Genomic DNA, 115,343 nt, shown 5'->3' on the forward strand with positions numbered 1-115,343 from the left:
GTCCTGGACCCCAAGGGCACCGGACAGGCACGATGGGCGATGCGGTGGAAGCCAGCCCTGAACGCGTTCGCCATCACCTTCGCCGACCGCATGCCAGCCGCGGAGAACCTCTAACAATGAACGCCAGAAACACCGTTCATCGGACAGGCCCGGTGGTTCCTGCGCAGGGCACTTGGGGTGAAGTGACGCAGCCGCGGGCGCGGCGGGGTGACCTGAACAGGCGCTCGCACCAGCTTTAGCCGCGACGTTGACAGCCATAACAGCTGGGACACAGGCACCGAAAGGGTGCTGGAAGTACTGGTGCTGACCGGGTCGATGGTCTGATGTCGTTGTTGATGCCTGGGTCCGGGACGTCGTAGGCGTCCGTGGCAAACGATGCCGGCCCAATCCCAGATTCCGTCGAAGTTCATCTCGTACTTGAGCCCCGCCGTTGGGGAGGCACGGGAGTCTGCGGTGCGGCCGCCTGACCTGCACATTCTTCGTTTGTGACGTTGGTGGAGCATGATCTGTCACGAGGTTTTTGCGGACTATTTGCGGACTGCAAAACCGGCACACCGTGTTTAACGACGCGCAAGCCAGGTGGCCAGCAGGCATCTGATGGGACCGTGATTCGGGCGGGTCTCCCGTGCACCTAATGACTGGCAGATCCTCGACCTCGTGTCGCCGCCCCTGACTACCGTTGAGGCATGACTGAGCGCATCGACTTGGTAGGGGTGACCCGACTCCCTGACCGGAGTTTGGTCGTGGTGCGAGCCACGGTGCGGCACCTGCAGTTGAAGCGCAACGTGATGGGTGAGCTATGGGCGGCGTTGTCGATCGAGGACGTTGGGTTCGTGGCCACCGTGTTGGTGTTCGCGAAGACCTTCGCCTGCCTGTCATGGGATGGCGTAGAGGCGGGTGCGGTGTGCGACCTTCTTGTGCAGGTCCGCCTCGCGCAGGACGGCACGCCGAAGTTGCGCCTGGACTCGCTGTCCGTCGTCAGCACTGCATAGCTGCAGAGGTTTGCCGTTCGGGTCGATGAACGACCAACCGTGACAGATCGTGGCACGATCCGTTTGATGCCATCAGCTGACGCTCAGATCATCAACCCGGCCATCATCGAACGGTTGATAGAGGCCCGTCGGGGCTACGAGGACGGGGTGTCCGAGCATTACGACGACGTGCTGGTGCAGATAAGCGCTCGCATAGCGGAGGAGCAGTCCGTTGGCAAGGCTGAGATTGGTGCCTTGGTGTTGTGGAAACGGGTTCGTGCGAGCAGCCGGTGGACCAGCGAGCTCATGGCGCTATCCGACACGCACATCCGTGACGTCACTGGCGCGGCCGTATGCCATGTGTTGAACACCAGCATCACCACCCCGGAAGCTGCTAGCGCGGGTCGCACCGCTCTTTCGACGCTCCCTGGCTTCAGGTCCGGAGATGCGTTGGCTTCGGCGGTCCTGTTCGCTGCTGCTCCTGCCCGGATGGCTGTGTACGACCGCCGCGCCCAAGTCGGGTTGGAGATGCTGGGCCTTTCGCTGCCACCCAAGCGCGGTCGGTACGGGGCTTACATGGCGCTGGTGGAGCAACTCAGTGGGGCTGTTACTGACAGCGGGACCGTGTGGCGGGCCCGAGATGTTGACCTCGCGCTGTTTTGGCTTGGCCGATCGCTGCGGGCTGGCTCCGAGACATACTCGCCGGTCGTCCCGAGCTGATCGCGCGCGTCACGCGTCGTCGGTCTGAATTATCGCAGATAGTCCGCGAGCCGGTCGGCTGCACCGGGGACGACGGCCCAGCTGCGGCGGTGTTTTCCAGGTTTGCCGAGCTGTTCCACCAGTCCGATGCGTCGGAGATCGTGGAGCGATCGGCGGGTCGACGGAACGCTCATCTGTGCCAGTTCGCACAGCTGCAGCAGGGTGAGGGGACCTTGGCGCTGGACGATGCCAAGCACGTACAGGCGGCCTGCGGTGGCAAGCACGGCGAACTTCCTGCTGAGGGTGAGGGAGTCTTCGACGGGCATCCAGTCCCGCACTCGGCGCTCGGGCCAGTCGGCACCGGTGGGGTCGGCGGGGAAGTGCTCGACGGGTGGCCTGCCGCGTCCTCGGGAGTCCATGCACGGACGGTAGCGGCGCGTGTGGTGCAGCCCACCCGTTTCGTGCAGACTTCACCAGGAGCCGGGCACGGTGTCATGGTGCAGCGGTCGGTTCACGGTGTGCGCCTTCCCCCAGCGTCGTGCAGTGAGACCTGGAACGCCAGGTGAGGGCAGCCACAACCGGGCTGCGCTGACCCTCGTGGTGATTGCCGCGGTGCTCATGTGGGTGTTGGCAATCCCTCGCCTCTACGTGTGTGGATCGTTCTTACCTGCATATCGAGCGATGAGTTGTCACGTGCTCTCCACCCGCTCTCCGCTGTAATGGCTCCCGGGTGACCACGATCTGGCTGCCCACCCATTGCGAGCAGGTGGTGTCGGCAGGGCCTCGTAGCGTCTGAGCATGCAGATGCCGATCGCACATCTCTCCATCGAGATGACGTGCTAACAGCGATCGGTTCGGGAACGGGTGGTCACCCCGCCGGGACAGAAGAGCCGATCAACGCTTCCTGGCCGCCCCGCCCTCGTGCAGCAACGTATGCGGTTACCCCGATTCGCGTGCGGGTCCGTCTGCAATGGCCCGAGGGGTCCGAATGGGTGACCGGTCGCGCGGCCAGGTGGCAGGGCCGGTGCGTGTGGGTGTTGCTCTGGCACCAGCGAGTGGCGCCGGTGCAGGGAGTGTGGGTGAATGCGGTGGACGTAAGACGTGAACTCGCGCGGAGACCGCGCGCCAAGTTCAGCACCGTCGGAGGAAAAGCGTGATGACTTCGTCCACGCGAACTCGGAGTTTGTGCTTGCCAACCACCTAGTGCGCGGACCCTCCGCATTCGAACGAACTGCCCACGATCAGTCGGTGACAGTACAGACTGGGCTGGTGCTGAGGCGCGATGGACGGCTTAGGGACGCTGCGGTGGCGGGCATCGTGGCGGTCCCAATTCTGGTCTTGTTGAGTCCTACTGCTACCGAATGGCTGGGAGGATCCGGACTCTGGATCGCGCGGTTGCTGGCGCCCTTTCATGTGAGGGCTCTAAGGAATTCACTGGACTCCTCCTCTACATATTTCTGGTGCGCTCTGGGGTACCTGCTGTTCCTTGTCTGCCTGCTCTGCAGCAGGTGGGGCGTGAAATCCGCGGACAAGCTGGCGTTTGTCCCACCGATGATCGGCGGGGGCGCATTCGGTGTGTGGTGTCGCTTGAGCGGGCGCACGCAGCCCAGCTCATGGCACGACCCAGCCTCCTTATGCCTCATCGGCGGCCTGTTCGTCGGTTGGCTGGCGTCCCAGGTGTCGCGATTGCGCGATCGGCGGGAGCTCCGGCGCTGGAGGGAGCGACAGCGACAGGACATGATTGATCGCCACGCATCCGCTAAGGCGACACCACTCTCGGACGAGGCGCGCCTTCGACTTCAGCGGTACCAAGCTCGGAAAGGTGAGATGGATGCCATGCGTAGGAGTAGGCGTGCGCACAGTCGCGATAGATCAACGGCTGACCCGTACGCCATCCAAGCGGGACACGAGCCCGCTGGAGGGTCACAAGATCCTGGGCCGTAGGCCGGGTAGCCGCGTCGACTGGATACCCGCCTAGATCGGACGAGGTCAGACTCACAACTCAGCGTCGTCCCCTGCGTTCGCCGGGTGCCGAACGTAGGGGAACAGGTGCGGGAAACCTACTCGCAGGCAATCCCGTCGTGGTCGCGGTCCAGACCTGCCCGGTATCCGGGCTGGCCGCGGTACAGCGGTGCAGCGCCAGCGGCGCGGGCGGCAGCGCAATTGGCGTAGTACACGTCCGCCGGCTGGGGTGCGGTCGTGGTCGGCACCAGGGGGAGAGGGCTGGTGTGTGTCGACGACGGAGATGGGGTGCGCGTGCTGCTAGGGCTTGGGGTAGCTGCGGGCGGGTTGGAGCAGTGTGTCAAGACGGCTGTCATTGCTGCTTTTTCGGCGGGGGTGACCCACAGGTGGTACGCGGATTTCACTTGCACCTGGTCGGCGACGTACGTGCATCGGAAGCTCTTGTTGGGCGGCAACCAGGTTGCGGCGTCCCCGTCGCCCTTGGCCTCGTTCGTGGGCCCGTCGACCGCGAGAAGCTCGCGGGGGTCGTTGGCGAGGTTCTGACGCTGTTCTGAGCTGAGCTGCTGGGCTCCGGTTTGCCACGCGTCTGAGAGCGCCACGACGTGATCGATCTGCACCGCAGTCGAGGTGCTTTCGCCGCGGGTGAAGCTGATCGTGCGTCCGGTGTAGGGGTCGTGCAATGTCCCTGTTGCGACAGCGCAGTTTCTAGTGCTGGGCTTGTAGATGATGCTGGTCAGGTCGCGGCTGAGGATGTCGTTGCGGGTGTCGCACCCGTTGTGCCCGTCGGGCACGGTCACGTCGTCGGTCCACGCCTGCCCGAACTGTGCCCGGTCGTACCCCGTCTGCGGAGCCCGGCCTTTCACTGGGAGTGTCGCCAGCGTGGCCAACGCTGCGTGGGAGGCGGTGTCGGACCGCACGATTGCCTTCGCTGGGTTCTGGGCGGCGGTGGAGCTTGAGGAGTGAGTCGACGAGCTGGACCTCACCGAAGAGTTGGATGTCACACTCGGAGTGATCGGTGGCGTGGTGCTGGCGGCCGCGGTCGGCGTCGCACTGGGCGGGGCGCCAGCTGATGTTCTGATAGTGGAGCTCGAGTTGTGACCTGCAACCGGGGTCGTTGACGGGTTCTTGGCGGTGGCGCCACCCACCACCAACCCGACGATTGCCCCACCAATAGCTACGCCGCTCATCGCACGGTTGCGCAGCAGTGCCCACCGAATTTTCCCGCGGACGAGCGCGATGACCCCGACGACAAGTACGTAGACACCGGCCAGGCTGAACAGCCCACTGACACCTGAACTGGCTAATCCGAGCAGGGCAGTCAGGAGCAAGCCACCCCAACCTGCCCACGCCACCAGGCTGCGACCACCGCTGCCGTTCGGTCGCCGTTGCTGAGGAGTTGCCCCTAGACCCATGTACGCCCCCTGTATTAGTTCCCGGAGCGTAACTTACGGCGACGATAGTCGGGTGGGACTGTTCACGGGGCAGGTCTTACGGGACGGTCGGTGGCCGTGCCGAACTGAAACGGGCCCTCCCCGGGATGGGGAGTGGGGAGTCGGCTACAGGGCGACAGCTACGGTTCTTCGACCACGGACAGGACGTGCCAACCCTGCTGCGTAGCCAGCCTGAACGCCTCCGTCATGGTCTCCCGCGCGCGCTCGTGAGCCCGTGCTGTGCCGCCACCTGCCAGCCTCGCAGGCATCGTCTCACCGTTGTCGCTTAGGTCAATGTGCGCGGGCACCGCGTGCGTGCGTGCCGTGCCGCTGACCAGCGATGGGATCACGATGTCGGCAACGTGTCGACCGATGCCGTCGAGTTCGGGGCCGGGCGCCACCCAGTCCCCGTCCGGTCTCTCGAACAAAAGGGCGGGCGAGATCTCGACGCCGGTCGGTACGTCCATGGGCACCTGCTCGATAACGGTACCTACGTCTATCGGCCTCATGCCCTTGCTCACGGTCTGACGCGAGACGTCAAGACGTTGCACGAGGGTGTGGCCCGCTGCGGCCCGCATGGTCCGGTGCTTGTCTTCGTTCGAGTAGTCGCGAAGGAGCTTCAGCGGCTGCGCTTGCGCTGCTGAAACTCCCATCATGAGCGCCAGAAATTTCGACAGAGAGCCGATCGTTGTGCGGTCATTAAACGGCTGTAGTGCCGCGAGGCGTTGGCCGAGGGCGCCACTTGCTCCGAACGCCGGTATTGCATGTTTTCCGGTTGAGAGCCGCCTGATTTTGGCGTCGAACCCCTCCTGCGTGTCGTAAATCGGCATTGATACGGCCCGGGCCTGCCCGGGCGTGAACGGCCGTCCATGCTCCTGCTCGGCCATGTAGAACACGGCGTTGTCCAGCGACGCCCTCAGGTGGTGCACGGCCTCACTGAACAACATGGATGCCAGTGGGGGGACCGGCCGAATCCTGGCAATCTCCACGTCGTAGGTGCCGGACGTTCGCTCGACCTGACGGAGGGTTACGGCTCCAAGATCGTTGTCACCCCTAGACCACGACAGGGCAACTTTCGCCAACTCCTCGGCTGCAGCGTCAGCGCGGGCCAGCCGCATCGCGACCGGGTGCAGCTCGATCGGCAGCCAGCCGTGGTCAATCACGCGGTGGATCTTAAAGCCGGCCGCCCATCAGGCTCTACAAGACCTGCTGGCTTGGTGTTCGCCCAACCGCGGTGCAAACACCTTCGACGCCCTGCGGACGTCGTGACCCACTCGTTCCACGGGACCATCCTGTTGTGAGAAGCGAGGCATAGCTCTGCGTGCGCTGTTGGCCGCCTCACTCGTTGTGAAGGTCGTAATAGGCGTGGGCGCGTTGGCCCAAGACCCAGGTTGTCTCCCGGGCAGGATCTCCCTCGGCATACCCCTGTTCGAGTGCATCGGAGACGCACAGCTGATGGATCCTGGCGTCGCGCGCAGCTGGATCCATAGGCGCCAGGTTGCGAATGGCCTCTTCAAGGTCGGCGTTGCTCACGCCATTCCGGTTGACCACTTCCTCGATGTCTGGACTCCCCCCGAGGTGGAGCGCGGCTAGCTCATGCACATATCCGGGGTTTCTCATCGCTCCATGGTAAGAGCGATGTCCCTCCCGGCGATCGAACCTGCGAACGGCCACAGCTGGAGGTCGAACGGACGCACCACTGATTCGATGCTGGCGGGCGCAGTCCCCTCATGTGCATCGGATCACCCATCCGATACACCACTCCTGACCTGCGATGACACCGGTCATCTCACCGTTGTCGAACGCCCCAAGTGCGACAAGCAGCTTCTCCGCGGCATGCGGCACGCGATATCGAAGCATGACGACTGACCCTGCGGATGACAGCAGTGAAGGCTCCCTAGGCCGACAGGAATTCAGGGCACCGACTGGCAGATGTCAGGAAGTGCGACGCCCCTTGCCCAGCAACGCGTCGATCACTTCGTCAGCCTGCTTCTTCGTTCGAGTGCGTGACTTGTCACCTAGTAGCGGTGCACCGGCTCCCTTATAAACCACTGCCCCGGATGTCCTGCGCCGTGCGGATGCCTTCGGTTTGCGGGAGATCATGCTCATCACGCGGTCCTTTCCGTAGCTTCTGACTGCGACCGTAGCGCCTTGATCCGACAGCGGCGCCACAACACCTCGCCAAATACTGCGTTCAACACCGCCAGCCCCAGGATGATGCACCACCCTAGAGACCGCATCGATCCACCAACAGGGATTGCAAGGTAGCCGGCGACCAGCACGGTGAGGAGTGCTGAGCTCAGGAGAGACCGCCGCGCGATGAGCAGGATGCGGGAGGTAGACCAGTCCTCGGGTGACCGTGCGATCCAGGTAAGTAGCAGTCCTCCTACCGCTAGCAGCACGGTCGGGAAGCTCGTTCCCAGCGGTTTGGTGGGGAGAACAGCTGTGGATCGCAGGTGTCGAATCAACAATCCCAGCACCACCACCGCGACAATGGACCACCCTCCAACCCGCAACGCAGTGATTGCCCCGTAGCGCCTCGGTGCGAGCGTGACGATGGCGGACGCCTGCGAGAAGCGACTGTTGGGCCGGGCAACCAAGTGCACTGTCGCAGCAGGTTCGGCACTCCTGGCTACGGCTACTCCGGTGTCCGCGTCACCCTCGATCAGCTCGGCGTCTGAGACCAGTAGCAGCGGGGGCGAGGAGAATTCCACGTGGGTGCTTGCGGCCGTGCCAAACTCAGGAATCTGCCAGACAAGCTTTGGCTTCCACGGCGCAAGATCGTTTTGCCCCCTCGGCTCGCGATAATCGATCTTCACGATCGACCGCCTGCCGACGACGTCCGCGTCAAGCTCCACCACCATTAAGAAATTGGACTCGAACTGTTGTATTAGCTCGGCGAACGAGGCCGCCGGTTCCGACTCGCATGCAATACCCAGTGCCGTAAGTCCTGCGGAGATCTTGCTAGCAAGTGCTGGGTCGGGAGCGCCTTGGTGGAAAACCACGGACTCTATGAGGCACCGAAAGTTTACTAGGTCGTCTGTCTGCCTGACATTTGCAACCGACAAAGCCATAGCCACTAGCATCGCGACAGCATGCTCGCCGTTCGCGGTGGTCTCTAACAACGGGGCAGGTTTGCCTGAGGGCCCCCGGATGCTCAACGCCGTCAGCGGTCCCTTGCGGCACAACCCAAGGGGGACAAGAACAGTGTCCGTCGATGAGCCAACGACCATGAGGTCAGACTCGAGGGTGAAGTCAATTGATATATATCGAGTGCACTCGCTGGTCGGCTCGATCACAATTCGCTCGATCCGTCGGTGCATCCACTGATTTGACCGAAGGACAAGTTCGGCAATTCGTAGACCTTCTCCTGGCCCTGCCATCGTAGGGACGCCTCGGTCTTGTGGCCGCCGAGGTAGGTGGGGTCTCAATGGTCATCCCGGATCGCCAACGGCGGTAATTCATCGACAGTCTTCATGGTTGCTAGACTGACCATTACAATGCGTGAAATTAGGTCGAGGATATAGCGCGGGTTTTTCACTTCACGGGACCAATCGTTGGGATCATTGACAATGCCCGATTTCTTATCCGTCTTGACCTGGTAGCGGTCAATGATCCACTCAATCGCCGAGCGCGAGCCAATTGTATATCTGTACGCGTCGACGGGTATACCGCTGAGCGTGATCCGGGAGTTGTAAATGATCGACGACTTGTCAGTGTCGGCGACTCGCTGACCCTCGCGCTTCGGGAACTTGCCGAGACGAATCTTCTGCACCGCGAAGAAATCGTATGCAGCCTCACCAGCGGGAGCGTCTGGATGCATCCCTTCGATCGCATCGGGCTCCAGCTGCTCATAGCCGAGATGAAGTTGCATGAGCTGTTCCCCCGCCGCGATAAAAGGGGTTGGGTCGACCACGAGTGGAATGCGTGGGAGCATCCGCTTCAGGTCGGCCGCGTACGTCCTACGGTAGTCAGGCGAGTGCAACAACCCATAGATGTAGTGGAATATGTCATCTTTAGAGATTGGACGATCGTACGTCGCTACAAATCTCGCCAATGCAGCGTCGGTGATGTTGTCGATCCTGCGGTAGCCGGCGATGACCTGGGCATCCGTCGTCGGCGCATCGAACGACAGCGTTTGGTCACCAACCTTCACATCCTCGTACCGCCATCGAGCGAAAAATTGCCCACCAGAGCCGGCGCCGGTGACGTGCAAGTCCGGAACTGCGTCCAACGCAAGCACTGAGAACGGCACCGCTGAACCCATACCAACCTGGTAGATGCCGTGGTTGGGGTGACCGGGCGTTGGGAAGAACCGTGGCATCTGGCCAGTGATGTGATTGAGCCCGCGGTTGAAGTAGGCGTTGGTTCGGTTGAAAGGGCGGTAAGTCGCGCGTACCACATGGTCGGGTTCGACGGTCAGCAATCGGCGGGCAGCTAGGCGATTCTTGAGGCTGTAGGTCCACGAAATCTTCGCGGGATCGAGGTCGATGAAGTCGTTTACGAGAGTTTTAGATCTCGCTCCCGGCCGGGCCGCCAGTAGCGTCACAAAGTCTGCGACCTGCTGGTTGAAGGCTTCGACGGTCTTTCTGATGTTTCCAATAAGTTTAGCCGGTGACGAGTTGTAGACCCATGCGTCTCGACCAGTTTCTAGGCCGCGACCGTAGAGTCCGAAGATAGTGGTCTGTCCGACATCGTCACCATGTTTGGCGCCCATCGGCAGGTAACCCATGAAGTCACTTTGGCGGTGATTTAGCCAGTCGCCGTGCAGGTTGGGAGTAATCTGTGTGGTGGTCGTTAGGCCCATGACAGAGGTCGCCTTTTCGACTTCCTTTAGCTTCTGCCCAGCAGTTAGAGCGTCCGGCACTTGTGCGTAGAAAATCCGGGCAAGGCCAGTGTGGGTAGGGTCGCGAACAAGAAGTGTGATTGCGATCGTAGCGCGCGACCCGCCGCTCGTGTTCTTGCGTTCCGTACCATCGGTATTCCAGCCACCGAACTCGAATACTGGTCGTCCTTCCGCGCGTCCAGCTTCGCCACCAGTACGACCATTTCCACGCAGGTTGTATATGTAGATGGTGCTGAATTCAGCAGCAATTGATTTTCGCATCTCTGCAGCTACGTTGGAGTCAATCCAGCCACCGTTTGTAACGAAAGCGATCACACCTTGGTCTCGCAAGCGAAGGGTGGCCCAGCGAAACGCACGGATGTACGAATCATAGATAGAGTTGTTTCCTCCACGCCCGCGGCCAGCCATGTATGCAGCGCTGATGGAGGCGTCCAGCCCAGGGTACGAATCGTTTACGTTGTTGTCGTTCGCGGAGTCTTGGCCCACGGAGTACGGCGGATTGCCGACCACCACGGTGATCGGATTGGCCCTCTGTCGGGTGAGTCGTTCGTTGTTGCCAACGAACACAGAGTCGTCCAGCCGGTCTCCTGGTTCGTACGACTGAAAGGTATCGGTAAGCACCAGGCCAGGGAAGGACTCGTACTGCGGGCGGCGCTCCAAAGCGTCTCTGCGGGCGTCAAGGTATGCACTCTCGATGTTGACTGCGGCGATGTAATACGCGAGCAGCAGCAGTTCGTTCGCGTGGATCTCGTGCCGATACTTACGGACCAGATCTTTTGGCTCGATGAGCCCCAGCTGCAGAAATCTCACGATGAAGGTGCCGGTGCCTGTGAATCCGTCGAGTATGTGGACGCCTTCGTCAGTTAAGCCTTGGCCGAAGTGCCGACGTAGGAGTTCGTCCGCCGAGCGGAGGATGAAGTCAACGATCTCGATCGGGGTGTAGACAATACCGTTCTTCTCCACCCGCCGTTTGAAGGCTTTGGCAAAAAACCTGTCATAGAGTTCGACCAGGATCTTCTGTCGCCCGGTAGCGTTGTCGATGTCGTCCAAGCGAAGGGCGACGGAGGCGTAGAAGCGGTCCAGACTGGTGGTTTCTGTGTCCAAGGCGTGCTCGTCCAGGGCGTCTAACATTCGTTCCATAATGCGAGCGACCGGATTCGAAGCGGTGAAGTCGTAGGCACCGAAGAAGGACTGAAAGATAGGTCTGGTGATGAGGTGTTGGGCAAGCATCTCCACAGCGTCGTCGGAGGTGATTGCTTCGTTGAGGTTGCCTCGGAGCCCGTCCAAAAAACGTTCGAACTCGGCGCTAGTGTCCGTACCGGGGTGGGAAAGGATGCCGGTGATGCGGGTGGTGAGTTGTTGGGCGATGACAGACACATCTCCGGCCCACGTCTCCCAGTACCGGCGCTCACCAACTTTCTGGACAATCTTTGCGTAGATCCCGTCCTGCCATAATCCCAAGTCGAACGAGAGCGCGGTCTGGACGCCGGTGCTGGTGGTGTTGTCCTCATCTGTTTGGCTGTTCGGCCCGGAGACCCCGATGACGCGGATTTTGTCGGGGCGGTGCTTGTTGAGGTCGATCTGGTTGACGGTGGCGTTGAACCGGTCATCGTGCGCGCGCAGGGCTTGCAGCACCTGCCAAACGACCTTGTACTTCTCGTTGTCGCGCAGTGCTTCCTCTGGTGCAATCCCGGATGGCACAGCGATTGGCAGGATGATGTACCCGTAGTCCTTCCCGGGCGAGGTACGCATCACTCGCCCCACGGACTGCACCACGTCGACCTCGCTGCTGCGGGGGGTCAGGAACATCACCGCATCCAGGGAGGGCACGTCCACCCCCTCGGACAGGCAGCGGGCGTTGGTCAACACCCGGCATACACCCGCGGGGGATTCGGCCTTTAGCCAGTCAAGTCGCTGGTTGCGGGTTAAGGCGTTGAAGGTTCCGTCGACATGCTGACACTCCACGCGCAGACCGGCATCGCGACCGTCGGCGCGTGGTGCGCGGGCGGGGTCAAGCTCCAGGGTGTCGATGTGCTTGTCTACGAGCAGCGGGAACGACGCAGCGACCTTCTTGGACGCGTTGATGTCTTTAGCGAACGCGACGGCCCGTCGCATCGGGTGGTCGCTTTCATCGGCAGTGGTGTCGAAATGCTTGGCCAGCCCGTTCCAGCAGCCCACGATCCGGGCAGCATCCCCGAGCGGGATTTCCCCGGAGCCGGCAAGTTCCTGTTGGAAGTTCTCGGAGATGTACTGCTCGTCCACGGCCAACACCAGGACCCGGTAGTCGGTCAGCAGCTTGCGTTCCACTGCTTCCCCGAACCCGAGGCGATGCAGCTCCGGGCCGTAGGTGTCCTCGTCGTCCATCGAAGCAATGACCGCGTCGGAGTCCTTGGCCTTCTTCTTGGAGTCTTCTCCGAAAAGCCGGGGAGTGGCGGTCATGTACAACCGCTTGGTCCCGGCGAGGAAGGCGTTGTCATGGACGCGGACGAAGGCGGACTCGTCCTGCCCGGCGATGGTGACGCCGGTTGTGCGGTGTGCCTCGTCGCAGATGATCAGGTCGAACGGGTCGAACTCACCCCCTTTTTGGGCAGCAGCGACAACCCCGATGGACTGATAGGTCGCGAACAACACCGTCATCGACTGGTCGTCGCGCACTGCGGTGTCCCAACGCTGCTGCAGCAGGTCCAGGTTGGTGGTCGCTGGTAACGCGAGGTCGACAGCGGAGATGTCTTCGGAGGCGGTGCCGGTGCGTTTGGTGGCCTTGGCGTCCGAGCAGACGGCGAGCATCTGCAGCGGAAGCTGGGCCTGCGCGGACCATTCCCGCACCGTCTGCGACAGCAGGGAGATGGACGGCACCAAGAACAACACCGTCCCGCCGGCCCCGACGTGCTCTTCGGCCAGGCGCAGCGAGGTGAAGGTCTTGCCCGTGCCGCAGGCCATGATGAGTTTGCCCCGGTCCACCTCGGCCAGGCCGGCGGTGACTTTTTGGATCGCGGTCTGCTGGTGGGGACGAGTGATGTTCTTGGCCCGTGGTGTTACGTCTTGCGGGGCGGACCAGGAGAACTGGGACCAGTCGATCGTGGAGGTTTCTAAGTCGCTCATCCCGATACGGGTCACCGGGATGGACTGCTCGTGCAGCGCAGCCTCAGCGTGGGCACCCCAGTCCGCACCGGTTGAGACAATGATCCGGCGCTCGAAGTCGGTGGTGCCTGACGCGGACAGGAATGAGTCCACGTCGGGTTTCGACACGTGGTGGTCGGGGGCATAGAACTTGCACTGGATCGCCACGTTCCCACCGGTCTGGGCATCCACCGCGACCAGATCAATGCCGGTGTCGTGCTTGCCGTTTCGCCCTGGCCAATCCTGCCAGAGGTAGACCTTGCTGAACTGGTCCGCGTAGGTCGGATCCACCATGAAGAACGCAGCCATCAGCTGCTCGAAGCGTGTGCCCTTGTCCGCCTCGGAGGTAGACACCGCACGCAGCTGGTCCAGGACGTCGAACACCGAGGTAGGCATGGGTCGCATTGTGCCTGGACGAGACGTGGGAGCTCCCTGCACCCGGCGCTCCGTCTGTCGCTGGGCTTGCGGATCAGGCGGCAGGGTCACTGATGCGCGGTCCCGCTTGCTGATCCGCTGCTTGCGCTCGGCCTTCAGTCTGCGCCACACGGAGGACCATGCGTTCTCGTCATCTGCGAGCAGCCGTGGCTGGTCAGGGCGGACCCGATCGTTCAGCAGCCCGGTCACCAGTACGCGGTGCGACTCGGATGCTGGGACCATCGCCGCGGCGGTTTTGGCGCTGTGACACGTGTGGCACAACAGCTGCAGGTTCGCGGGGTCTGCCGAGCTGTTAGCGATGTGGTCGATCTCTGTGCCAGGTCCGCCGCACGATACGCAGCGCCCACCATCGCGGTCGATGACCTCGCGTCGAGTGCTTGGGCTCAGCGTGCGCCCTAGAGCGTCGTAGCCTCCTGCCGTTAAGAACGCGAGGCGGGTCGCCACTGCTTGCTGCACGTCTGGATCCTGCAACCGCCCGTCACGGGAAATGGCCCGAAAGTAGCGGACGTTGCCCGTGGTCTCTCGACACCATGAAGAGCAGAACAGCCCGTTGATCGTCGCGTCCAACTGGCGAAGGCAGTTGGCGCAGTGGTCCTCGACGAACACCCGGATGCTGCCTATACCTATTGCATTAGGGGACAACGTGTCTCGACGCACCACGTCGAAGGCGTCACCTTGACCGGGGCCATCAGTGATCCCGGAGGGGTGGTAGGAATCCCTAGGCATCAATACTCCGATCGGCGAAAGCATGCCAGCAGCAAACACTGCTAGTTCCCTAGGTCCATCACTATCAGGCTCGCGGTGCCAAGGGCGGTTCGGACGCGGGGCTAACGCGCGATGGAGTGAATTGGGCTCGCCTCTGCGTCTTGTAAGCGCGGCACGGACGCCTCAACAACCGTCCGGCAGTTATGCCCCACCTCGCGTCTGAACCCTTTAACGTCAAGGTATGGCCGACCTAGACCCCGTCTTGCGCCGCCTGATCGCGGCTGCAGAGGAGGGTGACCACACCCCAGGACTGACGTTGCTGCTCGGTTCGTCAGTCGTTCAGGGCGTGCTGGTCTCTCGCAAAGAGTTCGACCACCACGTGTACAACCTCGCGAAGGCAGCCTCCATGAAGGACGTGCGCGGACGGTTGTGGGATAGCAAACAAGACCTCGAGAAGGCGGCAATAGGAGAAGCGAACAACCAGGTGAGCCGCTTCGGCTCTGCAGAAGGAGAGGTACCAGAGGACGCTCTACGTCTGAAGAATGTCTCCGTCGCCTCCTTCACAGGGTTTGCGTTGGAGATGCCGTTGATTCGCGTATCACCGAGTCACCTGGGCGCATGGTGGGCGGGCAGCTTCAACGTTCGGAACCCAAGCGGTAGTTCGGCTGGTGTGGGCATTGGGTTCGCCTTCTAGTTGATCGCCCCGCCCACTACTGGCGAAGGGGACGGCTTGGGGTCGCATCAAATCCTGAAGAAGGGAGTGCTCACCACGACCAGCGAAGGAGCCTTTCGTCGATGAAGATCTACGAAGGATTGACCCTGACCCCATCGTTGCTGGAAGGTGCGCAGGACCAGGCGGTCAAGGTCCTCACGGAGTACTTCACCCGGCGAACGGGGACTGGAGACCCCTGGTACACCGGCGGAGTCTTCGATGGGTGGGACCCATCAGGTACCCGGTCCAGGAGCATGGACACGTTCACCGCGGATGACCTAGTAGCGGTCACCCTGCTGGCTGTTGAGTTCCCGGGCCAGGCTGCAGTGTCCATCCTCGACACGCACCGCAAGAGGTTCAACGACCTTCTGCGCGACGTGGGGGACGACCGCGACCTAGTCGATGAGCCGTCAGTCGAAGAGGCAGCATTTCCAGCCTGGCCTCTATGGCGTGCGCTGATGAGCCTGCCGGGCATGGGACCAACGACCACCAGCAAGCTGATCGCTCGCAAACGACCCCGGCTCGTGCCCGTCTACGACCGTGTCATCAGGACCCACGTCTTCAACGACTCGGGCCTGCAGTGGCTGCCACTGTGGACAGCCCTCCGCGCCGACAGTGGGGCACTACACCAAAGGCTGGTAGAACTGCGTACCGTGGCCGTGCTCCCACACCACATCAGTCCGCTTCGAGTCTTTGACGTCCTGGCATGGATGGACGGCAGCGGTCGTACGGCTGAGCTACGCAGTTCATAGGACGGTCATCGCCCGGTAATAATTGTGAATTCGAGCGCGTCTGCTTTGGCGAGTGGTCGTATCTCGGACATGTATTCGGTGCTCCGTTCGCAGGAGTGCTTCACCACTTAGTGGTGTTGGAAATAGCTGGGCGTAGGGTTGGACTGTAAGGATGTTCAGCATGCCGCTGCCTTAGCGGGCGTGGGTGAGTGTCCTGTGCTCGCGTTGGGACTGATCTGATGACGAAGAGGAGACTTAAGGTGTTGCCTGGGGATGAGAATGGCGCCGTCAACGGTGCAGATCCGCAGGTATTATGTGCCGATCACATAGTAGACGTTGATCTCAAGAGCATAGTCTTAGTAATGAACGACAAAAAATACGAATGTGAGCTCTGTGGTAAAGCTGACGCTGTCGAGGTAGCGCCGCTCTCAGAGTTATTCGAAGCCATTCTTCAAACGCTAAACTTCATCTATGGGACGTCGGACGATGAATTGCTAAGGGAGAATGAAGGAGGTAATTACCATGGGCCTGACATGACGGCGGCCGATGTTGTTCGCGTACTGTGTGGACAGGTATTTAGTGACGACGTCTCGGCTCTGTGCCTGGATATTGTTGCAAACGCGATCGAGAATGCTACGAACGGCAAATTATTCACCAATCTTCCCGCTCTTCTCGATACTGCAGACTTGGTATGGAAGCGGGATAAACTCACGGAGTTAGTCAAAGAAGAATCTCGGTTCGTCATAGTACAGCAGTTGCAGGCGAGCATCGGCCCTGTCTCACGGACTCCGTCTCCACCAGTGCTCCTCGGAAGACTCCTCGGTGAGCTGGTGAGCTTCGGTGAGCATCACCTGAATTTGGTTAAACAGCTGCCAGAAGGCACGGAAGTCTACCGGGGCAGGCTGGTGAACCGACGAGACGAGATAGATCCACCGACAATCGAAAAACTTGGACCACCACTCGGTCGGCATGCCGCAGCTAACCGGATGTCACCGGCTGGTATATCGATGTTTTATGCGGCTGAGGACGTGCAGACCGCAATCGCAGAGATTGCCTCACACGACATTAAGCCCATGGCGATGATGGGGACCTTTCAGCTGAAAAAGGTTCTGTGGGTGCTCGATCTAACCCAGGGAGTTTCTCCTTTCAGGGCGAGGTCTTACGAGGACATTCTCAAAATTTACTTTTTGCAGCACTTCGAGGAGGCGCTAGCGGCTCCTACAATTCCTGATTCGGCCAGCCACGATCAGATTGACTACGCGCCAACCCAGATAGTCACTGAATATATAAGATGGGCATCCGAAACTCCGGTTGATGGAATTGCCTTCAGGAGTTCGCAGACGTCTTGCAAAAATTACGTTTTTTTCGCTGGTCCCGAAAAAACGAAGGAAGACTTCGACTTGACGGAAGTGGCCCTTTACGACGTGTACCGGAGCGCGGAAGGAAGAAAACGTGAGGCCTAGGATCCTGCTCCATCAAGCCCTGCGCTAGGATCTACGGTCAGACTGTGGTAGCTGGTCTCATCCGCGTTTCGGTGAACGACACCGGCTGATCGCGGCGTTCTGCAGGAGGATTCGCTGCAGCTGCATCAGCGCCAGTCCTCAACCCCCCCCAGCGCTTAAGATTCTCCAGCGCCCGTTAGGCATCCGTGAGATCGACCGCATCCGCGCTGGTCAACGCCACTGCATCGGATACCGGATGTGATTCGGAAAACTGCAGCTGCTTAGTGGCCGCGTTCCGCCACGGAGGTGATTCACGGAGCAACGAGGGCGCTCTGGACATGTGCGTCCGTCGCCGCGCCTCGTCCGGTCAGGCACGACAACCCTGCACCCGCTTCGCTCGCTCCGGCAGCCGGCCGACGTGAAGACACGAGTAGCCCACTCTGGGCGGTAGGACGCAGCTCCTCGGCGCGCCCTGACCGGGCGGAGTGACTCACTGCCTGATGCCCGCGGTGTCACAAGCCGGATCGAGGGGATTGGCTGGCGACCTCATCGAATGCGCAGGAGCCTCCGGCAGGCGGGGGTGTACCCAGCGCCTCATGTAGTCGGAACTCGAGTCATCAGGTGGTCCACGTCGTCGGGGTCGACGCGTAACACGCGTGCGCCGCTCCGATACGCCGGGAGATACCCGGCGGCGATGCGCCGACGAAGAGTGCGAACGCTTAGGCCTGTGCGGTTGGCAGCTTCAGACAACGACTCGAACTGTCGCCGCGGCTTCGTAGGAGTGGACATAGGGCTCCTTTCCGCCTCCCCGAAGGCCAGGTGGTGCCGCCGGAGGTCACTGCCGAAGCCCATGATGCTGCAGCCTGCGAAGACCTTCTGGGCGTTCCCTTTGTCCGGCGCGCCGAGCCACAGCGCGCTGAACCGAACGGACGTGTGCTGGAGTCTGCACGCCTGGTCTGACGCCGACGGGTCACCGCAGCTGCGGCTGGCGGGCTGTGGCTGGCGGCCGAATGGCAGGGCCGGGCAGTGGACTTCGGGCATTGGCCCTGTGGATGGCGGTCGCTGACCACGTCATCCTCAGTCCGCTGCTCCAGCCTTGGTCGACGCCCCAGGTAGTTGGATCAATTGCTCTGTCGGTGAACAGATTTCGACCACACAGAGGCGGTAAAACCCCACCCCTGTCGACTGCATCTATCCGTTCTTCGCTGTGCGCGACTGGCTGAAAAGGGCGTCGTAGAGGACGAGGCATAGTGCAATGTGGACAAATATCCACGCGTTCGACCCAACGGCACTAGCTTGAACGGATCGATTTCGACCCCCCATGTCCGTGGGAGTCGCGACAGGGCCTTCTGGCGGATAGGACAGCGGGAGATCGAGATGACGAGGTCGAGGGGTGTGACTGGCCCCGCGCTGGCGGTGGCTACAGGATGCGTCGTGCTGATCGCTGCCTGCGGAGGTAACGGCTCCGTCAAGCCCTCCTCGGTTTCGAGCATCACTCCGACGTCGCCTGTGCCGGATACAGCTGTCACAAGCCACGTCACGAGTGATGTCCAGCCTCAGAAGACTGCCGCAGTTGCGGCCGTCGTTGCGCTGTGGAGACAGATCGATCGGCTCGAAAACAACCCGAAAGACGACTTGACCACACTCGACTCCGTCGCGCGGTCTCAGGTCTTAACGCAGTGGCAATACAACATCAGCACGGCACGCCAGAAGGGCGAGACAAGTAAAGGCAACACCGTGGTGAAGCTCAGCAACGCGCGGCGAAATCCCTTGGCTCCTGAGTCGTCTTACACAGTGACTGCCTGCCTCGATGTCAGCAGGGTTCGAGTGTTCGACAGCTCCGGCAGGTCGATTGTGAGTAGGAGTCGTCCGCCGAAGGTCGCCTATCGATACGACGTGATCCGGGACAGCAAGTCGATGAAGTGGTACGTCACAGTTGCTAAGGCGGCTGGGACGTGCTGACGCGGTACGCCGTGCTGAGTGGTGTCGGAGCAATGATGGCGGTGGCTGCGTGCGCCGTGGTCACACCTCAAGCCTGGGCCGGCGGCGGAGTCTCATGTCCACCGGGTGAGATCCCAGATCCGCGCACGGGTACGTGCATCATCAGAGTGGTGCTGCCGCCGGTGCAGCCTATTTCTGGGCCGCCGGCTAGGCCTGGCCCAAAGCCGCAGCCTCCGGGAAAACCGCCGAAGTGTACGAACCCCACTGGTCAGGCGATTCCTTGCGATGCGGGCGGCGGTTATTGGTCGCCCGACCGGCAGTGCTACGTGAAGGTGGCGCACCCTCAACCGCCCAGATCTGATCCCGTGTGGTTGGGCAACACCATGGGGACGATCTATCAGTGCGACTCGCCGACGGACCGGTACTTCTTTTGGTCCGCCACGCAGCCCACGGGACCGACTGCACCTCCAGACCCGGTACAGCTCGCCCAAGTAGCTGTCACTGCAATGCGGCTAAAGGCGGTCACGATCGGAATTGTTCCGTTGAACAGGCCAGGTTCGGTCGGTTTGGTCGGCATGCCTCAATGGATGTGGGTGCAGAACCCGTCTGCGAGCACATGGGGGCCGATCACGAAGAGCGCCTCGGCCGGCGGTTACACGGTCACGGCGACGGGAAGAGTCGGCCGCATCCTGTGGGACATGGGCGACGGTCAGACCGTCACCTGCGGTGAGGGAACGCCGTATTCGATGGCCGATGGCGTGGCCAGGAGTCCGAGCTGCGGCCATGACGGATACACCCGTCAGGGCACTTACACGGTGACGGCGACCAGCTCTTGGACCGTCTCATGGGCGGGGATCGGTCAGACCGGCTCTATCCCGGTCACTCTGCGGCAAACGACCACAGTCCAAATCGGCGAGGCACAAGTGCTTACCCAGTGAGCGCGGACACGACACAGACCGATAGGGGAGGCAGAACGTCATGGCAATCGCAGACACACACCAGCGGCGCAGCGGACGTCGTCGTGACGGCGGCCGAAACCGCGTAGGCGAGGGGTCCCAGGGTGACGGCGAACGGAAGGAACCGGTCGCGCCGCCCCCCAAGATGCGCCGCAGGCCCCTGCTGGTTGCGGCGTCGGTGGGCGCTGTTTGCTTGGGCGCGTTGATTGCCGTGTGGGCGTTCACGTCGATTGATTCAGCGCAGCGCGTCCTCGCGGTGAGGTCCACGGTGCACCGCGGCGACATCATCACGCGGAACGACCTAGTAATTGTGCAAGTGGGGGTCGACCCGGCGTTGAAGCCGTTGCCGGCCTCGCAGCTCGGCACTGTCGTCGGCAAGCGGGCTGCGTTGGATCTGGCCGCGGGCGGACTTGTCACCGGTGATGACGTGACGTCCTCCGCGATACCTGGCCGGGGGATGAGTGAGGTCGGGGTCGCCCTTGCGCCGGGATCTCTACCGGCGAGCGGGCTCGTGAACGGGGATGCTGTGCGCATCGTGTCGACCCCGGGTCAGCAGGGCCAGTTGAAGAGCGGGGACACCCAACCTCAGATATCGGCGACCGTCGTCGATGTCGTGTCGAGTGGCTCGAGCGGTCAGCAAATCGTCGACGTGCTGGTGCCCGACGGTCAGGCGCCAGACGTCGCGGCGATGGCCGGCACGGGCAGGGTCGCGATTGTTGTGGACTCTCGAGAGCACTAGGACATGGCCGTCATCGTTCTCACGTCCGCGTCGGGGTCGCCCGGGGTGACATCGACCGCGCTCGGTCTGACACTCAGCTGGCCTCGGCCGGCGGTGCTCGTGGAGGCCGACCCGACCGGCGGCTCCGGCACCCTCGCCGGTTTCTTTCATGGGAACGTCGCGCACACCGGTGGCCTGATGGACCTCGCGCTAGCCCATCGCGAAGACGCGCTGTCCGAATCGCTGCCAACGGCGATGATGCCCATACCGGAGTCGACCGCTCTGCTGTTGCCCGGCGTGCGCAGCCACCAACAGGCGCGGAGCCTGGCGATCCTGTGGTCCCCTCTGGCGGAGGCTCTGGTCGCACTGGAGCGCAACGGCCAAGATGTCATCGTCGACGCCGGCCGCTTGGGCCTGGAGGGGGCTCCTGGGCCTTTGCTGAATAAGGCAGATTTGGTCCTGCTGACGTCGCGGAGCACGTTGCCCGCGTTGTCGGGTGCTCGCTCCTGGGCCCAGACCCTGCGGGAGGACTTCGACCGCGTCGGTTCGCTGCCGCGGCTGGGGATTGTGTTGGTGGGTGCGGGGCAGCCGTACAGCGCGCGCGATGTCCGCAATGTTCTCGGGCTGCCTGTGATGGCGACGTTGCCGTGGGATCCGGACGCGGCCGCCGTGTTCTCCGTCGGCGCCCGACGCCCCCGAAAGTTCGACCGCGGGGCCCTGGTGCGCGCTCTGCGCTCGGCGGCTGCGGCCCTTCAGGCGGTCGTCGACCGGAACCGGGCCGACCTCGCGACGGCCACGTCCGTAGGGAGACCTGCATGACCCAGCGACACCCATTGTCCGCTCAGCCGGCCGACGGGCCACGGGACCCGACATCCCTGCCACTCTTCGCATCCGACAGCGCCGCAGCCGTGCCGCGTCGGGGAGGTCGGGTGCGGTCGGCGTACTCACTCGTCGACGACGCCGACCCGGAGTCTGACCCAGCCCATGCTGTGCACCCTGCGGTGGGGGAGGCGCAAGTGCCCGCGGCCATCGATCGAGTCGAAGCCGTATACCACTCGCACCGCATGAGCCCCATCGACCCTCGCGATGGCATCGACTGGGGCCTGGTCGCCGCGTTCCGCAGCCAGGCGTCCGACCAGCTGAGCGCTGCGGTCGGGCAGGACCGGTCGCTGGATCCGCCAGCACAGCAAGAGTTGGGACGGTCGATCATTCTCGAGCTGTTGTCGAGCGCGGCCGCAGACGCCGTGTCGGCCGGTCGGGAATCATGGCCCGTCAGCCAGCAGGCGGGCATGGCGGATGCGGTGTTCAACGCGTTGTTCGGGCTAGGCCGCTTCCAACCCCTGGTGGACGACGAAACGATCGAGAACATCGAGGTATACGGCAACGACAACGTGCTGTTGGAGCACAGTGACGGCACTCTCCGTGACGGCCCGAACGTGGCCGAAGACGACCAGGAGCTGCTGGAGTTCATCAGCTTCCTCGGGAGCAAGTCCGGCAATGGGCGGCCGTTCTCCGAGGCGCAGCCGCGATTGCATCTGCGGCTGGACGGAGGTGCCCGCCTCGCCGCGACCGCGTGGGTCACCCCGCGTCCCTCCATCGTGATCCGCCGACATCGGCTGCGCGACACCGACCTGGGGCAGCTCGCCGAGACCGGCATGCTCAGTCAGCTGCAGGCAACGTTTCTGGAGGCGGCCGTTCGCGCCCGGCTGAACATCGTGGTCTCCGGGGCCCAGGGTGCCGGTAAGACCACCTTGGTCCGTGGGTTGTGTGCAGCGATCGACCCGTGGGAGAAGATCGGCACCTTCGAGACCGAGTACGAGCTCTTCCTGGACGAACTGACGCACAAACACAAACGGGTGATCGCCTGGGAATCTCGACCAGGATCGGGCGAGGTCGGAATGAACGGTCGCCAGGCGGGCGAGATCACCCTGGACGACCTGCTGATCGACAGCTTCCGGTTCATCCTCGGCCGCACCATTGTCGGCGAGGTCCGGGGCCGGGAGATCTTGTCGATGATCAAGGCGATGCAGTCGACCTCGGGATCGATCAGCACCACACACGCCGCCAATGCCCGGGCCGCGATCCGCAAACTCATCACCTGCGCGATGGAGGCCGGGAACCACATCTCCGAGGGGTATGCGACCAGCGCGGTCGCCGGGCACATCGACCTGATCGTCCAGCTGCATCTGCAGACCGCGCCGATGACCGAGGCCGGCGGCCGCCGCCGGCGATGGATCTCGGAGATCATCTCGGTCGAGCCGGGCGAGCTGGCCACTGGTTATGCCACCCAACAGGTCTTTCGGCCGCGGGCTGACGGCCCGGCCATCGCCAGCGTGATGCCCGAACACATTCGAAACGCACTCGCCCCAGTGGGATTCGATGTCCGCGCCTTCGAGGCCGAGTGCCGGCTACACGCAGGTCTTGCGTCATGACGGCGCTGATCCCGGGTCTGGCCGGTGCCCTGGTCGTCGCCGGCATGCTCGGCGCGTTCCTGGGGCTCCGCCCCGCACCAGAGAAGCCACCCGCACCAGCTCGGACGCGCGTCCCCCTACCAACGCGACTGGGTCGAATGTCCCCGCGAACCCGAGCGCTGCTGCTCGTCGGGGCTGGTGCGGGTCTCACCGTCGCGTTGTTGACCGGGTGGTTCGTTGCGATCGTCGCCGTGCCGGCGTTCATCGTCGGCCTGCCCGTCTTGCTCGCGGCACCACCCAGCACCGTCGAGATCGGCCGGCTGGAGGCGTTAGAGGAATGGACCCGATCCCTGTCGGGCGTGTTGACCGTAGGCGTCGGTCTCGAGCAGGCGTTGATGGCAACACTGCGATCGACCCCGGAGGCCGTCCGGCCGGAGGTTGGTCGACTGGTGGCTCGCCTGGGCGCGCGGTGGAGCACAGAGGACGCGCTGCGCGCCTTCGCGAACGACCTTGACGACACCACCGGCGACTTGGTGGCGGCCAACCTCGTCCTGGGCGCGCGGCGTCGAGGCCGCGGCCTGGCCAGCGTGCTGGAATCGCTGGCGGAATCGGTGGCCGCTGATGTGCGTGCCCGTCGGCAGATCGAAGCCGACCGCGCCAAGCCACGAGCGACCGCTCGCTGGGTCACCCTGATCACCCTCGGGGTCTTGGTGTTCCTCGCCATGACCGGCCGGTACGTCGCCCCGTACGGGTCGCCGGTCGGTCAGGTCATCCTCCTGCTGCTGCTGGGCGCGTACGTCGCGACCTTGATGTGGATGCGGACCATGACCCGCGGCAGACCGTTGCCCAGGTTCATCGGCCTTCCGCCGGAGGGGAGGGGCCCATGACGACCGGGTTACAGCTGGCCATCGCGGGCGGGGGGCTGGTCGGTCTCGGGGTGGCGGGGCTGATCTGGCGCCTCGTGCCCGCCCACCCCGACCTGGGCGATGCGCTCGACCGGCTCTCCCCGACCCCTGTCCGGCGTGGCCCTGCCGATGCCGTCGCCGCTCCCGCGGACACGCGTGAATGGTTGGGGCAGTGGGCGATGAAGACCCTGCCGGCCGGCGCCTGGGCGCGCGTGCCGCACCAGGAGCTCGCACTTCTGCGGACACCCGTGACGCGCTTCTATGGCGAGAAGGTTCTCTTCGCCGTGGTCGGTCTGATCGTTCCGCCGTTCCTGATCACGTTCTTTCGCGTGATCGGGCTGCAGCTGCCGTGGGTGATCCCGGTGGTTGCGACCCTCGGTTTGGCGGTCCTGATGTTCTTCCTTCCCGACTACAACGCCCGCGACGACGCGAAGAGAGCTCGCGACGAATTCAACCGCGCACTGGGTGCCTACATCGATCTGGTGGCGCTGGAACGCAATTCAGGATCCGGGGCGCGCCAGGCCATGGAGGTCGCGGCGCAGGTGGGGGACAGCTGGGTGTTCCGCAGGTTGAGCGAAGAACTGACCCGGTCCCGGTGGTCCGGCGAGGCGCCGTGGGAGGCGATTCGGACTCTCGGCCATGACCTCGGTGTGGCCGAGCTGGAAGACCTTGCCGACATCCTGCGGTTGTCGGGGGAGGAAGGCACCCAGATCTATGCGCAGCTCCGCGCCCGGTCGGCCTCGATGCGCAGCGCGATGCTCACCTCCGAACTGTCGAAGGCGAACGAGATCGGCGAACGGATGAGCATCCCGATGAGCCTGCTCGGGGTCATCTTCATGGGCCTGCTCATCGCGCCCGCTCTCCTGCGCGTGATGGGAGGTGGCAGCTGATCGTCCGCTCACGGTGCAGCACCAACCGTTGGCCAGACCGTCATCAACCCGGCTTCCGCCGCGGAGCCGATCCCTAGGGAGGAACCCACATGAACTTTTTGATCGCCGCACTGCACACCCTCGGTGTCCGCGTCCAGGACCACCTCGACGATGCGCGGACCACGCTGCGAGACAACCGCGAGCAAGGCTCGGTCACCATCGAACAGGTGCTCTGGGCGGTCGCGGTGATCGCCTTCGTCGGCATCGTGGTCACCGCCATCACCACGTATGTGACCAACAAGTCGAAGAACATCAAGTAGGCCGGGCCTACGGAAGACGGCATGACCAGGGTGCTCACCCGGCTCAGGCGACGAGCCGGAGCACAGCGTGAGCGCGGGTCCAGTTCCATCCAGATGGTGATGCTCCTGCCGGCGCTGTTCGCCATCATGTTCCTGGGCCTGCAGGGTTCGCTGTGGTACCACGCACGCTCGGTGGCCATCGCCGCGGCGCAAGAGGGCGCCCGGACCGCTGGCGCACACAACAGTTCCGCGGACGCCGGGATCAACGACGCCACGTCCTTCATCGCGGACGCCGGTGGAGCTGACGTCCTCGCCGGCGCCACCGTCACCGGGAACCGATCAGCGGTGACCGCCACCGTCACCGTCCGCGGATCCTCGATGAGCGTCATCCCGGGTTGGACCATCACGGTCCGCCAGAGCGCGTCGGTCCCGGTGGAGAGGCTCACCGGATGAGGCGCGCGACCGCCCACCACCGCCTCGATGAGGGCTCGGCCGCCATCGAGGCGGCCATCGGGGTACCCGCGTTCATGCTCTTCGTCCTGTTGGTCATCTTCGGCGGGCGTGTAGCCCTGGCCCACGAAGCGGTGCAATCCGCGGCAGCAGACGCTGCCCGCAGTGCGTCGCTTGCTCGCACTCCAGGTCAGGCGCAACACGACGGCACCAGCCGAGCCGCGATGAGCCTGTCCGCGCAAAGCGTGCACTGCGTGTCCCAAGAGGTGAGCGTGGACACCTCCGGCTTCGCCGCCCCGGTCGGGACACCCGCGACGGTCACAGCGAAGGTCCGCTGCACCGTGGACCTCTCAGACGTCTCGGTGCCCGGGGTCCCCGGGTCGATGACGATCACAGAAACCACGACCAGCCCGCTCGACACCTATCGACAACGATGAGGCGCCTCTGGGGCCGACGCGACGGCGGCCGTGAACGCGGGTCGGTGAGCATCTTCATGGCCTCCGCAGCCTTCGTGATGATCGTGATCGTGGGCCTCGCAGTCGACCTCGGCGGGCAGGTCGCCGCTCAGCAGCGGACCCGGGACGTGGCAGCGCAGGCTGCTCGGGCGGGCGCGGAGCAGGTGCTGGGCGGGCCCGCCGTCGAGGGTCAGGACGTCCAGATCGACTCTCGCGCTGCGGCCGAGGCGGCTCGCAGCTATCTGGCCGCCGCGGGTGTGACCGGAACGGTGACCACCTCCGCGAACGACACCCTGCAGGTCACGACCTCCGCGGACTATTCGACAAAGTTCCTGTCGCTCATCGGTATCGCAAGCCTGCACGTCACCGGTCACAGCACCGCGCGCCTCATCCGCGCGCAGAACGGAGCACCCCGATGAGTGCCGTCCGCGTCCGTCTTGCTGGGTTTATTGCCGCGTCACTGATGCTGGGCGTGGTCGTCGGCCTCCCCATCGTGCTCGTGGCCGTCGGAGCAGATCCAGCACATCTCTCGGTCCCGACGGTCAACGCGGTCGAAACCGGGCTGATGAGCCCCGATGACGGAACCTTGGCGTTGTCTGCGATCGCGGTGATCGCTTGGGCGGCGTGGGCCGTCCTCTCCCTGTCCATCCTGGTGGAGATCACCGCCCGGGTCCGCGGTGTGCGCGCGGTGCGTCTGCCCGGGATGCAGCTGCCGCAATCGGCTGCTCAATATCTGGTCGCCACAGCCATGCTGCTGTTCTCCGTGTCCCCCATCGCGGTGCAGCCGGCCCTGGCGGGGTCGGCATCGTCCGCGCCGATGGTGGCGTCAGCCGCGACCTCGCAGCCCGGGCGGGTTCAAGCACGAGCGGCCACACGGGAGACCTCGAGCGCGGCACCGGAAACCGCCACCGCCTTGAGGGACCCCTCACCGAGGACGAGCGGGACCGTGCAACACACCGTGCGTCGGGGGGACACGCTCTGGTCTATCGCCCGAGACCACCTAGGGGACGGCCGACGCTACCCCGAGATCGCGGCCCTCAACCGGGTCCGACTAGGCGACAGGCCGGGCTTCCTCCAACCCGGGTGGGTCCTGCAGCTGCCCGCCGCGCCGACCAACGCGACCACGGCCGCCGGGCGCACCGTGACGGTGCGGAACGGTCAGACCCTCTCGGGCATTGCCGACCAGCAGCTCGGGAATGCCGCGCGGTACCCAGAGGTCGCCGCCGCTTCCAGAGGCGTTGTCCAGCCGGACGGGGTGCGTCTGACCGACCCGAACCACATCGAAGCCGGCTGGACTCTCGTCATTCCGGACGCGGCGCCGAGACATGACCGGGCAACCGATCCCAGGAGCACCGCGCCGGCGCACGACCCGACGGCCAAGGACCGGGAGACGTCCCCGGCGCCACCGCGTACCGCGCCGGAGAACACTCCGTCCACGGCCCGCCGCGACCCAGGACGAGCTCTGACCCGGCCTCGTTCTCGCGCCCAGAACGCGGACCGAGCGAATGGCGAGCGCACCAGCGTTGCCCCCTGGGCGCTGACCGGCTTGACCGGGGCGGGTGCGGTGCTCGCCGGGTCCGCGCTGCTGGTTCTGCGCCGTCAACGCCGAGCGCAGCTGCGAGCCCGCCGACCGGGACGGACCATCCCCGTTCCGAGACCGGCGATCGTGCCGGTGGAGAAGACCATCACCGCGGTGGGGTCGACGACGGCAGCGACCGTCGAGCAGATCGACGCCCTACTGCGCAACCTTGCGGCCGAGGCCAAGGCCGCTGACCTGTGCATGCCGGCCGTTGCCGCCCTCGAGCTGAGCACCGAGCACGTCGCGGTGCACCTCAGCACAGCCGGTGCCCTACCCGAGCCGTGGGACGGAACGCCTGATCAGCTGCGCTGGGCGCGTGCCACCACCCCGGGCGAGCGCATCCAGGTCCCCGAGAGCCAACCGGCGCCCTACCCGCTGCTGGTCACGGTGGGGGCCGATGACGACGGCCACCAGTGGCTACTGAACTGCGAAGACCTCGGGGCCATCAGTCTGACCGGGGATCCCACCTATGCGCGCGATTTCGCTCGCTACCTGACCGCCGAGTTGGCGCTCAACCCGTGGTCAGAGGAGGTCACCGTCGACTGTGTCGGGATCGCCAGTGAAGTGGCCCCGCTGAACTCCCGGCGCATCCGATTCCAGCAGTCTGCAGGCGACGTCGCCGCCGAGGCCATCGCCGATGCTGCGGCCATGGTCGACCGCGCTGACGCACACCAGGTCGACACGGCCACCGGACGTGGCATGACGGCAGACGACGACGTGTGGGGTGCTCGCCTCGTTCTGCTCGACGGGGCCACAGGCGAAAACCGCCGTGAGGTCGACCAGCTTCTGGAAACGGTGGAACAGCATCCGGGAAAGACCGGCACCGCCGTCGTCGTCTGCGGCCACCGCGACGGGACCACTGCTCGCAGCCCCATTGTTCTGGACTTCAGCTCGACCGGTCGGCTGAGAGTGCCGTCGGCGGGGCTCGACCTGGTCGCGGTCGGTCTGACGGTCGACGAGGGCGCGGGCTGTGCAGCCCTGTTCGCGCAGAGTGAGGTCCTGGACGATGTCCGGGTCCCGTGCGATGAGGACGCCTCCGAGGGATGGCGGTCGTTCACCGACGGGGCCGGCGCGCTCCGCGGCCAGTACACGAGGCCACGTCACGATCGAAAGGACGAGACCGCGGGCAGCGCTCTGGAGGGCGACGATGCCGCATACATCGAGGCCGCCGCGACGACCGCGGCTGACCTGAACGCGCTGGCTCCGCAGGTCTCAGCGTCCGTGCGCGAACAGGTGGAGGACGCTGACCCCAGTCTTGACGATGAGGTGACCGCCTGGCTCAGTGAGGACTGCCCGCTACCGCGGCTGACCCTGCTTGGACCTGTGCGAGGAAGGACCCACGGCGACGCCGTCGCGGTCGCTAAACGCAAGTCGTACGCCACCGAGTTGTTGGCGTACTTGGCGCTGCGCCCTCACGGGGTAACCCCGGCGCAGCTCGCAGACGTCTTCAACGTCGGCGATGGTCGCGCTCGCAATGACATCAAGATGGTCCGTGACTGGCTCGGCACGAATCCGCGGACCGGCACCAAGCACCTTCCCAATGCGCGGGAGTCCACTGCGGCCAAAGCCCGCGGCGTGAACGTCTATGTCGTCGAAGACCTATTGGTCGACGTCGACCTCTTTCGGCGGCTCCGAGCACGGGGTCAAGCCCGAGGCCGCGACGGTATGGACGACCTGGTCAGGGCACTGCAGCTGGTCACCGGGCAGCCCTTCGATCAGCTGCGGCCAGGAGGATGGGAATGGCTCGCCGGCGGTGACCGCATCGACCACCACATGAACGCCGCCATCGTCGATGTCGCGCACCTCATCACCGTGGCGGGCCTGCAGTCGGGGGACCTCGCCCGCGCCAGGGCCGCGACTGAAATAGCGTCTGCAGCCGTTCCCGACTCGGAAGTCGCCAAGCTGGACCTCGTCGCCATCTTCGAAGCCGAGGGCCACCATGACACCGCCCAGCAAATCCTGCGCGACGAGGTTTACAACCGCTCGGACGACGGCGGAGGCCCTCCGGAGCTGTCCGACCGAACCCAGACAATCATCCGCAACCGCGAATGGTTGAACCCCGGCCGTGCGGCCAGCTGATTCGACCTCTCATCTCCGGTCCCGGCTTGAGGGTGCACAGCCTCGACAACAAGACATGGGGCGGCGAAGTGAGCGTATTGACGTGGGCGTTGGGGTTGCGTCATGCGCAGCGGGACGACTTGACCCCCAATGTCAGCGGTGGAGCCGAGGCTTCCTCGATACGGCGGCTTCGCGCCAGGGGCACGGGTCGGTCAGGACGTAATATCGAACTCATGTTCGAATACGCTGGGCGGGGTGAGCCAGTCCCGGACAGAGCGCACGTGGCGACGGCCGCGCACGACCCGGCATGTGTGGGTCCGTTCACGGGACCTGCATCCGCACCAGCCTCCGGATCAGGGGTTGGTCGTGGCTTGGAGGCGCCAGTCGTGGGCGTGGGAAGCGCTGGTGGTGGTTGTGCGGTTGCGGCCAGGCGAGGAGCCGGTTGTGGTGCAGCGTTGGATTCCCGCGGCGGAACTGCGGCCCGTTCCAGCGGACCCAAACAGGGCGTGGGGCCTGCGCTAACCGACGTCAGCCGTGAAAGGGGCTCGTGGGCCGAGCGCCTCACTCAGGTCCGGCGGTTCGAGCTCGTCGATGGGGCAACGTCCCGGTGATCACTGTCGAGGTCGGGGCGGGGAAGGACGTCGCCTCGCGCCTGGGCAAGGCGGGCGCAAGACGGTAGACCCCCTGCACGGAAAAAGATCTGCGACCGGGGGTACGCGTGATTTGCCCAGGTCAACAGCACATTGCTGGCTACGTACCTCCGTCGTACCCCCTCGACCAGCCGGGTCGGAGGTACGCATCGGGATACGAGTTGTCATGAACCTCTGTCTGTCCGATTCGACAGACAGGAGTCCCGGCGATGAGCGTTGCAGACTGTCTCGGCCTGGCAAGAAACAGCGAGCTGCTGGCGCAGGCGGATGAGGCATGGCCGGCGTGGTGCCGACAGCATCCGAACCTGCGCGTCGCGACCGATACCACCACCTTGCGGTGCTGGCTGAGGCAGTCGACCACCGCGGACGCGGACGCGGTGTTGCTGGGACTCGCTCAGCTGGCGGCCGCAGATGGCGGCAACGATTCCGCGGCAGCGGCCACGCTGGCGTGGGCGTTGCTGCCCGCTGCCTGCACGTTGGCGCACCGGCTGCGCACCCTGAGCCCCACGATCGACCAGATCGTTGCGAGCGAGTTGTGGTTGGAAACTCGCACCTTCCCGTGGCGCCGTCTGACCAAGGTGTCTGCCAACATCCTGCTCAACACTCGGGCCGGTGTGCTGCGTGAATGCGACGCTCGGTCGCAGTTGAAGCGGTCGGACCCGACGTGGTCGCATACCCGCCCTGTCGATCCTTACGGTTCATTCTGGGCGCGTCAGGCAGCAGCCGAGCTCGACGCCGACGACCCCGCACAGGAGCTGTCCGAGCTCCTGGAGTGGGCCTGCCGTCACGACGTCATCACCCCTGCCGATCGCTCGCTGCTGCTGCACCTGGTGCAGGCCGGGGGCCGGTCGGGGACCACGCGGACGGGGCGTCGCGCCGGAGGCTTGATGGCGAATGACACCACCGACGCCCTGGCACTCCAGCTCGGAGTCTCGGCACGCACCCTGCGTCGACGGGCCCGGCGCAGCATCGATGCGCTGGCGGGTGCGTGTGCACACGGGGAGGCCTCGGCGTGAACGTCCTCTGGTCCTCACACCCGCTGTCGCTTACAAGAGCCGGCGAGGTGCAGATTCCGCCGGCGTTGTCGCACGCCGACGACGGAAGTGCCACCGTACGTGCTGCCCACCATCACCATCGGAGCCGCCGGGCGCGTGGTGCCGGACCAACGTGGCAGCAAGTGATGATCTGGGCAGTCACCACCTGCTTGCTCATGATGCGGCACGCCGACATCGGTCATGGGGTCGTCCGTGCAGCGGGTGGACGCAGATGAGTCAAGCGCTCCAGGAACGGTCGGCTGCGGTCTCGGTGGCGGAATTGAAGCGGGCCTGGTCGGCGGTGCGGGCCGGTGACTTTCGTGGTCCGCCGCGCTTCGGTGAGAACACGCTGCGGGCCGCCTCGCCACCGGCCGCGACCCCTGACTGGCATCCCGCTACCGGTGACGTTGTCGTGCCGGTGCTGGGCTGCTGCGGATCGTCCGGGGCGACCACGTTGGCCGTGGCGATTGCGACCGCGGCGGGATGTTCCGCGCGCGTCGTGGAGTGCGCCTCCGTCACGTCGTCCGGATTGGTTGCTGCCAGCAGCGCCGAACTGGGCAGCGAGGAACGCGTGTGGTCCCGTGGTACCCGCGGTGAGGTCGTCCTCGAGCGCTTGGCCGTGGTCGTGACCAGCGTGGGGGAGGTTCCACCCCCGCCAACCTCGGACCGGCTCGGCGAGCTGACCGTCCTCGACATCGGGTGGGAGATCGGCCAAGTCCTGGGGACGCCGAGCTGGGTTGCCGACGTGGTGCGGGACGCACCCCACCTGGTTCTGACGACCACGGCCACCGTGCCCGGCCTGCGCCGCCTCGAAGGCGCCCTGAGTCTGCTCGACGGCGGCAAGGTGTGCGCGGCGGTGCTGGGCCCGCAGCGCGCGAAATGGGCCAAGAGCGTCCAGCACACCGCCGAGCGCGCGGTGGAACGGCTGGACAGCAAGGGCGCGTTCTTCGCGATCCCGCACGACCGGGCCCTCGCGCACGACGGCCTGACCTCGGCTGCTCTTCCCACGCCGCTCCTGGACACAGCACGCCGTCTCCTGGAGCGACTGCTGGACCACGACCGCACCGTAAGGACACCGCACTCATGAACCGGACGAGCACTCAACTGGTCACTCTTGCGACACGCGTCTGCCCGAAAGCGCCACCAGGTGCGTCGGCGCCGATGAACGACATCACCGGCTATGTCATGTGGGGCGTCATCGCACTCATGAGCCTGGGGATGTTGGTCGGTGTGGGTGGCGTCGTCGCCGGCCGGGTCTTCTCGATGCCGCACGCCAGCAAGATGTCCGTGGTCGGCATCTGCGTCGTCTTCGGCGCCGCGATCGCCTACCTGGTGCTGCCCGGAGCCCTCACCGGCATCGTCGGCCAGGGCTGTGTGTGACATGGATACATCGGCTGACACACCGTTCACCTGGGGCCGTCGGCGCCTGCTGGGGGTGCTGGCCGCGGCCGCGACCGCCGCCATCGCCGTCGTGCTCGGCCTGGTACTGGCCGTGTACTTCGCCGTCGACGGCGTCACCTCCGCCGGTCCCACCGGCACGCCAGCGGCCGCCCCGCACGGGACAGGTCATGCGCTGCCTACCGGGTTCGCTCATCGGGACGCTATTGCGGCCGCCCCGATGCGGACCGTGGATGCGACCGCCGCTCAACCGGCACCACCCGCGGCCCGCACCGCACCCACCATCGACATCCCCGCCGGTGCGTCGCCCGGTCCAGCAGGAGTAACCGCGGGGTTCCCGCTCACCCCGGTGGGGGCCATCGGGCAACTCGCGGCCATCGAACAGGTCGTCCTGCAGGACATGAGCACGCAGGAAGCCGCTGTGGTGCACGACGCGTGGGCGTTGCCCGGAGCACCCGATGTCGCGCAGTGGGCGTTGATGCGTGACGTGCAGTCCTTCTTGGGCGGCGCCCAGATGGGCAGCACGCTGGACCCGACGAGCACCGTGATGGTCACGCCCGAGGGTGCGCAGGTCAAGGGCACCGACGGGTCGGACTGGGTGCTGGCCTGTGTGCTGATCACGGTGCGGGCCACGATCACCCGCGACGCTTCCATGGCGTATGGCCACTGCGAACGCATGCAGTGGCACGGTGGCCGCTGGATGATCGCGCCTGGGGCCGCTCCGGCGCCGGCGCCCTCGACGTGGCCTGGCAGCGACGCCAGCCGCACCGCAGGCTGGCGCACCTGGGTGGGCGGGGGTGACGACTGATGCCCGGCCTGCCCGGGGTGCCCAACCCCTTCCAGTGGCTGGCCGGTGCGGCGGGACAGGTCGTGGCCGATGGCTGGATCATGGCCATGCTCGGCCTGTGGAACGCGGGTCTGTGGTTGCTGCGGCTGGCGTTGAACATCGAGGACGCCTTTCTGACCCCGGACCTGCGGGAGAACGGCCCGGGGTCGCAGGTCTACGGGTACACGTTCTGGATGGCCGGATCCCTGGTTCTGGTCATGGTGATGATCCAGCTGGGCGCGGCCGCGGTCCGACGCGACGGCAAGAGCATTGTCACCGCGCTGATGGGCACCGGTCAGTTCTGTCTGGTGTGGTCCTGCTGGGTCGGCGGCGCGGTCACCGTGCTCGCCGGTGCCGGGGGCCTGACACGGGCACTGATGACGGGCCTGCTGGGGGTGCGCGCCTGGTCGGCGTGGCACCCGTTCCACGCGGTCGACACCACCCACCTGACCGACGGCACGGTGGCCACCGTGCTGGGTGGCATGGGGTGCCTGCTGTGGTTGGCCGCGATCGGGCACCTGCTGGTGATGTTGACCCGGGCCGGAGCGTTGGTGGTGCTTGCCACCACGACCCCGCTGTCGGCGGCGGGCTTGGTGTCCGACGTGGGGCGGGCGTGGTTCTGGAAATCATTGCGGTGGTTTCTGGCCGCCGCCTTCACCCCGGTGCTGATGGTGCTCGTCCTGGGCATCGGGGTGCAGCTGACGACCGGGGTCGCGACCGGGACGGCCGGCACGACGCAGGCCGCGATCGGCACCGCGGTGCCGAGCGTGATCCTGGTGCTGATCGCCTGCTTCTGCCCCTTGGCCCTGTTCAAACTGCTGGCGTTTGTCGACCCTGGCACCACCTCGGGGGCGGCGTTGCGCTCGGGTCTGGACGCCCAAGGTGGGTTGCAGGGTCTGCTCAGCGGCAACGGCGGGAGCGACGACGGATCCGCCATGGCGTCCAGCGCGGACCAGAACGGAACCTCTCAAGGGGAAGCCACGGGCCAGGATTCGACCGCGGGTCGCTACACCAAGGGCCAGAGCGGAACCCTGCAGGCCGCGGGCGCAGCCCTAGGGGGCATGGCCACCGCGGGGCTCGGCGCAGTGCATTCTGCCGGTACCCGCGGCGCGGCGATCGGCGCTGACCTCAGCAATCAGATGGGCGTCGGCCACAGCACCCACCACCCGGACATCGGCGCCACCACGCAGCGAAACAACCGCAGCGGTACTGCGGGTGGCGAATCGGGCGGGGGTGACACCGGTGGCAACGGTGGGGGAGACGCCACCCCCGATGCAGCGTCCGGCCCGTTGTCCGGACCGTCGACCGGCCCTGCCCAGTCCACTGACTCCCAGCAGGCACTGACCACCCCTGGACACGCCGCGCAGGGAACGATCCCGCCGGCACCCACAGCCCCGGGGACGCCGGGCACCTCCCCGACGGGCGACCCGGACGGCCCGAAGGGCAGCCCGCGTCCCCCCAAGGGCGGTACCGGTGGGTCGGGCGGTGCAGGGGGCGCCGGGGCAGCCGGCGGTGCGGGCGACGCAGCCGTCGTCGCGGTGTGAACAACGAGGAGCACTGAAATGGCAGCGATCTACCGCGACTATTCACGAGACCGCATCGGGTGGTTCTTCGGTCTGACCGGATGGCAGGCCGGTGCGCTGGCCGTGGCGGTGCTTCCACCGTGCTGGGCGATGTCGCGCGGTGCGTGGGTCTCGGTCGGGGTCTTCGTCCTGCTGTGGGTCGCGCTGTTCGTCATCACCGTCACCCCGGTGCGTGGTCGCTCCTCCGCAGGCTGGGTCGGCGCCCTGACCCGGTCCGCGGTCGGCGGACTGCTGGGGTGGACACGGTTCCGCAGCGCAGCAGTGTCCGGCGACATCGGCGATCTGCGGGACGTGGACCTGCCCGGGGTGCTGCAGGGGATCCAGATTCACGATGGTCCGCCAGAAGGTCGCTCGTCGGCCCGGATCGCGGTCATCCAGGACCACGCCACCAAGACGTGGGCCGTGACGGCCTCGATCGTGCACCCGGGGATCGGGTTCACCGAATCCATCGACCGGTTCCAGCAAGGCACCGGCCTCAGCGACTTGCTGGATACGGCGATGCGTGTCGACCTCATCGCGGAGGTCATCTTCGTGGTGCGCACGGTCCCGGATGACGGGGCCGAACGGGACCTGTACGTGCGACGACACCGTCGCGACGGGCCGGACCTGGCTCGTGTGGTCAACGACCAGCTGCACGCGGGGTTGTCGGCAGCCGGTGTCCGCACCGAGGCGTTCTGCACTCTGGTTGTTCCCGAGTCGCGCCTGAAGAACGCAGCCAAGGAGACCGGAGGAGGTCTGGATGGGCGGTGCCGGGTGCTGTACGGCCTGATGGCTGAGATCGAATCGCATCTGCGCGGCGGAATGGCGATGACCAGCGTCACCTGGCTGACGTCCCCCGAGCTCGCCCTGGCATGTCGCACAGGCTTCGCTCCCGGGGACCGTGCGAGCATCATCGACGCCCTCGCCGCGCGCGAGCACGACACCGCGGTCAACGCGCACGTCCCATGGGCCATGGCCGGGCCCTCGGGCGCCGACACCGCCATCCGGCATTACAGCCACGACGCCTGGAACTCCATCAGCTCCACCATCAAGCTTCCCGTCAAGGGCGCCGTGATGGGAGCGTTGGCACCCGTCCTGACTCCCGGCGAACCGGGCGAGCGGCGCACCGTCATGGTCTGCTACCCGATCGTTCAGCAATCGCGCGCGCACCGGCAGCAGGGCAACTCCGAGTGGGCCGCCGACGTGGCCGACGCCCTTCGCGCCAAGGCCAAGGTCAAAACCCGGGCACAGCAACGCGACGAGGCCGCCACCGTGCGTGGCCGGGATGCCAAGCTCGCCCGCGGCAACGCGCTGATCCGGCCGTACGCGGTGTGCACGGTCACCGCCCCGAAGACCGCCCGCATCAGCGAGTACGGCCGGCGTCTGGACGCATCGGTCCGGCGATCCGGCTTCGCGCCGCTTCGTCTGGACGTGGCGCAGGACGCGGCGTTCGCCGCCTCGACCATTCCCTTGGGCGTCAGTCTTGCCCGCCCCAGAGGCACCTGACACCCCGACGAACGGTGCACACCGAGATCGGCGCCTTCGACTCGAGGGCAACGGCGCCGCGTGACGGCCACCACCCGGCGCAGCGCGCCTGCCTCGTTGGCTCCATCTCCCACGGCGCGCGTGCCACCACACTGCGAAGGAGACACACCGATGAGGAAGGCAACGGCGCAGAGCGGTCGAACGATGGCACGCCTGCTGCACGACTTCGGGCACGACCTGCCACGCATGCCCGCACCCGAGACGCCCCAGAGGAGCCCCCGCCTGTTCCACTACGCCGCCCGCGGAGGTGCGGCACGGCCTGGCCGCGGGTGGGCACCTGCGACAGCGCCGGTGTCCTCCTGGCGGATGACCTCCGATCAAGCGCCCGTCTGGTGGCCGTTCGTCGCAACGCCCGGTCTGCCGCCCACCGGCGCCCAGATGGGCATCGACCAGCTGAGCGGCGGGTCCTTTTTCGCCGATCCGTTGGGATGGGTCCTGGACGATGAGATCTCGGTGACCAACCCGAACATCATGCAGTTCGGCAAACCAGGACGCGGCAAGTCCGGCAACACCAAGGCCTTCTGCCTGCGGATGATGGACTTCGGCTACCGGACCCTGATCCTGGGCGACCCCAAGGACGAGTACGAGAAACTGTGCCGCGCGTTGGGCGTTGAGCCGTTTGTCATCGGCCCGGGGTTACCGGCCCGCATCAACCCGCTGGCGTTCGGGCCCCTGGGCCAGGGGTGGGCCTCGCTGTCGGCCGCGGAGGCGCACCGGCGGACCGCGATCATCTTCGGACGGTGGCTGACGCTAGTGCGCGGGCTGGTCGGGTCGCAGCGCATCGGGGAGCACCGTGTGCCGTTCGGACCGTCTGATGAGGTGGTGGTGACCACCGCGCTGCGCCGGCTGACCGGGTACAGCACCGGCGCGTCGCAGCTGCGGGAGACCACGATCCCGCAGTTGTGGGACGCGTTGAACACCCCCACGGACGACCTCGTCCGCGACTGCCGGTACGAGTCGGCGGGCCACTTCCTGAACGAGACCCGCCTCCTGCGCGATGCGCTGGGACAGCTGGTGTCCGGTGCCTTGGCTGGCCTCTTCGACGCGCACACCACCGTCGACGTCGACTGGAACGCACCCATCCAGAGTCTGAGCCTGTCGCGGTTGGACGCCCTGGGTGATGACGCGATGGGCATCGCACTGACCTGCCTGGGATCCTGGGGGCGTGGGATGCGCGAGATGGCGTCCCGGGGGGATCTGCGCATCGTCGTACGCGACGAGGTGTGGAAGCAGTTCCGCCTCGGCCCGGAGGCGGTGAAGGCCTACGACGCCGACCTGCGGCTGTCCCGCGCCACCGGTGACATCCAGTGGGCCAACGCGCACAAGCCGTCGGATCCGATGTCGGCCGGAGACCAGGGCTCGCAGGCGGTCGCGATCGCGAAGGACCTGATGCACCTGGCCGACGTCAAGATCCTGCTGGGCCAAGACGGTGCCGTCGCCGATGAACTGGAGCGCCTCCTTGACCTCGGCTCCATCGCCCGCGATCTGATCACCGGCTGGGCCATGCACGGCATGGGCCGAGGCCTGTGGGTCGTGGGGGAGCAGATGTACAAGGTGCAAACCGTGCTCCACCCGTTCGAACGCGACCTGACCTTCACCAACGACGCCATCGAGTCCGCGCGCTGAGCCCATGAAGAAATTCCTCCTGGGCCTGGCGGTGGCAGTGACCCTCACGACCGCTGTGCCGTTGTTCGCGGTGATCCTCGTCGTCGTCGTGGCATCACCGGCGGCGGGGGAGGTCATCGCAACGCAACAGTGCCAGGGCGATCCGACGACGGCCACCGGGTCCTGGCGGGTGCCCACCGCGCAGCACTACGTCATCACCTCCGGCTTCGGGCCGCGTCCCTCACCCGGTGGGATCGGGTCGACCTATCACGAAGGTGTCGATATCGCGATGCTTCCCGCACCGGGGTCCGTGCTGGCCGCGGCAAGCGGCAGGGTCAGCGTTGCCGGTCCGTATGGCGGCCTGGGTAATGCCGTCGTGGTGGACGACGGAGACGGAATCAGCACCACCTACGGTCACCTGGCGCGGCTAGACCCGACCGTCCGTGCCGGTGCGACGGTGACGATGGGTCAACGGCTCGGCGCGGAAGGGTCGACCGGGAACTCGACAGGTGACCACCTGCACTTCGGCGTCGCGCAGGACGGGAAATACATCGACCCCGTTCCCTTCATGAGGCAGCACGGTGCGCCACTGGACGGTCGGGCCGTCCCGGCCAGCGCGCCGTCAACGGCGACGCCACCGGCGAACCACGCACCGGCCGACCCGGCCGGTGAGGGCGGGATCGGTTTCCCCCTCCCGCTACCGGGCCAGCCCCGCCGGGATTCCGTGCACGCTCCACCGCTGCCCATCCCTCCTGCGGTCCAGGCCGACTTTGAGCGCGCCGCGACCCGGTACAAGATCCCCTGGACGCTGCTGGCCGGTATTGGCATGGAGGAGACCGGGCAGGGCCGGAACGAGGCGACCTCGTCGGCCGGCGCGGAGGGACTCATGCAGTTCGAGCCCAGCACCTGGGCCCGGTACGGGGTCGACGGCGATGGCGACGGAAGGGCGGTCATCACCGACGACGCGGACAGCGCCATGTCGGCCGCCAACTACCTCACCGCGGTCGGCGTCACCCATGGGACAGACGGCGTCCGCCGTGCGATCTTCGCCTACAACCACGCCACCTGGTACGTGAACGACGTCCTGTTCTACGCGGCCGCGTACGGCGGCGGCGAAGTGCTCGGCGACCCCATCGACTGCGGCACCGGTCGGGGAAGCGGCAACCCAGGACTGCCGCCGATCGCCACCTCACGGGTGGGGATGGTGCTGACCTGGGCCGAACGGCATCGGGGCGATGGGTACGTGCTGGGCGCCGATGGTCCGCACGTGTGGGACTGCTCGAGCTTCAGCGCGGCGGCCTACCGCCGGATCGGGATCACCATGCCGCGAACCGCGCAAGGACAGCAGGAGTGGCTGGCGGCAGGCAACGGGTTCCGCGTCGCACCCCGCGCCGCCAAACCCGGGGACCTGGTGTTCTTCGACTCCTACCTCGGACCAAATGTCATCAGACATGTGGAGATCGTCCTCAACCCTGCGACGCATGCGGCGATCGGCGCGCAGAACCCGCAGGTCGGAGTAGCAATGAGCGACTACGCCGAAGACCTGCGGACCAGGCACATCTTCCAGGTGTGGCGGGTCGGCAACATCAGCGGCTGAACATGGCCGTCAGGACGCTGCACATCCCTTCGGGTCGGCGAGTCCACGGAGGAGACACGATGCAACGATCCCGCCGCCGAGATCCGATTCCATGGACCTGGGAAATCCCCGCCGCGATCATTCTGGCGATCCTGGCGGTGCTCACCGTCGGCGCACAGTTGGGCCGATCATGCGCCAACGCGCTCTCCGGTGCGGGCTGGGCGTGGGTACCGAGCGCCCACCTGGTGACGAGCCTCCCCGGCGTCCTGGAAGGTCACGCCGACGGCGGCCTACCCACGATGCACCACGTCGCGAGCCCCCACCTGCTATGGGGGTGTGTAATCGCCGTCGAGCTGACGCTGGGCACGACGGTGTGCTGGGCCGCCAAGGTGGTGGCCGACCGCTGGGGGCCCACCCGGCTGCGGGGGATGGCAAGCCGTGCCGAAGCGGAACAGTTGTTGGGGCGCGCACGCCTTCGCGCGGTCGCACCCGTCATCCGGCCAGACCTGTACGGCCGGAAGCGATCGTGGTGAAGGCGCGCCATGTACGTCCCGTCGAAGTGGGCTGGAGGATCGGCGCCGCCCGCGAGCCGCGCGGCAGCGAACTGTGGCAACCCTGGGACCGCACCGCGGGGGTGATCGGACCGCAGGGCTCCGGCAAGACGCTGGACCTGCTAGTCCCGGCGCTGCTCGGGGCACCCGGCGCAGCGTTGGTGACGCTCACCAAACTCGACGACCTGTTGCTCAGCATCGGAGAGCGCCGTCGACGCGGCCGGCCCTGCGTCGTGCTAGACCCGTTCGGTCTGGCCGACGGGCTGCCGGAGCTGACGTTCGACCCGGTGGCGGGGTGCGTGGACTCCATGCTGGCCGAGCGCCGTGCGAAGGCCTTCACGGCTGGCACGGTGAAGGGGGCGATCCAGGGCGGCCAAGCAGACGAGGCCGCGCGTTTCTACGCCGCGGAGGCGGCCAAAGTGCTGCAGGCCTACTTTCACGCGGCGGCGCTGACCGGCAGAACTTTGGAGGACCTGCTGCGCTGGGTCGCCAGCCCGCTCAGCACCACTGACCCTTCGGAGATCCTGCGCGAGCATCCGCACGCTGCGCCGTTCTGGCACGGCCTACTTCACGGTGCGCTGCACGGGGATGACCGAACGGCGGGTAACACCATTACCACCGTGCAACAGTCCATGAGCCTGTTCTTCCAGCAGGACATCCGTCGCCGCTGTGTCCCCGGAGTGGACCGGCCGGCCACCGACATCACCCAGATCATTGAGCAGCGCGGCACGATGTATCTCCTCGGCCGGGAGGACCCGTACGCCAGTGCTTCGCCACTGATGACGGCAGTCACCGAACACGTCCTGGACACGGCCCTTGCCGTCGCTAACCGCGCAGCCTGGGGACGCCTCTGCCCACCGTTCCTAGCCTGCCTTGATGAGCTGCCGTCCACTGCGCCCCTGCCGACCCTGCGGACCCGGATGGCCAACGAGCGTGCTCTGGGGTTGTCGTTCATCTACGCCGCCCAGACCTGGCGTCAGCTGTCGTCGATCTTCGGTGAGAACGACGCACGGGCACTGTTTGGGTTAACGAACACGCTCGTGTTGTTCGGCGGATCGAAGGACGTGGCGTTCAATCAGGAGATCAGTGACCTGGTCGGCACGGTCCGGGTCGCGCGCACCAGCTGGCAGACCGGTGTGCGGGGTGGCCGCACCACTTCCGGCGAAGACATCCCGATCCTGCGGCCGGAGGAGATCCGTCAACTGCAGGAGCGGCACGCCTTGGTGATCGCCGAGAATGGCAAACCCATCGTCGCCCGGCTGAGCCGATGTACGGATGGAGCCCTGGGCCGACGACTTCTGGCGAGGCAGGAGGAGTTGCGGAGGACGGTGGAGATGGCCCGCGGCGCGGCGGCCACGCCGGAGGACCGGGCTGACGCTGCCCTCGCGGAAGCGCGTCGTCGTGGCCTGACGCCTCACCGGAATCAGCCGTGAACGCACACGCCGTGGACCCGCCAGCGGCCGCCGCGATGGTGCAGCCGTTCCCCGAGGGCGGCCGCCTGCTGAGGCTGGCCTACCGAGAGTTGGCGATCGCCGCGCAGGGCAACGAGGACCAGGTCGCCGCGCTCGGTCCGCTCAGTGAGCTTCCGCGCCCGTGGGATCCCGCGACGTGTCGTCGTTCCGACCTGCGCGTGCAGCTGTGGGCGTGGCTGGAGCTGGTCGTTCGATGGCTCAACCGGGAGTACGTCTGGGATGTCAGCACAATGATCCCTGCCTGCTGGCCGCAGCACCCCCACCTGGTGCGGGAGATCGCCCTCTTGGCCGACCAGCGCCGCCGAGCGGGCGCGGCTCTGAGCAGTGACGCGATGGAGGAGTGGAGTCGCTACGCCCTGCCGGCGTTTAGCGACCGGATGCGGTCCCGGCTGAAGGATCATTGCGAGGAGGGTCATCAGGTCTGGCCAGCGCGCAGCCGCTACGTCCGCCAACTCGGCGCTCAGTCGGTGGGCGACCGGCAACGGGTCTACGACGCCGATGCGAGGACCACCGCCCGTGGTCAGAAGACCGACGAAATCACGCACCAGAACTCGACCAGGCGTGTGTCAGTAGACCTAGACACCGGCGAGATCAGCGACAACTTGGACACCCGTTAGACCTGAACTCGGCCCCACCAAACTCTGGCGCGTGGGCTCGATCAATGCAATAGCTGTTCTCCTTGATCGGGATAAGCACACTTATCCCGATCATGGCCTAAAGTGCTGAGATGACGTCCTGGGAGTCGATTGCCGCCCAAACCGCACCACCGGCCACCTGGCAGGTAGTGCTCACGGTGGTGGGAACCCTTGCAGCGGTCATCAGTACGATCGCGGCAGTCTGGGGGATATCGCGTACAGCACGGGCGGCCGAGGAAGCCTCCAGGCCCGTGATGTCGGCTGAGTTGCGCACGCTCCCGCTGGTCCGTGGCACCACGGTGCTGGTGGTGAGCAACCGTGGCCGTGCGCTGGCGCGCAACGTCCGTGTCCAGTTTGCTCCTGAGCTGCCGCCTGCCGAGCGGAGCGAAGCCGCAGGAAACGTCTTGCTCGCGTTCCTGAGTCGACGTTTCGCCCGCGCCTACCCCACGATCGCTCCAGGCGCTGAACTACGGAATCTGTACGCCCAGGTGGTGGGCAACGGCAATCGTGAAGATGCGCCCAACGACCTCACGGTTCACATCAGCTACGAGGGCCGATCCCGCCGGTGGGGTGGTCCGAGGGTCTATGACGACCGCTACGACCTGACACTGGACCTGTTTCGTGATTCGACCAGCACGAACAGAAATGTTCAGTCGACCGAGGACGCAGCGAAACTGACTGCACAGGCCGTCGAGACGTTGGCGCACCGATGGGGATGATTGCCGCATCGCCGCCGACCCAATTGTCATCGGGTCAGGTAGATCAGGCCGCGTTACGGGCACTCCTTCTCGATGCTGAGGCGCCCGCGACTCGTGAGGCGTATCAGCGAGATTGGGTGCGCTGGCAGGCCTGGTGTGATCGCACCGGGTTCGTGAGCTTCCCCGCGGTCGCTGCAGATGTCGCGGCGTACCTCCAGGAGGCATCCCGGGTAGAGCGTCCGGGCGGCGTGGGGCCGTATGCGGCGTCGACGTTGTCGCGGTGGGTCGCCGGGATCGACGCGGTGCATCGGGCGGCCTCTGATGAGCGGCCGGAGTTGGTGGTACCGGGTCAGACGGTGCTGGTACGACGGACACTGTCAGCGATCCGCCGCCGGCGCGCTGCGGATCGGTCTACCCCGGCGCGGAAGCAGGCGTGTCCGTTGTCTCGGTCTGATCTGGTGGCAATGATGCATCGAATGGATATGTGTCATTGGCCCGCGGGTGTTGCCGCCCGGCGGGACGCGGCGGTGTTGCTAGTCGGGTGGGTCGGTGCCCGCCGGTCGGGGGAGATCGCGAACATCCGCGTGCATGACGTGACCTGGTGCGTCGACCATGTCCAGGTGCGGATCCCGGTATCCAAGACCGACCAGGGCGGGCAAGGGCACACCGTGGTTCTCCCGAGGGCGGATTTGGAGCCGGCGTTGTGCGCGCCGTGCGCGTTGCACCGGTGGATCACCCTGCGGTGCGCGATCTGGGCCGCGGGCCATCCCCCACCCGGTGTGGATGAGACGTTGCTGGCGCCGTCGACGGTGGCCCGGCACCGTGGTGCCAGGGAAACCACAGCAGCCATGTCCGTGGTGCTGGCCTGGCAGCCGACCACAAACACACCGGTGCACGTGTGCGGCACCCCACCCGGCACGGGCCCAATTCGGAGCGAGGCGATCCCGCTGGAGTCACGCCTACCGGGCCACGGCGCAGACCGTCTCTTCACCGCGGTGCACCGCACCGGGCGCCTTTCCGACCGCATGTCCAGTGAGGTTGTCACCGATATCGTCACCCGCGCACGGCGCGCAGCGGACCTACCGACCGAGGGCTATTCCTCGCACAGTCTGCGGGCCGGGTTTGTCACCACCGCCGACAAGGGCGGCGCGGACATCATGGCCATCCAGCAACAAACCGCGCACCGCACCCACGAATCCGTCGCGGTCTACCGCCGGCGCAACAATCCCAGCGACGGCAACGCCGTCCACGCCCTCGGCCTCTAACCACCCACGACGGACAAGCGGCTGATGACGACGCACGACTGGGACCTGTGGACCTGGTGGTCCGCCACCAGGGGTTCGCCACCCATCCCTGCTCAATGGGACGACGTGCGCGCGTTTTTGGCCGATATCCCCTGCGCACCCTCGACCGCCGCGCGGCGGATCAGCGCGATCCGCGCGGCTCACCTCCGCGAACGCGTCCGCATCACCGGAGAACCGGAACGGCCTGCACCACCACCGCCGGTGCTCGAGCGGTCAGCGGTTGGGGACGTGCTGCACACCATTCCCGTGTACGGGTTTCCCCACGGGTTCCGCGGGCGTCGCGACGCCCTGGTCATCGTGGCCATCTCCCTGGGCATGACCCCCGCACAGATCGCCGCGCTCACCCCCGCAGATGTGGCCACCTACCCGCTGCCCGCGATCGGTGGCCAGGACCTGGACTACGACCCCAACCACGGACTGCGCTGCCCCGCCTGCGCTCTGACCCGATGGCTGCGCGCTTTGTCGGCGTGGCGAGCACAGCTGCACGACGCACAGTGGCGTGCCCTGGAACTGCTGGTGGAAGACACCCCGGTGAACGCCCGCACCCACGACTGCGCCATTGAGGTCCCCGACAGGTGGCACCACACAGCCACCCTGATCCCGCCCATCGACCGTGCTGGCACCCCCGACCTGCGCTATCCGGTCACGACGCGCACCATTACCACCATCCTGCGCGACCGGATTCAACCCACGGCAGCCCCAGTGCTATCAGACCAGAGCGAGAGCCCTCGCGCACCGCACGGACCGGCCGCACCTGCGCCTACCCCACGTGACCGTTACGACGAATTGCGTGCCATCGACGAGGCCCTTGATCGCTTGGACGCCGTGCTCGACCGGGTCGAGGACGGGAAGCCGTGGCCAGGGGACGGTCCCGCAACTTCGAAAAGTAGTTACTCAAGTGGTCACTCATCAGGTCGGGCGGATTTGTCGGATGCTGCGACGAGGATGGCCTGGCGGGTGCGTGATCCCCCGCCAGGCCCTACCGGGGGAGGAGCCCCAGCGATGAATGACGATACGAGATCTCGACGACGCTAGGACGATCAGATCAGGGCCGGCGCGCTGGGCGTGCTGGGCGCGCTGTGCGGGATCGTGCTGGTGGTGATGAACGCACCGGCCCTCGCGATCGACACGGCAATCCTTATCGGTCTGGTCGCGACAGTGTTCGCGGTGTCGCTCATGGTGGGCCGGGGGCAACGGGGGAGTGGCCGATGATCTGCGAACCGTGCCAGGTGCCCGGTCACACCGCCGATGACTGCGACGACGCCAAATGCACGCAGCTGATGTACGCGTCGTGCCCGTGCCAGCACCGGCCCGTCCAACACGCCGGCGCGCACACCGGCCCTGACCGTGACACTAAGGAGTCGCAGTGACCGCCAAGGCGCCCGAGGAAGAAGCCGTGATTCGACGGGCTGCGATGTCCTACAAAATCGAAGGCACATACCCGGTCAGCGGACCCTGATCACCGGCGGTGTGCTGACGGCCATCGGCATCATGGCCGTCTGGTGTGCTCCCTCGCCTCCGCCCCGACGTGGCTCAGCCCGGGCTTCCTCCTCGGCGGGATCGTGCGGTGGCCGGAAAAGCCAGGTGCCGTGGCGGGCGGCGTCGAGCTCGTTTAACGCAGCCGATGTCAGCTCCAAACCACGCAGGCGGCGCGATTCGGCCCGGCGAGACTGCCCCAATGAAGTTCAGCGGCTGGGTGTTGGTGGGTGTGTGTTCCGACTGCAGTTTGGTGACGATCAGGTGTATGAAGAGCGCATCACGCTGTGGCGGGCCGATGACATGGATTCAGCCATCGAGCAGGCCGAAGCTGAGGCGCTCGATCACTGCTGACCGGCCGAACTTCCCCCCAATCGACCTAACTAAGTCGCCGTACGGCGACCGCTTGGCGCATGTCTCGCACGAGCATCTTGTCGTCGATGAACGTCACTTCTGGCCGGTAGGCATACCGGTACTCGTAGTAGTACTCGCTCTGGCGCCAGGTTGAGCCCCTCAGCTGGAGGACATCGCGCCGGCCCAGGTGCTGCGCGAGCAGCGGCTCGACCAAGCTGGTCCGGCAGCGATCGCCGCCGCTCGCGCCTTCGCCACTGAAGGATGACGCAGGGCGCAGCTCGGCCTGAGACAGTCACGGTCGACCAGCACTGATAACGCAGCGTCGATTCCGGTGATCGTAACCCGGTGCGCGGAACGGGCGGGAAGCGACTGACTACTTGATGATGGCGTCGACGGTCTTCTTCAGCGCCGATGGCTGAGCCGGTGATCGCAGCGCCTTGTCCTTCATCTTGGCCATCTGAGCACCAATGTCCTGCAGCGTTTTTCGGCTCAAGCCCCCGCGAACCTTCGGGAACCAGTCCTTCTCCTCCTCATCGATGTGGTGGGTGACGTTCTCGATGAGGACGGTCGTCTTGGCGTCAAACCGTTCGTCCGAGGGCTGCATGCTGAACAACTCCATGCACAGCACGTCCGCGACGTGGTGCTCCTCGTAGGACTCGAGCACGTCGTCCTCCAGGTCCGGCAGCAGGCGGCGCACCTCGGGGTACATCACCTCGTTCTCTAGGTAGGTGTGCACCGTCAGGGCCTCAACGATCTTGGTGACCAGGTCACCCTTGGTCTTCGTAGCGTTTTCACCGGCGTCCTGGAACTGCCGGAACAGCTTCTTGATCTGCTTGTGGTCGTCTTTGAGTAGAACGATGGCATCTGAGCTCATGAGCGATCTCCCTTATGACAGCGGTACGCGGACTGCAGGTCTGTCGCTGACACTAGCTACTTAATGGGCGGCTGGGCTCAGACCAACCGTGCACGCGCACCCCTCGCGGCACAGCGAACTCACGTGAACTGCTCGCGTCGGTTGAGCTGTCCGATCGTGGTCGGTGCTGACCGCCACACATCGTGGAGACGGGAGGAGTGGTCCATGACGCCGGCCGAGGTGTACTACTTCCGGCGGCGTTTCATCAGGGCGCAACGCGCGTCCACGCGGTACCACTCCTTGGTGTGACCAGGCAGCGACTCCCACCCGCGCAAGACGGGCGCGGACACCGGGGATCAACAACAAGAGACCAAAAAACGGTGTGGTGCCTATGGTCGATCCGAGCCAGGACAAGCGACGAGCCATGTCCTCAACCTCTGATCATCGAGATCGCCAGGGCCGTACGTTGGAGAGCGGGAGAGATTTTGACGCCGGTAAGACCCCCCCCTCAGGACCTGCTTGATGGCGGTGCCTACCTCTACGGGCGCGGCGCCGGCGTACGGCCGGCTCAACCTGCCACCGGGCGGGCAAGGACCACGATGTTGTCGAGGTAGTGGTGCGTCGCGCGATCGAACGGCCCACCGCACGTGACGACGGCGAGCGTCCCCGGAGCAGTGGGGCTGAAAAGGCGGGCCGACAGACCAGTGGACTTCTTCAGGACCCGCCGGGTCGTGACCCGGTAGGTGTAGTAATGGCCGTTCGCGGCGCGCAGGACGATCGTGGCGCCCGCGGGGAGGTCCTGCAGGTGGAACAACGTGCCGGGTCCCTGTTCCGCGGTGTCGACGTGACCGTCCAACACCGTGGTGCCGATCTGTGATCCGGCCAGCGCACTGGCCTGCCACCACCCGACGACGTGCGGATCCTGCGGCACGACAAGCGAGCTGACGGCGTCCAGCTCAACCTTCATTAGCGGCGCGGAGACGTGCAGCGAGGGGATCGTGATGCGCACCGGGGCAGCGGGAGAACCCGCGTCCTGCACCGGGACGATCCCCGGCGCAGGAAGCGATGACGTGCTCGTCGGACCCGGCGGCGTCGCTGCCGAGGACGCCACCGACCCGAAGTCGCGCGGGACGGCGTGCGCCGAATAGTGCGACAGTGCGACGCTTTCGACGCCGACCGCAGCGACGAGCAGTCCGGCCCCGAGCATCAGCAGCGGTCTCACTGCAGTGCGCGCCGCCTGCGGTCGGCGTACACCGCTCCGCCACCCAGCAGCGCCAAACCCACGGCGCCTGCGCTCCAGCCCAGCCTCAGGTCGGTGCTGCCGTTGGTGGCGGCCTGCCCGCCCGAGCCGGCCTGCACAGAGCCTGGGCCACCACCGGAAATGGCCGCGAGGTCGGCCTGCGCCATGCTCAGATGCATCTGCGCGACCGGGAGGTAAGCGCGCGCGTAGCTCACGACCGACGTGCTGGAGCCGGTGCTGATCTCGGTGTTGGTCCCAGCGATCGACATCTTGTGTCCAGCGACCTGGTCACGCAGGTAGAGCTGGTCGAACGAGGACCCGGTCAACCCCTTCAGCTGGGCGGCTTGAGCCTGCTGCATGGCGTTCGGCGCGGTCGGTAAGGTCAGACCGAGCTTGCCGGCCACCGCCATCAGCTTGGCCTTGGCGGCCATATGGTCCGACACCGTCTTCTGCGCGAGGGTGTGCACGGCGGCCGACGACGAGTGGGTCATCACCAGTTGGCTAATGGCGATCTCGGCCAGGTTGACCTGCTCGTTGGCCGCGACGAAGGTCTTGTCGGCCGTACTCGGGGACGTTGCCGCGAAGGCGGTCGCGGGAATGCAGGTCGCCGCGATAGCGAGTGAGGCCCCAGTAAGTGTGATGTAGCGGGTGCGATGCGTCGACATGATCAGACTCCTATGTGAGAGGGGAAAAATTCAGACGTCGAGCAGGCCGCGCAGCCCACGCTGCTGTTCGCCCTGCTCGGCGCCGAGGACGACCAGGACGCCAGTGAGGGCCGGGGTGACCCACTGCACGACAGCCAGCTGCTTCTGCGCGGACGCCAGCTCCTTGGGCGCGTCGCCAGACGGTTCGGTGGCACCTGCGCCGCCGTGGCCGGCGTGCTTGCCGATCTTGGAGCCGAGATAACCGGAATACCCGGTCGCGCCCATCGCCGCGACGGTCAGCACAGTCTTGGCAATCGTGTTGGCCCGCGAGCCGGAGTCGTTGGCCACCCGCTTGCTGTTGCCGAGTATCAGTCCGAGACCGCCGACGGTGTGGATACCGGCGGCGGCGATCTGCACGGGGGTCCACCGCGCCCAACCCAGCGTCGAGAGACGAAGTCGTTCGGAGGGGTCCTTGGCCTTCGCGGTCGCACCGTTGAGGCCCACCGCCCCCATCAGGGACCCTCCGAACCAGGTGGCCAGAGAAAGGTCGTGTGCTGCTCGAGAAAGCAGATTGGTTCCATCAGACACGGTTTTCACATTTCTGTCGTCGAGTGGTGCAGACCTCGAAGGTGGTCCTGCGAAGCGCTGCTGCCTGTCTGGTACCCGCCCCTCGCCGGTCCCACACCGCCCGCACGCAAGTTAATGTGCAGCAGGCCTAAGTAGTGATGCCCGCGGCACGCTAAGTCGGCAGGGCGGCAGCGACGCAGGCCAGCTGACGACGCGACCCTGATGTGGTCAGAGCACCAACCAATGAAGGCCTTGTAGCTGCCACCGACGACGTGGAGCGTTGCTGGAGGAGCTTCAATTCAGCGTGGGTAAAAGACCCTGCCGGGAAGCATCAGCGCTGAACCGGCCCGTTCTGCAGCCCTACTTCCGCGACTGGGGGCCGCGTCGCTGGCCTGTCGGCTGCTTCGTCAATACCCCTGGGTTCAGGATGCTCCTCCGATGCTGAAGGGGCTCGCTTGTTAAGAGGTCGCTGTTGGGGTTTGTCCTGCATGATGTCGGCGCACCTTCAAGGTGCGCCGACATCGTGGATCCTGCCCGTCGGGAACCGCCCAGCGGCAATGCACCAAACTCGCCTAAGTTCAGCCGCCCGCAGCGTCGGCGTCATCGGAGGTGTCACCGGCACCATCGCGAGCATCCGTGGCTGTGGTTTCGCCTTCTTGGCTGCCGCCACTGGCAACATCGTTGCTCGACCCACCCGAACCGTCTTCAGTGTGGGATCCAGGCCCACCATCCTGCTGGTCGACCTGCGGCTGGTGGTCGTCTCCGCTGGGGGCTTCTTCGTTGGTCATCCATTGAAGCTATGCCTACCTTCGCACCGCCGCAACGCCGCTCGGACTCCAAACCAGGAGTTGCGTGTCGGGCACCGACGGTTACCTACCGGTGTGGACCGGCTCGCGCAGCGAAAACATGCCGATACGTGCTGCGCCGCCGACAGACGAAGCGGTCAGGGCAAGCGTCGGTTGATCTCAACACAATGTGACCAGGGCCGTTGGGATGATCTATCTACGTCTTGGCCTGGAGTTGGGCGTACCCCCCCCGGGTCCCAGTCGTCGGCGCAGCTCTTCTGAGCTCATGAATGCAGACGCGCAGCGGTTAGCCTCGGGTGATGAGCGATCCCGATCTGCGGCCCGGCGTCCTCTTCGACGTGGACGGCACCCTGCTCGACACGAACTACCTGCACGTCTTCACGTGGTGGAAGGCGTTGCAAGAGGCCGGGTACGACGACGTCTCCATGACCCAGATCCACGGGGCCGTCGGCATCGGCAGCGCCCAGCTCGTCAGCCACCTCACCGGCGAGGAGAACAAGGAGGTCGTCGAGCGGCACTCGCAGCTGTACGCGCCGTACCAGGACCAGGTGCGGGCCTTTCCCCACGCGGCCGACCTGCTCGCGGGGTGTCGTGACGCCGGCCTGACCGTCGTCCTCGCGACCAGCGGCGCGAAGTCGGACTTGGACTGGATGCTGCCGGTCATCGGCACCCACAACGTCCTGCAGGGAGCCATCACCTCTGGTGATGTCGAAGCCTCCAAACCCGCACCGGATCTGCTGACCAAGGCCTTGGATGAACACCGGCTGGACCCCGCGCGTACGGCCGTCGTCGGCGACACGGTGTGGGACGTCGAGGCCGCCGAGCGCGCCGGACTGCCCTGTGTGGCACTGTTGTCCGGCGGCATCGCCGAGGAACACCTGCGCAGCGCCGGTGCTGTCGAGATCTACCAGGATCCTGCCGACCTGCTCGCCCGGCTGCAGTCCTCGCTGCTCGCAGAGCTCGCATGAGCTTCGCCGGCCCGGACGGGCTGCTGAAGTCGATCACCGCGACCTTGCTGGCAACAGCGCTCCAGGAGGAAATGACCGACCACCTCGGGCGCCCAAGCATCACGCCGTCGAGGGCGGGGCGAGCAACATCCGTAACGTGGTGACTTGAAAGCGCGCCGACACCCAACTACCGGTCCTCGCCCCTAAAGGTGCAGCGACCGCGGGCCCACATCGCCCAAGAGCGTGTACATCTGAGTACCCCAGATGCACAGTTGGGCCGGTGCCCGATTCGTGGGCATCTAGGGTCCGTTTCGTTCTAGATGCCCACTTCTGTCCTGAGGTCTGGACATGGCGGGACAGGTTGGGCCAACGATCAGCCCGACTAGGAACGCCGCCCTGCGCAGGCGTGCGCAGAGGAACGCGCCACGCGTCTGGTCAGGTGAGTCCGTGGTGGGTGGACCGGGTGGGTTGATCGTGGTCGTGCTCGTACCGGTCGTGGGTGCTCGAGCCTGCTTGACCTTCGCGGAGCTGGGCAATGTGTTCGCGGACCTTGCGCATTCCCTCGGCGTTGACCTGCCGCTGCTGGGTGATTGAGGTGTCGTCGTGGTCCGTCTCGGGCGCCGCTGGGTCGGCTACGGCATCGGCGGCCGCAGGAACGCTGGCATCTGAGGATGTCCGGTGCAGTTGGACCTCCAGGTCGGCAACGCGCTCTCGAGCAGCGACCAGTTCGGCAGCCTGCGGGAACGGGGCGCCGAGCCCGTCACGTGCCGCGGCCAGCTCGGCGCGGGTCTGTTCCAGTTCGGCCCCGGTGCTGGCCAGGACTCGGTCGAGCTGGGCGGGCAGGTTCTCCACCCGTGTCGTCAGTCCGTGCCCGGTGCCGGTGTGGATTTCGCCGGCGTCGACGTCGGCGCGCACCTGCGGCAGATCGTGCAATCTCAGACTGACCAGGTTGCCGGCGCCCAGACGCCCGTACTGCACGACCGCGTCGACCTGGTGGCCGCCGACCTGTACGAGGTCGTCCAGGCGGATCTCTGGTCGGGTGTACCGGTCGAGTCGTCCCAGCACAGGGCCCACCTGCCCGCGCAAACAGGTGACAGTTTGTAGTCACACGGCGAGGTTTGCCCGTACCGAGGTGGTCTGAAGGGTACTTCGGGAAAATGTCTTTGAAGTGCGCCTGAAACAAGAGGGGGACTGCCGTTCAGTTCCCGTTCGTTTGGGGTAGCCGCTTGATCGGTACAGGGTTGCACCCTGTTCAGATCGAAGAGGCGGTCGCCGCCACATGCGGTCTTCGAGCACCGCGACGACATGGCCCGAACAGGAATTTGTTTATCAACGGCTTCGCTCTCTGCCGTTGAGTTTATCTGCGGCCGGCGTGACGCTTGGGATGGTCAGCGGTATAAGCGGTCCAGTGCTGCGGCAGTTACGCGTCGCCGAAGTGGCCCGGTGCGTTGGTTACGGGCGAGGGCAGCGCGTGCGGCATTGGCGCCCGGTGCTCCGTGTACGCCGCCACCGGGGTGAGCGGATGAACCGGCGAGGTAGAGCCGGTCGATGACCGTCGCGGCACCGCCCAATCCCGGCACCGGCCGGAACACCAGTTGCTGGTGCAGTTGCGCCGTCCCACCGTTGATGGCCCCTGACACCAGGTTGGGATTCTCATCCTGTAGCACCGGGGGTGATTGCACGTATCGTCCGATGATGCTGCGGCCGAAACCGGGGGCCACGCGCTCCACGGCCTGTTCGACGCGATCAACCTGCTCGGCCACTACATCCGGATCGTCACCCGCTCCGGGTGGCAGATGGGTGTAGCCCCAAGCGGATTCGGTGCCGGCAGGTGAGCGGCTGGCGTCACTGGTCGTCATCTGTCCCAACAACACGAACGGTTGAGAGGGGGCGCGACGTCGAGACAGTTCTGAGGCGTACGTCGATAACCCGTCCAGGTCGACCCCCAGGTGCACCGTGCCGGATCCGGCAGCTGCCGGGTTGGCCCAGGGCACGGGACCCGATAGCGCCCAATCGACCTTCAACGTAGGGGTGTCCCATTGAAAGTTGTCCAGGTCATCCATGAGCCGCGGGGGAAGGGGCGTGTCGGCCAGCAGATCCCGATAGAGCAGGGGTGCACCGATGTCGGCGAGTACGGCTCGCCGGGCGTTGATGTGTTCCCCTCCGCGCAGTCGGACGCCCGTCGCGACGCCGCCGCTGGTCACGATGTCCCGCACCGGGCAGTCCGTGCGCACCTGACCACCGCGCGCCCGGAGCCGGTCGGCGAGGGCCTGCGTCAAGCGCCCCGCACCACCGACCGGGACGGGGAATCCGTAACTTTGGCCCACCATCGTCAGCAACCATCCGTAGAGGGCGCTGCCGGCGCTGTCGGGGTTGAGGTCGGCGTGCAGTGCGTTACCGGCGAGCAGCATTCCGGCGCCGGCGCCGTGAAACCTCTCATCGGCCAACCGCCGCACTGTGAGGGCCGCGAGGCGCGCCAACCGCACAGTGCCACCCAACCGGAGCGCACGAACGATGTTGACTGCCGGTGCTATTGGCGGGAACGGCGTGAACAGTGCACTGAGTAGAGGCTCGCGAACCGTCTCCCACTCTGCGACCAGCTTCATCCAGGCGTCGCCGTCGCGGGAGTCGAAGCCGCCCACGGATGACGCTGTCGTGTTCAGGTCACGTGACAACGTGGCGCAGCGGCCATCGGGAAAGATGTGGGACAGGACTGCGGGAGCGTGCGACCAGGTCAGTCCGTGCTCATCCAGGTTCAGCGCAGTCAGCACCGGTGAGGCTGCGGCCAGCGGGTAGAACGCGCTGAACAGGTCCGACACGTACCCCTCGTGCACCACCTCCGCCGAGCGCACTGCGCCTCCCACGTGCGGGGTCGCCTCGCACACCACAACGTCCCACCCTGCGTCGGCAAGGATGTTCGCGGCGACCAGACCGTTGTGCCCTGCGCCCACCACGATGGCGTCTGGGCCGCTGCCGCGCTGACCTCTAGACGCTCCCAGAAGGCTCATCCGCCCACGCTACGCTGAAATGGCTTTGCTCGAACCGGGCCACCGCGTGGTCCGTGACACGGCCAGGCCGACCGGAAGGACACGACGATGACGGTCACTCACACGATCCAGGCAACGCCCGATGAGGTGTTCGCGGTACTCGGCGACGGGTGGCTCTACAGCAACTGGGTAGTGGGCACCTCGCACATGCGCGCCGTGCAGAGCACTTGGCCACAGGTCGGGTCGAAACTGTTCCATGCCAGTGGTGTCTGGCCCGTGGTCACCCGTGATGAGACCGTAGTTCTGGAGAGCCAGCCACCGACGCTGCTGGTCCTGCAAGCCAAGGGCGGCCCGTTAGGTCAGGCCCGCATCGAGTTGCGCCTGCACCCGCAGGGCGCCGCGTGCGAGGTTGACATGGACGAGACGCCCGTCCAGGGACCGGGCCGGTGGATGCACAACCCCCTTACAGCAGCTGCCATCCATCGCCGCAACATCGAAGCACTGAACCGGCTCGCGACCCTCGTGGAACGCCGCACCACACCCCCACCGCAGCACTAGCGACCCCACCGGGAAAACCGCCGGCAATGTCGGTGTGTTCCGCTCTCCAGCGGCAACGTCAAGGGAGCAAACGCGCTGGGTGTGCGATGCATCGGGTGACGTATGGACCGTTTCGGTGCGTGCTGGAACTGCGGCATAACGGATGGCTGCTGGGCTGTCACCACGGTGACCTCCAAGGCGGAGCTTGCCGTAAGCGTTGTGCAACGCCGGTTCGCGGGGTTGCCGGTCAAGGTGTTCGGCGGTCGTCGCCCATTCCAGGGGTATACGGTGTAGGCAAAGGCCTATACGGTGTACGCGCTGAGTGGCGTGTGTGGTCCGATTCGTCACTTTCGGCCAGTCCTCGCTGCGGGCCGTCGCAGAAAGAGCACCCCTCATGAAGTTGTACGCCGACCACCGCACGCGGCGGCTGCGCCAGAGTGTGTTCGATGCGCTGGGCGCGGATCGGGTTGGGTGTGTATCACCGCACCCTTGTGGCGAAGGGCGGCGCTGACGATCTCGCCGGCGGGGTGCGGTTGCGAGGGCAGATGAGCAACGCAGCCCACGCGGTCGACGGGCTGCCCCTGATCGGCAACAAACTCCAGGCGCCGTTTACCCAAGCACAAGACGCTGGCGCTTCTATGGACCACGCCGGCCAGCACCTGGGCGCCGCCGTGACCACACTGGCCCAGGTGATGGGTTCCGTGACCGCCTGTCTTCCCATCGGCCTGGGTCTGCTGGCGTGGGCGGTCGTACGACTGCCCTACGTGCGGCGTGCGGGACGAGCTCGCGCCCTGTCTGACACTGCTGCCGGCATGGATGTGCTGGCCCTCGCCGCGCTCACCACCGCCGGCCCACGTGAGTTGGGCAGGATCGGGCCGGAACCTGCCAACGGGTGGCGAGAACGTGACCCGTTGGTCATTGCCGCGTTGGCAACACTGCAACTGGACCGTCTGGGAATTTGTTGCGCGACACCACCTCAGCCCGTGCCTCCTACCGGCCGGTGATCTCACGAGGCAGCCACCAAACCTGTCGACGGCCCATACACAGCCCAGCCGCTACCCGGGCTGTCACGCTGGGCTTGTTGTTGCGCTCACCGTGCGAACAGCGCATGGACGGTGCGGCCCGGCACGCTGGAGCTTGGCCCGAGCACCTCAAGTGCTGCGGTCGAGCTGATCTTCGATCCGGTTCAATAGCACCTCGAGCCCGGCGCCGAATTCCTCCTCGAACCTGTCTTCGGTCAGACCCTCTCGGAGTCGGAAGATGACCGGGAAGTGCTCTGGGTTGACACCGACTAGGTCGGTGGCCGTGTCGGCGGCGGCGATCTGCTCGCGTTTCTTTGTGGTGCGGGTGGGGCTGACCGAGCCGGGGATGGGATCAGTGGGGTCGACGGGGTCGTGGGATCCGGTGTCATCTCCGGTCTGGAAGGACCCATCGCCTGGTAAGGGGTCATCGATGACCATGGCGCTGGTCTCCAGCAGCAGGTAGCCGAGCAGAAAACTGTTGAAGGACCGGTAGGTGAACAGCACCTGATCATCGCTGAACCCATCCTTGGACAGGTTGTCCAGCATGGTCTCGATCCACCGTAGGGACCGCAGCGGGGGATTGACCCACGGAGCCTCTGGTGGCCGGGTGGCGACCAGGGGAAACGCGTGTGGATGGGCGCGGGCGTACCGGCGCACCCCCCAGGCCAGGCTACTGAGGTAGAAGCGCCACCCGCCCCCACCGATACCGGACTGGATGTCCTTGGCATGGTCGAGTTCGTTGACGATGTGCTCGACAACCTCATCGAAGAGGTCTTCTCGGTTTTCAACGTACCGGTAGAGGGTCATGACCTGCACGTTTAGTCGCCGGGCGACGGTGCGCATCGAGGCGGCCGCGATGCCGTGCTCGTCGATCAGCGCCAACGCCTCGGACACGATCTGTTCGGTAGAGAGTTTGCGTCGGGCAGTGCCAGTCGGCCGGGTATCCGCCTTCTTCATGACCTCACCTGCCCTTCGCCCACATTCGTTGAGTGGTGCCACCCAGCGCAGCTATTGGGTCTCGTGGGGGCACTCTACGGGCGCCGCACCTTCGCAGGACGACCAGATCGGTGACGGATCGTCAGGACTAGCTTTCGTATACACCGTACGCACTTTCCTATACGGTGTGCATGAGCTCGAAGTGGGTATCCGACAGTGGGCGACTGAACCAATGCTCGTCCAGGCGGCCCAGGAACACACCACACGACAACTAGGTGCGCAGCACCGCGGAGGTACTGATGAGCCATTCAGACAGCGATCCCTTCCCGCGAAGGGCTGACCGTCGCTCCACGGGTGGGTCGCAGCAGTCGACCGCCGGGCAGGCCAAGGACGCCGCAGCCGACGTGGCTGGGCATGGTCAGCAGGCCGCGGCTGACGTTGCTCGCACCGGGCAGCAGGCGGCCGGGCAGGTCGCCGGGGAGGCCAAGGACCGTGCCAGCGACCTGTTGGGCAAAACCAAGATCCAGGTCAACGAACAGGTCGAGGTGCAGCGCACGTCGGCGGTGCAGACCCTGCGGGACCTGGGGGAGCAGCTGGCGGCAATGACCGACCACGTCGAGCAGCAGGGCACCGCCATCGACGCGGCCACCACGGCCCGAGACCGGGTACGAGGTGCCGCGGACTGGCTGGACCAGCGCGACGGCGCGCAGGTGCTGCACGAGGTGCGCCAGTTCGGACGGCAACGCCCCGGTACGTTCCTGGGACTCGCCGCACTGGCCGGTGTGGTGGCTGGACGCCTGACCCGTGGCGTCGTCGCCGAGCACACCGACACCGAGCACGCCGACACCGGTGCTGGTTCCGAGCGCCCGACAGGCCACGACGCCGGGCGAGACTCTGCGTGGAGTACCCGTTCGGTGACGCAGGGGTGGCCCGGGCATGAGTGATCTGCGCGAGGAAGTTCAGGGCTTACGCGAGGAGGTCACCGGCCTGGGTGGACAGCTGCCTCCCTCGGGGGAGGAGAAGGCCGCGGTTCGAGACTTCGTCGCTGATGCCACGCGTGACGTCAAGACGCTGATGCGGCAGGAGGTCGAGCTGGCCAAGGCCGAGATCGGCGCCGAGGTCGGCAAGGTTGGCAAGGGCGCCGGAATGGTCGGCGGGGCCGGTTTCGCAGCCGTGATGGCGGTCATCTTCGCCTCCACAGCGGCCTGGTGGGGCCTGGGGCACCTGATCGGCACGGCGTGGGCCGCGCTGGTCGTGGCCCTGGTATGGGCGCTCATCGCTGCCGTCCTGTTCCTGGTAGGCCGCGGCGTACTGCGGTCAATCAGCCTTACCCCGAAGCGGACCATCGATTCCGTCAAACGCATTCCGAGCACCTTCACGGCTCGAGGAGGAGACCGCCATGAGTGACCCCGACCAGCTCGCCGCCAACACCCGTCAGACGCAGGACGCATTAGCTGGTGACGTGAGCCGGTTGACCGACCGGGTCAACCCGCAGCGGTTCGTCGGCACCCGCCGCGAGAAGGTCTCCCAGGGTCTCGGAGCGATTAAAGACCGGGTGATGGGCGTGGGAACCAGCGCCGCCCAGGCCGCCAAGGAGGGCGCCGCCTGGGCGGCCGGGTCCGCCCAGGACGCGACCAGCAACGCGGCCGGGTCGGCCCCCGACGTGGTCCGTGGCCAGGCGCAGGGCAATCCGGTCGCGGCCGGTCTGATCGCGTTCGGCGCCGGGTGGTTGCTCTCGTCGCTGCTGCCTGCCTCTGAGGCCGAGCAGAAGGCGGCGGCACGGGTAGAGGAGCAGGCCGGCGGTGTCACCGAATCGGTCAAGCAGTCCGCGCAAGAAGTTGCCGGCAACCTCAAGGAACCGGCGAAGGAGGCCGCCCGGTCGGTGCAGGGCACTGCCCAGGAGGCGGCGAACCGGACCACCGAACACGCCAAGCGGGCTACCGCCGACGTGCGCGATCACGCCCAGGACGCCACCAGCGACGTGACCGACGACGCCACCACCGGTACTGATGGGTCAGGCACCATCGGCGGGCACTATGCCGGCTGAGGCGGTGTCCCAGCCAGGACGATCCGAGGACGGGCGGCGACACTTCGACGCCGGCTATGGACGGGCCGGTGACCGGGACGACGCGGAAGGGCCGGACCGACCGACGGACGTGCCGAAATCTGGCTGGTTCGCGGTCCTGCGGCGGTCGGTCAAGCAGTTCAAGCACGACAACGTCACCGACTTCGCCGCAGCCCTGACGTACTTCGGGATCCTGGCGATCTTCCCCGCTGCCCTGGCTCTGGTCTCGGTGCTGGGGTTGCTGGGCAAGCATCAGACCGACTCGCTGTTGGCCAATATTTCCTCGATCGCGCCCGGCGGGGTCACTGATGTCCTGAGGTCGATCATCACCCAGGTGCAGGGCAAGGCCGGCGCGGCCGGTGTCGCCCTGATCGTCAGCCTGGCCCTGGCTCTGTGGTCCGCCTCGGGGTACGTCGCGGCGTTCATGCGCGCCTCCAACGCCATCTACAACGTCGATGAGGGGCGTCCGGTCTGGAAGACCGCGCCGGTGCGTCTGCTGGTGACCTTGGCGCTAGTGGTGATGTTGGCCGCCAGTGCCGTGATGGTCATCGCGACCGGACCCGTGGCCTCGCAGTTGGGCAACGCTTTCGGGATCGGGCACACGGCGGTGCTGATCTGGGAAATTGCCAAATGGCCGGTGTTGATCATCGTGGTCAGCTTGATGTTCTCGTTGTTGTACAAGGCCTGCCCCAACGTCAAACAGCCCGGTCTGCGCTGGATCAGCCTGGGCGGCGTCATTGCCGTCGTGGCCTGGATCGTCGCCTCGGCGTTGTTCGCGGTGTACGTGTCGTTCTCCGGGTCCTATAACAAGACGTACGGGTCGTTCGCCACCGTGATCGTGTTCCTGGTCTGGTTGTGGATCAGCAACATCGCGGTGCTGTTGGGGGCGGAGTTCAACGCCGAGACCCAGCGCGAACGAGCCATCCGGTCGGGCTTGCCTGAGGACGTTGAGCCCTTCGCCGAGCTGCGTGACACCCGCAAGCTCGATGACCCGCAACGGCGCGAGGCCGAGGAGGCAGCCCGCATCCGCGACCAGAAGAACATCGACTAGCACCACTCGCGGCGGGCCTCCTTGCCAGCCACCCACTACCAGCCGGTCCAGTACACCCTCGGGGGGCGTGCTGACACCCCTAGGAAAGGACGTCATTCCCGCACCAAGTACCACACCGGTGCGCCGGTTGTATCACCTACACCATCCCTCTGTTTGCGAAGGAAGCTCATGATCTCCACAGAACAGATTCAGACCCTCATCGGCGGCAACGCCATTGACAACGAGGGCGCCAAGATCGGCTCGGTCGGTCAGATCTACCTGGATGACCAGAGTGGTCAGCCCGAGTGGGTCACCGTCAAGACCGGGTTGTTCGGCACCTCGGAGACGTTCATCCCGTTGCGTGACGCCCAGGTCGAGGGCGAGGACCTGAAGCTGCCCTACAGCAAGAGCAAGGTCAAGGACGCCCCGCGCATGGACGACGCCGAACAGCACCTGGATGTGGAACAGGAGCAGAAGCTGTACGAGTACTACGGCCTGGACTACAACGCTCCGGTCACCACCGGTCGCGACAACGGGGGCCGTGACGCCGGGGGCCGTGACTTCGGGCGGGACCACCACGAGGGCCTTCAGCGCGACGACGACCGTCGTGACCGGACCGGCGAGGCCGGCATCGTCGGGCAGGACACCTCCGGACCGACCACCGACGAGGCGATGACCCGCTCGGAGGAGCGGCTGAACGTGGGCACCGAGCAGGTCGAGACCGGTCGGGCGCGGTTGCGCAAGTACGTGGTGACCGAGAACGTCACCACGACCGTGCCGGTCAGCCACGAAGAGGTCCGGGTGGTGCGCGAGCCCATCACTGAGGAGAACCGCGGTGACGCGCTCTCTGGTGGGGACCTGACCGAGGAGGAGCACGAGGTCACCCTGCACGCGGAGCAGCCGGTGGTGAACAAGGAGACGGTGCCGGTGGAGCGGGTCAAGCTCGACACCGAGACCGTCACCGGCGAGCAGGAAGTCACCGAGCAGGTCCGCAAGGAGCAGATCGAGACCGACGCCGCCGACGGCGACACCGGACTTGAGGGCCGAGGCAACAACAACCGTTAAGAAACCCGCTACGCCGCAGGTCCGGAGATCGGGCCTGCGGCGTAGCACGGTCTCCCCGGCGCCGCAGCCCGCCACGACCGACTCACCCCCTTTAATACCCCCAGGAGCATCAGATGACCACCGACGACGGCGCCCACAGGGTCAACCCCGACACGACGCCCCGCGGAGCGAGCGGACGTACACCGGCGCGCGAATCGTTCGACACCACCGAAGGTTCAGGGTCGGAGCTGGACCACGACTCGCGGCACGTCCGGTCCATCTCTGACCGGCATCACGACGATTCAGGGTATCGGCGCGACCGCGAACCTATGAGCATGCGCTCGGTGGCCGCCGCCCAGAAACGCGAACACGGGGGAGTCAAGATCGGGTCCGCGTTCTTCGGGTGGCTCACCGCCACCGGCATGGCGGTCCTGCTGACCGCGCTGATCGCCGCCATCGGGGCCGGGGTCGGCGTCGTGAACAACACCAACGTGACCAACGCCAAGAACACCGCATCCAGCAATGCCTCGACGGTGGGCGTCGTCGGAGCGATCGTGCTGCTGCTGATCGTGCTGGTGGCTTACTACTGCGGCGGGTACGTCGCAGGCCGGATGGCCAGGTTCAACGGCATCCGACAAGGCATCGCCGTGTGGTTGTGGGCGCTGGTCATCGCGATTGTCCTCGCCATCCTGGCCGCGGTGGCCGGTGAGAAGTACAACCTGCTGGCCAAGCTGAACGCCTTCCCCCGAATCCCGGTCAAGGAAGGCACGCTGACGACCACCGGCATCGTCGCCCTCATCGCGGTCGCAGCAGCCAGCCTCATCGGGGCGATGCTGGGTGGCTTGGGCGGAATGCGCTACCACCGCGCTATCGACCGCACGGACCCGTACGCCGGCCATAACTAAATCCGATGGCCCTGGGCACAGCACCCTCAACCTGCGTTCGCTACCTGGCGCGGGCAGCACAGGTCTTTGTCAGTGCTGCCATCTTGGCGCCGCTGGGCAAGCTCCACGTCGGCGAGTCGACGTGCTGTCTGGTACTGCCCCCGCTCGCGTCCTCACCGACATCGCGCCGACCGCGATCCCAGGCCCGGGCGCAATCTCGTCCACGTTCGGTCCCACCGGTGACCCTGGCCACCCCAACCGTCGCCCTGTTTATCAGTGAAAGAGAGACCACCTCATGCTGGCGTTCATCCTGCTGCTGATCATCATCTGGATCGTTCTTGCCATCATCGGCGTCGTCATTCACGGCCTGATATGGCTGACCGTCGTTGCCGCCGTGCTGTTCCTCGCAACGCTTGTCTTTGGCGGAAGCCGCCTGCGCGGCGGCAAACCCCGACGCTGACCTTCGCCGGGCACTTCTTTGGGCCGGGGCGCACTGTCAGCCCCGGGCACCACCGAAGCACCGACTAGCGAGCATTAAACCTCTTCACCCGAAACAGGAGAACACAATGAAGTTCGACGTCGATGACATCCGCGACTGGCGCGACCATGACGTGGTCGACAGCGACGGCACCAAAATCCGCTCACTCGAGGCGGTGTACTTCGACACCGCCACCCAGGAACCCGTCTTCGCATCGGTAAGAATTGGCATCGTCGGTCGTCACCGCCTGACGTTCGCGCCCCTCGATGGCGCCCGCGTCGCTCCATCGCACGTACGGGTCATGGCCGATAAGAAGCTCGTCAAAGATGCGCCAGCCATCGACACCGACGGCGAACTGACCGCAGAGGCCGAACCTGGCCTGTTCGAGCACTACGGCCTGACCTACACCCCGGGAGCCTCCGGCGAGAGACGACTCGGACGCCGCTGAGCCACAGATGCGACCGCGGACGGACCAAAAAGCCCGACAGGGGAAGGGCGAGCCCACCTGCATGGATCCGCGTGGCGTTCAACTCAGACCACGTCACTAGCACCTTCAGACTTTAGGAGAATCCAGGACCGTGAATATCAAGTTGTACCTCAACGAATCCGATGAGCCGGGCGAATGGTCTCCCATCACGCCACCGCAAAACAGTGATCACAACGATCCACGGGCATGGGTGCTACAGCAGTTCAAGGTAGACGTGATGGGACCATTGCCGCTGACTGATCTTCCCAGCCAGCTGCGCCCCTCGGCGGGTCGCGGCACTGCGACCGTGGGGCACATCGCGGGTGGTGGCCGAGTGGTTATCGTCTCTGAGGACGAACCAACCCCATGAAACCATCCCGCCGAGGCACATACCGCAGGACGAACATAACAAGGAGTCGCAATGGGCCACCACAAGCCAAATGAAGAGATCCGCAACCATCGCCAAGAGCACGACGAGCGTCGGCAGGAGACGCGTAACGAGGCATTCGACGCGACCAACGGCGGCGTCGATGACCTGGGCTCGCAGGACAAACGACGCAAAGAAGGCAAACACCAGAAGTAGCGGCCAACGACCCGCCAATCAGACGATCCTGATGCAATACGCCCGCATCACTCGTGACGCACGGGGCGCCGCCCCTGATGAAGTTTTCGGCGACACAGACGCGGGCGTCTCGCACGCATTCGCCTAATCAGAAACGAGGCACAGCACATGCACCAAAGCAGCGCGTTACAACTCAGTGATTTCGGGTTTTCCGGGATCATCACCAAGGTCGTCTCAGCGATCGTCATCCTGGCCGTGACGTGGATTCTGGCCAAGGTGGTCAAGTCTCTTCTGAGTAAGGGCCTGAACAAGGTCCAGTTCCTGCACCGGCAGGCCGGCAACGGCCAAGACTTGGCCGACTCCTTGGCCTCGATCGCCTCGCTGGTCATCTGGTTGTTCGGTCTGATCGCCGTGCTCAACGTGTTCGCGCTGACCCAAGTGGTCAGCCCCCTGCAGAACATGCTCAGCGGTCTGCTCGGTGCGATCCCGAAGATCGTCGCCGCAGGATTCATCCTGTTCATCGGCGTGCTCGTGGCCAAGATCGTCCGCGAACTGGTCGTCACCGCGTTGCAAGCCGCCAACGTGGACCGGTACTCCGCCCGCCTCAGCGGCAGCGGCAGCGCGACCACCTCCTCCAGCCGTGGCGGGGCTTCTCCCTCCGACAGCCAACAGAGCAACGCGTCGGCCAACGGTCCGCAGATCTCCACCATCGTCGGTCAGGTGCTGTACGCGGTGATCCTGCTGGTGGTGGCCATCGCGGCACTGGGTGCGTTGGACATCCGGTCCATCTCCGACCCCGCCACCCGGCTGCTGTCGACCCTGCTGAACGCACTGCCGGCCATCCTGGGCGCGGGCATCCTGCTGGCTCTGGGCATCGTCATCGCACGCTTCGTGGTCAACCTCCTGCAGCCCATCCTGCGCGGCCTGGGGTTGAACAAGGCCCTGAGCAGCGTGGGCATTGAGGCTGGCGACCGTGACGTGTCGAGCATCGTCGCGCGCATCGTGCAGATCGCGATCGTGTTGTTCTTCGCGGTGGCCGCGGCCAACCTGCTGCACTTCCCGCAGGTCACCACGATCCTCGACACCATCCTGGCGTTGGGTGGTCGCGTCATCTTCGGTGCGGTCGTCATCGCCGCCGGCGTGTTCATCGCCAACCTGCTGGCTAAGGCCATGGGCGGCAGCCAGGCGGCGCAGATCGTCCGTTACGCCACGGTCGTGCTGTTCGTGGCGATGGGTCTGAAGTACATGGGCCTGGCCGACTCCATCGTCAACCTCGCCTTCGGCGCGGTCGTCGTCGGTGGTGCTGCCGCGGCAGCTTTGGCCTTCGGTCTCGGCGGACGCGACGCGGCTGCCCGGCAACTGAACAAGATCCAAAACACCACCTCTCGCGACTGACTCAGCCCGCACGGGACAGAGTGCAGCGGCCCGGGACCCGAAAAGATCCTGGGCCGCTGCACCGGGTGCGGCTCACCTGGCGGTCAGCTGCACCACGCGATACCGCTGCACTCCGCCCCCGCCGACGACGTTTCCCGGTCTCCCAACCACACAGCCGCGCATGCCCCAACACGAGGGTTGCTCCCAGGTCGGCTCGGTGCGGGGCGCCCGGGGGACGTACTCAACCTGGCAGTCCAAGGATGCCCAGAGGAAGGATAAGAACGGTGAGTGATGCACGTGGTGGCGGTGACGGTGTGCCGCCTCGTGAGCAGGAACGGTTGTCACGGGGACTGCATCGGTCGAATGAACCCGCCGCGCGGATGCAGGCTGGGGTTGACCTGGCGGTGGAGCTGATCGACGGGTGTGACCACGCGGGGTTGACGATGGTCGACGGCGGGGTCCTGCGTTCGGGAGCTTCCAGCGACCGGGTCGCGATCCGCGCGGACGAGCTGCAGAACCAGCTGGGCACCGGACCCTGTGTGGAAGTCGCACAGCTAGAGCACCGCACGTCGTTCGTCAGCGACCTGCAGAACGACCAGCGATGGTTGGCCTGGGGCCAGCGAGTGTATGAAGAGCTGCAGGTGGATTCCTTGCTGTCCCTGCTGCTGTACAGCGGTGAGCGATCCTTTGGCGCGCTGAATCTGTACTCCGGGCGGGGGAGAGCGTTCGATGTGGGGGACTTTGCGATGGCCGAGACCCTGGCCGCTCACCTCGCAGCGGCAGTCTCAGACAGCCAAGAAATCGAGAACCGCAACCAAGGGATGATCACCCGCACGGTCATCGGTCAGGCCGAGGGCATCCTGATGGAGCGATACGGCATCGGCCCTGACGAAGCGTTCTCATTTTTGCGCCGTGCATCTCAAGAGACCAACCAGAAGCTGGCCTTGGTGGCCGAGCAGCTCGTTTGGACCCGGGAGCTACCCAAGACCTTGGGCCAAGCCGACACCACAACGTGACCGCGTCGTCAACGCCCTCTTGGCACTGCAGAGCTGGTCATGGCCCGGTGCATGACACCCTCGAGCTTCAGACGGGGTGACGTGTCGTCCGAACGGGGTATAGAAGAACCAGCGAGACGCGGAAGATCGTGCTTCTCCTACGAAGGGAATCCCCATGCGTGACGCGGCAAGCCCCATCGACCTCGCTCAACGGCGACTCAGCAGTGCGCTACGCGCTGTCCGGCTGGCTGAGGGCCACGTGCCCTGCGAGAAGAACCCATCGTTGTGGACCAGCAACGATCGTGCGGACCGCGAAGCGGCCTCCCACCGGTGCGGCACCTGTCCTGTACGAACCGAATGCGCCGATGCCAGCAGCGCCGAACACGTCGGCGTGTGGGGATCACGCATCCGCCTCGCCGGATCCCTGGACTGGTAACACACCCGCCAGAGCGAAAGCGTCGTTCTGATTGCACGCCAGGGCAATACTTCCGCGTAGCCGCAACCGTTGTTCGGCAAGACCTGTGGCGTGAGGGCAGTAAACATAAGCCTTTTACGGATCATGCACTCCGGGTCTCACACCTCATGCCCGAACCACAAGCACACCTGCGGTCCGCCCCCAGGCCAGCACACTGCTTCAGCCGGGCCTGTCAGATGAACGGTGTTTCCGGCGTTCATTGTTAGAGGTTCTCCGCGGCCGGCATGCGGTCGGCGAAGGTGATGGCGAACGCGTTCAGGGCTGGTTTCCACCGCATCGCCCATCGTGCCTGTCCGGTGCCCTTGGGGTCCAGACCTCGGGTGACCAGGTAGAGCGTCTTGAGCGCGGCCTGCTCGGTGGGGAAATGGCCGCGGGCACCGACCGCGCGCCGGTAACGGGAGTTCAGTGACTCGATCGCGTTCGTAGAGAACAACACCCGGCGTATCTCTACGTCGTAGGCCAGGAACGGTGTGAACTCCTCCCATGCGGCCCGCCACAGTTTCGGGATCGCCGGGTAGGGCTTGCCTCACTTCTCCTCCAGTTCCTCCAAGCCGGCCCAGGCGGCGTCGATGGTGGGCGCGGTGTAGATCGCTTTGAGGTCCCGGGCCAGCTGGTCCCAGTACTTGCGCGAGGCGTACCGCAGCGTGGCTCGGATTAGGTGGATCACGCACGCGGCCGCGATCGCCAGTGGGAACACACTGTTGACCGCGTCCGGCAGCCCCTTCAACCCGTCGCACACGATGAAGAAGACGTCGGCCACGCCGCGGTTCTTCAGGTCGGTCAGTACGCCCATCCAATACTTCGCCGACTCCCCGCCACCGGCGGTGCCGGCCCACAGCCCCAGCACGTCGCGGTGCCCGGCCGGGTCGACTCCGATCGCGGCGTAGAACGGCCGGTTCCCGACCTGTCCGTCACGGACCTTGACGTAGATCGCGTCGATGAACACGGCGGCGTAGATCCCCAGCAACGGGCGGGCGCACCAGGCCTGCATCTCCTCCACCACCTTGTCGGTGATCCGCGAGACAGTGTCCTTGGAGATGCTCGCGCCGTACACCTCGGCGAAGTGCGCAGAGATCTCACCGGTCGTTAATCCCTTGGCGTACAACGAAAATCGCGACCGCATCCACGTCCGTCAGTCGCCGCTGCCGCTTCGCCACGATGACCGGCTCGAAGGTGCCGGCACGGTCCCGAGGCACGTCGATGTCGACCTCGCCCGCGGCATCGGTCAGCACCGTCTTGGGCCTTGTTCCGTTGCGGATGTTCGCTGCGCGACCCTCGGGAGCCTGATGCTTGGCGTGCCCGAGATGGTCGGTCATCTCCTCCTGCAGCGCGGTTTCCAGCACCGTGGCAGTGATCGACTTCAACAGCCCGTCCGGGCCGGTGATGTCCTCACCGCGCGCCCGCGCCGCCTTGACCAACTGCGCGACCGCAGCCCGCTCCACCGCGGTCGCACGCGAGGAGCGTTCCTTCTTCGGTTCCTTCGGCATCGAGCTCACGCCCGTGATTGTTCCGGTCATCAGTGACAAACCTTCCCGCCAACCGCAGCCGGCGCGTCAGGCCGAAAACACCGTTTGCCGGACAGTCCCCACGGCACTGCAACTGTCGGTTTGGGGTACACCTCAAGACGACACCTGCTGCGGTGCTGGAAAGTGTCTGTCTGGGGTCCCGATCTAGGTTTTCCGACAAATGTGTCGAATGACCCCCGGGCCAAACGGCAAGGTCGGTGGGTGTGGCAAGTGTGGGCAAGTTTGACGTGGAGCGGGCAGGCTCAGGAACTGCCCGGCGCGGATGAGCAACTGCTGGTGGGCCTGGTTCGGGTGTTGTCGCCGGATCTGGGCTGGATGATGCCGTCCCCCGAGGGGGCGGTTTGCCGTGGTTGGTTCCCGATGTAGCGTCATCGACTGACTACGTGGGGCGCCCGAACACGACCCCGGCCACCCGGTCATGGGCAACACCAGGAGCCAAGTGAACAACGACCCTGAACGTGGCGACCCGCCCGCGAGCTCGCGTCCCGCAGCCTCAGCGGATCTGTCGCATACCCACGACGATGAAGATGACGTCCCCGAGCCGTGGCTGGACAGGTTTCAACGCCGCCACCCGGCCGCGGGTTTCCCGCTGGCAGTGCTCTACAAGTACTTCGACGACTCCGGCGGTTACCTCGCAGCGTTGATCGCCTACTACGGTTTCGTGTCGTTGTTCCCGCTCCTGTTGCTGCTGTCCACGGTGCTGGGGTTCGTGCTCTCCGGAGATGCGCACTTGGAGCATCAGATCCTGCACTCGGCCCTGAGCCAGTTCCCCGTCGTCGGTGACCAGCTCAACAGCTCTCGAAGGATCGGGGGCGGCACGGTCGGGCTGATCATCGGCATCCTGGGGTCCCTGTACGGCGGCCTGGGGGTGGCCCAAGCCCTGCAGAACGCGATGAACACCGCGTGGATGGTGCCGAAGAACAGCCGGCCGAACCCATTCAAGGCACGGGCCCGCAGTCTGCTCCTGCTCGGCACCGCCGGCCTGGCCGTCCTTGGCACCACCGCGCTGTCCACCTTTGGCGCCAGTAACACCGGCTCCCTAGGACCCGTGTTGAAGATCGTGGTGCTGATCGCGTCCGTGCTGGTCAACGCGGCCGTCTTCGTGCTCGCGTTCCGCATCGCCACCGCCCGCGACCTGTCGGTGCGGGACGTTGCGCCGGGGGCGCTGATCGCCGCCGTCATCTGGCAGCTGCTGCAGACCTTCGGCGTCGTGTACGTCGGACACGTCATCAAAGGCGCCAGCGCCACCAACGGTGTGTTCGCCCTTGTCCTGGGGCTCCTGGCGTTCCTCTACCTCACGGGGGTCGCGATCGTGCTGTGCGTAGAGATCAACGTGGTCCGGGTGCGCAAGCTGCACCCCCGCTCGCTGCTGACCCCTTTCACCGACGACGTCGTCCTCACCCGCGGAGACCGGCGTGCCTACACCGGACAAGCCACCGCCCAGCGCAGCAAGGGATTCGAGGACGTCGACGTCACCTTCCACCCACCCCGCACCCCGCCGGAAAAGTAGACCGGCACTATGAGGGCCTAGGGAGCCGGCACTGTTGCGGGGAAGCTTCAGATGCGTGGATACCCCCAGCGGAAACCCCGTCTCACCGCCTCCGATGTGGGAAGGGTGATGGTTTGCCCTGGCGCAAGGGAGGTGACCGGGTGCGGTCGTGAAACTGGGGGCAACGTGCAGCTCCTGCCGTCGGGTGCTGGGTGGCACGCTCGGCAGGTGCGGGCCTGCTCAAAGGCATTGCCACATCTCAGGTTGGGCGTGCTAGACACGATTCGTGGACGACTGGTGGGCTGACCAGGTCGCAGCAGCCGCGGGAGGGGACGTGCAAGCGTTCACGCGAATCTATGACCTGACTGCCGCGGAAGTTCATGGGCATCTGCTCGTGCTGGGGGTCGACGCCGCAGATGCCCGCGTGCAGAACGCGTACCTGACGTACTGGGCGCGCCTGCCCTCATTGAGGACCCAGTCACGGACACAAGTCGTACGGTGGCTCACCCTCACCGCATACACATCCTGAGACTGTGTCCTTCTCACCGCGCTACCGACCGCGGCTTGTGCTGGCCTCCGCCGCGCTGCTCGCTGCCGCGACCGGGTGTTCATCCTCGGAGAAGATCACCGCTGGTGGCCCTGGCCCTGCTCTGAAGGTGTGCGGCACCACCTTGTGGAACGGCGCCGCGGGGGCGGTGTCCTACCAAGCGACCCCGCGTATGGCTCCGATCATGACGCTTACTGCTGGGGAGGCGATCTACCTTCGGGTCTCCACCGGCTGCGACCACGGTGCGGTTGTCTCAATCTCGCCCCATGCCGCCACCATCACGCGCACCGCCAAGGCAAAGGACCACCTGGCCGCCGCCGTAGTCATCAAGCCCAAGGAGAAGCATTTCACGGTCATTGTCCGCCGTCAGGGTCAGATCCTTTCCGTGCAGGTGGCCCTGTCGTAGACCGGTCAGGCGAGCTGCTCAGTAACGATCTATTTGGAGCAGCTGGAGCGGGTCAATGCGGAACGTGAGCACCGTGCGGAACCGTGCTCGAGAGTCCTGCTCACTGGTATTGGTGCTCGGAAGGTCCGATCACGGTGACTCTCGAGCAGGGGCGCGGGGTGGGTGCGCTGGAGAGCGGCCTGTGGGGGAGTGGTCTCTTCGGCGTTCGGGTGCGCGGGCGTGACGCACGGACGGAGCGTGACCCGCTTTCCCGGACACCTGATCTGAGGCGATGATTGTCTCAGGAGAGGAGTCCTGTGATGCCTGCAGCGAAACCGCCCGAGTTCCGTGCGCGAGCAGTAGAGCTTGCCCGGCAGGGCCAGCAGCCGGTGGCCCGGATCGCGAAGGATCTGGGGATCAGCCAGTCGTGTCTGCGGCGGTGGATGGCTCAGGCCGACATCGACACCGGCGCTAAGGAAGGGTTGTCCAGCACTGAACGCAAAGAGCTGGTCGAGCTACGTCGCCGCACCCGGGTGCTGGAGATGGAAAACGAGATCCTCAAACGTGCCAGTGCCTACTTCGCCCGGGAGAACGTCCTCCCAAAATAGGGTTCCGGCTGGTCCACGAACTCGCCGAGGACACCGCCCTGCGGGTCGATGTCGCGGTGACTTGCCGGGTGCTGGGTGTGTCACGGTCGGGCTACTACGAGTGGCGCGGCCGGCCGCTGTCGGCGCGGGATGCCGCGGATGCGGTGTTGGCCAACACGATCGTGGATATCCACGCGATGTCCCGCCGGGCCTATGGGGCGCCGCGGGTGCACGCCGAGCTACGCCTGGGTCAGGGGCGTGCGCGTCGGGCGCAAGCGAGTGGCCCGGTTGATGGGCCTGACCGGTATTCGTGGCCTGTGCCACCGGCCCAAGCACCGTTCCCGGCCGGCGCAGGCGGTGCACGAGGATCTGGTCAACCGCCGATTCGTCACCGATGGCCCGGACCGGTTGTGGTGCACCGACATCACCCAGCACCCCACCAGCACCGGGACGGTCTACTGCTGCGCGGTGCTGGATGTGTTCTCCCGGGCGATCGTGGGCTGGTCGATCGCGGACCACATGCGCACCGAGCTGGTCGTTGACGCGCTCCAAATGGCCACCTGGCGTCGCCGCCCGCCACCGGGCACGATCCTGCACTCGGACCGCGGATCGCAATACACATCATGGGTATTCGGCCACCGGTTACGCGCCGAAGGACTGCTGGGGTCAATGGGCCGGGTCGCCTCTAGCGTCGACAACACGATGATGGAATCGTTCTGGAACGGGATGCAACGCGAACTGCTGGACATCCGCACCTGGGCCACTGTCGAAGAGATTGCAGCAGCGATCTTCGAATGGATCGAAGCCTGGTACAACCCCCGCCGCCGACACACCAACCTCGACATGCGGTCCCCGCACGACTACGAACAGCTTCACAAAACCGCCGACCCGGCGGCATGATCACCACAACACCCGTGTCCGGAGAACCGGGTCACGCTCCGACTGAGCTGTTAGGCGCCCGTCCGGGTCGTGGGAGGATCTCACTGTCGGGAGCAATGTTCAGTGCCCACAAGCGGCAATGCGATCTATGGTTGGGGAGTTTTTGTGGCACAGCGAGTTCAGGTCATTCTCGAGGACGACATCGATGGCACCGATGCGGTCGAGACCGTGCAGTTCGCTCTTGATGGGACCACCTATGAGGTGGACCTGAACGAACAGCACGCCACGCAGCTACGAGAGGGCTTCACGACCTGGATCGGTGCGGCTCGCAAGGTCCGCGGCACCGCCTCAAAGCGCAGCAGCGCAAGCGGCGTCTCAAGGCCAAAGGCTGACCCGGAACTGTTGAACAAGATCCGAGAGTGGGGCCGGGCCAACGGGCACCACGTCAGCGACCGGGGCCGTGTTTCACAACAGGTGCAGGACGCCTACCGCCAGGCCCACTGACTCCGAGCGCAACGCGTCCGGTACGACGACGGACTTGTCCACGCCGGTCGGCTGTTCCGTCGATGACATGAGGATCGACGACGCGGTTATTGCGACCTTTGGTCAATGACCGTTTCGAACAGGACTGCAGAAGGGCCGCCCCGGTAGGGGTGGCCCTTCTGCTGCTGGGTAGGTCGGCGTGGTGCAGTGTTGGGAGGTGGGTCAGTCGGCGTCCTCGCAGCTGCCGGGTGCTGGTTTGTCGTGTGGGGTGGCCTCATTCTGACCAGACGCTTCTTCGCGCACGTAGCTTGGGTCTACCCACTCGGCCTACGGAGCGGTCTCGTGATGAACACCATCCTCATCAGCTCATCTCCAGCGCCCCATGGCAGTACGCACCGGGTGGCCGCTGCCATCGCAGAAGTTCTGAACGCTCCCGTCGTGTCCCCTGAGGTGGCTACCTCCGAGGATTTGGCTCAGGCTGATCGGATCGGTTTCGGCTCAGAAATTCAATGGATGGGTTCGAGCACCGGCTCATGACCTGTGTCGAAGGCCTACCGATCGTGAGCCGCAAGGACGCGTTCGTGTTCGCCACCAGCGCCCTGCCTGAGCTCCCGGCACGTCATCACTCGCACTCGCTCCGAGAGCATCCCGAGGACAAGGGCTTTCGTGTCATTGGCATGTTCGTGTGCCGAACGGTGCGTACCTGGGTTTCGTCTGGCAGGACCGGCGGGGGCGGTAAAGACCACCTGAATCAGAGGGATCTGGTTAGTGCTCGAGCGTTCGCCACGCGCATCACCCTGTGAGGAGATCCGGCCCCTACGCCAGCGTTACCTACGTTTCATCAAGTTGACCAGGTTCTAATCCCCCGTCCCGTATCACACCCGCCTTACCTTTCCTTGCATCAACCGTTTTTCGGTCGTGTCGCCCAAGCGCTCGGGCCGGTCGACCAGCACGTTCAAGGGGAGAAACAGCCGTGCAGAAGACATCAGCAGTCCTCATCGCCACCACTGTCGCCGCAGGGTTCGCCCTGACCGCGCATCCACCGACCGCCTCGGCGGCGGTCGCAACGCCGGCACCCGTCGGATACTCCGCGTATGGATACGGCACGTATGTAAGTTCCTCTGTCGCGGCATTGAACTCCGGGGCGACGGCCTACTCGTCCGTGTCGTGCACCACGACTTCCAACCTGACCCGGTCCAACCAGGTGGCGTCGGTCAACCTTGGCAAGGTCGGGAAGGTGGGCACCGACTACAGCCAGAGCCGCAGCATCCTCGATTCCTCCGGCCGCACCTCGCAGGGCATCTCCCAGATTTCCGGGGTCAACCTGCTCGGCGGGTTGGTCACCGCCACCTCGTTGAAGACCACGACCCGTGCGACCTACACACCCGCCAAGACGTCGTACGGCTCCAACACGACGGCCTTCGTAGGCATCAAGGTCGCCGGCAAGGGGTTCGCGGCCGGCGTTGGACCGAACACGAGGGCCACCCTGAGCCTTGGCGGTAAGCCGTTCGCCTCGCTGGTCCTCAACGAGCAGTCCCGCACCACGGTCAACGGCCTGACGCAGGCGGTCACCACCGCGATCCACGTGACGGTGTCGGCGTCCAACAGTCTCGGTCTGCCGATCGGCACGAACGTGATCGTGGGTCGGTCGTACGCGGCGTTGAAGGGCACGCCGGCCGGTTTCGCGACTGGCTCGGCCTACGGGACGCAGGCCACCCTGTCCGCCACCGTCAAGAGCGGACCCACCGCACTTGCCGGAGTCGCCTGCGACGGCGGCAACAACACGGTGAGCATCGGCTCATCGGCGATCCCGAGCGTGCTCAGCGTCGGGGCGGTCAAGAGCACCACGTCCTCGGTGACCACACCGAAGCTGACCAGCTCGGCGACGAATCAGATCACCGGTCTGAAGGTGCTCGGCTCGCTGATCGGCGTCCAGACCATCACGGCCTCGACCACCACGAGCCGCACGAGCTTCACCGCACCGGTCAGCACGACCGACGGGTCCAAATTCGTGGGCCTGAAGATCTCCGGCGTGCCCTCGATCACCGACACGGTCAAGCCCAACACCACGATCAACCTGGCCAACCTCGGCACGGTGACCTTGCACAAGGTCACCAAGACCAGCAGCGGCATCACGGTGGTGATGATCTCGGTAGTCCTCAACCGGGCACTGGGCACCCTGGCGAAGGGGACTCTCATCCAGATCGGCGTCTCCAACACGGGAGTGCAGAACCGCTGAGGTCTGACCCTGTCCACCGCCGCACCGGTCACCGGTGCGGCGGCGGACATCGGCTGCGCCCCCAGTACATGCAGCATCAACCTGGCGCCGCGCTGCTGTGGCCCATCAACTCATGGTGCGCGGCTGCGCTCGGCCAAGCCCTCACCAATGGCAGAACGACACTCACGCTGAGCGCTAGGCGTGCCCTTCTGACCCGACGGTGACCCAACTGGCCTCGGGAACGACGGAGCGTTCGTGGAGCGACCGAGGTTCGCCGGTGACTGTGTATACGGTGTACATGTACCGCTGTAGCGGTGGTGCGATGTGGGTCCGACACCGTGGCCGGCAACTGGCTGGAAAGGTACGGGGCTCGGTCCAGCAACTACCAATCCACTGATCCGGAGCAACGGATCTGAGATCCCCAGACACCAACACGCTCCGTAGCGCTGGCCTCAAAACATTCGGGACTGCTGCACGAATAGGTGACATCTGATCTGGCTCGCCCGGCAGGGCGGGCCTGGAAGGATGTTCACTATGCCCAAGCCCTACCCCAGAGAGTTCCGCGAGGACGTAGTGCGCGTCGTCCGAGGGGAGATCGCGTCGCTGGTGAAGTTCACTCACGCGGAGGACGACGTGTTGCCGTTGGTGTCAGTCGACGCGAAGGCACGGCAGTGACGGACATCCCGCTGAATTTGGGGCACCTTCGGATGCACGCCGGAGCCCCGACTGCTTCGCACCGTTCGGGGGGATAGGGCACTAGCTTGTATCGCATGCTTAAGGGGGCTGTCCTGATCGTGACTTTGTTGTTGGCTGGTTGCAGTAGTGGTGGGGGCGCCGCGGGCCCGTCCAGCGTCGGAAAATATGAGCAGACTTGGACAAAGGGCTATTCGTCGACGACGTGTGATGAGTTCATCAATGAGATGGATCCCCATCAGCGTTTCGTTGCTGCAGCCGACATGCTGGGCGGCGCTCGTCAAGCAGACGGTGGCACAGGGCTACCGGGTGACTCGCTGGTAAATTCCTTCAAGTCGGGCTTGGACCAAGCGTGCGAGCCCATTGGCACGATGACCCTCACCGATGCGGGCGCGGCGCTGTACCTCACGGACCGGTCGTCGTTTCGGCCCTGAACAGCGCGACGCGACCGACATGAGCCAAACCCGGGCAAACGTGGCCGGGCACGGCAACTTTTGGCGTGTATACGTTCAGCAGCGCCCACCGGACGATGGAGGTTGAGCATGCCTTGGGGTGATGGGAAGCGCGTCAATGAGCTGGAGGCTCAGGTCGCGGAGCTGGAGCGGGCGGTGGCTTATCACCGCGATGCAAATGCACGGTCTCAGCAGGCGATGGCCTATTACCGCAATTTGGAGCCGATGGCGGTCGCTGAACAGGTCACGGCGATGCGGCGGGAGGTGGCCGAGCTGCAGGCTCAAGCCAGTGCCGCGCGCGTCGCAGCGACCACGGCCCGTGCGGAAGAACGAGCAGCACGTGCGGACCTGGCCCAAGACTTAAACGACGCCGATGTGCAGGAAGCGGGGGTGTACACCTTCAACCACCCGCTGCAGGACGCGATCGCATATCAGGAAGCGTTGCGCGAGGTTCAAGCGTCGATGAAGGAGCTGGTCAGGACCCGGTCGGCGGTCCTGGCTGTAACGCACTGGACGGTAGACGGGTCGACCGCGAAGGGCACAGCCATGGTGCGGGACTTCTCCAAGCTGATGCTGCGGGCATACAACAGCGAAGCTGACACCCTCATCCGGGCGCTCCGACCTCACACGCTGGGGTCGGCCAAAGGCCGCCTGGACAAGGCCGCGATGACGATCGAGCGTCTCGGGAAAACGATGAGCATCCGGATCGCGCCGTCGTACCACCGCCTGCGCCTCCACGAGTTGGAGCTCACAGCCGATTACCTGGTGAAGAAACAGCAGGAAAAGGAAGCCGAGCGCGAACGCCGCGCGCAGTTGCGGGACGAGGCCAAAGCCCGGGTAGAGATGGAAGCCAAACTTGTCGATCTACGAAAAGAGCAACAGCACTACTCGCACTTGCTGGAGCGCCTACCGGATGGTGATGAGGCCGCACGCGCGGACGCCCAAGCGAAGTTGCAAGAGATCCATCAGTCGATCGAAGGCGTAGAGGCACGGGCAGCGAACACCCGTGCCGGTCACGTGTATGTCATCTCGAATGTAGGGGCGTTCGGCCCGGACATGGTCAAAATTGGGATGACTCGCAGGCTCGACCCGATGGACCGAGTCAACGAACTAGGCGACGCCAGTGTCCCGTTCAGATTCGACGTGCACGCCCTGGTCTTTCACCAGGACGCGGTCGCGCTGGAGACTCACCTGCACCAAGCCCTGGCCCACCAAAAGGTGAACCAAATCAACACCCGGCGCGAGTTTTTCTACACCACCCCAGCCGAGGTCAAAGTCCTGCTCCACAAGTACGCGGGTTCATACCTCTTGGAGTATCGAGACACCCCAGAAGCCTTCGAATGGCGCAGCTCAGGGGCCGTCCAACGAAGCACGCCACCACCAGCACCAAAAGGTCCACCCGCCCCCGTGCTGATCGATGCACCAACACCGACCACCAGCATCCTCAGCCAGCATTTTCCGACCACCGCCGCTCGGACTCATAACGAGGAAACAAGGACCCCAGTTTTTGAGGCACCTCCGCCCAATGGAGACCCCTCCGCGAAGGCCGCCTGGTACGCCTCACCCCACGACACCGCCTTCTGGCGACGCTGGGATGGCACCGCTTGGACCCACGAGACCAAGCCGCGATGAGCTATCCGGATTCCCAAGCGTCGTCTCCGCCGACCATTTAACTTGTCATAATAATTATTATCGGTTATTTGCTAGAGTTGCTTAGATTGTTGCCTGAGGTTCGCGTACATCGCTAGCGGCTCCGGCCGCTGGCCAGGCTCCGGCGCGACGGACACACGGTGGTTTGTGTAGGCGATTTAGAACTCGATGGCTGGTCAGTGCCATACCGTGCAGCCGTGACGAAGTCGAAGGCTCGAGTGGCTACAACCGTGATCGTGATCGTTGTGGTTGTGCTGCTCTTTGCGTCTGCCGTTCGGTACCGTCGCGACTACGGCACTTTTGACGTGTCTGCGACGCCGGTTCACCTCTACGTCCACGGCTACCGCTTTGAACCGGTGGCGCAGGCGGACGTGCCGGCGCAGGTCCGCGCCGAGTTCGCCGCGGACGGCCGAGACCTGCGCCAGGTCGGCACCTGGTCGCTGTTCCCGGTCATCGGTGGCCGCTCCAAGAGGATCGTCTCGCCCGACAGTTCTAACTGCGTCAACATTGCGGCGATCAAAACCAAAGGGCGTTACGCCTTCTATCAGGCTGACGACATCGGCAACAACACGAGCTGTTAGTCCCGGTTGGACTGACGACGCCGCCAGCCAGGCCAAGAAGTGCTTCTGGGGTCCCAGATCGGTGGTTCCCTACGGATGTGCGAGGTCTGGTGGTGGCGGGATAGGCCGATGCGGGCGGGCTGGTCGACAATCCGCCGTGGTTGTGTTCGCGTTCGGCCACGTTTGAAGGAGATGGGGCGGCAGTATTGCGTCTACTTCAAAACTTTGGGGAGGGACTTTAGGATGCCGAGCTCGTGGGAGCAGGACCGTCGGCCCAGCATTCGGTGCGTGGTGTGCTTTGAAGCCCCCGAACGAGTCATTGAATTTCCTCGTCTGCGCGACGTCGATACGTCGTTCGCGAGTTCATCGCTTTGCCGAGTCTGCGCTGAACTAGCGGCCGCGGGCAACGCTGAACTAGCGGCCGCGGGCGACTCAGATGGATTGCGTGCTCGTGGTTTGCGCGGATGGGCAGCAGAGGGCACTGATCCAGTCCCCGACCTCGTGCGGTTGGTCATGGCGTGGGCTGGTCATCAGCTACCGCCTGTCCCGAAGCCGCAGGACCGTGTTCCGGTCGTCCCGTTGACGGCATCGGACCAGGCGATTTGGCGCGTTCTCGAGCCGCTCATGGCCGACGGCCCCGGCCCCTCGGTGAGCGTCCATGGTCGCACCACCTCGGTAAGGCCCGATGAGGAAACGATCGTGACTGACGTGGTGCTCGACGGTCCGCGCATGCGGCTGACGACAGCGGCTGGGCAGGTGCGCCTGGTGAGCGACGGCGTCACCACCTGGGCGCGGTGGGGCAAAGAGATGGTCGCGTCGGCATACGACCCGGACGGCTGGCTTGGCGAGGGCGCCGATCTAGCTGGGCGTCGTGTTCGTCAAGAGCCGGGTGAGTACGAGTTCGGCACCCCGGTCGGGCCCATCGAATCGGTCCAGTACCTGGGGCGGCCCGCATGGCGTTTCAGGTTCGCGGCGCCAATCCACAAGCCGTACGACATGAGAGTGGTCGTCGATGCCGAGACAGGCCTGTTCCTGGAACAGCGCTTCGGTGAGCACATCGTCAGGACCTGGACACGGTTCGAAGTCGGCAGGCCGGTAACCGATGAGCTGTTCACGTGGGATGGTCCGGCGGCTGCCGAGGATGAGTTGATCGCCCAGTGTGACGCCGCCGAAGCCCAAGACATGGCGGATCGGGAAGCGTGGTTTCGGGCGAACGTAACTACCTCACAGCTAAAGCTGGGCGGGTCTGCGACCCACGTCCAGCTCCACGACTGGGACGAAGACGGCAGCTTTCAGGCGTCGTGGGCATCTGGGTCGATTGCTCGGCGCCCTCGTTCTGAAGAGTGGTGGGACCTTCGCTGGCAAGAGGTCACCGAGCGCTGGAGCGACCAGAGGTGGGACTGGGCCCTGAGCGACTGGCGCGATCCTGCTGGCATCGAGAGCATCGCCACCGTACGCCGTTGGCTTCAGCGCAATCCGAGTGGAGAACCTAGCAACCCCAAGTCATAACAAGCCCACTATGCATATGGAGGTACGAATCGGCAGTTTTGGACAGATGTGTCTGAGGGTCTAGACCACGGGGTCACCAGGGGCACCGCGCCCTAACCTGCAGTTGTGATCAAAGTTGAGGGCGAGCCCCCAAGTCCGGGCCAGGCAGCGGCTATCGCGGCCGGTGTGACGGCGATGAACCTGGATCTGGACGAAGTGCTCGTGGTGTACACCGACGACTTTGATGGCGCGATCCGCAAGCTAACAGGGTGGGCAACCTACGAATCTGACCGTGGGACAGGCACGGTGGCAGGTAAGACCGTCTTAGTCGGCGAGGTCCCGGCCGTTGTGCTCAACTCTCAGGCCATCGGCAACGCAGACCCTCCTCTCCTGGAGCGTCTCGCGGCACACGAGAGTGGCCACGTTCTTCTGCAGCAGCGGAACGAGCACTTCGAGGGTCTGGCGTACGCCAGCAACAGCGACTGGGAGCGCACTTTAACCGCGATGGCGGCTTACAAGATTGAGGAGTACCGGATCGAGAAGAGCCTCCGTGCGCGTGGTTACCCCGCCGCCGGATCGTCCGAGTCAGACCACATCGCTTTCGTCCTGCACTGGACCACGGTCGACCTGTTGAACTTACTCATCGACCCCGCTTCCGACGATGTGATGCACTTGTACCGGGGCGTCATGGGTCTTGCCGACCGGCTTACCACGGTGCTGGCGTATACGGCAGCTTTTGATCTTGAGGGGGATCAGGCCGCTCGGTTGGAGAGCGAAGGGACGGCTGCTGTCGAGGGTTGGCGCGAGTACGTAGAGCCCAGCTGGTCGCAACGAGTTCACCTCTATCAGCAGGTCCCGTCGGTTGATGACCCACTTGCCGGGTCGGACTTGCTGGCGCATGTCATGGCTGGCGCCGAGGTCGAGCGCGCGTTGGTGGAGAGCATGGGCTTTGTCTTCAGCAACGGATCGAGCTCTTGGAACTTCGATAGGCAGATTTCTGATGAGGCGCTGTACGCGCGTCACACCCGGGCGGTGGCGCAAGAGGAGTTATACGAGACCCAGCAACCTTCGCCCGAAGACTGAGCACTAGATGTACTCGGTCACGAGGTTGGTGACAGGCGGCTGATCGGTGGGAGTCCGCCGAGGGCGGTGTGGCGTCGTGAAGTGTTGTACTTGTGTAGCCAGGGCGCAAGGGCGGCGGCGCGCTCGGCGTTGCTGGTGAAGACCTGCCGGTAGGCCCATTCGGTGGCCAGGGTGCGGTTGAACCGTTCGACCTTTCCGTTTTGCCAGGGGCAGTGCGGGCGGATGAACTTGTGCTTGGCGCCCAGGGTTGTCATTGCGGCCTTGACGTTGGTGCTCTTGCGGTAGCTGAAGTGGTTGTCGGTGATGACCCGCTCGATGGTGGGGATGCCGCAGGCGGCAAAGTGGGTGGCGGCGCGCAGGATGAACGCGGCGCAGGTGTCGCCCTTCTCGTCCGGGAGGATCTCGCTGTAGGCCAGCCGGGAGTGGTCATCGACCATGGAGTGCACGTAGTCGTAGCCGATCCGGGCCTTCTTCTTCGCAGCTGTCGAGCCCATTTGGCGGCCGTGGGCTCTCCAGCCGCCGCCGTCGGGGATCTTGCCGATCTTCTTGACGTCGACGTGCACCAGTTCTCCTGGCCGCTCGCGTTCGTAGCGGACCGCAGTGGTCTTGGAGGAGCGGATCACCTCCCCGGTCAGCGGGTCGCACTGATGCAGATAGGGCAGGTCGTGGCGGCGCAGGATCCGGCTGACGGTGCGGGCCGGGATACCCAGCTCAGGCCCCAACCAGTCCTGACCGCGCCGGTACTGCCCTCGGGCGGCCACCACGGCTTGCTCGACCGACGCCGTGGTGCGTCGCGGGCTGTAGTGCGGTGCCGAGGACCGGTCGGCTAACCCGGCCTCGCCCTCGGCGTCGAATCTGCTGACCCACCGGTGCGCGCACTGGCGTGAGATGCCCATCGCCTTCGCTGCATGAGCCACCGCCCACCCCTGCCGGCGGACGCGGTCGACCAACAGACGGCGACCATGAATGTTCAGACGAGCATTAGCGTGAGACACGAGAACCTCCGGGCGGCTGGGACTTCGACAATCCACACCTCACCCGGAGGTTCTCCTCGTCGTCAACGCCTACGCGTCACCAACCTCCTGGCCGAGTACAACTAGACGCTGCTCAGTGACGATCCATTTCGAGCAGCTGCACGGGCCTGTCGCCGCATGCCAGGATCCGCGAAGCCTGTTGCTCGAAAGTCGTGCTCAGTGTTGCCGCTGCTCGAAATGTCCGATCGTGGCGACTTTCGAGCATGGGTCAGGACGCGAGCTGGGGGAGTGGTGCGGCACAGCAGAGGGGCCGCCCCGATCGGAGCGGCCCTCTTGTGGTGCACCGGTCGGGGTCCCCATCGCACTGCGACTTGTCATAACTATTATCGGTTATTTGGTAGACATATCTAGAGAACTTCGATCACGGGCGAAACCGCATAGCGCGTCAGACCTTCCAGGCAGAATCGTTATGTGAGCTATAACGCGGATTGTGAGGGTGGCAGCGCACAGCCTGACCCGGCCGAGCGTGAATCCCATACGGTTGTGTTGCTGGAGCAGGCACGCCTCACGGGCGACACTGCGGCGGCCAAGGGGCTGCGCGCCGAGGCGGTGGAAGTCAACGTTGCTTGGGCCACTGGGATTGCCCGGCGGTACGTCGGCCGGGGTGTGGACATTGATGATCTGCAGCAGGTGGCGCTGCTGGGCCTGGTGCTGGCGGTCGAACGATTCGACCCGCACGAGGGCAGTTTCACCCCGTACGCCAGGGCCACCATCCACGGAGAGTTGAAGCGGCATCTACGCGATTACGCGTGGACCGTCCGCCCGCCGCGCGCGTTGCATGACCGCTACCTGGAGATCCAGCGGACAACCCACAACCTGACCCAGAAGCTGGGCCGGATACCCAGGGAGGACGAGATCGCCGAGTCGTTAGGGATGACTACGGCGCAGGTGCGCGAGGCACGCGCGGTGGCGGGGTCTTACGCCGCAACGTCGTTGGAGGCCTTGACTGCGGACCGACCTGACGCCTTCACCGGCGAGGGGCTGAACCTGGGCGTCATGGGCACCATCGAAGAGCGACTAGCGGCCCTGAGCCTTCGGGAAATCATCAAGACCTTGCAGCCAAGGGACCGGTTGATCGTGCAGCTGCGGTTCGGGCAGGACTTGACCCAGCGACAGATCGGCCAGCGGTTGGGCATCTCACAGATGCAGGTCTCCCGCCTGCTGGCAGCCGTCATGAGACGCCTGCGAGACACCCTGGCCGGCGACACCGCGCAAGCGTCCTGAACCCCTGTCCACACACGACGGTTAAAGAAACCTCCCTACGGTTCCAGGCGCGCACACGACGCCCGGACCCCGCCCAGTGTGCTGCGCCCGGACCCCGCACGGCACAGTGAGCCATGCTCGGTGCGGGCTTAAGCAGTCAGGCTCGTACCGGGCACGGCCCGCGTTCTTTGGCGTTGGTTGAGCTGGTCAGGGTCGCCGGGCCTGCTTCCTCTGCCGGTGTACCCCCTGGAGGGAATAGCGTCACCACCTTGTAGGTGTCGTTCTGGGGTACACCCCAAAACGACAGTCTTCGCACCCGCGATTCCTGTCGTTCTGGGTGCGGGGTGGGGTCATTCCGACAGATGTGTCCGAGGAGTCAGGTCAGCTGCACCCCAGCCGCGGCCTCGACGGGCCTTTCCTTCGAGGGGCGCGTCAGCTGGGGGTGCTGTCTGTAGACCATTGCTCTCCACTAAGAGGCGTGCTTGCCGACCTTAGCGGTGATGGCTTCCAGCCGCCGTGAGACGCGGGACCCGTCGAGTGCGCTGGCGCAGTGGACGATGCGTGGGCATCAGTAACCCGGTGTGCAGCGAATGCACCCCCTCCGCGGGCGTCAGCGGTCGCAGGCCGCTTGGCCGGTTTGTCAGCCGTAGGTGTCGTGCAGCCGCACGTTGGCGAGCTCCACGGTCCCGTCGGCCAACCGCCAAAAGTGCAATCGGCGTGCTGAGGGTGTTTTGTGCTGCAGGTACAGGCGCCAGCAGGTCTCTCCGCCTGGCCGGGTAACGGGGCGGTTGTTGCCCCCGGCCCCGTCGCGCAGTTGATGCAGTTCGTAGCTTGGAATTGTTTCCGCGCGGCCGCACACGACGTCGGCGATGGCGTTTATTACTCGGTCGGGTTGGATTCCTTCGAGTTCCTTCCACGAGCTGAAGAACTCGGGACCGACTGTGAACTGCGCCCACGGGTAGGTGATCTTGTCCGCGGCGGTGGTGCGGTTTGCCCAACTGATGTAGGCGCGGAACTGCAGTTCCTCTGTGGGATCGGGGAATTCGGCGGGGGTGCCGAGGACCGAGTCCGTGGTGCCTTGAGGGAATCTGACGATGCCGCGGGAGTCGGCCAGCCGCAGGCGCAAGGCGCGCACCTGAGTGCGCAGCTGCTGCTTGTCCTGTTGCGCGCGCTCGTACTTGCGCTCTATTGACTGCAGGCGGCGCGCGAGCAGGACATGCTCGGTGCGCATCGCGACCAGTGCGGCATCGCTGGTGTCTTCCGGCGAGGTCTCCGAAGGACCGTCGACGACTAGGCCATCAGTGCTCTCGTCATTGTCGTCGGGGATGGCATCGGGCGGTGCGGGGGGGATGAGCCAACCCGGGCCGGCGGGCAGTACGGCCAGGCTCGGTGTTTGCGCAAGGTCTGCGTCATCGGCCACGGTGACGACGACGTCATCCGGTGATGTGGTGAGAATTTCGACGGCGATGACCTCGCCGACGGTGAAAAGGTCGGTCACTGGTGGTACCGGGTCGTCGTCACCAGCAGTCGTGATCGTCCTGGCCGTCGTGATGATGCCAGGCAGCAGTTCGACCTGGAGTTCGTGGAGTTGGAGATGGGCGACACGAGCTAACCAGCGGCTCCCGGCCCGCAGTTCGGCGTCGGCGTCGGCGTCGGCCAGGGTACGTGCCATGGCGGTGACGTCGATCCGGTTTGCTGCGCGGTCGTAGCGGCCCTCGACACGCATTCCGGCGCACAGCAGTCGTTCGGCCAGGACACCGGCTGCGATCATGTCCGGCCAGATAACGGCCGGCATGATGGCGCCAAAGTGATCGAGGTCGACCAGGCCGCAGTTGCCGACGACACCTTTTACCGTCCCTGTGGTCTTTACCGTCCCGGTCGTTGCGCCGGGCAAAAACAGCCCTGCCTGGCGGGCCGCGGCCATCGCGTCGCTGATCAGGTCGTCAGTGATGCGTTCTCGGTCGCTGAGGTCGTACGCGAAGCGCAGCGGGGACAGCCGCACATTGTGGATCCAGCCGAGGTCGACGGGGTAGACCCGGGAGGCTCCGCCATAGACCTGGCAGCCGTCGGGAAGCTCCTCGGAGTACGCCCACGAGATCGCTCCGGTGGGTAGAACGCGAAGGTCGCACAGGCCGGCCAGCGCCTGCTCCAGTTCGGCCACGTCCGGGTAGGGTTCCCCGGCTCCGCTGGCGACCGTGACGACCAGCACGGGCCGGATTCGACCAGGTTTCTGGATGGCTCTCGCGAGAGCTCGTGCCTCATCGACGGATTGCACAGGAGCAGTCACTGTCGCTCACTCTCTCGGGTTGGGCTGTTGAGTCCTGGCGCTGCCGGTCGCCATCGGGGGAACGGGTGACCGGCAGCGCATGGGTCTCATGCGCGACCGGGCTTCCCGGACTGGGAGCGGTCGTCGTGGTGGTTGCGGCGATCGAGCTTGGCGGAGCCTCGTTCCTTCTGCTTGGCCAGGCGGTCCTGGGACTTCTGCCGCTTCTGTGCCTCGGAGGGGTTCCGGGGCGGGTTGAGGGGCTTCTTAGTCGACATGGTTCACCTCCTTCAGGGGGCGTGGCGGGGCGTGGCAGGACTACTGCGGGTCGTTTTTGCTGTCGCCGCAGCGGGCGCATCTACCCATGCCGCAGCTGGTGCAGTGGGCCACGGTGTTCACCTCCTTCCGGGCGTTTGGTGGCGTGCTGCTTGGTGGCGATGCGCGGCGCAGGCGGGCAACCCAGTCCGGCGCAGGCCGGGTCGGGTCGAGCCAGGTGGCGCCCGGAAGGCTCACTCTGTGGACGTGATCGGTCGAATAGGTGCCCGGTCCCGGGTCGACGATGAGGTCCAGCACTGGGTTCGTGCGCCGCGAGCAGTCGCCGAGGACACGCACCCCGGGGTGGGCGAGGCGAACGTGCTGAACGGCGGCCCAGCGCGCGTGCTGTTGTTCGCCGAGGTCGAGACGGCGCAGCTGGTGTGCGGCAATGAGTGCGCTGAGGGGAGAGATCCGCGCCGAACTGGACGCCGGCCGTGGGCAGAGGCCGGTGAGCTGTTGTCGAACGGGGTGCTGGGTGGCCTGGACGGCGTACTCGTGGAGTCGGCGGTGGGCGGTGACCAACGCACCCCCTTCACCGGCATCGACGATTTTGCCTGGTCCGAACGAGAACACGGTGACGTCGGCACCGAGGGCGCCGGTCGACACCGCGTCGAGGGTGGATCCGAGAGCCTGGGCGGCGTCCTCGACGATCGGCGTACCACGCAGCGCCTCGCGCAGCGCGGGGATGTCCGCCGGGATGCCGAACAGGTCCGTGGCGATGCACGCTGCGGTGCGCGCAGTGAGCGCGGCGCGCACCGCGGTGGGCTCGATCGTCGCGCTACTCGGGTCGACGTTCAGGAAGACCGGCGTGGCGCCTATACGCCGGATCGCGGTGAGCGCCGCGTCCCAGTCATAGGCCGCGGTCAGCACCTCGTCCCCGGCCTGCACGCCGACCGCCTCAAGCGCGATCAGCAGCGCGGTGCTGCCCGAGGGCAGCGCGAGGCAGTGGTCGTCCGAACCCAGCAGATCCAGCAGCGCTTCCTCCAATTCGGCGATCGTCCCGCCGCCGGTGATCGAGCTCGTGGCGGTCCGGTCGGTCTGTTCGGTCCACCAGGCCATGGCCTCGCTGGCGCGCTGCAGAAGGACGGCGTCGGTGTGGCCAGTGCGCGGTGCCGGCGTTGCGGGTCTCACGACGCGTGGCTTCCGGTGGTGATTTGCTGCACCCGGGCGCGGACCAGGTTCAGGTCCACATGCCCGGAGGTGTCAGCCATGGGCTGCAGGTAGCTCGGGAGGTGCACCGGTGTGCCCAGCCGTCGGGCGGCCTCCCAGGGAAGGTGCGGCATGAACTTGGCCTGCAGGACGGAGCGCAGTGCGAGCAGCTCGTGCTCGCGCTCGTCCAACGGCGCGAGTAGGTCCCCGAACGCCCACTGCAGGTGTCGGAGGGTGATGACCTGGCTGCCGTCGCCGTCGGCGTAGGTCATGGCGCGGTCGAGGACGTCGATCAGTGACCGGCCGGTCAGCAGTCCCGCGTAGCCTCGTACGGCCTGCTCGCCGGCGCCCTGTTCGAGGTTGCGACCTGCACGGGCCGCGGCGACCGTCAGGACCTGTGCGGCCTCCTCGGGGGAGGGGTGCAAAATCGGCACGGTGGTGAACCGGTCGAGCATGGCCGAGTCCATGAGGTCGGCTCTGTTCGTAGTTGCCACGACGGTCACCTGCGTGCCGGTCTTGTCTCCCAGCCAGGTCATCAGTTCGGCGAGCATTCGCTCGGAGGTGCCGCCGTCTGCGGACGCGCCTGTGTTGCGGCGCCCGACGGCCTGGTCGATCTCGTCCACGTGCAGGACGCACGGCGCCATCGCCTCCACGGTCTCCAGAACCTCGCGAAGCTGTCGCTCGGACTCACCGACCCATGGGCTGCGCACGTTCGCCATCGCGACGGCCGGCACGCCGAGCTCGTCGGCGATCGCGGTCACCACCAGCGTTTTTCCGACACCGGGCGGCCCGACCAACAGCATCGGCCTGGGGTGGCGTCCGGTGGCCTTGGCCTCCTGCAGTATCAGGCGGATCTGGGGCAGTCCGGCGACTCCGGCTAGCCCTTCACCGGGCGCATATACCGTCAGCGACCCGCCGAGCCGGTCGCGCAGCGCATCGCCCTTGGCCGACTGAACCCACGCCGGGGTGAGCGGCTCTTGCAGGTGCCGGGCTCGCGCCAGGTCCGCCAGGGTCAAGCCGCCGCTGATCGCGGCCAGTCGTTGCACCGATAGGCCTTCGGCCAATCGCAGGGTGGGGCCGCCCTGTCGCGGCTGCTGCAGCGCGGCAATCATCGCGGACCGTTCGCCGAGGTCGGGCGGGTCCACTGTCACGGTGACCAACCCGGGGAGCCGGCGCAGCCGCGGGTCGGGGTTTGCGCTGAGAGCCAGCAGCACGATGCGGTGGCCAAGCTTCGCGAACGCCGGGTCGATGCTGGCCTCGGCAACCAACTGCAGGAACCGCTGATGTTCCCGTGATGGTGCGTGCCCGACATCGGGCAGCACCAGATCCGTGCCGTTGATGAGCAACGTTGCGGGTGTGGTGACCGTCCGCAGCGCGGCGAGCACCTCAGCCAGGGCCTCGTCGGCGTCCGCTGCGGCATCGGGCAGGTGCACCGTCAAAGGTTCCGCGCCGGGAATCTCCGGCTGATGCGCGCCGCTGGCCAGCGACCACTCGATCACCGGGCGCCCCTGGTCGCTCTGCCGGGTGATCAGATGCCGCCGCACCCGGCGTACCTTCCGCTCGGCGCAGACGACGAAGTCGGAGGTGTTCCCGACCACGAGGAAGGCCACGCCCAGCTGCTCGGCGTCGTCCAGAGCACGATCGAGACGCAGGGTGGACCGCAACGGGACGGCGCCTGCGGTGACGACGTTCATCGCCGCTCACCGACTCGCGCCTGGGCGTCCTGCGTGGTCGCGGTACGACGGTTGCCTCGGTGCAGCGCGCAGTGCTGCAGCGCGCCGTGCACGAGGTCGCTGCGGTCCTGCCGCGCGGCGAGTTGAATCAGCGTCCCGCCACCGGGGTTGTCGTGGCGGGTCACCGACGTGGCCTCGACCAGCACCCCGTGCCGGCTCAGTTGATCGCGCAGGTCGGCCAGCATCGTCTCGCACGAGTCGCCGGCGGCGGCGAAGTCGATCTCGAACGTGCCGCCGTCTTCCACGAGCGCCAGCACGGTCGTGTCCCCACGAGTGGCCGCGACAGCCTGCCCGGCTTCGGTGGCGTCGGTGTGCACCTGGTAGCCCAGCTCGCGCATGGACTGTGTCAGCGCGTGCCCGACCACCGCTCGTTCATCCCGCTGCACCAGCGGAACTGCTCGGTCGACCAGCTGGTAAAACGAGGACACGGCGTCCTGCAGCTGCGTGTTCGCGTCCGCCCGGCCGAGCGAGACCGCGGTGGTCGCAGCGGTCAGCTGGCGGCCGGCTCGGGCGAGTAGGGGAGCGTCGACGTGTCCGAACGCCGCGGACATGCCCGGCGCCTGCAGCACGGAGGCGAGGGTCTCCAGTCTCTGCTGTGGGGTACCGGTCAGTGATGCCTGCTGGGCCGCGGCCAGCTGGGTCGAGGCAATCGTGGCCCCGACCCTCATCAGGCCCTGGTGGGCGGCCCGGGCGAGGACCTGCTGCTGCATCTGAACTGAGTTGGAGGTGTAGTTCGACATGTCGTCCTTCTTCTTCCGGAGTGGATGGTTCGGTACTTAGATGACGTCGTCTTCGTTGACCTCGGCTGCGGGCGCCGACCCCGGGTTGGGGATAAAGGGGGCTGGGACTGCCGCGGGGGTCGCGCCGGTCTCGGTCTGCGCGGGCCCGTTGGTGGGCGGTACGACCGGTGGCTTCGGGTCGGGCAGCGGCAAGGGCACATCAGGAAGGTCGTTCCCCTGCTCGCGCTCGGTACTAGGCATGAAGGGGGTGTCGTTGTCGGTGCCGTCGCGCTCACGCGCAGGGATGATCTGCCCGGGGATGGTCCCGGGAGGAAGACCCGCACCACCGGTGGCGGGTGGCGCGGGTGCGGCCAGTGCCCGGTACGCGTCTGCCGGCAGCCCGGCGTCAACCAGTAGCGGCACCCACTGCTGCTGGTGCTGCTCCTCCAGATGCTGGGCCTTCCGGTCATCTCTCTCGGCTTTTCGTTCCAGCCTCCAGGCGTCGGCCCGCACGACACCGACCAGCGCTACCTCCAGGCCGTAGACCACCGCGATGGCCGAGATCGACTCCAGCAGCGGGGTGATGATCGAGGCGAGCTTGTCGACGTCCGCCGCCTGCCTCTGCCGCTTCGTCAACTGATCCAGGTGGGCTTCCCGGTAGGTGATCGTGGGCTTGTCACCGACCTCTTTCGCGGCTTGCAGGTCCAGATTGGCCTGGGCGACCTGCGGGTCCAGTTGCTGTCCAGATCGTGTGGTGGCCACCGTCACAAGCGCCCCCCCGATGACCAAGGGGGTCGCCATCACCAGCAGTCCTAGACCGCGGCGCACAGGTGTGCGCATCTTCATCACGGCCGGCACCTGGTGGATTCCCAGCAGGGTCGCGCTCGCGACGCCGGCGACCGCGCAGGCAATAGTCAGGAGCAGCGCATACCGCAGCGCCAGTCGCGGGTCGCCGCTGAGCGCCGTGAAGACCCTGGTGGACAACGCGACGTTCGCCGGTACGACCAGCGCGAACACGACGCATCCGAACACCACGAGCAGCACCGCCGTCTTGGAGGTCTTGCCCCGCCAGATCTCGCGCCACCAGGCGGCCGCCGACGCTTGGCGTTGTTGTGCACGATCGCGGCACCGGCCAGCGCTCCCGCGCAACTGCCCGACCTTGTGGAGGACCGGCAACGACCGGGCCGTGAACACATCGCCCAGACGAGGACCACCGATCTCGCGGAGCAGCGATGATTGGTCATCAGCCGCGCGGGCGCGGGCGGCGGCACGCTTCTCCCCGCGCAGCCCGCCCAGCGTGACGCCGGCGGCGGTGAGGAGGACCAGCACGATCATGATCACTGGGATCGCCATGCCTCAGCTCACCTTCCCGGTCTTCAGGAAGGTCCCGTACACCAGCGGGGTGACGTCCTCTGGTCGCAGCACGGTGACCTCGGCGCCCATGTTCGTCAACTTGCGCGTGAACACCGCCTTCAGCGCGAGCGTCCTCGCCGCGCTCCCGGACGCAGCCTGGACGATCAGGATTTTCGCGCCCCGGTAGTTGCCCGTGAAGGTCGGCTTGGGGTCGGTGTCCTCCAGATCCGAGACCAGGATCATGCGGTCGAGCGGGGGTGTGCCCAGCGCTGCCAAGCCGCTGAGGCACGCCGCGATCGAGGAGTAGGACGACTTCAGCGGAAAACCGGCCACCTTGGCCGCGGCCGTGCCCGCCGCAGTGTGCGCCGCGGTGGCCTGACCAAAGAAGGTCCGCGCGTCGGCTTTGCGCTGCGGGCGCTGGACCTCGAAACCGACGTCGTCGACGCCCGGCATCGCCTTCAGGGACTCCACGGGCGGAATGCTCACCTGCGTCATCGGCGACTCCGACCCGTACGAATTCAGATCGACGTCTTTCAGGATGAAGCTCAGGCCCGGCGCTCCCGGCTGGGCAGCCGGCGGGACCGCATTCGCAGAAGGCGGGGGAGCGGGGGACCAGGACCTGAGCGCGGCGACCAACTTCTGGTCTTCGGTGCTGCTGAAGGCCCGGGTGGTCGAGAGCGTGGGGTCGATGCATGCGCCGCCGTGGATCGTGCTGGTCGCTGGAGCGGTCAACATAGAGGTCGGCCTCGCCTCCGCCGCCAGGGTTGGCGGAACGGCGTCGGTGGTTCCGAGCACGCCGCACGACGACAGGAGCAAGCTCGATGCGACCGCGGCCAGCGCCGCGATGACGCCGCGTACCGCCGAGCGCAAACGATGGTTGAAAAAATCCATGAGCGACTCCTTCAGCTTCAAAACTGGGGTTTCCAGGGCATCACTGGTCCCCCGTTCGCCGAGCCCCTCTCATGGGATTGGCCGTGCTCTTGATTGGTTTTCCGAACTGAGCGGCTTATTTCGGAAAATCGCGCTGTTGGGTGCAGCACGCAGCATGGACACCGCGCGGTGGCACGGGCCCATGCACACTGAGGACCGGAGGTGATGGTGGAGCCAGAGGTCACGGCGCAGGACATCGACGAGCTAGCCAGTGGCTACCGCGGTCACGTCATGGGCCACAGGTGGGACGCGTCTACGATTCCCGGCCCGTTCCGACACCTCGTGATCGATGAGGGCGGTCGGTGGCGCGCTGACGGGGTGCTGCGGGTGAGAACCCTGCTGCGCGGTTGCGTGGAGCAGTTCTCTGCGACAGGTAGGGTCCAGCGGAACCGGGTACAGGCCACGCCCGAGGAACGTGCCGGTGCGGTGCGACTGTGGTGGGGCCTTGACGAACACCCGTGCAAGCCGCGGGACGTCGTGCGCCGGAGGAGGCTGAACGCCGGCGAGGACTCGATCCCCAACTGGGCGAAGCAGGTGTGTGGAGATCCGGGCGTGATCAGCCACGTCACACAGACGCTGGACCCGACCCCGGCCGTGATGGGAGTCACTCCCAAGAACACGCGCAAGGGGTGGGACAACTCAGCTGATGCATCGGTCAGAAGGACCCCCACGAAAGGGGAGTACGTCCCGCTGACGTCCCCGCAATGGGTCACGGCAGTGCAGCGGCAGTGGCCGCCAAAGCAGGAGCGCCCTGAACTCGGGCAAGCGGTGTCCGCCATGTTCCCCCTGCGGACGCCTCCGGAGACCGGCGCGCCCGTAGGTCTGCAGTTGGATGGTTTGCTGTTGTTCCTCCCCCCCGACAGTGGCGACGACGGGTGGGGCGCGCAGATTCGTCTGCTCCGTGACGTCCTACAGGACAAGTTGTCGGACTGGTTTAGTCAGAGCCCCCAGCACAGCGAATTTGTTACCGATACGGTGTGCCGGGCGTGGTCCGATACGGACTTGCTCACGCACGACATCCAAGGGAAAAGCGCGTCCCCCACAACGGTCGTCGGTGACGCGGTGGGTGTAGTCGCTCAAATGTTGGCCTGGTCGATTATTGACCACTGCGAAGAGGATATTCTTTCGCAGGCGCACCGACGGCAGAAGGTCGCCCATGCGCTCCTTAGCGTTGTTCTAGACCCCCACGACCGGACCACAAACATACCCCCGGCGCCCTCGTTTCGGGCTGAAGTTTCTGCGGCAACCCTTCGTGCTACCCGAAACCTCTTTAATACACAGGAGGTGCGGATGCACAACGGCCAGCAAGCTCTAAATTTCGCAATGCGCATCAGCGGCGTAGAGCTGTTCGATGTCGAGACAAAAAGAGAACTGATCGAGCAGTATCTCCTTCATAGGCCACAAGCTGTCCGCGTGATCAATCCTCCCCATCATCAGTCGGCGATGTCGACCGCGGATCAGATCATCGGCTGGCAATGCGTCCTCCTCGAAGATCGAAGGCTCTCGAGGAAACACGCGCAGGCCGTGCAAAACCAGCCGGCCGGGAGCAATCTGGGATATCAGACCCATCTGCATCGGAACAAAGCCGTCCTTGCAAATAAACAAGGGCACTTCGGCCATTCCTTCGAAGCTTTCGTGGACGGCCTCCAACAGCTTGGTCAATTCGTCGGCGACAACACCGTATCAGACCCTCACGAGCGGGAAGCTACGTTGGAGCAGTTGTACCTTGGCCTCGCCGGGGCCTGTGTACGCCGGTTAGAGACCGGTCTGCTCCAAGTGCACCGTATCGACGGAAGCTACCGCTGGTTCTTCGAAAAGATATGTCGAGCAGCCTTATTCCACAGCAACTGGGCACTCGATTGTTTGACAATGTTGGAAAAGACCGATCTGGCTCCCAACCCCGCTGCAGCCCGTGCTCGTTATCAGATAGCGAACAGGAACTGGCGCGTGCAGGCGCGCATTATCCGCCTGCGCGCTCTGCTGGGGGTGCGAACCGCGATCGAAGCCCGCCTCATTGGTGAAAAAGATGTCTTCGTCGACGACCGTCGACTGGACGTGCCTATTCTCCCACTCGAACCGACGTATACCACGAACGGCGCCACCAAGGTCAGCGAAATAATCGAGACGTATTGTGAAATCCTCTTGCTGGAAGAACTGGACAATTCTCGTTCGGCGGATCTGATTCCACTCGCTGCGTGGATCGCTTTCCTGAATGATGGCGTAGTCCCCACCAGTGGGACACCGAAAAAATCCTCCTTCAAACACTGGGATTTCTATCAACTCCTGGGAGATTTTCGAGCACCCGACACCATGTCGCCGGGTGGTCTCGAGATTGATGTCCACAAACTCAGTGCGTGGTGTACCAATCACGAGGCGGACATCCTGTGGTTATCATGGGTGAGAGGCAACTCACCGGTATACAAGCGCCTTTCGGACGTCAGCGGCGGACGGTTTCATGATTTCCGCCAGGAAGTCGATCCACACATGAAGAAAGAATGGAGATCACATGACTGACAATGGCGAGGCAACCGCGTCTGCACCGATGCGGTACCCCGATGTTCCGGTCCCCGGTCTGGGAGAAAGCCCGACCCCGTCGACACTGCGTCGAGAGATCCACGACTGGATCTCAAGCGAGGCGTTCGGTGAGTTGATGACGTCTGAAGGTGGCGAACCGACCGGGTCGTTGGAGGCGCAACTGGCCTACCTGGACGGCTTCTCTGCTGCAGCGTGGGACTTTCGTGCCCGTGCTAGGAAACGCGCCGACACCCGGTACGTGGAGCGCAACCAGGTGTCGCTCGACGTGGTCGACGGCGAACGCGAGCAGATCGCCGTTGCTGCGGCGCGGGCACTCGGCCTCATCGAGGCGCACCCACCACGACTGACGTCCTACGATCACATACTGGTCTTGGGAGGGTTGGTGCGCGCGAACGTGTGGCGCAGCGCCTACGCGGCAGAACTGCTCACCTCACGGCGGGTGACCGCACCCCGAGTCACCGGGTTGACGGCCGCCCGGAAACTGTCACCGAACCCGGCGGACCGGTCATTGGATGAGCCCAGCCTGTTGCGAGCATTCGGTTTGCCGCAACGCGCGACCGAGGACGAGGTCATGCAGGACGCGCTGCAGCGCGCCTTCTCCCTACCGGAGCCGCTGTCGTCTTCGGAGACTGTGAACGGTGAGGTCGACGGAAAACGGTGCTGGGCCGCATCGCAGGCCGTGTCGAAGGAACTAAGCGTGCAAATGGTCGTGGCCGCGCCCGAAGCAGAGGGCGGTCGCCGTGCGAACACCGCAGAGACCATGCAGTTCTGGGCTGGGTTGGAGCATGTGTCGCCCGGCGACACGATCCTCTTCGTGACCTCGGCGATCTACGTACCCTTCCAACACGCCGTCGCCGTCCAGAACCTCGGCCTGCAGTTCGGTGCCCGTGTCGAAACGGTCGCGGTCGATCACACCGTCATCGAGCCCGTACCGGAGCCCCAACCGTTCCGGGGCACCAACTATTTGCAGGAGCTGCGCTCGGCCGTGCGCGCATACCGCCAACTTGTGGAGGCCATGGGCACCGACGATGAGTAGCACCCCCGCCGCGGCCGCCATGACCCTCATCGGGATTGATGCCGGCGGCTCATCCACCCGAGCCCAAGCCCTGGTCGGAGGTGCCTTGTCCTGCGTGGGAGAAGGCGGCCCCGCGAACGCCCTCATCCCCGATGACTCCCTCCTCGAACGCAGTTTCGCTGCGGCACTGCACGATCTACCGGCAGCGGGACGGATCGCCGCCTGTGTCGCCGGCGCGGGATCGGCAGCAGCCAAAGACCGCATCACACAGCTGCTACAGCGACTGCGCCCACAGTCTCAGGTGAGGGTGTACCCGGACTATGCCGCCGCGTTTCACGCGCTGCCGGCCGGCACCGACATATGCGTCATCGCCGGGACAGGATCAGTCATCTGCTCGCCCAGCTCGGCACGCGCAACAGGGTGGCTGGTGAGCGGCGGCCGCGGATGGTTGCTGGGAGACCACGGCTCCGCGAGCACGCTCGGCCGTGCGTTCTACGAGGACTACGTCAACGGTCAGCCGGACGACTGGCCAGAATGGGTTGCGGACGAAGTCGCAGCCCTACACGGTGACGCCGACTGGCGCACCGTGGTACGCACCATCCACTCCGCCGACGCCCCCGCCGCCATGTTGGCGGCCGCCGCGCCGATCGTGACCCGCCTCGCTGCTGACGGGCATGATCACGCCCACACGATTCTGGACGAGCAACTCGCGCGACTCGCGCAAAGCACCGTCGAGCACGCATACCGACTGCGACCCGACGAACCTGTCCGCGTAGGCCTCGCCGGCGGGCTTTGGAAATCAGAGGAGGCCATCACCTCTTTTCGAGCCCACCTGCTCCAACTTTCCGAGCTGGCCCACCTGACCTCCACCGGGCCGGTCGACCCACTGGTAGGAACGTTACGTCTCGCGAGCCAACAAACGGCCGGTTGAGTTGTGAACCAAGAAGCCAACTCGAGCGCAGCGCAGCTGGCGCGCACCGAACAGCGTCACCCCTCAAGCACCACGTTGGGCCAGATGGGTGTCGGGGACGTTATCGCATTGATGGAATCCGAAGAGCACGTTGTCCTGGAAGCACTCATACATGCCCACGATGCGCTTGCACGGGTCGCCCTGGCGGTAGCCCACAGTTATCTGCACGGCGGACGGACCGTGTTCCTCGGAGCTGGCACGCCGGGGCTGCTGGTCATCCAAGAAGTCAGTGAACTTCCTGCCACCTTCGGCGTATCCGCGAGCCAGTTCATTGCCTTCGTGGCGTCCAGGGCTCAGGTCGGACCTGCAGCGATCGCGGGCACCGAGGACTCAACCCATGAGATCCGCGAGAAGCTTGCGGCGATGCACATCGGACCCAGTGACACCGTCATCGGTATAGCCTCCTCAGGGCGCACACCCTTTGTGGTGGCCGGCCTTCAAGCGGCAACCGCTGCGGGCGCCTGGACATGCGGGATCGCAAACAACCCCAACACCCCGGTGCTGCAGGTCAGCACCACGGAGGTTCTCCTCGACACGGGTTCCGAGTTACTCACCGGGTCGACACGGCTGAAAGCCGGCACGGCCCAAAAAATCGCCTTGAACCGAATCACAACCGCAGCAATGGTCCATGCAGGTCGGGTGCGCAGCAATCACATGGTTGAGATGCGAGCCACGAATATCAAACTACGTGAGAGAGCAATCAGGATCTTGGAGGATCTGTTGGACATGCCGGCAGATACGGCAATCCGGCTTCTTCAGAGCTGCGACTGGCACGTGGGAGAGGCGTTACGGGCAAACATGCACCCCGCCGCGGATCTCACCTCTGCCGAGGACGCGGTTGTCAGACGAGCAAACTGACTTATCACAAGTTCACCGAGGCGGATGCGTTACGGGCGATGGCGCGCCAACGCATGTGTATGAAAGTCACGTAGATCGAAGGCAAGGCACGGATCGGCCAGAGTGAGATCAAACGCCGCGCGCGGCATTTCGAGGACGTTGCGCTGGTACCAGGCGTTGGCGGCAATGTCCTCGCGGGTCCTCGCGGGTCCACACGTCGAGCGTCTTCGTGTTCCGTTCCTGAGAGAAGCCAGCCTCTGTGAAGCAGGCTGGTGGCTACTCCGATGCTCTGGTGGTCAGGGTGGTTGCGATGGTGTCGATCGTTGCAGTACCCCCGTGGAATTCGATGTCGAGGACGCCGATCACTGTTCCGTCGTCTGGGACGACGGCGACCAGGGCGATGGCCGGCTGGGTGAGGATCGTCCGGCGCGGTCTGACGTTGTCGTAGTTCTGCGTGGAGAGAAAGGACAGTGCGCGGCAACGCAGCCAGCTGGCCTGATCAGACGGGTGGTAGGAGCGGACCGCGAACGTCGGGGGTGGGCGCCGGGCACTCGGCAATCGGTGCCCGAGCCGAATGGTGCGGCGAGGTGACCTATAGCCCGAGGGTGGTGGCGGCGTTGTCGGTCCATGCGTTGTGGATGCGGACGTAGCCGCCGAGGGTCGCGAGGGATTGGTGGCGGGTTTGGTGGGCGATGGCGCGGTCGGTGGCTCCGCGCAGGTGGGCGTAGGTGATGAACCCCGCACGGAGGGAGTGGGCGCTGTAGGGCGTGGGGTCGATGCCGGCGCGGGCGACCGCTCGTTGGATGAGGGTGTTGATGGATTCGGGGTTCAGGGCTCGGGGGAGTGCGGTGTTGCTTTTGCCGACGGGTCGAAACACCGGGCCGGTGGTGAGTGCCCCGGCCAGCTCCAGCCACTGCTGCAGGACCGTTACGGGGCATCGGTCAGGATTGCCGCCGCGGGGCAGGACGGCCAGTTCGGTGTGTTCGCCGGTTTGATTGGTCTTGGAGCGGGTCAGGGTCAGCACCAGCCCGTTGGCGTGGTCATTGATGTCCTCGACGCGTAGGGCGGCGAGTTCGCTACGGCGGAGGGCGGCGACGAATCCGACCAGGATGAGGGCTTTGTCGCGGTGACCGGCCAGGTCCGGCTCAGGTGCGCGACCTTTGGTCTTCCACGTTTTTGTGGTGGGGCAGGCGGCGAGGACGTCGAACAGCTCCGGCGGCATCAGCGGTGCGGACCGGTCTGGGGGTGCCCCGTGGGTGCGGCGGATCCCTTCCCAGACCGCGACGACGCGGGCGTTGGCGGTGGGGTCGGGCAGGTTCTGCAGCTGGTGGACGAACTTGATCGCCGACAGGCGCCGGCTCATCGTCCCGACCTTCGCGCCGGCCTTCGCCAAATCGGACAGGTACCCAGTGATGGTCGACGCGGCCGCCGGCAACACCAGTAGGTCACCGTGGACGGCGCACCAGCCGGTGAACTCGGTCCAGTCCGAGCGGTACCCCCGCAACGTGTTCGCTGCCCGCGCCGCCTCGACGTACTCCGCCTCGGCCTCGGACAGCGGGACCTCATCGAGCAGCTGCACCGCGTCGGTCTCGCTGCGATGGCGCGTCACGTCTGTGCGATCGCCATGGTCGGTCATGGTGGCCACGCTAACGTCTATTACATGGGATTCCGGTCATTATCCCATGTGATGATGCCCTGTCAGGACCCGTCTCTACGCTCTCCGGTTGTGACCCGCTCCGACCCCCGCCCGCTTGGCGGATGACGCACCAGCGAGGTGCTCGTCTGGGACACCGATGCCCTGCTGGGCGATGCCTGCCGGGTCTTGCTTACCGACGTGAAGTCGGTAAGCAAGCGATCTCCGCCGGAGCCGCATGGCCCGTCATGCCAGAGAAGACGTTTCACGAGTTGGGGTGGATGTTGGCCAAGGGCGCCCGGTCCCGCGGTGTGCGCGATGGTGACCTGAGGGCGTTGCTTGAACGCGAGTATCTGCCCCGAATTTCGGTGATCGTGGTGCCGTCGTCGGGCAGCGGCCATTGGATGCCTAGTGCTGATGACGTTCCGGGCCCAGACGATGTCGAACACGTTCAAGTAGCACGATTCATCTCAGCACGAGCCGTGTATTCCCATGACAAGGACCTGCGCGGCCCGGGCTTTGCCCCGGCGACACGAGCGGCGTACGACGAACGGGTGGCGCACCTGGCGGCCGTGGCTGCATTCCGGCAGCTGGAGATTGGCGTTTCAGTCCTCATTCCACTAGAAGACGGTGATGAGTGACCGTGGTCAGCTGGCGGCAGGTGTGTATCGGGGCGGCTTCGATCCCCAGCTGGGTTCGCAGTGGCCTCCGCCCAACCTCACCGCGCCGCGCGCCGGGCGTGTGCTTGCCGATGGTCCCAGCGGGGGTGTGTCAGGAGCAGCTCGTGCTGCCAGCCACGAGCAGCATCTGAGGTTACGCCGATGATGCTGTGCCCGTGGTCTTGCGCGAAGTCGTCTGCGTCCAGTTCACGGTGGGGGTAGCGAAGTCGCAGAACGAGATGCGCCACCAGCAGTACGCCCGGGGCAGCTAAGAGTCCGGCCGTCAGGTTGGAGTGGGCGGCGAGGAAACCCACCGCCCCTAAGACCAGGGCGGCGCCACTCAGAATTAGCAGGAGGCTCGTCAATTTTGTGTGCCACCGTGTGTGACCCAGAGTGAGATGCCCGGCCTCGTGCGCGGCGAAGAAGAATGCCTGGTCGGCATCGCACAGCAGCGCATCCCCGAATCTGATGACATGACGGCCTCGCCAGTCGGTGTTCGCACCGCTGTTCGCGCTGCCGGGCACCCACCGCACGTGCACGGGCTCGGGCACGAGTTTGGTGATGACTTCCTCAACCTGTGCGCGGGTGACCGCCCCCAATGACCAACCTCCCAGTTCGTCCGAAGTGCTCGTCGATAAGCACAATTCGAAGATACGTCGCGATACCGACACCTGCACAACACCAGTGGGGGTCAAATGCGTGATCGCCTTCTGCGACACCGCGCGGTGCCGATCAGGTCAATGGGTGGCCCTGTGGAGTGGGGCGCCTCGGCGTCCTTGTGCGCCCGACGGCTTCCTTGGAGCGGATGATGTCGGCCAGGCTCGCCTGTTGCACGGTGACGGTTCCCACCTGGCGGGGGGCGTCCCGGATCAGTTCGGGTTACCCCCTCGGTGCCGGAGGGGTGAAACGTCAGATCGACATCGCCGTGAGGGGTGCGCAGGCTCAGCGCGGTCATGTCCGCCAGCGCGGCCGCATTGGTCTCGAACGGCAAAGACTCCGGTAACGCGTCGACGCGAATACCTGCCTGCAGCTCGCGCAGCACTGCGACGACGCGGGTCAGGTTCTCAGCGGGTGTGAGGTTGATGTCGATCGTGGGGCGCTGAGCCCCATGCAGCTCGGCGGCGTACCCGCCGACCAGGACGTACTGCACCCGGTGGCGATCCAGCACCTGCACGATCTCGTGCGGGGCAAAGTGTTCTGCGCTCACCCCAGCCCCGCCGCCCGCTCGAACAGCTGCTGCGCCTCGCGTGCCGTCGCCGTGCCCGCCGGGTCGGTGACCACCAGCGCGTCCAGCACGGTGTCGTGATCATCGAACGGCTCCAACCGGGTCCGCGGCTCCAGCCCGGTGCCTTCGACCAGGATCCGGAACAGCAACGGGAACGAGGGCTGCCGGCGGCCGGACTCGATCTGCGCGATCGTGGACGCCGGCACCCTCGCAGCCGCCGCGACATCCCGCTGGGTCAACCCCGTGCGGGCCCGGGCCGCCTTCACCAGGTTGCCCGCCCACCGCTGCGCGTGCGCCGTGGTCGTGGGCCCGATCGTGGCCATCGGCTGCACCCGCTCCATACCCCTCATGCCACCGGATCACGTATCAACGGGACGGATTTGATCTGTGATGAGCAGGGTTCTGATGGGTCCGGTGAGCGCGGTCCCGTTCATTGCGGTCACGTTGCCCAAGCAGCTGCACGAGTGCTGGCCGGTCGGCCTCCTGGGGCAGGCGGGGACCGTCGTTATGGGCCGGTTCTGCCCACCAATTCATCGATGGGCGGTCTATGGCTTGCTGCGTGCGGGCGCGCAGGTTGTGGACTTGGGCGAGCTGGGTGCTGGCGGCTGCTAGCCGGTCTTGAGTCCAGCGCTTGGCGCTGGAGATGAGGTCCTGTGAAACGAGGCTGTTGCTGAGTCCGAGGCGTGCACCCACTCGTTCGGCATTCTGGTTCCAGTACCGGGCTGGTCGCGCTGTGATGACCGGTGCTGCAGCGGTTCGAGCCAGGTCCGGTGGCAGGTTGGACAGGCGTTCCTCTAGGAGTGTGTCGGCCAGGGCGTGCGGCCGGGTCAGTGCCGCTCGCAGCGCGGCGGGGCCTTGCAGGGTGAAGACGTCGGCGGGGTCGAGACCGGGTGGGAATGTGACGTTGCCGGGGTCGAGGTCGTGCGGTGCGAGCATCCAGTAGTCGCGCTCGGCGGCAACCTGACCAGACATGTTGGCGTCGTTGTCGGTGGCCACGATCAGCCATGGGTCGAAGGGGGCCGTTGTGCAGGTCGAGTCCAGGGATGGGCCAGCGGAGAGGTGCTCCCGTAGGGCGGCCAGTTGTTGTGCCTGCTCCTCCGTCAGGGAGGTCCCGAGTGGGGCGACACCGATCAACTTGCCGGGGGACGCGAGGGTCACCGCAAGGGCGTCCAACGGTCCTTCGACGAGCACCGGCCGCGCACCGGCGACGTAAAGGTCGGTGCTTGAGACGTACAGCTGGGAGCCCTTCGCAAACAACGCGTTTGTGGGGGTATTGAGATACTTCGGCCCCTTCTTGTCGTCGTCGGTCAGGTCGGTGTGGCGTCTGCCGACGAAGCCGAGGATGACATCGGCGCCCCCGAACCGCTGGGTGTCGTAGCCCGCCCAGCCGTCGCGCCGATGGATGATGGGCAGCACCAGTCGATCGGCGAAGTGGTCGCGTAGGTGGCCGGACGACTCGTTCCTCCGCGCGACACCGGCGGCCAGCATCTCTTCGTCGGTAGCCCCGAGGTCGTGGAGATGATTGATCAGGCGGTCCCACCCCGGTGGCGCAAATCCGGGCTGGAATCGGTCGTCATCTGCAAGGTCGGTACCGAATCGATCAGTTAGATGCTGCGCCGCCCATGAGCCCCGCAGCTGCTGGCGGTAGTAGGCGAGCGTCAATACGTTGATCTGAGCGATGCGGGTCGTACTTACCGGACTGTTCGCAAACCGCGCGGCGTGTTGCATCGCGCGATCCAACTGGGTGTCGGATGTCTCGAACGGCCCGAGTGCGTCTCGGCCCAGCTTTGCCATGAGCAGGCGGTGGGCGACCGTGTCCTCGTTGTCGGGTTCGACCGCCCAGTTGCGGGGCTGGTGGTCGTTGACCTGCGGACCCCCGCGATGGGTGGTGTTCGCGCGAGACTCGTTGAAAGCATTGCCAGTTGGAGGGGTGTTCTCACACAGACTCTCGCTGGTCTCTCCGTACGGGTCGCCATAGCCGGGGTCGTCGGGGACTGGATCCATGGCCACCGACAGTCGCCATACAAGCGACTGGCAGGGGTCGTCGCGGGGGTCGGCCCTTCGCGCGGACTCGCCGCGGAAGAGTTCTTCGATGGGCCAGCCCCGCTGGAGGGCACGCTCGACCACCGTGACCAGGGTCGGCCACCACGGGCTGTGTTGTAGCTGATGGGCGGGCCCTAGGTGGATCAGCTCGGGAAGTCGCGACGTCCACGGGGTACTGACCTGCCGGTCAGTGTCGACCTGTTCGGCGACAGCGGGGGACAGGTGTGCGTGGATGCGCCACCACAGTGCTGCGGTCGCGTAGTCGCTGGGGAGGGGCCCTGCCGCGGCAGCGCGGTGCAGCAGTCCTGCGGCATCGAGGCCTGATCGCGCTACCCCCGCCAGCCGTTCGGCCAGCACTGGGGCGAACGAGTCGTGAGCCCCGGCGCGAGAAGTCGCCGCGATCTGGTCGCCCCATTCCTCCATCGCGGGCGTGCGATCACCTGCGAGTCGCTCCTTGAGCTGTCGCTGCCACCCGGCGGGCGCTTTCTGCAGTTGGGAGCGACCCGTCGGCGTGCGATCGGACTCGGGGACCAGCATCGCGGCTCTCCACACCGCGATGTCGCCGATTACGTCATCCGCGGGTCGGCCCCCGAGCATTGAAGCCCAGGTCGGGGTACTGCCGGCAACCGCTGCACGGCGCACGGTGTCGGCCAGGTCGGTGACCCTTGCTGCGCGCTGCGTGAGGTAGGGCCCCCAGGTGTCGTGATTGGTGAGGGAGGCGGGCACAGCCGGCGTCCATGGCAACGGGCCGGGGTCGTTGCCGCGCAGTCCTGTGTCGTCGAGGCGCCAGTCCAGCACTGCTGCGGTGTCGCCGGCGGTGTCGAGTTCGCGCGCTCGTGCCGCGGATTGCAGCGCGGCGATGGGGTCGCTGCCGTGTGCGCTGATCAGGACAAGGTGGGCACGCAACGCCGGCCACGCATCCTGTTCGACGATGTCTGGGACGACGCGCTCCGCGTCGATCCCCAATGCCATGACCTTGTCCGGCCCGAGCTGATGCTCGGCCGCGAAATACAGGGCGTCAAGGTAGCGCTGCGCGGCTTGTCCCAACAGGGTGGTTGGTTCGCTTTGATGGCGCAGCGTCGTGGTGGCCGAGCGGGGTGCCTCGTCGCGGGCCAGGATTTGCTCGAGCAGCTCGGTAGGGGTCGGCGGGTGGGTCAGCTCCGGGCGGATCATGGTGTGCGGGTCACCGTTGCCGGTGACTTGCAGGTAGACGTGGTTGGCCTGCTTGCCGCGGGTCAGCATGGTGTACAGCTGTTGCCGCGACTCATCCCCGCCGGCAAGGCCGTGCGCAGTGTCGACCGAGACCCCCTGGGCCGAGTGCACTGTTGTGGCGTACCCCAGTTCGGCGTGTTCTCGGACGTAGTCGGCAGGCAGGGTCACCAGGCGACCGCTGCGCGTGTGCTGCACCCGCAGCGACCCGTCATCGATGGCCAAGACGGTCCATCTATCCCCGTTCTTGACCCAGTCGGTCGCCGCAGTACGTAGTCGCCGGTCGTTGGAACGGGTGATGATCAGCTCGCCGATACTGCTCAGGTTGCCGTCGGCCAGGCGCAGCGTCGGTCTTTCTTCGGCGCCGACACCGGCGCGGTCCAGTCGGTGGGCGCGGGCCCGTGCGTTGAGTTCCCCGGCCAGCTCTCGGGTTGGTGCCAGCATGATTGAGTCCAGGCCGTTAAGGCGGTCGATCAGCCAGGCGTTGAAGACATTTTGTGTCATCGTTGCCAGGTCGCCGACGTGGACCCGCTGCTGGTCCAGGTAGAAACCCAACGCTTCCGGATGGCCTTCGCGCAGGGACAGGGAAGCGGCGCCCTCAGCAGGGTCAACGAACCGGACGAGCTCGGTCAATCGGCAGGCGCCGTGGATGGCTTGGATGTCGCGCAGTACACCGCCGGCACCGATCGCGGCCAGCTGCTGGTCGTCGCCGATCAGCCGGACGCTGCCGCCACGGTGAAGGACGAACCGGACCGCGAGATCCAGGGTCAGCGTGTCAGCCATCCCGGCTTCGTCAATCACCACCAGCGTCTTGGGGCCGATGTCCGTAACGCTCACCCGCCACGGCTGCAGTGGTGCTCCTTCGATGACGTCATCGGGGCCTGCCGGGGCGTACCAGGTGCGGGCCCGTGGGTCCCATCGGGCGCCGGCGGCCCGGGCCGCGCCCTGCTCGGCAACCGGTACGTCCAGCCAGGCGCGCGCGTCCGGGTCGCGTTCGGTGATCTCGTGGATGAGTTTGGCCAGGGTGTCGGTGCGAGTGTTGATCTGGTCGTGCAGGACGGTGGCCGCAGCGGCTGACGGCGCCAGCCCCATCACCTGACCCCCGCCTTCGGTCCACGCGGCTGACAGCGCCCGCATTGCAGTGGTCTTGCCGGAGCCGGCGGGCGCGATCGCCAGCTGCAACCGCGCACCGGACGTCGCCACCTCGCGAACCAGAGATGCCTGCCCGGGGTTGAGCACGATGCCGTTCGCGGAACCGCTCAGCAATGCCCTGTCCACCGTCAGGTCGTCGACAGCTGCACCGTCGGTTCGGCCCGCAGCGGCGACCAGCCGCTGCTCGGCCTCCGTGACCCTGGTCGAGGTGAACAGGTCGGCGCCGGCAATGGTGTAGACACTGGACCCGTCCCGACGACGCAGCAGCGGTGGTTCGACGACGTCGTGCTCGGGGCGGCGGAGAGACACGGAGAGTGCGAGCGCACCAGCGACCAGTTGCTCAACGAGGTCCGCCGCATGCTGAGGCAAGGCGCCCATGCTGCGGATCTGCCGCTCAGCTTCGGCGCGCAGGTGCCAGACCTGCCAGGTGGCCCGCCGGCTCTCCATCTGCGTGATGACCGCCTGGGCCATTGCGCCGACGTCGACCCTTACGTTTGGGCTGACCGTCGATGGGGGAGGGGGACCGATCGCCGTCGAAAGCATCGATGCGATGCCCGCATCGCCGCCCAGCACCTCCCGCGCTTGCTGCCGCCACGCGAGACGCTGCTCAGCCAGGCCTCGCGGCTCGTGTTTGCCCTCGCGCGTCTCCAAGGTGGCTTGCTGGGCCAAGCGAAGGGCTTCGACCGGGGTCGGCGGTCGACCATGCGTGCCCTGGAACTGCGTCACGAGCGTGCTTCGCCGTTCCTCAATGCTCACCCGCCGGGCCGACCAGCAGCGATTGAGAGCTGACGAGACACCCACGACCTCACGTACCGGCCGCTTGCGGTGACCCGCGCTGTCCCGTTCCTCGAATCGGAGTCGGAGGGCGGTGTGCAGGTGCCGTTCCAGCGCGGTGTTGTAGGTCTCGGATGCAGCCACGGTCGCCTTGAACAGGACCCGGCCATCGATTGCCAGCCACTTGCCGTCCGTTGTGCGCACCTTGTTGGCGACGGCGACATGGGTATGCAGATCGGGATCCCCGGCGCGGCTGTCACGGTGGGCGAACGCGGTGGCGACCAGTCCCTGGACGTCGACCTGGCGAACGCCGTTCGCGCCCTCCCGGGAGTACAGCGCGTGGTGCTCGATGAAGGTCAGCGCATCGTTGACCGCGGCCTGGTGCGCGCGTTCGATCCGGGCCGCGGTGCCCTGGTCGGCAAGCGCCCACAGGGTCGAGACTGACTTCACCGGGCTGAACGTCAGGTCGAACCCCGCGACGGACTGCGTCTTGGGGCGCGAGCCCTGGGCGATCGTGGTTACCAGTTCGCGGGCGTCAATTGCGTCTCGGCCGTGCTCGGCTCGGAAGAACGCTCGCGCGACGTCGGTGCGAACCGCCGCCCTCTCCTCGGCGGGAACGGGCCAGTCCCGGGGGAGGCCGGCCTGTTCATTCAGCCCGGCGAGGCGGGCGGCGACTTCGACCCGATAAGACGAGACATCGTTGACGTAGGCCTTGTACGGAGTGCCGAGACGGGTTACCGCTCGGTAGTCCCGGTCGGTCAGATCTGGGCCGTGGAGGTTTTCGCGCCGGGCGTGGGCTAGGGGGTGGTGCCCCGACCCGAACAGGGCCTGCATCTGGTCGGCGGTGACCGCATCACCGGGCGACACCCCGTCGATGTCGGCCAGCCCGGAGCCGACCCAGACACCGGGCACCTCACCTTTCTCGGTGTAGTACGACGCCAGGGCTGTATGCCCTTTCTCGGTCGCGTCCAGGGCGGCGACCTGACGGGTCAGGTAGTCATACCCCGACCCGGCCGTGAGCTTGTGGATGCTCATCGTCACCCCCGTCTGAAGGCGGCGATGACCGTCCGAGCGGGCGGTCATCGCGAAGTAGCGACCGGGGATGCAAGAGGTGTGTGGTGCTTCGGCTGTCGGATTTCGAAAGGGGGTACGGGCAGCGTGATTGGTGCATAGCGAGGTGACCGCTGGTCGGAGCTGCCCTGCCTTCGGGATGAGCGACGGTCCGAGACGAGAAGGGGACGCTTCGGTGAGTAACCGGGACATCAGGCAGGCGGCTCGGCGGGCAGCGTTAGAGGCTCAGACGAAGCAGCGTGCTGAACGTGCTCGGCGGGAGCGCAGGTTGAAGGATCTTGCGGTGCAAGTGTTGGTTGCGATTCGCGAGCGGGATGCCGTGGTGCTCGACGCCGACCGGCGGGCCGGCAGGGCGCTCACCGAGATGATCGACACCGGGCGACTCACGGCACACGAGGCGGCTCGATGGTGCGGCGATGAGGTGAATGCGCGTGAGGTTGCTCGGCTGCGGCGTGCAGCCGAGGCGACGAATCCGGCAGACCTCGAAGGGCCTTAGCTACTGAATGGCGTACACGGGGGTGACGCGACTACCAGCGCCAGACCACATCGAGGTGCGGTGCTGAGGTGGCGAGCACGCCACACGCCGACCCCGTGGACCGCGCTGCTGAACCATCTGGAAGGGTCCGTCTTGACGCCAGCTCTCTCCATGCGAATACACACGGATGGGCGGGCCGAGGTTAGGCGCGCAGCCGATGCCCGCGTGGGAGGACTCGAGTCGTCCGGCGGCCCTGTCCCAGGAACCGCGACAAGGCATCTCCTAGACCAACAGCTGCCACGTAGGTGTCTGCTGCGTCTTGGGCTGACAGCTCAGCGTGATGTGCGGACCACGGGACGAGATAGGACAGGCCGACGACAACGGCACTGAGGCAGCCGACCATGGCACGGCCCTGACTCATGCTCTGCGTGAGCGCCACGACGCCGACGATGGACCGCACACGCCACGCGAGCTTGACCGGTGGGAACCAAGTGACGATCACTCTGCCCACGCTTCCACTCACTAGCTGAAACGCTCTCCACGGTAGTAGCCAGAACCTGACAGCAAGGTCGTGCCGCGTCTGACCCAGTCGGATACGACCGATCGCGTGCGCTAGCACTGCGGCCACTTCGTCAGGCCGGGCTCGACCAGTAGTGATTGCTTCGACCAGACCCAGTGACATGACGATCGTGCGACGGCCAACCGCGTCCGCCCAGAGAATGTCGTGCCGAGCTCGCACGGTGAGCCGGATGTTGGGATCGAGGAGGTCGAACTCCTTCAGCACCGCCACCGCGGACCGAAGTGAGGCCGATTCGCAACCGCGCAGTGGCCGGGCCCGGCCTACGAATCGCACCGCGGCCGTTTCGCCGCGTCCCGAGGCGAGAATGCCGAGGAGCGAGAGTTCCGAAACGACCAAACCGGCGGCGACCGCACGTTGCGCGAGCGCGCACACGACGCTGACCGCGACCGTGCTCACCAGTCCGCCCACGCCGGTGCTGAGCACCCGATACCAGCTGTGGTGAGCCCGCACCACGCCAACCCTCCTCACCCAGCCACTCATGGGCCTACCCCAATCCAACGATCCGGTTCCGTCAGCGCGTGCCGTTCCCCTTAGGGCTTGAAACGCCAAGTTTGACCCGTGACCCGGACGGCACACCGAACTCATCCACAGGCAGCACATCGCGGGCGACGGCTGGGTGAGAACGCGAGCGGCCGACCGGAGTGTTTGAAATGTGTGTGGGAGGGGATGCGCCGTGAGAGACGACCCGTCTGCGCCGCGCGACGTGCAGGAGGCTGTCGCGGCGATCGCGCGAATGTTGCATTGCGCCGCGGCGCAGAGTTCTCGGCAGGCGAGTGCCGAGGGACCCCGATCGGCCCTCCATGTGCTGAGCCTCGCCGTGCATATCGCCGCAGCCGAGGTCGCGCTTCTCGTCCCGCCGGAACTAGATCCTTACTGGCCAAGGCCCGTTCAGGCCGACCCGCTCGAGTTGTTGCGTGCTGCAAAGCGGTTGTCCCGGACGGTGCCGGCTGGTGCCGAACGCACTGATCTTGAACGGGTATTGGCCACCCTCACCCATCTCCCGGACGGGACCCGCTCGTGAGTGCGGAAACGACAACGGATCAGCGTTCCATTGGTGAGCTGCTGTGGGACGCCGACTTCCGGGCGCGGGAACTGCTGCTCGACGTCGTCGGTGACGATGCACCCGCGATGCTGCGCACATGGGGCGAAGTGGTGCAGACAGCCGCCGAGCTGTGGTCCAAGCTCCCCGCAGTCTTGTCTCCCAACCCGGCCGAGGCAGCCACGATGCAGCGTCTGGAGGCAATGGGTAGGGCCCAACACAGATCGCAGTTGCGCAGTGGCTGGCCAGGCGACGGACCGCCCGACGAACGACTTCTCAAAATTGCGGACGCGTTCCACCGGGCCGGCCGGTTGGCGGCAGGGCCGGGCAGGCGGATCGTTCCGGACAGGGAGGACGTGCTTGACGATCTTCATGCGGCGAGGATGCGGGTGATGCACACGCTGTATGTCAGCGCCCACGCCGTCGGAGTCGCAGTCCACCAGCACGTTGAGGACTGCCGCGTGAACGCCGGCCGCCACGCCTCTGCGCGAGACCTAAGGGCGATCCCGCGCGGCCGGGATGCCGCTACGCGCATCGGTGCCCTTGAGCAGCTTGCCGGTGAGTATGTGGGCCGTCGCTTCAGCCGGGCCGTGGACGGGGAGCACTACACGCCACCTGCGGGGATGGGTCGGCTGAACTTAGCTTTGACGAGATGGGACACCCAGGTTCATCGGACGCTGGCGGCAACGCCCAGAGCGCCAAACCTGCATCTGGTCACTGCGACTCAGGGCATGATTGCGACTGCAAGCACCGCGATCCTGGCGGCGGCCGCATCCGCAGGACAGGTTGATGACGATGCTTACGAGCACCGCATCGCGACGGCTTTGGACGTCAATCAGCAGATGTGGGTCCGAGCAGCGAACCGCTGGGGCGCGTTGAGCAGCAGGGGCGAACGTGCCGACCCCGCTCTTGTCCAGTCCGCGAATGAGCTTCGAGCCGCACTGCATGAGATTGCGTTCGATCGGACGCGGTGGGCGGCCCCCCAGGTGGTGGCTGGACGGGTGGACCTGGGTGCCGCCGCCGCCACAGTGAGGCAATCAATGATCGCTGGAGCTGAGGTGGCGTGTATCTACCGAGACATCACCGATGAGCGAGACCTCGTCGGATCGGCCCGAACGATTGCGGCGTGGATACGTCCCGATGACGGCGCGCCTGGCGGTCATGCCGACCTACCCGTTGACGACGAAGCAGCGCTAGTCCCACCTCGCGAAATGCATGGCAACCGGGCGGTTGCTATCCCCGCTGTGGTTCGACGGACTCTCATTGCGGAGGCCACGCGGTTGGTCGACGCAAGCGAGGCTGCAATGTCGGCGAGCGGCGCGCTCGCTCAAGTGTTGCGTCAGCCACTCAACGAGAGCCAAGAGTGCTCCCGATGCGGACCCGGGCAGAAAGACCGGAGAGCCATCCTGGCGGAGCATGGCCGGCCGGCGAATCCGCCTCGCTGACCGCGTCTCCCGCTGAATCTTCGACCCGCGAGATGACCCGGTTGGCGGCTCGCGTACGTGCGGAGACGGGTGGGACCGCAGGGCTTCGGAACAGCTCGGGCAGCCTCAGAATTGTCGACATTCCGCCGCACGACCTGCCTCGATGAGACATACGACAATTGCATGTCGCTATGTCACATGGTTGAAGGGCTTGCGCAGGTTGACTGTCGCACGATTGGCCCAGGCGGTTTGTCCGGCGCTCATAACCGGGGGAGGCCGTCGGTGAGGGGCGAGGGACTCTCGTCGCTCGGGTGTCACCGAAATGGCGGCTCCCCGGAACTGTCCGATGGCAGCACCTGCGTTGAGACGTCCTCGTTAGCGCAAGTAGTCGCTGAGTCGCTCGGTGGCCCCCGGGACTACAGCCCAGCTGCGGCGATGTTTCCCGGGTCGCCCGAGCTGCTCGACAAGGCCGATGCGACGAAGGTCGTGCAGTGAACGACGGGTGGAGGGGACGCTCATCTGCGCTAGCTCGCACAACTGGAGCAGTGTGAGTGGTCCCTGTCGTTGGACGATGCCGAGAACGTAGAGGCGGCCCGCAGTGGCGAGCACTGCGAACTTCCTGCTGAGAGTGAGGGAGTCTTCGATAGGCATCCAGTCGCGCACCCGGTGGTCGGGCCACTCGGCGCCGGTCGGGTCGGTGGGGAAGTGTTCGACGGGTGGCCTGCCTCGTCCTCGGGAGTCCATGCTCGGACGGTAACGGCGCATGTGGCATCAACGAGCCGCTTCACACAGTTCTCACTGGCCGGGGCGCGAAAGGCCTCTATGCACCGCCCGGCACATGGATCGAGCGGTCATGGCTCCTACGCTCATCGCCGATGACGTGGGACCGCCTCCCGCCGCGGAGCGGGACTGGAACCTCCTCCGAATGAAGCCACGTCCGTTTCTAGACGTGAAACATCTAAAGGTCCGAGGTCCCGGTCAGACTGTGTCGGTTAACGTCCCTTCACCGGAATTGTTCACGGCACGGGTCGTCTGGGACGGTCCGTGCCAGCTCCCATCTGGCATGGGTTGACATCTTCGGGGTGCGCCGTGCGTGGTTCCCCTTGCGAAGCAAGGACTGGGGTTCTCGCCGAGCTTGGCCATTCACTGGCGCTCTCGCAACTCATCACGATCAGCGCGGTTACTCGGCGTTACGTTGTTCCTCGTGAGCACGAGTGCGGCACAGATGGCGATGTTCTTTCGCGAGATTGGCGCCGACGGCTCTGTCTGGACCATCGAGGATGACGACGGTGTGCCCGCACCTCGCGGGACAGACGGACACCGAGCAATGCCGTTTTGGTCCCTGCAGTCCAGGGCCGAGCGCATCATCAACCGCGCGCCAGAGTATGACGGCTTTCGAACACGGGAGATCCCTAGATCTGAGTTCGAACACCGATGGTTGCCAGGCGCATCTCGCCATGGGCTTCTCGTCGGTCTCAATTGGTCCGGCACACGAGTGGCCGGATTTGACCTGACACCAATAGATGTCCTGGATCGACTGCCCCGATAGCCATCCGCTTGCGGTCACCGCGGTGGCGAACAGATAGGTACCAGGGCTCTAGGTTGTCGATCGTGTACTCCTTCGGCCAGAGCGCTTTCCGTGTGCGACTGGACTGGGGACCAGCCGGCGCGCGGGCTTGCGCAGCTGACGTGAATTTGGTGGTTGACGTACTCAGTTTTTCTACGTCGGTATCGGTCGCAACAGAACGCGGCACGAGGGTGTATCCGTATCGCTGGAACGATCACCGCGCAACGGCTTTCGCAGCAGAACACGAAGCGGTGCTCGCGGTCGGGCGCCTGGAGGCGACGCAGACCGCAGCGGGCGATGCACCATCGCTTTCGCCATCTGGACTCCTGAGGTCCGACCCCGTCCCCAGGCTCGTGCTTCCCTCGCCCAATGGATCAACGATCGCTGCGGCACTCAACAGCACTGGCTCAACGGTCGCGATCGGTTGTTTGCGCAACGCACGTGCAGCCGGCGTCTGGGCAGTGGCTCAGTTGAACGCTGGCCGTTCGGTCGCTCTCATCGCTGCGGGTGAGCGGTGGAGCGTGGATGACTCACTGAGACCGGCCCTGGAGGATCACCTCGGGGTTGGTGCCATTGCCTCCCACCTCGTCTCCGCCGGATTTGTCCCCATGTGTAGTCCCGAGACTCTCGCCGCTGCCCATCTTTACGAGGCCACACCGGACCTGGGCAACGCCCTCAAAAACTGCGTCAGTGGACGTGAATTGGTAGCGCGTGGCTTCGAGGAAGACGTCGACGTCGCCGCGAGGCTTGATACCGCCACTGGCGTCCCGCTCCTTCGCGCGTCGGCCTTTAGCATCTGAGCCACCTCGACACCAGCGCGTATCACTATCCGCCTGCCACCCTGACCGGCAAGGAGAACAGAACCAACACCAGTTAAAGTCCCCGTCCCGGTCGCCGATTGGTCATGTTTCCCCGCACGCGGTGGATGGTCCGGTCCTCAGCGTTAACGACGTCGCGCACGGCCTAGAAGGATTTAGATGCTACGGCTGATCATCCGTCCCGAGCCGGTCGATGGCCAGCACTCTGATCAGTTAGGCCTCCCGTAAGCAGGATCACGAACGGTAGACGATCCTCATCCGGGTGCAATGTTTCGACGACGGGGGAAGTTGTGGCTAGCCCGCGCAAGCGGCAATATGTTTTTCAGATGGTTCGCATCGGAGCAATCGTGCTTAACGTGTCCAACACCAGCAGAGCGGCAGCCTTTTGGAGCCAGGCTCTGAGTTATCAACCGGACATCAACCCCGACTTCCTCGTGCCGACCGACAGTCGTGCGCCACACCTCCACCTAGACAGCGAAGATCGCACCCACATCGATCTATGGGCTGTCGATGAAGCCGATCAACTCGCCGAGACACAGCGACTGCTGCGGTTGGGAGCCACACGAGTTGACTGGAACTACCCCAAGAACGCTGACTTCATCGTGTTAGCTGATCCTGACGGCACCCTGTTCTGCGTGATCAACACCAGCGCCTAGAGCTGATCCCCAAGCTTGACCTGGTCCGGTAGGCGATCGGCGCCCGGTGACTCTGCGGGACTGTCAGACTGTCGCAAGTGCAAGACGTACGGGCCGGGTTGATCTCGGCATTTCACTGGCGCTCTGATCCGCCTGTCTGGCCCGAGCACCGGATCTACTACGCGGATGACAGCGCGTGGTGGCGCGAGCCCACCATTCTCGGCGAACTCGGGAGCTCGCTGGCTGCGTTGTTCTCCGATGAGCCACCCACTGTCGTCATGAGTCCAGAGTCGCGGGGATCGCTGCTGGGGCCGCTAGTAGCTACGCATCTGGGTATTGGCTTTGCAGAAGTCAGAAAGGGGGCGGAGCGGGCCTCAGATGATGAGGTGTGGCTACGGCGCCGCACACCGCCTGACTACCGGGATCGTCATCTAGAGATGGCAGTTCGTCGCTCTGTTCTTCGGACCGGCGACCGGGTGCTATTTGTCGACGACTGGGCCGCCACGGGAGCTCAAGCGATGGCCTGCCAGCAGCTGGCGGGCGATGCCGGCGCATCGTGGGTCGGTGCTGCAGTCATCGTGGACGGACTAGAGAACTCCGCCGATCGGCGATTGCTGATGCTCAGGTCACTCCTTCATCTTCGCGATCTTCGGCGCCGGTAAATAGAAGGAAAGAATCTATTGGGTAATCCCGCATACCGAACCGTGGCCGGGGAGAAAACGCGCCTCAGCCGCCCTCACCGGAGCCACGGGAGGACCTGTCTGGATCGGTGTCCTACACGGGACACCCAACTCGGTGCCGTCCGGGAGCCGATCGTCACGCGAAGCGTGACGATGAACGTCTAGTCTTCGACCCCTCGACCAACTGGTCTCAGTAGAACCGCAGCCTTCACGGGCCGCCCGAGGAGATTCATAATGGAATTGGACCTGCCCGAGGGGCTTAACGATAGAGACGCGCTGAGTCTCCTCATCGGACGGGTTGCTATGTCCCACGCAACTCTCGACATCATGTTGAACTTCTTGCACCGAGAGCTTGGAGGTCGTGGAGCAAGCGTTTACCTTTCGGCTGGCAAGAAAACGGCCGCGCTGATTAGCGACTGTCGGTTAATGGTCAAAAAGGTTGGTCTTGAGGAAGAGCATGCTGCTATTGGCCTCGCTGTTCTGACAGCGGCAAGCGAGGCGAATGCCAGCCGAAACCGCGTGGTTCACGACATGTGGATGACGGCATACGACGAATCAACTGGAACCCCCGTTCCGGGTAGATGGGTGACCGCGGGACAGTCGCGATCTGGCGCATTGAACCGCGTGATTGAGGCGGGCACGAAAGATTTGCAGTACGTCGCACGCGCTCACGAGCAGCAGATCGAGGCTGCAACGCGCGTGGTTTCGTTTCAGATGGCACTTGCTCACCTCATGCCCAGTGGTGCTTGGTTCGGGGTTCCCGACATGGAGAGTGCCCTGAGGGGCGATCTTGATGCTGCAAGGGGTAATTCTAGCTAAACGACGCGCGCAGACTAGTCCGCCATCGCAGCGTCGGAACAATCCATGCATGTCACGTCGACTTCGACAGGTCAGGGCATCGTGCGTCCCGCAGGTCTCGAACCATCGCCGGCGGCGCAACACGCGCTAGGGGTCGTTGCGGGGCCCAACACGATCTGTCCGGACCGGTGTCCTATCCGGGACATCCGACTCGCCTCCCGTCCGTAGACCGATCGCCGGTGGACCATCTCGATTTCGTGTTCGAGTGTGCTGAACTCGACAACGTGCGCGGAGAAGATGATCGAGGGCTTGATGTAGTGCTCGCGGTTGACGGTGAGCAGTTTCGAGTGCGACGGCTTCCAGGGACCCGGCCGACTTACAGCTACGACTGGCTCACGGGTGCCCGCTGGCCTTATGGCTTCACATCCAGCCCGTCCGACCACGAAAATTGGCCCCGCTCCGAGGACGGCCACTACAGAGTAATCCGCAGCTTCCTGGGGAACATGGACCCTGACACGGGGTATCCCACCGAGACCTGAGGAAGCTACCGCGGCGCACGGGTTCGAAGGCCGGACTGGTGCCGCACGGGGAACCATCGCCGGCGACGAAACGAGCGCGGAGCGTGGCCGGAGGCGTCAGGAGCCCACCCGTCCGGATTGGTGTTCCATATGGGACACCCACTCGCCGGCCGCCCGGAAGCCGATCCGGATACGGCGTTGGCTGCTCGGATGGCTCTTGCGTGCCATGTCTTTGATCGCTGAAATGATCCGATATATGGCACCCGACCCGGTTCAGCAGGTCCGTTCGCTCGTCGCGGGGATCGAGCCGGGCGACGATCTGACGGGTGCGCATCAGGCGGCCGCGCTGGACTGGTTGCGCAGAACACAGGACGTCTATCGCCGAGTGAAGCCGGCTACGCCATCCCCGCACCTGGTGTCGTACTTCCTGTTGGTCGACCGCGCGACCAACACCGTGTTGCTGTGTGATCACCGCCTGTCCGGCTTGTGGCTGCCCACAGGCGGTCACGTCGAACCAGAGGAGAACCCGGTTGATACCGTACGCCGCGAGGTCGCCGAGGAGCTCGGTATCAAGGCCCGGTTTGACGTCGAGACCGGTGCCACCCCGTTCTTCCTGACTGTCACCGACACCGTCGGGGACCCCACGACTGGTCAT

103 protein-coding genes and 1 pseudogene (1 of these 104 running past the window's edge) are annotated in these 115,343 nt (G+C 65.5%); 73 read left to right on the forward strand and 31 right to left on the reverse strand.

The window, feature by feature from the left end; all coding sequences use genetic code 11:
* The first annotated feature begins 686 nt into the window (after nt 1–686).
* Both J4030_RS15095 and J4030_RS15100 read left to right on the forward strand, forming a co-directional pair.
* A complete protein-coding gene (locus J4030_RS15095; RefSeq protein WP_208050060.1) occupies nt 687–992 on the forward strand; it encodes a hypothetical protein in 306 nt (101 codons plus the stop codon).
* Between the two features lie 66 nt (nt 993–1,058).
* The gene (locus J4030_RS15100; RefSeq protein ID WP_243763436.1) at nt 1,059–1,691 is read left to right on the forward strand and encodes a hypothetical protein; all 633 of its coding nucleotides are present in this window, start codon (nt 1,059–1,061) and stop codon (nt 1,689–1,691) included.
* A gap of 29 nt (nt 1,692–1,720) precedes the next feature.
* Here the strand turns inward: J4030_RS15100 and J4030_RS15105 are convergent, their stop codons facing one another.
* The 6 genes from J4030_RS15105 to J4030_RS15130 all read right to left on the reverse strand — a co-directional run bounded on the left by J4030_RS15105 (nt 1,721) and on the right by J4030_RS15130 (nt 14,069).
* Nucleotides 1,721–2,089, reverse strand: a complete 369-nt coding sequence (locus J4030_RS15105; protein WP_208050061.1) for an ArsR family transcriptional regulator — start codon at nt 2,087–2,089, stop codon at nt 1,721–1,723.
* A 1,641-nt stretch (nt 2,090–3,730) separates the two neighbouring features.
* The gene (locus J4030_RS15110) at nt 3,731–4,549 is read right to left on the reverse strand and encodes a DUF1524 domain-containing protein (RefSeq protein ID WP_307864720.1); all 819 of its coding nucleotides are present in this window, start codon (nt 4,547–4,549) and stop codon (nt 3,731–3,733) included.
* A 653-nt stretch (nt 4,550–5,202) separates the two neighbouring features.
* Complete coding sequence (locus J4030_RS15115; protein WP_208050062.1) at nt 5,203–6,225, reverse strand: hypothetical protein; 1,023 nt, start codon at nt 6,223–6,225, stop codon at nt 5,203–5,205.
* A gap of 175 nt (nt 6,226–6,400) precedes the next feature.
* Nucleotides 6,401–6,682, reverse strand: coding sequence for a hypothetical protein (locus tag J4030_RS15120; protein WP_208050063.1), 282 nt, complete (start codon nt 6,680–6,682; stop codon nt 6,401–6,403).
* A 488-nt stretch (nt 6,683–7,170) separates the two neighbouring features.
* Nucleotides 7,171–8,361, reverse strand: coding sequence for a hypothetical protein (locus J4030_RS15125; RefSeq protein ID WP_208050064.1), 1,191 nt, complete (start codon nt 8,359–8,361; stop codon nt 7,171–7,173).
* A gap of 128 nt (nt 8,362–8,489) precedes the next feature.
* Nucleotides 8,490–14,069 (reverse strand): type ISP restriction/modification enzyme, encoded by a 5,580-nt coding sequence (locus J4030_RS15130; protein WP_208050065.1) that lies wholly within the window; start codon nt 14,067–14,069, stop codon nt 8,490–8,492.
* A 340-nt stretch (nt 14,070–14,409) separates the two neighbouring features.
* Here J4030_RS15130 and J4030_RS15135 point away from each other — a divergent pair, with 340 nt between their 5' ends.
* The 3 genes from J4030_RS15135 to J4030_RS15145 all read left to right on the forward strand — a co-directional run bounded on the left by J4030_RS15135 (nt 14,410) and on the right by J4030_RS15145 (nt 17,074).
* The gene (locus J4030_RS15135) at nt 14,410–14,862 is read left to right on the forward strand and encodes a hypothetical protein (RefSeq protein WP_208050066.1); all 453 of its coding nucleotides are present in this window, start codon (nt 14,410–14,412) and stop codon (nt 14,860–14,862) included.
* A gap of 101 nt (nt 14,863–14,963) precedes the next feature.
* Nucleotides 14,964–15,632, forward strand: coding sequence for a DUF6308 family protein (locus J4030_RS15140; protein WP_208050067.1), 669 nt, complete (start codon nt 14,964–14,966; stop codon nt 15,630–15,632).
* Between the two features lie 218 nt (nt 15,633–15,850).
* A complete protein-coding gene (locus tag J4030_RS15145; RefSeq protein ID WP_208050068.1) occupies nt 15,851–17,074 on the forward strand; it encodes an RES family NAD+ phosphorylase in 1,224 nt (407 codons plus the stop codon).
* A gap of 573 nt (nt 17,075–17,647) precedes the next feature.
* Here the strand turns inward: J4030_RS15145 and J4030_RS18590 are convergent.
* Nucleotides 17,648–18,094: a helix-turn-helix domain-containing protein gene (locus J4030_RS18590; protein ID WP_307864721.1), complete on the reverse strand. Its 447-nt coding sequence runs from the start codon at nt 18,092–18,094 to the stop codon at nt 17,648–17,650.
* Nucleotides 18,095–18,487: 393 nt separating this feature from the next.
* Between J4030_RS18590 and J4030_RS15155 the strand changes: the two genes are divergently transcribed.
* The 25 genes from J4030_RS15155 (at nt 18,488) to J4030_RS15270 (ending at nt 45,585) form a co-directional block, all read left to right on the forward strand.
* Nucleotides 18,488–19,015 (forward strand): hypothetical protein, encoded by a 528-nt coding sequence (locus J4030_RS15155; protein WP_208050070.1) that lies wholly within the window; start codon nt 18,488–18,490, stop codon nt 19,013–19,015.
* Between the two features lie 1,191 nt (nt 19,016–20,206).
* Complete coding sequence (locus tag J4030_RS15160) at nt 20,207–20,689, forward strand: SAF domain-containing protein (protein ID WP_307864722.1); 483 nt, start codon at nt 20,207–20,209, stop codon at nt 20,687–20,689.
* Nucleotides 20,690–20,692: 3 nt separating this feature from the next.
* Nucleotides 20,693–21,487, forward strand: a complete 795-nt coding sequence (locus J4030_RS15165; RefSeq protein WP_208050072.1) for a hypothetical protein — start codon at nt 20,693–20,695, stop codon at nt 21,485–21,487.
* Nucleotides 21,488–21,732: 245 nt separating this feature from the next.
* Complete coding sequence (locus J4030_RS15170) at nt 21,733–23,100, forward strand: CpaF family protein (RefSeq protein ID WP_243763437.1); 1,368 nt, start codon at nt 21,733–21,735, stop codon at nt 23,098–23,100.
* A 137-nt stretch (nt 23,101–23,237) separates the two neighbouring features.
* On the forward strand, nt 23,238–23,966 hold the full coding sequence (locus tag J4030_RS15175; protein WP_243763438.1) for a type II secretion system F family protein: 729 nt from the start codon (nt 23,238–23,240) through the stop codon (nt 23,964–23,966).
* The gene (locus J4030_RS15180) at nt 23,891–24,874 is read left to right on the forward strand and encodes a type II secretion system F family protein (RefSeq protein WP_307864723.1); all 984 of its coding nucleotides are present in this window, start codon (nt 23,891–23,893) and stop codon (nt 24,872–24,874) included. Before J4030_RS15175 ends, J4030_RS15180 begins: the two co-directional genes overlap by 76 nt.
* Before the next feature lie 89 nt (nt 24,875–24,963).
* The gene (locus tag J4030_RS15185; protein WP_208050075.1) at nt 24,964–25,173 is read left to right on the forward strand and encodes a hypothetical protein; all 210 of its coding nucleotides are present in this window, start codon (nt 24,964–24,966) and stop codon (nt 25,171–25,173) included.
* A gap of 21 nt (nt 25,174–25,194) precedes the next feature.
* Complete coding sequence (locus tag J4030_RS15190; protein ID WP_208050076.1) at nt 25,195–25,605, forward strand: TadE/TadG family type IV pilus assembly protein; 411 nt, start codon at nt 25,195–25,197, stop codon at nt 25,603–25,605.
* Complete coding sequence (locus J4030_RS15195) at nt 25,602–26,039, forward strand: TadE family protein (protein ID WP_208050077.1); 438 nt, start codon at nt 25,602–25,604, stop codon at nt 26,037–26,039. Before J4030_RS15190 ends, J4030_RS15195 begins: the two co-directional genes overlap by 4 nt.
* Before the next feature lie 44 nt (nt 26,040–26,083).
* A complete protein-coding gene (locus J4030_RS15200) occupies nt 26,084–26,476 on the forward strand; it encodes a pilus assembly protein TadG-related protein (RefSeq protein WP_307864724.1) in 393 nt (130 codons plus the stop codon).
* Nucleotides 26,473–29,715 (forward strand): LysM peptidoglycan-binding domain-containing protein, encoded by a 3,243-nt coding sequence (locus J4030_RS15205; protein ID WP_208050079.1) that lies wholly within the window; start codon nt 26,473–26,475, stop codon nt 29,713–29,715. The genes J4030_RS15200 and J4030_RS15205 overlap by 4 nt, the downstream gene beginning before the upstream one ends.
* 838 nt (nt 29,716–30,553) lie before the next feature.
* Entirely contained in the window at nt 30,554–31,360 is an 807-nt protein-coding gene (locus tag J4030_RS15210; RefSeq protein ID WP_208050080.1) for a hypothetical protein, read from the forward strand.
* 250 nt (nt 31,361–31,610) lie between these two features.
* Nucleotides 31,611–32,465, forward strand: coding sequence for a hypothetical protein (locus J4030_RS15215; RefSeq protein ID WP_208050081.1), 855 nt, complete (start codon nt 31,611–31,613; stop codon nt 32,463–32,465).
* Nucleotides 32,466–32,539: 74 nt separating this feature from the next.
* Nucleotides 32,540–32,758 carry a hypothetical protein gene (locus tag J4030_RS15220; RefSeq protein ID WP_243763439.1) on the forward strand — a complete coding sequence of 73 codons (219 nt, stop codon included), beginning with the start codon at nt 32,540–32,542 and terminating at the stop codon, nt 32,756–32,758.
* A 1-nt stretch (nt 32,759) separates the two neighbouring features.
* Nucleotides 32,760–33,584: a hypothetical protein gene (locus J4030_RS15225; protein WP_208050083.1), complete on the forward strand. Its 825-nt coding sequence runs from the start codon at nt 32,760–32,762 to the stop codon at nt 33,582–33,584.
* Entirely contained in the window at nt 33,584–35,146 is a 1,563-nt protein-coding gene (locus J4030_RS15230; protein WP_208050084.1) for a hypothetical protein, read from the forward strand. The genes J4030_RS15225 and J4030_RS15230 overlap by 1 nt, the downstream gene beginning before the upstream one ends.
* Nucleotides 35,147–35,164: 18 nt before the next feature.
* A complete protein-coding gene (locus J4030_RS15235) occupies nt 35,165–36,670 on the forward strand; it encodes an SCO6880 family protein (protein WP_208050085.1) in 1,506 nt (501 codons plus the stop codon).
* Between the two features lie 150 nt (nt 36,671–36,820).
* Nucleotides 36,821–38,335, forward strand: a complete 1,515-nt coding sequence (locus tag J4030_RS15240; protein WP_208050086.1) for an ATP-binding protein — start codon at nt 36,821–36,823, stop codon at nt 38,333–38,335.
* A 4-nt stretch (nt 38,336–38,339) separates the two neighbouring features.
* Entirely contained in the window at nt 38,340–39,911 is a 1,572-nt protein-coding gene (locus J4030_RS15245; RefSeq protein ID WP_208050087.1) for a M23 family metallopeptidase, read from the forward strand.
* Nucleotides 39,912–39,970: 59 nt separating this feature from the next.
* Complete coding sequence (locus J4030_RS18110) at nt 39,971–40,423, forward strand: hypothetical protein (protein ID WP_243763440.1); 453 nt, start codon at nt 39,971–39,973, stop codon at nt 40,421–40,423.
* On the forward strand, nt 40,417–41,874 hold the full coding sequence (locus tag J4030_RS15250; protein ID WP_307864725.1) for a TraM recognition domain-containing protein: 1,458 nt from the start codon (nt 40,417–40,419) through the stop codon (nt 41,872–41,874). The genes J4030_RS18110 and J4030_RS15250 overlap by 7 nt, the downstream gene beginning before the upstream one ends.
* Nucleotides 41,871–42,530, forward strand: coding sequence for a hypothetical protein (locus tag J4030_RS15255; protein WP_208050089.1), 660 nt, complete (start codon nt 41,871–41,873; stop codon nt 42,528–42,530). Before J4030_RS15250 ends, J4030_RS15255 begins: the two co-directional genes overlap by 4 nt.
* Nucleotides 42,531–42,640: 110 nt before the next feature.
* Nucleotides 42,641–43,267 carry a hypothetical protein gene (locus J4030_RS15260; protein WP_208050090.1) on the forward strand — a complete coding sequence of 209 codons (627 nt, stop codon included), beginning with the start codon at nt 42,641–42,643 and terminating at the stop codon, nt 43,265–43,267.
* 116 nt (nt 43,268–43,383) lie between these two features.
* Nucleotides 43,384–44,511 carry a tyrosine-type recombinase/integrase gene (locus J4030_RS15265; protein ID WP_208050091.1) on the forward strand — a complete coding sequence of 376 codons (1,128 nt, stop codon included), beginning with the start codon at nt 43,384–43,386 and terminating at the stop codon, nt 44,509–44,511.
* 24 nt (nt 44,512–44,535) lie between these two features.
* Complete coding sequence (locus J4030_RS15270; RefSeq protein WP_208050092.1) at nt 44,536–45,585, forward strand: hypothetical protein; 1,050 nt, start codon at nt 44,536–44,538, stop codon at nt 45,583–45,585.
* Between the two features lie 1,168 nt (nt 45,586–46,753).
* Here the strand turns inward: J4030_RS15270 and J4030_RS15275 are convergent.
* The 5 genes from J4030_RS15275 to J4030_RS15295 all read right to left on the reverse strand — a co-directional run bounded on the left by J4030_RS15275 (nt 46,754) and on the right by J4030_RS15295 (nt 50,472).
* Nucleotides 46,754–47,254, reverse strand: a complete 501-nt coding sequence (locus tag J4030_RS15275; protein ID WP_208050093.1) for a hemerythrin domain-containing protein — start codon at nt 47,252–47,254, stop codon at nt 46,754–46,756.
* 547 nt (nt 47,255–47,801) lie between these two features.
* Nucleotides 47,802–48,440, reverse strand: a complete 639-nt coding sequence (locus tag J4030_RS15280; protein WP_208050094.1) for a class F sortase — start codon at nt 48,438–48,440, stop codon at nt 47,802–47,804.
* An 11-nt stretch (nt 48,441–48,451) separates the two neighbouring features.
* Nucleotides 48,452–49,138, reverse strand: a complete 687-nt coding sequence (locus J4030_RS15285; RefSeq protein WP_208050095.1) for a DUF4142 domain-containing protein — start codon at nt 49,136–49,138, stop codon at nt 48,452–48,454.
* Between the two features lie 30 nt (nt 49,139–49,168).
* A complete protein-coding gene (locus J4030_RS15290) occupies nt 49,169–49,705 on the reverse strand; it encodes a hypothetical protein (protein ID WP_208050096.1) in 537 nt (178 codons plus the stop codon).
* Between the two features lie 557 nt (nt 49,706–50,262).
* The gene (locus tag J4030_RS15295) at nt 50,263–50,472 is read right to left on the reverse strand and encodes a hypothetical protein (protein ID WP_208050097.1); all 210 of its coding nucleotides are present in this window, start codon (nt 50,470–50,472) and stop codon (nt 50,263–50,265) included.
* 317 nt (nt 50,473–50,789) lie between these two features.
* Between J4030_RS15295 and J4030_RS15300 the strand changes: the two genes are divergently transcribed.
* The gene (locus J4030_RS15300; RefSeq protein ID WP_208050098.1) at nt 50,790–51,458 is read left to right on the forward strand and encodes an HAD family hydrolase; all 669 of its coding nucleotides are present in this window, start codon (nt 50,790–50,792) and stop codon (nt 51,456–51,458) included.
* Nucleotides 51,459–51,872: 414 nt separating this feature from the next.
* Here J4030_RS15300 and J4030_RS15305 read toward each other — a convergent pair whose 3' ends face one another.
* Nucleotides 51,873–52,502 (reverse strand): hypothetical protein, encoded by a 630-nt coding sequence (locus tag J4030_RS15305; RefSeq protein WP_208050099.1) that lies wholly within the window; start codon nt 52,500–52,502, stop codon nt 51,873–51,875.
* Between the two features lie 323 nt (nt 52,503–52,825).
* Nucleotides 52,826–54,445 (reverse strand): NAD(P)/FAD-dependent oxidoreductase, encoded by a 1,620-nt coding sequence (locus J4030_RS15310; protein ID WP_243763441.1) that lies wholly within the window; start codon nt 54,443–54,445, stop codon nt 52,826–52,828.
* Between the two features lie 87 nt (nt 54,446–54,532).
* On the opposite strand from J4030_RS15310, the gene J4030_RS15315 reads away from it, so the two are divergent.
* Entirely contained in the window at nt 54,533–54,982 is a 450-nt protein-coding gene (locus J4030_RS15315; protein ID WP_208050100.1) for an SRPBCC family protein, read from the forward strand.
* Between the two features lie 524 nt (nt 54,983–55,506).
* Nucleotides 55,507–55,965, forward strand: a complete 459-nt coding sequence (locus tag J4030_RS15320) for a hypothetical protein (RefSeq protein WP_208050101.1) — start codon at nt 55,507–55,509, stop codon at nt 55,963–55,965.
* Nucleotides 55,966–56,112: 147 nt separating this feature from the next.
* On the opposite strand, the gene J4030_RS15325 is transcribed toward J4030_RS15320, so the two are convergent.
* Nucleotides 56,113–56,982: a TetR/AcrR family transcriptional regulator gene (locus J4030_RS15325; protein WP_208050102.1), complete on the reverse strand. Its 870-nt coding sequence runs from the start codon at nt 56,980–56,982 to the stop codon at nt 56,113–56,115.
* A gap of 236 nt (nt 56,983–57,218) precedes the next feature.
* Between J4030_RS15325 and J4030_RS15330 the strand changes: the two genes are divergently transcribed.
* The 13 genes from J4030_RS15330 (at nt 57,219) to J4030_RS18680 (ending at nt 66,253) form a co-directional block, all read left to right on the forward strand.
* Nucleotides 57,219–57,863 (forward strand): hypothetical protein, encoded by a 645-nt coding sequence (locus J4030_RS15330; protein WP_208050103.1) that lies wholly within the window; start codon nt 57,219–57,221, stop codon nt 57,861–57,863.
* Complete coding sequence (locus tag J4030_RS15335; protein WP_208050104.1) at nt 57,856–58,326, forward strand: phage holin family protein; 471 nt, start codon at nt 57,856–57,858, stop codon at nt 58,324–58,326. Before J4030_RS15330 ends, J4030_RS15335 begins: the two co-directional genes overlap by 8 nt.
* Nucleotides 58,319–58,966, forward strand: coding sequence for a DUF3618 domain-containing protein (locus J4030_RS15340; RefSeq protein ID WP_208050105.1), 648 nt, complete (start codon nt 58,319–58,321; stop codon nt 58,964–58,966). The genes J4030_RS15335 and J4030_RS15340 overlap by 8 nt, the downstream gene beginning before the upstream one ends.
* 4 nt (nt 58,967–58,970) lie before the next feature.
* Nucleotides 58,971–60,035 carry a YihY/virulence factor BrkB family protein gene (locus tag J4030_RS15345; protein ID WP_307864726.1) on the forward strand — a complete coding sequence of 355 codons (1,065 nt, stop codon included), beginning with the start codon at nt 58,971–58,973 and terminating at the stop codon, nt 60,033–60,035.
* 168 nt (nt 60,036–60,203) lie between these two features.
* Complete coding sequence (locus tag J4030_RS15350) at nt 60,204–61,079, forward strand: DUF2382 domain-containing protein (protein WP_208050107.1); 876 nt, start codon at nt 60,204–60,206, stop codon at nt 61,077–61,079.
* A gap of 314 nt (nt 61,080–61,393) precedes the next feature.
* On the forward strand, nt 61,394–61,963 hold the full coding sequence (locus J4030_RS15355; protein WP_374222002.1) for a hypothetical protein: 570 nt from the start codon (nt 61,394–61,396) through the stop codon (nt 61,961–61,963).
* Between the two features lie 274 nt (nt 61,964–62,237).
* Entirely contained in the window at nt 62,238–62,402 is a 165-nt protein-coding gene (locus J4030_RS15360; protein ID WP_208050109.1) for a hypothetical protein, read from the forward strand.
* A 106-nt stretch (nt 62,403–62,508) separates the two neighbouring features.
* The gene (locus J4030_RS15365) at nt 62,509–62,868 is read left to right on the forward strand and encodes a PRC-barrel domain-containing protein (RefSeq protein WP_208050110.1); all 360 of its coding nucleotides are present in this window, start codon (nt 62,509–62,511) and stop codon (nt 62,866–62,868) included.
* A 130-nt stretch (nt 62,869–62,998) separates the two neighbouring features.
* Nucleotides 62,999–63,256, forward strand: a complete 258-nt coding sequence (locus tag J4030_RS15370) for a hypothetical protein (RefSeq protein ID WP_208050111.1) — start codon at nt 62,999–63,001, stop codon at nt 63,254–63,256.
* A 51-nt stretch (nt 63,257–63,307) separates the two neighbouring features.
* Complete coding sequence (locus J4030_RS15375; RefSeq protein WP_208050112.1) at nt 63,308–63,469, forward strand: hypothetical protein; 162 nt, start codon at nt 63,308–63,310, stop codon at nt 63,467–63,469.
* A 147-nt stretch (nt 63,470–63,616) separates the two neighbouring features.
* Nucleotides 63,617–64,843: a mechanosensitive ion channel gene (locus tag J4030_RS15380; RefSeq protein ID WP_208050113.1), complete on the forward strand. Its 1,227-nt coding sequence runs from the start codon at nt 63,617–63,619 to the stop codon at nt 64,841–64,843.
* A 263-nt stretch (nt 64,844–65,106) separates the two neighbouring features.
* On the forward strand, nt 65,107–65,838 hold the full coding sequence (locus J4030_RS15385) for a GAF and ANTAR domain-containing protein (RefSeq protein ID WP_208050114.1): 732 nt from the start codon (nt 65,107–65,109) through the stop codon (nt 65,836–65,838).
* Between the two features lie 154 nt (nt 65,839–65,992).
* Complete coding sequence (locus tag J4030_RS18680) at nt 65,993–66,253, forward strand: WhiB family transcriptional regulator (protein WP_208050115.1); 261 nt, start codon at nt 65,993–65,995, stop codon at nt 66,251–66,253.
* Between the two features lie 241 nt (nt 66,254–66,494).
* Here J4030_RS18680 and J4030_RS15395 read toward each other — a convergent pair.
* A pseudogene (locus J4030_RS15395) lies at nt 66,495–67,809 on the reverse strand (IS256 family transposase).
* A gap of 448 nt (nt 67,810–68,257) precedes the next feature.
* On the opposite strand from J4030_RS15395, the gene J4030_RS15400 reads away from it, so the two are divergent.
* The 13 genes from J4030_RS15400 to J4030_RS15460 all read left to right on the forward strand — a co-directional run bounded on the left by J4030_RS15400 (nt 68,258) and on the right by J4030_RS15460 (nt 80,332).
* Nucleotides 68,258–69,328, forward strand: coding sequence for a YihY/virulence factor BrkB family protein (locus tag J4030_RS15400; RefSeq protein ID WP_307864728.1), 1,071 nt, complete (start codon nt 68,258–68,260; stop codon nt 69,326–69,328).
* 512 nt (nt 69,329–69,840) lie between these two features.
* The gene (locus tag J4030_RS15405) at nt 69,841–70,260 is read left to right on the forward strand and encodes a hypothetical protein (protein WP_208050117.1); all 420 of its coding nucleotides are present in this window, start codon (nt 69,841–69,843) and stop codon (nt 70,258–70,260) included.
* Nucleotides 70,261–70,559: 299 nt separating this feature from the next.
* Entirely contained in the window at nt 70,560–70,847 is a 288-nt protein-coding gene (locus J4030_RS15410; protein WP_208050118.1) for a transposase, read from the forward strand.
* Nucleotides 70,848–71,084: 237 nt separating this feature from the next.
* Nucleotides 71,085–71,726: an IS3 family transposase gene (locus tag J4030_RS15415; RefSeq protein ID WP_208050119.1), complete on the forward strand. Its 642-nt coding sequence runs from the start codon at nt 71,085–71,087 to the stop codon at nt 71,724–71,726.
* A gap of 144 nt (nt 71,727–71,870) precedes the next feature.
* On the forward strand, nt 71,871–72,209 hold the full coding sequence (locus J4030_RS15420; protein ID WP_208050120.1) for an Lsr2 family protein: 339 nt from the start codon (nt 71,871–71,873) through the stop codon (nt 72,207–72,209).
* 324 nt (nt 72,210–72,533) lie between these two features.
* Nucleotides 72,534–72,725: a hypothetical protein gene (locus J4030_RS15425; protein WP_208050121.1), complete on the forward strand. Its 192-nt coding sequence runs from the start codon at nt 72,534–72,536 to the stop codon at nt 72,723–72,725.
* A gap of 436 nt (nt 72,726–73,161) precedes the next feature.
* Nucleotides 73,162–74,427, forward strand: coding sequence for a choice-of-anchor P family protein (locus tag J4030_RS15430; RefSeq protein WP_208050122.1), 1,266 nt, complete (start codon nt 73,162–73,164; stop codon nt 74,425–74,427).
* Nucleotides 74,428–74,940: 513 nt separating this feature from the next.
* The gene (locus tag J4030_RS15435) at nt 74,941–75,081 is read left to right on the forward strand and encodes a hypothetical protein (RefSeq protein WP_208050123.1); all 141 of its coding nucleotides are present in this window, start codon (nt 74,941–74,943) and stop codon (nt 75,079–75,081) included.
* 95 nt (nt 75,082–75,176) lie between these two features.
* Nucleotides 75,177–75,533, forward strand: coding sequence for a hypothetical protein (locus tag J4030_RS15440; protein ID WP_208050124.1), 357 nt, complete (start codon nt 75,177–75,179; stop codon nt 75,531–75,533).
* A 108-nt stretch (nt 75,534–75,641) separates the two neighbouring features.
* On the forward strand, nt 75,642–77,183 hold the full coding sequence (locus J4030_RS15445) for a DUF4041 domain-containing protein (RefSeq protein ID WP_243763442.1): 1,542 nt from the start codon (nt 75,642–75,644) through the stop codon (nt 77,181–77,183).
* Between the two features lie 215 nt (nt 77,184–77,398).
* Nucleotides 77,399–77,782: a hypothetical protein gene (locus J4030_RS15450; protein ID WP_208050125.1), complete on the forward strand. Its 384-nt coding sequence runs from the start codon at nt 77,399–77,401 to the stop codon at nt 77,780–77,782.
* Between the two features lie 603 nt (nt 77,783–78,385).
* Nucleotides 78,386–79,270: a hypothetical protein gene (locus J4030_RS15455; protein ID WP_208050126.1), complete on the forward strand. Its 885-nt coding sequence runs from the start codon at nt 78,386–78,388 to the stop codon at nt 79,268–79,270.
* A gap of 105 nt (nt 79,271–79,375) precedes the next feature.
* A complete protein-coding gene (locus J4030_RS15460; protein WP_208050127.1) occupies nt 79,376–80,332 on the forward strand; it encodes a hypothetical protein in 957 nt (318 codons plus the stop codon).
* 17 nt (nt 80,333–80,349) lie between these two features.
* Here the strand turns inward: J4030_RS15460 and J4030_RS15465 are convergent, their stop codons facing one another.
* Nucleotides 80,350–81,327: an IS481 family transposase gene (locus J4030_RS15465; protein ID WP_208050128.1), complete on the reverse strand. Its 978-nt coding sequence runs from the start codon at nt 81,325–81,327 to the stop codon at nt 80,350–80,352.
* Nucleotides 81,328–81,777: 450 nt separating this feature from the next.
* On the opposite strand from J4030_RS15465, the gene J4030_RS15470 reads away from it, so the two are divergent.
* Nucleotides 81,778–82,590, forward strand: coding sequence for a sigma-70 family RNA polymerase sigma factor (locus J4030_RS15470; protein ID WP_208050129.1), 813 nt, complete (start codon nt 81,778–81,780; stop codon nt 82,588–82,590).
* Nucleotides 82,591–83,209: 619 nt separating this feature from the next.
* Here the strand turns inward: J4030_RS15470 and J4030_RS15475 are convergent.
* From J4030_RS15475 to J4030_RS15505, 7 genes are all read right to left on the reverse strand, one after another.
* Nucleotides 83,210–84,778, reverse strand: a complete 1,569-nt coding sequence (locus tag J4030_RS15475) for a hypothetical protein (RefSeq protein ID WP_208050130.1) — start codon at nt 84,776–84,778, stop codon at nt 83,210–83,212.
* Between the two features lie 164 nt (nt 84,779–84,942).
* Nucleotides 84,943–85,110 (reverse strand): hypothetical protein, encoded by a 168-nt coding sequence (locus J4030_RS15480; protein ID WP_208050131.1) that lies wholly within the window; start codon nt 85,108–85,110, stop codon nt 84,943–84,945.
* A gap of 40 nt (nt 85,111–85,150) precedes the next feature.
* Entirely contained in the window at nt 85,151–86,278 is a 1,128-nt protein-coding gene (locus tag J4030_RS15485) for an aminotransferase class I/II-fold pyridoxal phosphate-dependent enzyme (protein ID WP_208050132.1), read from the reverse strand.
* Nucleotides 86,275–87,990 (reverse strand): ATP-binding protein, encoded by a 1,716-nt coding sequence (locus J4030_RS15490; RefSeq protein ID WP_208050133.1) that lies wholly within the window; start codon nt 87,988–87,990, stop codon nt 86,275–86,277. Before J4030_RS15490 ends, J4030_RS15485 begins: the two co-directional genes overlap by 4 nt.
* Nucleotides 87,987–88,769, reverse strand: coding sequence for a hypothetical protein (locus J4030_RS15495; RefSeq protein ID WP_208050134.1), 783 nt, complete (start codon nt 88,767–88,769; stop codon nt 87,987–87,989). Before J4030_RS15495 ends, J4030_RS15490 begins: the two co-directional genes overlap by 4 nt.
* A 36-nt stretch (nt 88,770–88,805) precedes the next feature.
* A complete protein-coding gene (locus J4030_RS15500; protein WP_208050135.1) occupies nt 88,806–90,101 on the reverse strand; it encodes a hypothetical protein in 1,296 nt (431 codons plus the stop codon).
* Between the two features lie 3 nt (nt 90,102–90,104).
* Nucleotides 90,105–90,992, reverse strand: coding sequence for a hypothetical protein (locus J4030_RS15505; RefSeq protein WP_208050136.1), 888 nt, complete (start codon nt 90,990–90,992; stop codon nt 90,105–90,107).
* A gap of 204 nt (nt 90,993–91,196) precedes the next feature.
* On the opposite strand from J4030_RS15505, the gene J4030_RS15510 reads away from it, so the two are divergent.
* From J4030_RS15510 to J4030_RS15525, 4 genes are all read left to right on the forward strand, one after another.
* Nucleotides 91,197–93,545 (forward strand): hypothetical protein, encoded by a 2,349-nt coding sequence (locus J4030_RS15510; protein WP_208050137.1) that lies wholly within the window; start codon nt 91,197–91,199, stop codon nt 93,543–93,545.
* 259 nt (nt 93,546–93,804) lie between these two features.
* Nucleotides 93,805–94,602, forward strand: a complete 798-nt coding sequence (locus tag J4030_RS15515; protein WP_208050138.1) for a hypothetical protein — start codon at nt 93,805–93,807, stop codon at nt 94,600–94,602.
* 19 nt (nt 94,603–94,621) lie between these two features.
* The gene (locus tag J4030_RS15520; protein WP_208050139.1) at nt 94,622–95,512 is read left to right on the forward strand and encodes an N-acetylglucosamine kinase; all 891 of its coding nucleotides are present in this window, start codon (nt 94,622–94,624) and stop codon (nt 95,510–95,512) included.
* A gap of 3 nt (nt 95,513–95,515) precedes the next feature.
* Nucleotides 95,516–96,409, forward strand: a complete 894-nt coding sequence (locus J4030_RS15525; protein ID WP_208050140.1) for an N-acetylmuramic acid 6-phosphate etherase — start codon at nt 95,516–95,518, stop codon at nt 96,407–96,409.
* Between the two features lie 571 nt (nt 96,410–96,980).
* Here the strand turns inward: J4030_RS15525 and J4030_RS15530 are convergent.
* A complete protein-coding gene (locus J4030_RS15530) occupies nt 96,981–98,024 on the reverse strand; it encodes a site-specific integrase (protein WP_208050141.1) in 1,044 nt (347 codons plus the stop codon).
* Nucleotides 98,025–98,302: 278 nt separating this feature from the next.
* Here J4030_RS15530 and J4030_RS15535 point away from each other — a divergent pair, with 278 nt between their 5' ends.
* Entirely contained in the window at nt 98,303–98,662 is a 360-nt protein-coding gene (locus J4030_RS15535; RefSeq protein WP_208050142.1) for a hypothetical protein, read from the forward strand.
* 77 nt (nt 98,663–98,739) lie between these two features.
* Here the strand turns inward: J4030_RS15535 and J4030_RS15540 are convergent, their stop codons facing one another.
* The 4 genes from J4030_RS15540 to mobF are packed head-to-tail and all read right to left on the reverse strand — an operon-like array spanning nt 98,740 to nt 106,118.
* The gene (locus J4030_RS15540) at nt 98,740–99,399 is read right to left on the reverse strand and encodes a M48 family metalloprotease (RefSeq protein WP_208050143.1); all 660 of its coding nucleotides are present in this window, start codon (nt 99,397–99,399) and stop codon (nt 98,740–98,742) included.
* A complete protein-coding gene (locus J4030_RS15545) occupies nt 99,372–99,887 on the reverse strand; it encodes a hypothetical protein (RefSeq protein WP_208050144.1) in 516 nt (171 codons plus the stop codon). The genes J4030_RS15540 and J4030_RS15545 overlap by 28 nt, the downstream gene beginning before the upstream one ends.
* Nucleotides 99,884–100,255: a helix-turn-helix transcriptional regulator gene (locus tag J4030_RS15550; RefSeq protein WP_243763443.1), complete on the reverse strand. Its 372-nt coding sequence runs from the start codon at nt 100,253–100,255 to the stop codon at nt 99,884–99,886. The genes J4030_RS15545 and J4030_RS15550 overlap by 4 nt, the downstream gene beginning before the upstream one ends.
* Before the next feature lie 16 nt (nt 100,256–100,271).
* Nucleotides 100,272–106,118 carry a MobF family relaxase gene (gene mobF, locus J4030_RS15555; protein WP_243763444.1) on the reverse strand — a complete coding sequence of 1,949 codons (5,847 nt, stop codon included), beginning with the start codon at nt 106,116–106,118 and terminating at the stop codon, nt 100,272–100,274.
* Between the two features lie 304 nt (nt 106,119–106,422).
* Here mobF and J4030_RS15560 point away from each other — a divergent pair, with 304 nt between their 5' ends.
* Entirely contained in the window at nt 106,423–106,650 is a 228-nt protein-coding gene (locus J4030_RS15560; RefSeq protein ID WP_208050146.1) for a hypothetical protein, read from the forward strand.
* A gap of 181 nt (nt 106,651–106,831) precedes the next feature.
* Here J4030_RS15560 and J4030_RS15565 read toward each other — a convergent pair whose 3' ends face one another.
* Nucleotides 106,832–107,662: a hypothetical protein gene (locus J4030_RS15565; protein WP_208050147.1), complete on the reverse strand. Its 831-nt coding sequence runs from the start codon at nt 107,660–107,662 to the stop codon at nt 106,832–106,834.
* A gap of 564 nt (nt 107,663–108,226) precedes the next feature.
* On the opposite strand from J4030_RS15565, the gene J4030_RS15570 reads away from it, so the two are divergent.
* Nucleotides 108,227–109,693 carry a hypothetical protein gene (locus J4030_RS15570; RefSeq protein ID WP_208050148.1) on the forward strand — a complete coding sequence of 489 codons (1,467 nt, stop codon included), beginning with the start codon at nt 108,227–108,229 and terminating at the stop codon, nt 109,691–109,693.
* A 354-nt stretch (nt 109,694–110,047) separates the two neighbouring features.
* Here the strand turns inward: J4030_RS15570 and J4030_RS15575 are convergent, their stop codons facing one another.
* A complete protein-coding gene (locus J4030_RS15575) occupies nt 110,048–110,416 on the reverse strand; it encodes an ArsR family transcriptional regulator (RefSeq protein WP_208050149.1) in 369 nt (122 codons plus the stop codon).
* Between the two features lie 487 nt (nt 110,417–110,903).
* On the opposite strand from J4030_RS15575, the gene J4030_RS18685 reads away from it, so the two are divergent.
* The 6 genes from J4030_RS18685 to J4030_RS15605 form a co-directional block, all read left to right on the forward strand.
* Complete coding sequence (locus tag J4030_RS18685; RefSeq protein ID WP_374222004.1) at nt 110,904–111,221, forward strand: DUF2750 domain-containing protein; 318 nt, start codon at nt 110,904–110,906, stop codon at nt 111,219–111,221.
* A 140-nt stretch (nt 111,222–111,361) separates the two neighbouring features.
* Entirely contained in the window at nt 111,362–112,039 is a 678-nt protein-coding gene (locus J4030_RS15585; protein ID WP_374222005.1) for a 2-phosphosulfolactate phosphatase, read from the forward strand.
* Nucleotides 112,040–112,383: 344 nt separating this feature from the next.
* Complete coding sequence (locus J4030_RS15590) at nt 112,384–112,713, forward strand: VOC family protein (protein WP_208050152.1); 330 nt, start codon at nt 112,384–112,386, stop codon at nt 112,711–112,713.
* A 77-nt stretch (nt 112,714–112,790) separates the two neighbouring features.
* Nucleotides 112,791–113,354 carry a phosphoribosyltransferase family protein gene (locus J4030_RS15595; RefSeq protein ID WP_307864729.1) on the forward strand — a complete coding sequence of 188 codons (564 nt, stop codon included), beginning with the start codon at nt 112,791–112,793 and terminating at the stop codon, nt 113,352–113,354.
* Between the two features lie 252 nt (nt 113,355–113,606).
* Nucleotides 113,607–114,191, forward strand: a complete 585-nt coding sequence (locus J4030_RS15600) for a hypothetical protein (RefSeq protein WP_208050153.1) — start codon at nt 113,607–113,609, stop codon at nt 114,189–114,191.
* Between the two features lie 753 nt (nt 114,192–114,944).
* Nucleotides 114,945–115,343: the 5' portion of an NUDIX hydrolase gene (locus tag J4030_RS15605; RefSeq protein WP_208050154.1), read on the forward strand. The gene runs 189 nt beyond the window's last position; only the first 399 of its 588 coding nucleotides appear in the window; it begins with the start codon at nt 114,945–114,947; its stop codon lies off the right edge, out of view.

Source organism: Allobranchiibius sp. CTAmp26, assembly GCF_017565405.1.
Taxonomy (GTDB): Bacteria; Actinomycetota; Actinomycetes; order Actinomycetales; family Dermatophilaceae; genus Allobranchiibius.

What these genes read in the sequence shown, in the direction of transcription:
- J4030_RS15480 (WP_208050131.1), bottom strand. Translation starts at nt 85,110, where the DNA reads ATGTCGACTAAGAAGCCCCTCAACCCGCCCCGGAACCCCTCCGAGGCA.
- J4030_RS15220 (WP_243763439.1), top strand. Translation starts at nt 32,540, where the DNA reads ATGAACGACATCACCGGCTATGTCATGTGGGGCGTCATCGCACTCATG.
- J4030_RS15600 (WP_208050153.1), top strand. Translation starts at nt 113,607, where the DNA reads ATGGAATTGGACCTGCCCGAGGGGCTTAACGATAGAGACGCGCTGAGT.
- J4030_RS15360 (WP_208050109.1), top strand. Translation starts at nt 62,238, where the DNA reads ATGCTGGCGTTCATCCTGCTGCTGATCATCATCTGGATCGTTCTTGCC.
- J4030_RS15510 (WP_208050137.1), top strand. Translation starts at nt 91,197, where the DNA reads ATGGTGGAGCCAGAGGTCACGGCGCAGGACATCGACGAGCTAGCCAGT.
- J4030_RS15280 (WP_208050094.1), bottom strand. Translation starts at nt 48,440, where the DNA reads ATGCTCGGGGCCGGACTGCTCGTCGCTGCGGTCGGCGTCGAAAGCGTC.
- J4030_RS15095 (WP_208050060.1), top strand. Translation starts at nt 687, where the DNA reads ATGACTGAGCGCATCGACTTGGTAGGGGTGACCCGACTCCCTGACCGG.
- J4030_RS15175 (WP_243763438.1), top strand. Translation starts at nt 23,238, where the DNA reads ATGTCCCCGCGAACCCGAGCGCTGCTGCTCGTCGGGGCTGGTGCGGGT.
- J4030_RS15225 (WP_208050083.1), top strand. Translation starts at nt 32,760, where the DNA reads ATGGATACATCGGCTGACACACCGTTCACCTGGGGCCGTCGGCGCCTG.
- J4030_RS15120 (WP_208050063.1), bottom strand. Translation starts at nt 6,682, where the DNA reads ATGAGAAACCCCGGATATGTGCATGAGCTAGCCGCGCTCCACCTCGGG.
- J4030_RS15550 (WP_243763443.1), bottom strand. Translation starts at nt 100,255, where the DNA reads ATGAGGGGTATGGAGCGGGTGCAGCCGATGGCCACGATCGGGCCCACG.
- J4030_RS15330 (WP_208050103.1), top strand. Translation starts at nt 57,219, where the DNA reads ATGAGCCATTCAGACAGCGATCCCTTCCCGCGAAGGGCTGACCGTCGC.
- J4030_RS15230 (WP_208050084.1), top strand. Translation starts at nt 33,584, where the DNA reads ATGCCCGGCCTGCCCGGGGTGCCCAACCCCTTCCAGTGGCTGGCCGGT.
- J4030_RS15285 (WP_208050095.1), bottom strand. Translation starts at nt 49,138, where the DNA reads ATGTCGACGCATCGCACCCGCTACATCACACTTACTGGGGCCTCACTC.
- J4030_RS15375 (WP_208050112.1), top strand. Translation starts at nt 63,308, where the DNA reads ATGGGCCACCACAAGCCAAATGAAGAGATCCGCAACCATCGCCAAGAG.
- J4030_RS15300 (WP_208050098.1), top strand. Translation starts at nt 50,790, where the DNA reads ATGAGCGATCCCGATCTGCGGCCCGGCGTCCTCTTCGACGTGGACGGC.
- J4030_RS15260 (WP_208050090.1), top strand. Translation starts at nt 42,641, where the DNA reads ATGACGTCCTGGGAGTCGATTGCCGCCCAAACCGCACCACCGGCCACC.
- J4030_RS15425 (WP_208050121.1), top strand. Translation starts at nt 72,534, where the DNA reads ATGAACACCATCCTCATCAGCTCATCTCCAGCGCCCCATGGCAGTACG.
- J4030_RS15490 (WP_208050133.1), bottom strand. Translation starts at nt 87,990, where the DNA reads ATGAACGTCGTCACCGCAGGCGCCGTCCCGTTGCGGTCCACCCTGCGT.
- J4030_RS15215 (WP_208050081.1), top strand. Translation starts at nt 31,611, where the DNA reads ATGAGTCAAGCGCTCCAGGAACGGTCGGCTGCGGTCTCGGTGGCGGAA.
- J4030_RS15380 (WP_208050113.1), top strand. Translation starts at nt 63,617, where the DNA reads ATGCACCAAAGCAGCGCGTTACAACTCAGTGATTTCGGGTTTTCCGGG.
- J4030_RS15535 (WP_208050142.1), top strand. Translation starts at nt 98,303, where the DNA reads ATGTTGGCCAAGGGCGCCCGGTCCCGCGGTGTGCGCGATGGTGACCTG.
- J4030_RS15575 (WP_208050149.1), bottom strand. Translation starts at nt 110,416, where the DNA reads ATGGACTCCCGAGGACGAGGCAGGCCACCCGTCGAACACTTCCCCACC.
- J4030_RS15335 (WP_208050104.1), top strand. Translation starts at nt 57,856, where the DNA reads ATGAGTGATCTGCGCGAGGAAGTTCAGGGCTTACGCGAGGAGGTCACC.
- J4030_RS15105 (WP_208050061.1), bottom strand. Translation starts at nt 2,089, where the DNA reads ATGGACTCCCGAGGACGCGGCAGGCCACCCGTCGAGCACTTCCCCGCC.
- J4030_RS15320 (WP_208050101.1), top strand. Translation starts at nt 55,507, where the DNA reads ATGAGCAACGCAGCCCACGCGGTCGACGGGCTGCCCCTGATCGGCAAC.
- J4030_RS15435 (WP_208050123.1), top strand. Translation starts at nt 74,941, where the DNA reads ATGCCCAAGCCCTACCCCAGAGAGTTCCGCGAGGACGTAGTGCGCGTC.
- J4030_RS15275 (WP_208050093.1), bottom strand. Translation starts at nt 47,254, where the DNA reads ATGAGCTCAGATGCCATCGTTCTACTCAAAGACGACCACAAGCAGATC.
- J4030_RS15195 (WP_208050077.1), top strand. Translation starts at nt 25,602, where the DNA reads ATGAGGCGCGCGACCGCCCACCACCGCCTCGATGAGGGCTCGGCCGCC.
- J4030_RS15530 (WP_208050141.1), bottom strand. Translation starts at nt 98,024, where the DNA reads ATGACCGACCATGGCGATCGCACAGACGTGACGCGCCATCGCAGCGAG.
- J4030_RS18685 (WP_374222004.1), top strand. Translation starts at nt 110,904, where the DNA reads ATGTTCTTTCGCGAGATTGGCGCCGACGGCTCTGTCTGGACCATCGAG.
- J4030_RS15350 (WP_208050107.1), top strand. Translation starts at nt 60,204, where the DNA reads ATGATCTCCACAGAACAGATTCAGACCCTCATCGGCGGCAACGCCATT.
- J4030_RS15315 (WP_208050100.1), top strand. Translation starts at nt 54,533, where the DNA reads ATGACGGTCACTCACACGATCCAGGCAACGCCCGATGAGGTGTTCGCG.
- J4030_RS15145 (WP_208050068.1), top strand. Translation starts at nt 15,851, where the DNA reads ATGACGAAGAGGAGACTTAAGGTGTTGCCTGGGGATGAGAATGGCGCC.
- J4030_RS15100 (WP_243763436.1), top strand. Translation starts at nt 1,059, where the DNA reads ATGCCATCAGCTGACGCTCAGATCATCAACCCGGCCATCATCGAACGG.
- J4030_RS15165 (WP_208050072.1), top strand. Translation starts at nt 20,693, where the DNA reads ATGGCCGTCATCGTTCTCACGTCCGCGTCGGGGTCGCCCGGGGTGACA.
- mobF (WP_243763444.1), bottom strand. Translation starts at nt 106,118, where the DNA reads ATGAGCATCCACAAGCTCACGGCCGGGTCGGGGTATGACTACCTGACC.
- J4030_RS15270 (WP_208050092.1), top strand. Translation starts at nt 44,536, where the DNA reads ATGACGACGCACGACTGGGACCTGTGGACCTGGTGGTCCGCCACCAGG.
- J4030_RS15190 (WP_208050076.1), top strand. Translation starts at nt 25,195, where the DNA reads ATGACCAGGGTGCTCACCCGGCTCAGGCGACGAGCCGGAGCACAGCGT.
- J4030_RS18590 (WP_307864721.1), bottom strand. Translation starts at nt 18,094, where the DNA reads ATGCCCGAAGTCCACTGCCCGGCCCTGCCATTCGGCCGCCAGCCACAG.
- J4030_RS15310 (WP_243763441.1), bottom strand. Translation starts at nt 54,445, where the DNA reads ATGAGCCTTCTGGGAGCGTCTAGAGGTCAGCGCGGCAGCGGCCCAGAC.
- J4030_RS15185 (WP_208050075.1), top strand. Translation starts at nt 24,964, where the DNA reads ATGAACTTTTTGATCGCCGCACTGCACACCCTCGGTGTCCGCGTCCAG.
- J4030_RS15495 (WP_208050134.1), bottom strand. Translation starts at nt 88,769, where the DNA reads ATGTCGAACTACACCTCCAACTCAGTTCAGATGCAGCAGCAGGTCCTC.
- J4030_RS15500 (WP_208050135.1), bottom strand. Translation starts at nt 90,101, where the DNA reads ATGGCGATCCCAGTGATCATGATCGTGCTGGTCCTCCTCACCGCCGCC.
- J4030_RS15170 (WP_243763437.1), top strand. Translation starts at nt 21,733, where the DNA reads ATGAGCCCCATCGACCCTCGCGATGGCATCGACTGGGGCCTGGTCGCC.
- J4030_RS15520 (WP_208050139.1), top strand. Translation starts at nt 94,622, where the DNA reads ATGACCCTCATCGGGATTGATGCCGGCGGCTCATCCACCCGAGCCCAA.
- J4030_RS18680 (WP_208050115.1), top strand. Translation starts at nt 65,993, where the DNA reads ATGCGTGACGCGGCAAGCCCCATCGACCTCGCTCAACGGCGACTCAGC.
- J4030_RS15240 (WP_208050086.1), top strand. Translation starts at nt 36,821, where the DNA reads ATGAGGAAGGCAACGGCGCAGAGCGGTCGAACGATGGCACGCCTGCTG.
- J4030_RS15210 (WP_208050080.1), top strand. Translation starts at nt 30,554, where the DNA reads ATGAGCGTTGCAGACTGTCTCGGCCTGGCAAGAAACAGCGAGCTGCTG.
- J4030_RS15505 (WP_208050136.1), bottom strand. Translation starts at nt 90,992, where the DNA reads ATGGATTTTTTCAACCATCGTTTGCGCTCGGCGGTACGCGGCGTCATC.
- J4030_RS15355 (WP_374222002.1), top strand. Translation starts at nt 61,394, where the DNA reads ATGCGCTCGGTGGCCGCCGCCCAGAAACGCGAACACGGGGGAGTCAAG.
- J4030_RS15440 (WP_208050124.1), top strand. Translation starts at nt 75,177, where the DNA reads ATGCTTAAGGGGGCTGTCCTGATCGTGACTTTGTTGTTGGCTGGTTGC.
- J4030_RS15445 (WP_243763442.1), top strand. Translation starts at nt 75,642, where the DNA reads ATGCCTTGGGGTGATGGGAAGCGCGTCAATGAGCTGGAGGCTCAGGTC.
- J4030_RS18110 (WP_243763440.1), top strand. Translation starts at nt 39,971, where the DNA reads ATGCAACGATCCCGCCGCCGAGATCCGATTCCATGGACCTGGGAAATC.
- J4030_RS15340 (WP_208050105.1), top strand. Translation starts at nt 58,319, where the DNA reads ATGAGTGACCCCGACCAGCTCGCCGCCAACACCCGTCAGACGCAGGAC.
- J4030_RS15245 (WP_208050087.1), top strand. Translation starts at nt 38,340, where the DNA reads ATGAAGAAATTCCTCCTGGGCCTGGCGGTGGCAGTGACCCTCACGACC.
- J4030_RS15205 (WP_208050079.1), top strand. Translation starts at nt 26,473, where the DNA reads ATGAGTGCCGTCCGCGTCCGTCTTGCTGGGTTTATTGCCGCGTCACTG.
- J4030_RS15455 (WP_208050126.1), top strand. Translation starts at nt 78,386, where the DNA reads ATGGCCGACGGCCCCGGCCCCTCGGTGAGCGTCCATGGTCGCACCACC.
- J4030_RS15365 (WP_208050110.1), top strand. Translation starts at nt 62,509, where the DNA reads ATGAAGTTCGACGTCGATGACATCCGCGACTGGCGCGACCATGACGTG.
- J4030_RS15140 (WP_208050067.1), top strand. Translation starts at nt 14,964, where the DNA reads ATGAAGATCTACGAAGGATTGACCCTGACCCCATCGTTGCTGGAAGGT.
- J4030_RS15135 (WP_208050066.1), top strand. Translation starts at nt 14,410, where the DNA reads ATGGCCGACCTAGACCCCGTCTTGCGCCGCCTGATCGCGGCTGCAGAG.
- J4030_RS15590 (WP_208050152.1), top strand. Translation starts at nt 112,384, where the DNA reads ATGGTTCGCATCGGAGCAATCGTGCTTAACGTGTCCAACACCAGCAGA.
- J4030_RS15295 (WP_208050097.1), bottom strand. Translation starts at nt 50,472, where the DNA reads ATGACCAACGAAGAAGCCCCCAGCGGAGACGACCACCAGCCGCAGGTC.
- J4030_RS15410 (WP_208050118.1), top strand. Translation starts at nt 70,560, where the DNA reads ATGCCTGCAGCGAAACCGCCCGAGTTCCGTGCGCGAGCAGTAGAGCTT.
- J4030_RS15235 (WP_208050085.1), top strand. Translation starts at nt 35,165, where the DNA reads ATGGCAGCGATCTACCGCGACTATTCACGAGACCGCATCGGGTGGTTC.